A 115,343-nucleotide genomic window follows, 5' to 3' on the forward strand; every position below is an offset into this window, starting at 1 on the left:
ATATTAATAATAAGTATGGTTGGGTCTGCAATAGTTGAGCGAAGAATAGATCAGAAAAAGTCCTGATAGTGGTTGTCTTATTTTTTTATACCAGGTAGATGTGTTTATTGCAGCCAGCAAGAGTAGAGGCAACAGCAATAAAATTGAAGGCTCCCTTGCACTTACTCGAACTCTTGCTGATAATTTTGCAATTGTTTTTCCTTTTAGATAAATTGAGGTTTATATAAATGGATTAATAAATTGAAGACCAGCCTGGAACATCTTCCGGAACTTAAAAAGGAGGAATTAAAAGATATAAGCAATCTTATCATTGAAAAGATGATTCCTGATTTTGTTATTCTGTTTGGCTCTTATTAAAAAATGGAAATTAGTTACAATGGTTATACTATTAAAATAGTTGATGACTCTTCTTATACATTGAAGTCTGTCGACAATAAAAGCTCGTATGATTTTGAATATTTTGAGGGAATGGCTATTAAGGACAGAGTCCATCCAAGTTCAAAGCATGGAGTAAGAGTATATAAGGATGGAAAAGAATTAACCAGCGCAATTATAAGTGAAATAGGAGGAGCTACGACAATTCATCATAATTCTGCTGTAGTAAAGGGTAATTCATTAGTAATCTGTTGTTCTGATATGATTTACTCTCTTTCAATTCCAGAGCTTAGAATAAATTGGAGAAAGAGACTAGATCTTTCGACATGTTTTGGTGTATATCATTTTATGGATGACCTTGTTGTCCACGGTGAGCTTCAAATAACAAGGATAGACAAAGAAGGAAATGAGAAGTGGAGTTTTGGAGCACGCGACATTTTTGTCACGCAAGATGGCAGAGTATCAATTGAATTACGAGGAGATAAAATAAAACTGATAGATTGGAATGGAGACATGTATGTACTCAATGAGTATGGGCAGGAGATTTGATAAGATAGAACTTTGAGTTATGTCCAAAAGCCTATCCCATGACTGATAGAATATCAATTTATAACTTTTTTCATTATGAATATCAGAATCAAAACACACTTAACAATTGTAGTCCTACTTATTATAATTTTTGCAACTTCCTGTACAAATAAGACACCACATGGCTGGGAGAAAATTGAGAGAAAAGATTTTGTGTTGTACTGTCCCAAAGATTGGGTAGACTCGACAACTAAGACAATTGATCTGAATAGCACAAGAGTTGAAGTGCAAAAATCCTTTACTTTAGAGAAAGTATTAGAAAGAGTACCAGATGTTAGCAAGGATGGGGTTGAATTACCTTTGAAAAAGAAAACGTCTGATGGCATCACAATGATTGTATATGAACAACCTCGATATAATATGGCTGATTGTAAAAGGCGTTATGATTCATGTTACGTAGACAAGACTTTTCGTGATTATAAAGATGTAAAGTTCAAAGATCTGGATGCAAAAGTGTTCAATGCCCAAAAAGCTTATGAAGTACATATACGTCCGCTTATGCATATGTATCATGATGTATATGATGTCTTTCTATTAGGTAAGACAAAGGATGTCTGGGTAACAGTCTATTGCTTGTCAGAAAAGAATATCAGCACAGCGGATTCTATCATTCAAACAATTCGGATTAAGGAATAAGTGAAATGGTCCAGATGGTGACTATACATATGTTGAATCTGCTGTCTTTATTCTGAAGCGCTCGATAAAATAAAAAGTATCGTCTGAAATTATTATTTATATTTTTATCTCAATTAATCTAATGTCTCAAGAAATAAACAACTTTATACAAATCCCAATCTCTGATCTTGACTATAGAAAACCCAATCAGGAGGAAATAGCAACTTTAGATTTTGAATACCAGGCTGGAATGGAATTGATGTTTTGGTTATCAAAATCGGAAGAAGATACATTGACAAAAGATATTACCTTAAGTAATTTGAAAGATGCTATCGATGCTTTAAATAGAACTACAGAATTTCCTATCGCAGATTACAACAGTGTCTGGCATGCTACCTTCGGACTTGCAATTGTTTTCGCTGAACAGCTCAGACAAGATTTTGGATGGGAATGGGTATATATAGAAAATAGTTCATTAAAGGATGTGGGTTGGAGTCTGATTTCCTCAGATAAAAAGTATGGAATAAATGTTGAACAGATTTTTTATGGTAGGATAATGAATAATAAACCAATTGATATAGTTGAGTTTTATGGTAAGATCGAACAAGCTGTAGCTGAAAGTAAAGTGCCAGATGGAAGTATATTATTCTTTAAATTGTCATAGCATGAAACGGAGCTAAAATAAGTAAAGTGTATGTGCTAAAAAAAATTGAGAGTGTCCATTTATCTTTTTCCTTTGAAAGGTAGTAGTTTATCCTTCTTTAAAGTTTTTGTTTGATCAAAAAGGAATAGTGATGAGCCTTTAATGACGAATGTTCGTTAAAGAACTTAATATCTTATAAGTGGAATGAGAGGTTACAAATTTATAATTATTTACTTTCTTACTTTTGTCTTCACGCAATTAATTCTCTGGATTATTAATTGGCCAGGGAAGGTGGCTATTGCTATTTTTATTCCATTTGTCTTTTCTGTATATCAATTTGTTCAGTTTGTTATCTGTGTTTTCCGAAGGAGGTATTTTCTAGGAATGATTAATCTTTTAATTTTTATGTTAATGTTTATATGGTGCACAAAAATTCATTTCATCTTCTATAACATTGGTATAAACTTTTTCTTGATAGGCTTGTCTGCTATGATTTTGCTGCTGAACAGAAATATTCCTGATTCTGAATTAAAAGACCAGATTTATAAAACACTTTTACCAGTAGCTGCATTAAGTTTAGTAATTCTTTGTGTAAGCGATACGTATCTGTTTAAACTGTTTGTTGGAAAGACCAGCAAGCCATACACTGATATGTCTGAAATAGGCTGGAATGATTTTCAAGGCAGTCCGATCAAGGAAGAATTGAATCTGGATGGACATATTGCTTATGCAGATGCCCAGATAAATAGCACATTCCGTTTTAAAGTGAATGAAGTATATAATTATCCGAGGGTTATAAGTATTCCTGTGATAGATACTAAGAAGTCCTGGACAAGCAAATACTCAGAAAGTTTATTAAAACATGAGCGGGTTCACTCCGGTATTTCTTTATATTTTTCTCATAGGGTTAATGAGTTAAATAAATATTGGACGTGGCAGACAGAATCACTTATAGAAAAAGCGGATCAGCTCCATGATAGCCTTATTGTGACTCAGAAACGATTTGATCGTGAAACACTTCACGGGACAATTAAAAGCAAGGAATACGAATGGGAAGAACGAATTACAAAGCTATTGGATTAATTTTTTGTAATACCGGATACTCTAATACTATTTATGGAAATAAAAATATAAGTAATTGTATTGTACTGATGCAGCTGCGATTGTATCAATGGATCAGAGTGTTCAAAAGTAACAATAAATTTAATCTCTGATGGGAGTTTAATTCTTGAAAAGGAATATTGTCAAAGCTACGATCCTTATGATGACAACAAATTAATTAAAGATTCAATCAATCAACTTGTTAAGGCATATCCATCAACTGAGTATAGGATTGTTTCAAAGGATACCTCTTACATCTTTGATAAAAAAGAAACCATACAATGCACCGGTATCCAGCAGATTATTTTTGTGAATGTTCTAAATAAAAGTTAATCAAATTATAGCTAATGAGTCGGCAAGTGTTAGGTAATAGGCTTAATCAGCAGATGTTCTGGTAGAGAATTCCAAAACAATCTGTATGAATAAAGTTGATCAATAATTTATATCTTTGGTGTATTAGTTTTCTGTGAAAATTTAGTTCACATGATTATTCAGAGAAGGATTGATAAGAAAAGTATAAACTCTCTACAATTAAATTAAAAGTAGTACAGCAGATCAACTTATAAGGACTTTTATTTTCGTCTTTTAATGCAATGTATGAAGCGTTTGAGCTGAAATCAAAAATAGGATTACTGGTTTTTGGAGGTAGAGTCTTGTCCCACAGCTCCAGACCCTTTTCCTTGTCCTGTGTTATTATTTTGTTCTACCGAATCTCCTTCCTTAATTTCTCTCTCTCGAGTTACTTCAACGGCTGTAGAATCGTCCTTAACACTTCTATGAGAACTCTTTTCATCTCCGTTACAACTGATCATTGTAATTCCAAGTCCGATCATGAGTGCTGATAGTAATCTGTTTTTCATGTTTGTATTTAATTTAAGAGATATGACCTCTATGTTTTGGGTATAATGATTTATTACATGTAATTCTTTTTATTCAAAAATGTTTAATTAAACTAAAAGGAATGAAAATATTTTTTCTGAGATAACTCAATTGAGATTACAATATTCCAGCTCTCTATGATATCTTCAAATTAAGAATAAAACTTCACAAGGGTATCCAGGTTATTATTATACTCGTCGCAAATGTTTTTATTGGCAAATTGTTTTACTAAATGGTATTAACACCCAGTTTAAGTTTATTCAGGATATTAAGATACACCTGGAAGGTAGATCTTTTGATCATTGCAACCTGCTTTGCTACTTACTATGTGCATGAACATGTAATAGCTAAAGCTATACAATTTCCTCCTATGCTACCTACCTTGCTTGGTACAGCACTTGCCTTCTTCGTTGGTTTTAACAACAACCAAGCTTATGACAGGTGGTGGGAAGCCCGCATTATCTGGGGAGCTTTGGTAAACGATTCCAGAAGTTGGGCACGTAATATATTGCAGTATGCTATCCCAGGAAATCTGAAAGCGGAAGAACTGGAGCTTATCAAGAGAAAAATGATACTTCGTCAAATTGGCTTTGTATATGCGCTTAAAGAATCATTAAGGAAAAAGGCAGATGGCTACTATAAACAGTTCTTTACTCATCAGGAACTTGAACTGATAAGCAAAGAAAGTAATATACCTAATGCGATCCTTTCTCTTAATGCGATGGATGTGGAGTACCTGACAAAGCATAATTGCATAAGCGAGTTTCGATTTATTCAGTTCAATGGATTTATTACATTGTTTACTGATCATATGGGAAAATCAGAGCGTATTAATAATACGGTGTTTCCTACCTCTTATAGATATTTTACAAAACTTTTCATTTGGGTATTGGTGATTTTTATAACCTTCATTCTTGCAGATTCCATGGGCATCTGGTCAGTATTGCTTGGATGGATTATGGGATTTGTATTTCATGTATCACATCAAAACGGAATGGCGCTTATGGAGCCTTTCGAGGAGGTTTCTTCCGGCATGCCATTAAATCAGATATCAAGAGTAATTGAAATAAATCTTCTTGAGATGATGGGTGAAAAAAAAATACCTGAGCCTGTAGCTGCTGTTAATGGAGAATACATTCTATGAGAATTTATTATGGAAAAATTAGCTGACTTAGTTTAATTGTCACTCCCGAACTATACATAAAATATTACCTTTTAAGAGAAAGGTAATTAGCTTATTAATTATTAATCATTGTTATTTCACTACTAGCTTCCTCACTTGCTTCTGATCTCCAATCCTGGCACCTAAAACATACACATCTGGTGTTGATTCGCTTGCATCCTATAAAAATTCAAGGGACTGTCCACTTTCAGCATTACCTTCGTAAATTTTTTCCTGAAGTATTCCTGTCATATCGTATATCTCAAACAAGGCTTCACCTCCTTGAACAGCATTCATTTTGATGTTAACAAAATCTGAAGTCGGATTCGGATAACAGTCGGCTATGACAGGTTGCTCAAAACTATCAGCCATTCTAGCTGCACTGTTTATTACTGTCAGTTGTAAGGTTTTTGGCAGCCCCGCAGTACCTGTAGCATTGATTCCAGAATATGGAATAGCATTAATGGTGTATGTTCCAGGTGGGAAGGTTTCTGTATTCAGCTGGCCATTGTGACAGTAGTTCCGTTTATTTGCTAAAAAAAATAAAGATTCAAAAATGCTCATTCTGGTTGAGCTGAAAAAGTCCTGAAATTATCTGACTAATACTTGTTAATATAATTCAGATTTTTAATTTGTTGTCAATATAATAAATGAATTTTTAAATTGATTGTTGATCTAAAAAATAAATGTCTTTGGTTCTTAATTTCCAGAGATTACCTATAATTACAGAGTCACAAAATCTTTGGAATTAGCCATGCGTTTTTAGAAGTTCAATAGAATATTTAATTTTGAGGTAATCGATTTGATAATTAACCTCAGGGTGATTTATTTTCACAATTTCAAGAATATTGATGATTACAATAATGATCAAATTCTGAAAGCATGAAAACGAACAGAAATCGAGTTTGAAAAAAGAAGTAAAGTAAATTTAAAATTCTGACTGATGAAAAATACTAGAATATTTAAAATGTCTTTTGCTAGTGTTTATCCCCATTACATAACCAAGGCGGAGAAAAAGGGACGTACAAAAGCAGAGGTAGATGAAATTATTTTTTGGCTTACAGGTTATGATCAGCAAGCATTGCAAGGAATAATCGATAATAAAATTGATTTTGAAACCTTCTTCAGCCAGGCTCCACAAATGAATCCTAATGTTTCAAAAATTACTGGTGTAATTTGTGGCTATCGCGTGGAAGAGATCGAAGACGAATTGATGCAGAAGATTCGTTATTTAGATAAGCTGATTGATGAGTTGGCAAAGGGAAAGGCCATGGAAAAGATTTTGAGGAAGTAGTAAGAATGAGATTTTATAAAATATGAAATTTGTTGTTTTATCCGATTCTCATGGTCAACATAGAAAACTGGAACTCCCAAAAGGAAATGTGATCATACATGCTGGTGATATAAGCAGGCGTGGAGAGGAGGATGAAATCATAGATTTTATGGGCTGGTTCAGTAAGCTCGATTTTAAGCATAAAATATTTATTGCAGGAAATCATGATTTTTTCTTTGAAAGAAATCCTGATAAGCATATTTTAAGTATAGTTCCTCCTGATGTGACATACTTGTGCGATAGTGGAATAACAATCAATAATATAAAAATTTGGGGTTCTCCTGTGACGCCTTGGTTTTATAACTGGGCTTTTAATCGCCATCGTGGAAATCCTATTATCAAGCACTGGGAATTGATCCCATCTGACACAGATATATTAATTACTCATGGGCCAGCATTTGGTATACTCGATCAAACTACCAGAGGTCTAAATGTAGGTTGTGAGGACCTGCTAAACAAAGTATACGAGGTGAATCCGAAAGTACATATATGCGGACATATTCATGAAGCATACGGAGAAGTTGTTTCATCAGGGATAAAGTTCATCAATGCAGCTGTGATTGATGAAAACTATAATTTGAAAAATGAAGTGATTACCTTTGAGTTATAGTAAGTATAAAATATAGTATAGTTTGTTCTAGCTGTCTAGATCACTTTCATAAATTTTTCTATTGTATTCAACGTTATCCCTCCATAGCTCAGGATCGTGTGTTAAAATGTATTTCAAGCCGAGCTCCCGTCTTTCTGCTAATAGTTCTTTCCTTGCTTTTCCAATAGACTTTTTCAATTGAGCTAAAGTTAAATCAGTACAATAGGCAGGACTTCCTGGCTGTTGTCTCCATGAATCCTGAAGAGTTCCGCAATCCAATGAATCAAATCCGCTGTCATTAACAAGAGTAGATACCAATGTTTTTAATTGTTTAACATCACCGGAAATTGGCAGTGCGATACGTGACTCCGTACCTTTGGGAAGACCGGAATTTACAAGAGAACCATATAAAATACTATTGTAAACTTTTATAACCGGTTGTTGAATGTGGTTCGATACCCAAATACTTTCAGGCATACCATCTTCGATAACTTGAATCTTACCATCTCTGATAGGATAATAGTTACAGGTGTCAATAATGACGGTATTGGCAGAAACGTTTTTAAAAATACTTTTTGGTAATTCGGGTACGCCAATTAAAGGAATACTTATTACGATTACATCAACATCATTTACGACTTCCGTCAATGGAACAGCAGTAGCTCCTGTTTCCAAAGCTAAACTTTTAAGCTTTTCTACTCCACTGGAATTGGTCATTTTAACTTTATGACCCGCTTTTGAATATTGCCGAATCAACGTGCCTCCAATTTGTCCTGCTCCGATTATTCCTATTTTCATATTGTTCTATTGATTAAAAATTAACTCCTTTACTAAAGAGGTTTTATTTATCAGATGTTTATGATATAGTTCAAAAATATACCTTATAATTGTTTCTGGAAAGGGGGAGATTAGACTTTGTAACGGGGTATTCGGACAATCGAATTTTGACTCTAAAATAAAGGATTTTATTACCTCTGAAAATGCCTCTTGTAAATACCCAGTCGACGTTCGTCAATTCGTGACCTACAATTATTAAATACCTTGAGTGTGAAAGATTTATTTTTCTATATATGTAGAAAAATATAACGACACATGGTAAAAGTTTTCAAAAAAGGATTAGCGGCAGTATTAATGGTTTCCGCTTCCATCATGGCTCATGGCCAGGCTACAAGACTTCTGTTTCCAAATCCTGTTGGAATAAAAGAATGGGGATTTTCTGCTACAGAGTACAATGGTTATTCTCTTATCGGATCTGAATTCTGGAGTGGATTGAATGTATTTAAAAACAATCAACTGTTGTTTCAGACTCAAGGTCCGGGATCTGGTTTATTCGGATATTCACATGGTATGAACAGTTCGTGGATTGCCGCAGGTGCCCCTCAGACTGGTAATGTCAATCAAGGTGCAGTCTATCTTTCAAAACATTTAAACGGAAACCCTCAGAATAATTTTAATACAGTCATTACTGCATTGAATCCCGGAGACCATGACCAGTTTGGCCGTGCCTTGGATATCCACGATAACTGGATGGTAATCGGCGCTCCTAACGTAAGTAATTCTCAGCATGGAGGATATATAGAAATTTGGAATCTTGTTAACAATAACTGGGTTAGAAAGACGGTAATTGCCAATGGTTCTGGTAATGTTCATGCAGACTTTGGTATCTCTGTAGCAATCAGAGGCAACAAAATTGTTGTAGGTGCTCCTGGTGATCATTCAATATACATTTATAAGTATCAGAATAATGCCTGGACTCTTGAACAAGGATATGCTCCAAATCCTGCAGCATGGGGAATTCCCATTTATGATCAGTTTACCGGCTTGCCTGTTTATCAGACCAGATTTGGTTATGATGTGGACATCACAGATAATCATGTGATTGCTGGTGACCCATCTGCCAGAAAATCAGCAGTACTTGTTTTTCAGAATAATTTGTGGAGTTTAAAAAGTACCTTGGTTCCTCCGGCAACATCAGGAACAGGAGCAGGTGATCAATTCGGACATTCAGTAGCTATTCAGTACAACAGAGCGGTAGTAGGTGCACCAAGAGGAGCTAGCGCTGGCACTAATCCTGAGCAAGGTAAAGTATATCTTTATAATGATGAGGGAGGTTATAAATACAAAGGAATTTTGAATGTTGGTACTCCTGCAAATCTCACTGTTAGGGCTTTAGGTTATGCTGTTGCTATTGATGGTGACAATGTTCTTGCGGGTGCTTCAAATTCAGACAACCAATTGACTATTGGCAATGAAGGTGCTGCTTTCAGAATGCCATTTTATCAATATACACCATACAGATCTGCTCATGATTTTGATCTGGATGAAGAATCAGCAGGCAAAGCTATAATTTACCCTAACCCATCATCAGGTAATGAGGTTAAATTGAATAACAACCTATCAGTGGTTTCTGCAGAAGTGGTATCACTTATAGGAGAAATCATTCCACTTACTGTTAGCGAAGGAACAATAAATGTGAGTACTCTGAAAAAAGGCATCTACAATATTAAAATCAAAACGGATACTGAAGTTTTTACAGAGAAGCTTGTTGTTGAATAATTACATTTACTTCTTAAAGAATTAAACTCCTTCTTCTTCAGAATATGTTATTTTTTATAGTTTAAAATGATTTGATAGCCCCGATTTTTGGGGCTATTTTTTTGTGAAAATAAATTGTCCGTTAAGTTATCTGATTCTTAGTCGGCCAAATTTTACTATAATGCATTCATTAATTTAGTAAGTAATTCATCTCCACATATATCTTTTTTTTTGAAGAGTCCTTATCTTATTTCTCAAAATGAAAATTTTTTAAAGCTACTGACATAATGCTGTCACATGCCCTCCTTTTCTTTGTATCATCATTTAAAATATTAATAACTAAACCTTTGAAATACATGGAAAATGCAGTAGTTAAAAATCAGGAAGTTGTAATCAGTGCAAACCAGCTTTTAGATCAGTGGCAAGGCCATCGAAGATTAACCCGTCGTGTAATTGATGCCTTTCCTGAAGACAAATTGTTTAACTATTCAATTGGAGGAATGCGCTCATTTTCTGTTCTTGCAATGGAAATGATTGAAATGGGCTATCCGGGAGTACAAGGGTTGATTGATGGGAATTGGAAAGACGAAGTGAAGGAAAAGCCTAAATCTAAAGCTGAGCTCCTTAATCTTTGGGATAAATTGACAGAAAGAATTGACAGGCTATGGCCTCTGATTCCCATTGAAAGATTTCAGACTGTGGAGGCCGCATTTGGGCTATATGAAGATGCTTTGTATTCTACTGTTTTGTATTTTATTGACAACGAGATTCATCACAGAGGACAAGGGTATGTTTATCTCAGATCATTGGGAATTGCGCCACCAGCATTTTATGAAAGATAATTTGTAAGAAAATATTGAAGATATCCTAAGATTTATTTCTTTAGGATATCTTTGTTTAACAGATTTGAAAAACTGAACTTAATCTCTTATGGCAAAAACTAAAATCATTGGAGAGACCAAAGACGCAGGGTTCCAGTTTGGTCTTAGGAAAACATTTAATATACCCTATGAGGAAGTATGGGATTTTATGTTTTCTGCTAATGGCCTTAAACTTTGGCTTGGCTTACTTGCGAATGAGTTAGCAGAGAAGGAATATTATAAAACCAAAGAAGGTACAGAAGGGGAGATCAGACTTATAAAGGAACATTCTCATATAAGACTTACGTGGAAGAAAAAAGGATGGGATAATGTTTCCCAACTTCAAGTCAGGATTATAAGCAATAATGGTAAAACAGTAATAAGTTTTCATCATGATCACTTGCTGGATGGCGACCAGCGAAGTGAAATGGATGTTCATTGGAACAGGGTGATGGAAAAGATCTCAAAGGAATTAGAAAATAAATCTTAGTTTATGATTGTTGTTAAAGTTACTTACGCTGTAAAACCAGAATTTGCAGACAAGAATAGAGAAAATATTGCTTTGTTTCTTGAGGATTTCAGTCAGTTAAATGGTGAAGACTTTCGTTATAATGTATATGAAAGCGAGGATAGAAAGACATTTATGCATTTATCCCACTATAGAAATGAAGCGATCCAGAAAGAATTGTTGAATGTTCCATCATTCAAATCTTTTCAGAAGCAAAGAGACGAAAGCGGATTAGAAATGGAGCCGAAGATAGAAGTAATGAATTTGGTTGGTGCAGCTCATCTCCTTTTCAATTAAACTTTAATTAATATTAACCTATTATTTATGTTAGAATGATTCATTGAATGGAACTATATACTGAAGAAATAAAGCTGGGAGAATTTTCAAACATAAGTTTTTATACCGCATTGGAGGCCTATTACAACATGGGTTTTGTAATAGTACACGTAAAGAACATAGAAAATATTGATATACATGATGATAATATTTTCCTGGGTAGTATACAATTTATACATAAAGCTCTGCAAAAATTAAATAAATCAATTCCGGAACTACTTGATTATCCAAAGAGTTTGTCAAAATATTTGGGCAGAAGCATCTGGGAATCAACAATGGATGAAATTGCTAATGATCCGGCTAAGTGGAATGTATTTGTGAAACCTAAAGGGTATGCGAAAAAATTTACCGGCAGACTGGTTAAGTCAACTAGAGATTTAGTAGGCTGTGGCGATATAAGTATGAACACTCCTGTATGGGTTTCTGAACCTGTAAGTTTTATTACTGAATGGAGAGTTTTTGTGAGGTATGGCAAAGTTTTAGGAGTAAAGATGTATAAAGGAAATTGGAAGAATCATTTTAATTCTGAAATTATAGAAGCCGCAATTTCTGATTTTGATGATGCTCCAGCTGGCTATGCTTTGGACTTTGGATTAACCAGTGACAATAAGTTTTTATTGATAGAGGCAAACGATGGATTTTCTTTAGGAAACTATGGTTTATTCTATGTAGATTATGCAAAACTATTATCTGCTAGATGGGCTCAATTAACAGACAGGAATGACCTTTGTGATTTTTAAAGTATAAAGATTTTAACAGGCTATTTTTTATAATCTTTTCAGATTGATCAACAAAAAGAACCATTTTCTTTATTAAAGAATGTTTCTTTTTTATTTATATAAGGTCATCTTTTTATAAGAGGTTTAATTCCATCCACCTCCCAAAGCCTGATAAATATTAACTTTGGCGTTCATCTGAGATTTTTTGGTTTCTATAAGTTCAAATTTTGAATCCAGTGCATCACGTTGTGTCATCAGTACTTCCATATAATCAGCCCGTGCAGAATTGAAGAGCGTTGTAGAGATGTCAATTGAGCGGGTAAGTGCCTCCACCTGTTGTGTTTTGAGATTAAAGCTTTGTTGCATGTTGCTGATATTGGCAAGCTGATTTGCAACTTCTACATAGGCTTTCAGTAGCGTGCGTTCATAATTATACACTGCCCGGATCTGTCTCGCGCTGGCTGAATAGTAGTATGCTTTGATTGCATTCCTGTTGATCAATGGAGTCACAAGGTCTCCAGCAAGATAGTATAGTATAGATTCAGGAGTACTGAAGAAATATTGTGCATTATATGCATTGTAACCTATACCACCTGTAATTTTTAATGAAGGATAAAAATTTGCTTTGGCAGCCTTAATATCAAGTTTTGCAGCTTGTAGATCCTGTTCAGCTTGTTTTATGTCAGGTCGGTTATCTAAAAGCTGAGAGGGGATACCAGCATAAATTGTATCAAGCTCTAGATCTATAAAGGTTTCGGAATGCCTTAATACTGGCTGTGGGAACCGTCCAATAAGAAAATTAATTCTGTTTTCAGTCTCCGTTATTTTTTGCATGATGTCAAACTGACGACTTTGGTTTTTGAGTACTTCAGCTTCAAACTTACGTACCGCAAGCTCAGTAACCTTGGCAGCTTCTTTTTCCAGTTTTACTATTCTCAATGCATTCTGTTGGATTTCAATATTCTTTTTAAGCGTCTCCAATTGATTATCCAGTGCCATCAATTCATAGTAAGCGTTTGCTATTTCCGCAATGATTTGAGTAACCATAAAATTTCGTCCTTCCATAGAAGATAGGTACCTATGCATAGCTGCTTTTCTTGCATTGCGAAGTTTTTTCCAGATGTCAATTTCCCATGAAGCTCTTGCAGCGATTAGCAGATCAGAGAAAGGCTGCGGAAACCTTTTTCCTGGAACGATATCTAAATTTTCATCTACACTTCCTAACCGGGTGTATCTCCCCATCTTGTCAAGGCCAGCACTGGCTTTAATATCTATGGAAGGTAGATAGTCACCTTTCCTTGACCTTATTTCATTTTGTGAAATGTTAATCTCCTGAATTACTATATTAAGGTCCTGGTTATTTTTTAACGCAGTATCAATTAGGAGATTTAAATAAGGATCATTGAAATACTCCTTCCATTTTACTTTAGCAATATTAGTTGTGTCCTGAGAGTCTTTATACGCTGAAGGTACGGTTCTGTTTTCAGACTTGTGGACCAATGATGGTATACAGCCTGTGAAAAAAAGAGTATGGAAAAAAGCGAGTGTATATTTATTAAATTTCATTATGCTCATCTGATTACTTTCTCAGGGTTCAATTTCTTCTGTTAAAGGATTGTCATATTCATCCTGGATGAGTTTCCTGCCTGCAGCCAGGTTGCCAAATATGTAATATAGTCCGGGTACAATAATTACCCCGAATACTGTTCCAAAAAGCATACCCCCCAGGGCTGAAGATCCTATAGTTCGATTGCCAATGGCTCCCGGACCATGGGCTAATATAAGAGGTATCAAACCAGCAATAAAAGCAAATGAAGTCATTAATATTGGACGAAAACGTACTCTTGCACCTTCTATAGCTGCGCTGTATACAGATGCTCCTTCACGTTGCTTCTGCACTGCAAATTCTACTATTAGCACAGCATTTTTTCCTAACAAGCCAACCAGCATAATCAATCCAACTTGCGCGTAAATATCATTGGCTAACCCCATGAATTTAAGCAGGAGAAATGAACCAAATATTCCGACAGGTAAGGACAACAAAACAGCAAGAGGTAAAATAAAGCTTTCATATTGAGCAGCAAGGACCAGGTAAACAAAGGCAAGCACAATTAAAAAAATGTATATAGCTTCATTTCCACGTTCAACTTCATCTTTCTGAAGTCCGGCCCAATCTATATCATAACCATTGGGCAATGTTCTTACCGCTACTTCCTGTATGGCTTTGATTGCTTCACCACTGCTGTATCCGGTGGCAGGAGCACATCTGATAGATGCAGTGGTGTACATATTGTACCTGTTGATTTCATATATCCCTTGTGTTTTTTTTATCTTCATGAAGGATGAATATGGCACCATTTCATCACGATCATTTTTAACATACAATTTCATAAGGTCTGATGGCAACCTTCTGAATTCAGGGGAAGCCTGAACAAACACTTTGAAAAATCGGCCAAACTTTATAAAACCAATGTCATATGAACTACCAATTAGAATAGAAAGGTTGTCCATTGCTTTGCCAATTGAAACACCTTTCTGCATGGCCTGCTGATTGTCAATCTCTATTTCATATTGAGGATAATCTGTTCTGTAAAAAGTAAATAATGAGGTAAGTTCTTTTCTTTTTTCCAAAGCAGCCATGAATTTTTCAGTCACCTCTCCAAGTTTGTTGTAATCGACATCATTGTTTTTATCCAGAAGTTGTACAGCGAGACCACCAGCCGCGCCATAACCTGGTACTGCTGGCGGATCAAAGAATTCTATTTGCGCTCCGGGAATAGTTTTTGCTTTTTCTTCCAACTCTCCGATGATTTCCTTTACGGTCAGATCCCGTTTATTCCATGGCTTGAGATTAATAAGACAGGTACCGGAATTAGAGCCCCGTCCCTGAGTAAGGATTTCAAAACCTGCCAGTGATGAGACAGATTCGATGCCCTCAATCTTTTTAGCAATATCCTGAAGCTGCCTGCTTACATCATAAGTTCTTTCTAAAGTCGAACCAGGTGGAGTCTGGATGACGGCATAGATCATTCCCTGATCCTCTGAGGGTACAAAGCCTGATGGAATGTTTCTTGTGATCCCTAAAATACCTATGCTGAAGACCAGAAGTATTCCAAAGGTAATAAGCCTTCGGTTTACAATAAGTTTTAACAAGCCTGAATACTTTCCTGTAAGTCTGTCAAATCCTTTATTAAAACCATTAAAGAATTTATCAATCAAAGATTGTTTCTTATCCTTTCCATGCGGATGTTTAAGAATCATGGCGCAAAGGACAGGCGTAAGGGTTAAAGCAACTATGCCGGAAAGAACAATGGATGCAGCCATTGTGATGGAAAACTGTCTGTAAAAGATTCCTACAGGACCAGTCATAAATGCCACCGGAACAAATACAGCAGTCATCAAAAGTGTGATGGCTATTACGGCACCACTGATTTCTCCAAGAACTTTTTTTACCGCTTTATAAGGAGGGAGATGTTCCTTCTCCATCTTTTCATGCACAGCTTCTACCACAACGATGGCATCATCCACGACTATGCCTATTGCAAGTACAAGGGCAAACAAAGTGATAAGATTAATGGTAAGGCCGAAAGCCTGTATTACAAAAAAAGCTCCTATCAAAGATACTGGTACAGCCAGTGTTGGGATCAGCGTGGAGCGCCAATCACCAAGGAATAAAAATACAACCAGTGCAACAAGAATAAATGCATCTCTTAATGTATGAATAACTTCTTCAATAGAAGCATTCAGAAAGCTTGAAACATCATAACTGATTTCATATTCCATTCCCGGAGGGAATGTCTTTTTGAGTTGCTCCAGTTTAGCTTTTACTTTATCAATAACTGCGGTAGCATTGCTTCCATAACTCTGGTTGAGCAATATAGCGGCGGATGGGTATTGATCTTTGTTGGAATAGATATCATAATATTCGCTTCCTAATTCTACTGTTGCAATATCTTTTAGGCGCAGTACTTCTCCATCTGGATTTGCTCTTATGATTACATCCTGATATTGTTCAGGATCGCTATATCTTCCTGTATAGGTCAATACATATTCAATAGATTCAGAACGCTTGCTGTCAGCTCTTCCCAGCCTTCCTGGAGAACCTATAATGCTTTGTTCATCCAGCGCTTTCATCACTTCATCTGTCCCAATAGTATAAGCTCTCATTCGATCCGGATTGAGCCAGATACGCATGGCATATTGCCTGCTTCCAAGAATCCTTGCTTGTCCTACACCTTTTATCCGTTGAAGTTCAGATAATATATTTATGTAGGCAAAGTTGAAAATGAATTTCATGTCAGCATCAGCACTCTTGCTATACAGATTTATATACATAAGCATGCTGGGCATCATTCTCTGTACTACAATGCCTTCGAGCTGAACCAATTGTGGCAGCCTCATCTTCATTTGCTCAATTCTGTTCTGGATATTTACAAGAGCTTGATTGGGATCTTCACCTAACTCAAATACTATCTGGATATTAGCTTCTCCTGAGCTTGCGGCAGTAGAAAACATGTACTTCATCCCTGGGACTCCGTTAATAGCTTGCTCCACAGGAATGAGTACAGAACTGACCAATACAGTTGAGCTTGCGCCGGGATAAGAGGCATTAATCATAATCATCGGAGGTGCTATTTCCGGGAATTGTGATTTGGGCAATGAATACATGGAGAGCAAGCCCACAAATACAATGACCAGGGATATGACAATTGCGAATACAGGTCTGTGAATAAATATATTAAACATCTTATCCTCCTACACTTTATTTATTACTCAGAATGTAAATTCAGATTGGGTATTACCTTCTCAGGTGCAAGGTATTTGTAGTTTATTTTATCTCCTTCTTTCACAATGCGCAATCCTTCAAGCAGAATCTTATCTTTTTCCGTAATGCCATCTACAACATACAAATCAGGCATTTCATTTAGTATGTTGATTTTTCTTGATTTCAGAATGTTGTTTTGATCTACTACAAAGACATATTTCTTGTCTAGTACTTCATAGGTTGCTTTTTGCGGAATGATCAAAGCATTTTTGATCGGGACAGTCATGAGTATATTACCTGTCTCACCATGCCTGAGTAATCCATTAGGGTTAGGGAAGGCTGCCCTGAAAGCGATATTTCCTGTTTCATTGTTAAAGTCTGCTTCTATTGTTTCAATTTTCCCTGGGTAATCGAAAATTTTATGATTAGCCATTTCCAGATTTACTTTTATGGAAGTGTCCTTCGAGATAGGTTTATAATCAAGATATTCCGCTTCAGGGACATTAAAGTAAACCCACATTGTACTATTGTCAGAGAGGATTGTAAGTAGATCTCCTTCTTCTATAAGGCTTCCTTTTCTGACATGGAAGCGGTCCATGATTCCGCTGAAAGGAGCTTTGATCTCAGTAAAATTTAAATGGGTTCTGGCTAGGTCTGCTTGCGCTTTGGCTTTGTCCAGTTTGGCTTTGGCCATAGATAGTTCATTCTTTGATACGATATTGCTATCCGCCAGAAGCTTGGTGTTTTTGTATTCAATTTCTGCAAAGTTGACTTCGGCCTGAGCCTTCTGGTATTCGGCTTTATAAGATACCGGCATAATTTGAAACATAGGTTGTCCTTCCTTTACTTTTTGCCCTTCATCAACATATATTTTCTGGAGATAGCCACTTTCCAGTGCCTTTATTTCTATGTGTTGAATTGAATGGATCTGACAGACGTATTGCCTTGTAATGGTTGTGTCTTTTTTCAAGGGACTGGTCACCAAAAATTTCGTGGTACTTTCCTTTTCTTCCTTTTTAGACTCACATCCTAAAAATATCATAGCGCACAGAAAAACTATGAGATATAGCTTCATCATACCGATTACATTAAAATATTATAGTTTACCCTCTAGAAGGAGAAATTTTAACTCAATGAGGCAGCTTAAGTTTTGAATTATTTAAAAAGAACATGGTGTTATTCTTTTTTCCCTAAGAAAATAAAAAGTTAAGGAAGCTGTTGTCAATTAAAGAGACTAAATTTTTGAATTTAGGGTGGAAAAGTAAGGTGGATATTTTTAACAAAAACGAGGGAAAAGGGGAAGTCTAATCTTTCTTGAATTTCAAATGTGGTCAATCTTCAATCCGAAGGCCAGAGGAATATAAAAGAAGCCCGAGGATATAATCTTCAGGCTTTTTTCACTTAAGACTTAAAACTTATAACTTATAACTTAAAACTTAAAACTTATAACTATTTGGGAAGGTGTATAAAGCCATACTTCCACAATATAAAGAATAGGATGCCTATCAGGATGGATAGCAATAGTACTATTGATAAGAAGGGACGTTTCTTTTTAGTAAATGGGTCATTTAAGTTAACCTTAGCTCCTTTAGGTAAATGTGCAAGATTGGTAAGGGTGTTTCCAAAAGGAATATTAACATTTGCTCTAGCATTTATAGCCCAACCATTAGCATCTAAAAGAGGTGCAAGGTTACGCTTTCTCAGTTTAAGAAATGCCATCACCATAGGAGGGCCGGAAATAATTAAAACAAGCCCTATGAATGCCAATGGCATTTTCCACCATACTAATCCCATAAATCCTGCAACAATAGAAACTGCTGCCGATCCTATTGCTCCAAGAGCTAAACCAATTGCAGCAAAAATTCCTACAAACTTTCCAACATCGAAAGGTTGTGCCGGAGATTTAGGTGCTGTTGAAGTTGTTATTTCTGTTGAAGCTTCTTCAAGACCTTTAGTAGATTTTGTTTCTACGTTCGCCTCTTGCTCGGCTGCAATTTTGTTGATCTGTGTTTCTATAAATTTATAAACCTTCTTATACGGTGACCAGAAGGCCTGGGCAATACTGATAGGATTGTCAACGATTTTAATGATGGTTGCATCCCAGTCTTTTCCATCTCTGTCATAGAATAAGGCATTTCTTCCAACTACTAAGTTATCGATATCTCCATTCGTCAATGCAGCAGCTATCGTCATTTTTTCACTTGTTGTTTTGGATACGCATTCACAGTAAATTAAAAACATACCGCTGTACGTGCTCATTGTATAGTGTTTAGGAAGATCGATTACTTTTATACACAGGTCACAGCTACGTTGGTCCACATATAATGTGCCTGCCTGAAAAATTGCTTTCGCATCTGGAGAATAAAAATCATAGAACGTGACAAAATTCTTTAATAAGGTATATAGATCACGGTAGTAGCGAACAAGTTGGTCAACTAAGATAATATTATTGGCTTCATGCTCCAGTGCTATATCTTCAGATATCAGAGATTTTAATTCTTCCGGATGATTACTGTTCAGTATTTCTCGCACCCGGCTAATGCCCAGGCTGGAAACTGATGTTCCTAATGCTTCTGCCTTCCATTGAACAAATGCTGTGAATATATCCGTTATGATTTTCCAATCGGCTTCGCTCAGTGTTTTCTGGTTAGGGAATAATTTATTTGCAATGAACTTGTTGAAGGAGTTCATAGTATCTTCCCATGCTGGATTAATACCTGCATATAGCGGCAAATCTTTTTTAGCTTCAATTTTCGCTAAAGGATAACTTGCAATTTCCTCTATGCAGGTTGAAAGATCTTTGGGACTGATTGCTTCTACTCGGGCAACAAGTAAATTTAAAACATCAGTAGAGCGAGGGTCAAATGCTGCCAGTTTGCAACGCAGGAAATAATCTTCAATTTTTGATTTAATCGCTGAATAATATTGATATGCTTCTTCTGTCTGTTCACCGAAAGGAAAAATAGAGGCTGTATAAGCATCAGCTTTCTGATGCCAGTTTGCATATAAGTTACATTGTTCCAGAAACTTTGTTAAGTGTTCAAGAGAAATACCTTGTTTTCCGCCTCTGTCTGTTGATGAGCCAATACAGGATATCACTTCGTTGAGAAGCTGAACAAGCTTTGGATCCTTTGTTGTATCTTCAGTAATAATGCCGTCTCCATTGAACTTTGATAAAGCAAATATTTTGGCAATGTCAGATGTCTCTTCAACGGTAAGGATTTCAGAATCTTCTTTATTGATATTCTTTAGAATGACTTTAGCAGAAGATAAAAGCTTGCGTCCTGCCTCGGTTTGATCATTAATGGCAGATATGGGAAAGTTTGCTTCTTGCTTTAATAAATCATCCGGGTTTTTGATGATAGATGTAACCCAATCCACTGCTGCTACGATTTCGGGCACGCGAATTTTTCCATCCTTGTCTTTATCAATAAGTTCTAATGTTTTTGGATCAATTTCAAGATCATTAACAGGGCAGCTCAATGCTGTCCATAACTTTTGATCAAGCGAACCTAGATGTATCAGATCCTGGCCGGATTCGATATTTACCCTCTTTATGCCTCCAACTGTGGAGAAATTCCAGATATGATTATTAGTGTTATTCACTACGAATGAACTTTAGAGAAATAGTATATTCAATTTAATGGAAGTCAAATTAGCAAATTCTTTAGACTGTTAAAAATGACGTTGTTTTTACACTACTTCTCAATAGGGCACAAAATAGTATAAATGATCATAAAACTTTAACTAGGTAGAGTTAATGTTTGCTGTTTGGTAAGGAAGATTAAATTTATTTCTGGTATATACGTCCAGTTTTCATAATTAAAGATCTGATAGACAAAAAAGAAAAAGCCATTTTACTATATAGTAAAATGGATTTTTCTTCATTTTGATGAAATTAATCTTAAACTACCATCCACCTCCTAAAGCCTGATAGAGATTGACCATTGCATTCATCTGGGCTTTTTTGGTTTCAATCAAATCAAACCTGGAGTCTAGTGCATCACGTTGAGTCATCAATACTTCCATGTAATCTGCACGGGCAGAGTTAAATAGACCTGTTGATATATCTATGGATCTGGTAAGCGCTTCAACTTCTTTTACTTTCAGATTGTAGCTATTTTTCATATTGCTGATATTGGCTACCTGATTAGAAACTTCCATGTAAGCTCTTAAGACAGTACGTTCATAATCGTAGACAGACTGAATTTGCTTTGCATTAGCAGAACTATAATAAGCCTTGATTCCGTTTCTGTTAACAAGTGGCTGAACCAGTTCTCCTGCCAGAGTATATAAAATAGACTCCGGAGATTTTATTAAGAAATTCGGGTTATAAGCATTGTAACCAACGCTTCCTGTAATTCTAAAGGAAGGATAGAAATTAGCTTTTGCCACTTTTACATCCAGTTTTGCTGCTTCCAGGTTGTGTTCAGCCTGCTTTATGTCAGGCCTGTTCTGTAACAACTGAGATGGAATACCAGCATGTATTGAATCAGGAATTAATTCTGTGAAATTCTGAGCATTTCTTGCTATAGGTTGAGGGAATCTACCCACAAGAAAATTAATATAGTTCTCAGTTTCAGTGATTCTTTGAAGAATAGCGTATTGACGGCTTTGGTTTTTTAGAACTTCTGCTTCAAACTTCCTTACAGGTAACTCGGTAACTTTAGCAGCCTCTTTCTCCATTCTTACGATGTGCAATGCGTTCTGCTGGATCTCAATGTTCTTCTTAAGAATTTCCAGCTGATTGTCTAATGCCAGCAACTCATAATAAGAATTGGCTATTTCTGCTATCAATTTAGTTACCATGAAATTTCTTCCTTCAGAAGATGCAAGATATCTGAGCATTGCCGATTTTTTTGCATTACGCAACCTTTTCCAGATATCCACTTCCCATGAGGCTCTTGCAGCTACTATAAGGTCAGTAAAAGGATCGGGAAAAGGTTTTCCAGGGGCGATTTCCAAGTTTTCATCAACCGCTCCAAGTCTTGTATATCTTCCCATTTTGTCTAGTCCTGCACCAACACCGATACCAACGTTAGGTAAGTAGTCACCTTTTCTGGCTCTTATTTCATTTCTGGCAATGTTGATCTCCTGTGCGATTATATTCAGCTCCTGGTTATTTTTAAGAGCAGTATCTATAAGAACATTCAGATAAGGGTCATGAAAGAAATTCTTCCAGTTTACCTTTGCCGTATTGGTTGAATCTTCCGGACTATTATACTTTGCAGGTACAGTCTTATTTTCTGTTTTATGTGTAATGGATGGTATACATGCAGTACACAAGAGAATAATACCGACTGTCCTGAAGTGCTTAAAAATTTTGTATTTACGCATTGTGTTCGATTTCAACGTGTTCTATTTCTTCAGTTAAAGGGGTTTCATGTTCATCTTTGATAAGCTTACGACCACCAGCAATTGTGCCGAATATGTAATACAAACCAGGGACGATAATTACGCCGAAAATTGTTCCGAAAAGCATACCACCTAGTGCGGATGAACCGATAGTTTGGTTACCAATAGCTCCAGCACCGTGGGCAATCACTAATGGAATCAATCCCGCGATAAAGGCAAACGATGTCATTAGAATCGGTCTGAAACGAACTTTAGCACCTTCTATGGCCGCATCAAGGACTGTTGCCCCCTGTTGTTGTTTTTGAACGGCAAACTCAACAATCAATACGGCATTTTTTCCGAGAAGACCGACAAGCATTACCAGTCCTACTTGTGCATAAATATCATTTGCAAGCCCCATTCCTTTAATCATCAGGAATGATCCGAAAACTCCGGCCGGCAGAGAGAAAATAACTGCCAAGGGTATGATAAAGCTTTCGTACTGCCCAACAAGAACGAAGTAAACAAAGACTAATACAATAAGGAAGATATATACAGCTTCATTTCCACGTCTTGTTTCATCATATGAAAGTGCTGCCCAGTCTATATCAAAGCCGTGAGGTAAAGTTTTGGCAGCTACTTCTTTTACTGCTTCGATAGCTTCACCACTACTATATCCTCTTGCGGCACCACCTCTGATACCTGCAGTGTTGTACATATTGTATCTATTGATTTCATTGGCTCCCTGCTTCTTTGTAATTTTCATGAAAGCCGAGAAAGGAACCATTTCACCTTGGTCATTTTTTACGTACAGATTCATAATATCAGAAGGGAGCTTCCTATATTCAGGAGCTGCTTGCACGAATACCTTGAAAAAGCGTTGGTATTTAATAAAACCTAGTTCATATGTACTTCCTACAAAGGTCGATAGCGTATTCATCGCGTTTCCGATAGAAACTCCTTTTTGCATCGCCAATTGATTATCGAAATCAATCTCATATTGTGGATAGTTTGCGCTAAAGAAGGTAAATAAACCTGTTAACTCTTTGCGTTTTTTCAGTTCACCGATGAATTCATTTGTTACCGATTCAAGCTGCTTGTAATCTCCACTGTTAGTTTTATCCAATAATTGTAAAGCAAAACCACCTGCAGCTCCGAATCCAGGTACAGCCGGAGGATCGAAAAACTCAATTGTTGCCCCAGGGATCTCCTTGGCTTTTTCTTCCAATTCCTCAATAATTTCAGTTACAGAATGGTGTCGTTCTGACCAAGGTTTAAGGTTAATCAAACAGGTTCCGGCATTAGATCCTCGACCTTCAGTAAGTACCTCATAACCTGCTATGGAGGAGACTGATTTTACACCTTCCACTGTATTAATAACTTCCACAAGTTTGTTAGATAAGTCATTAGTTCTTTCCAGTGTTGAGCCAGGAGGTGTTTGGATAATAGCATATAGCATTCCTTGATCTTCACTTGGTATAAAACCTGAAGGTAAGTTGTTGGCTATAAAATATATGCCAATGGTAAATACTGCGAGTAATATTCCAGTGACTAATCTTCTGTGTGCAATTAATTTTAACAGTCCAACGTATTTGTCCGTAACCTTATCAAATCCTCTATTAAAGCTGTCGAGGAATCTGTTCATTAATGTCCTCTTTCTCGGCTTTCCGTGCTCATTTTTCAATATCATTGCACAAAGAACCGGGGTAACTGTAAGTGCCACAATACCTGAAAGAACTATAGAAGATGCCATGGTAATGGAAAACTGTCTATAGAAGGTACCTACTGGACCAGTCATAAAGGACACAGGAACAAACACAGATACCATTAAAAGGGTAATGGCTATAACGGCACCGCTAATCTCACCAATAACCTTTTTTACTGCGAGATAAGGAGACAGATGTTCTTCGTGCATCTTGGCGTGCACGGCTTCCACCACCACAATGGCATCATCGACCACAATACCAATAGCCAATACGAGGGCAAACAATGTAACCATGTTGATTGTGAGCCCGAAAAGCTGCATGCAGAAAAAGGCTCCAATCAATGATACTGGAACGGCCAATGTAGGGATAAGAGTAGATCGCCAGTCACCAAGGAATATAAACACAACCAGAGCAACTAGGATGAACGCGTCCCTTAATGTATGTATAACGTTTTCTATGGAAGCGTCAAGGAAATTGGAAACGTCATAACTGATTTCATATTCCATTCCCGGAGGAAATGATTTTTTCAATTCTTCCAGTTTGCCCTTCACCTCATCAATTACCTGGCTTGCATTGCTACCATAAGTTTGCTTAAGTACTAATGCTGCTGAAGGATAACCATTCAGATTAGAATAGATATCATAATATTCACTTCCCAATGTAACAGTTGCTATATCTTTCAATCTAAGAAGCTCACCATTAGGATTGGCCTTAATAATAACGTTTTCATATTGTTTCGGGTCATTGAATCTGTCTGAGTATGCCAAAACATATTCAAGTGCTTCCGCACGCTTGGCATCTCCTCTACCAATTCTACCCGCCTTACCTATAACACTCTGGTCATTCAGAGCTTCCATTACTTCGTCCGGAGAAATTTTATAGGCACGCATTCTGTCTGGATTTAACCAGACACGCATAGCATATTGCCTGCTACCAAGTATTCTAACTTGTCCAATACCCTTTATACGTTGAATTTCCGGTACCATGTTAACCCCTGCATAGTTGAACAGGAATTTCATGTTGGCATTCTTATCTTTACTGTAAAGGTTGACATACATTAGCATACTGGGAATTACAGGAGTAATTACAACCCCTTCCCGTTGCACCAGTATAGGCAATCTGTTAGTTACCTGTTGAACACGATTCGATACCTGCACCAGAGCCTGATTGATATCAGTTCCAGGTTCAAATACAACCTGGATATTTGCTTCTCCCGCACTGGTAGCATCAGAAGTCATGTACCTCATTCCCCAGGCACCATTAATGGACTGCTCTAATGGGATAATAACCGACTCAGCAAGCGATTTGGCGCTTGCGCCAGGATAAGACGCACTAACCATCACCACCGGAGGTGCAACCTCTGGGAATTGTGATGTAGGCAAGGTTTTGATAGACAGTATGCCCAGGAATATAATCACAAGTGATATTACAATTGCGAGAGCAGGTCTATGAATAAATTTACTGAACATCTTCTTCCTATTAAATATTTAACTTATTCTCCATATATGTTTTTCAATATTTAAATCTATTCAACATATACTTTTAATTTTGGTAATACTGATTTTGGATCCTCGTATTTGTAGTGAATCTTGTCATTATCTTTCACCTTTCTTATCCCTTCAAGAAGTATTCTTTCATTTTCATTTAAGCCTTCTTTAATGACATATATATCCGGCATTTCTGCTGCTATTTCAATTTCTCTTGATTTTACTATATTATCCTTTCCGACAACGTATACATATTTTTTTTCCAAGACTTCAAATGTTGCTTTTTGAGGGATCAAAATCGCGTCTTTCATTGGAATAGTCATTTGAATATTACCTGTTTCACCGTGTCTTAGCAATGCTTTTGGGTTAGGAAATGTAGCTCTGAAAGGAATAGTACCTGTTTCATTGTTAAAATCAGCCTCAATCGTTTTAACTGTTCCAGGATATTCGAACAGCTTGTTGTTGGCCATTAATAAGTTTACTTTCAGTAAGTTTTCTGTTGTCGTATTGGATTTATAATCCAGATACTCCGCTTCAGGAACATTAAAATAAATCCACATTTGAGTGTTATCAGAAATTGTAGTAAGCATATCTCCCTCGTCAAGGAGACTACCTTGTCTTACATAAAAGTGGTCCATTATGCCATCAAAAGGAGCCCTGATATCTGTAAATCCCAGATGAACGTTTGCTAATGATAATTCAGCTTTTGCCTTTGCTAATTTTGCCTTTGCTAAAGCAAGTTCATTTGGAGATACAATATTGCTGTCTGCAAGTCTTTTGGTATTTTGGTATTCGATTTCTGCAAATTCAACCTCAGCTTGTGCTTTTTGCTGTTCGGCCTGGTATTGGGTAGGCATGATCTGAAACATCCGTTGACCTTTTTTAACAAATTGGCCTTCATCAACTAAAATATTCTGGAGATAACCTTTCTCCAGAGCTCTTAATTCAATATGTTGAATAGACCGGATCTGGCATACATAATCTCGTGTGATCAAGGTGTCCTTTTTCAATGGACTGGTAACCAAAAACTTGGTTTCTTCTTCCTTTTCTTTTTTGTGTGATTCGCAGCTTGCAAAGAACAAGGCACTTATACTAATAAGTATGAGCAATCTCTTCATTGTTAATTTATCTTTATTTTCTTTTTGAAAAATTAGGATAACATCCTGAAGGAAATTTGAAGACAGTAAAAACCATTAAGAAAATTTCCTTAGAAGAAAGGGAGATTTACCCCTAAAATGATGCGGTAAATAGGGGGAATATTCTGATTTTTTTAAAGAAAAAAATCAATTGGCAGATGTGAAAAATAGTATTATAGATGTAAAGTTTTAATAAAGAGGGTATTAATAATGGCCCTTTATTTCGCAGTGAAAGTAGGGCAACATCCTGAAGGAAATTTGAAGACAGTAAAAACCATTAAATAAAAAATCAGAAAATTTCCTTAGATGAAATAAAAGTTTACACTTAAGATGACTGAAAAGATTGGGAACGCCGTTTTGATTTTTTTTTGAAAATAAATTGTTGACGAAAAATGAGAATTGCATGATCTAAAAAAGGAGATTAAGTATCTGTTCTATTCTAAATATTGCATAATTCAAATGATTTTTTGATTTAAGTGAAAGAAATATTGTTAAGATGTTGATTAGGAATTAAAAATCATAGAAGTAAAAAATCAAATCATATAAAAAATTGGCAAGAGCAAGAAAGGATCTAGTAGAACTTTCTTGCTCTTGCCTTAAATATTAGTTTAGAGAGTATCTTAATGTAACTCCGTAAGTTCTAGGGTCTCCAAGAACACCTGCATATTGACCGGCATTACCAGCAGCTGGTAAAAGTTGTTCAAAGTAGTCTTTATCCAGTATGTTACGTCCCCATACAAAGAACGTTAATCCGCTGGTTGCTTTGAATCCAAGTCTTGCATTTAGTAAAGAGTAACCATCTATATTCAAATAAGCTGAAGGAGAAGCGCTTGATGAATACTCAGAACGGAAGTAACCATCAACACCAAGGAAGAATTTACCGTTTGAACCTAAGAATTTCCCTTCGTTAGTATTTAATTCACCTCCAACAGAACCTGCCCATTTAGAGATCCCTGGAAGTCTTCCACCAGAAACATCTTTGAATGCATTTGTAGAACCTGTTTCTTCAAGAGGTACTGGAGCATTTTTGAATGATACATATTTACCATCAGTATAAGCTACAGCAGCATTGAAAGCAAGGTTTTGAGAAACTCTTATGCTACCATCCAACTCAATACCCTGAACTCTTACTTTTTCAGCATTTGCAAGGTATCCACGGTTTACACCAACTTCTGCAGTTTGTACCTGAGTCTGGTAATCTTTGATAGAAGTATTGAAAGCAATTAAATTAAGAGTTGTATTAGAAGTAGGATTGGTTTTAATACCAAACTCAACGTGCGTTACATATTCAGGTTTTACTTTAGCAAGGTCTGTTAAAACATCACCATTAGCTGTAGGTAATCCTCCAAGATTTACACCCACTGGCTTATAGCTATTAGAGTACGTTGCGAAAGTATTGATCTGTTTTATTGGTTTATAAGCAAGAGTTACCTGACCTGAAAAGTTAGTGTTCTCAGCTTTTGCATGATAATACTGATCAGTATAAACTACACGTTTAAGAGCAATTAAAGCAGGATCAGTTGTCTGCAATCCACCATATGTCTGACGGTTAAAGTCAACTTCTTTAAAGTCATAGTTATAACGCAGACCAGGTAGTAAGTGTAAGTTTTTAGTTATAGCCCAGTCAAGCTGACCGAATACTGCACCACTGAAAGTATTTAACCATGATTTGGTTTTAATTCCATAACCGTCTAAAAGGCCAGGAGTCTTCCATAAATCACTTGTTGAATTTTGAGAGAATCTCCACTGAGCTGATCCTGATTCTTCAATATGGTATGGATCTGTTTTTAAATTTTGTCCAAGAGCAAACACTCCGATTACACCGCTCAAGCGAGAAGAGAAGTTACCTGCATAACGAATCTCCTGTGACCATTGCTGGTGCTTCGATGTAGCCTGAGATAATCTTAATACCGGAAGACCTGTAAAATCTCTGTCATTAGACGGATCCCAGTTCCAATATCTCCATGCTGTCGTTGAAGTTAAAGTACCATTTCCAAGTTTAATATCCGCATTAAGAGATACACCTCCCAGTTCATTGCCAGAACGCCATGGAGTATCCTGATCTACTTTTCTGTCAAATGGATTTTGACTTGGAAGGGTATAATTTAAATCAGCTATAATTTGATTGAACTGACGATATGCTGCACGTTTGGTTGGAGCGACACCTGCTATAACCTGAGCATAACCTTCAGGGTTTTGTTTAGAAGCATCTCCAGCAAGTGTTAATCTGATATTATCTGTTAGGTTATAAAGTAATTGTACTCTACCTCCTAAGTTATTTAAATCATTGATATACTTCTGACTTTTAACATTGTATATTAATCCGTCACGCTGTGTACCAGAAAAAGAAGCTCTTGCAGCAAGTTTTTTAGTAATTGGACCTGTAACAGATGCTTTTGCCTGAATATAACCATAGTTACCGTAGCTCACTTCGAAGTTAGCACCTGGCTGGAATCTTGGAGCGCGTGTAGTAATGTTAAATGCACCGGCAGTTGTATTTTTCCCGAATAGTGTTCCCTGGGGGCCACGTGAAACTTCAATTTGCTCAATGTCTATAAAATCAAGTGTGGTGGCAGCCGGACGAGCATAGTATACACCGTCTACATAAAATCCAACACCCGGATCAATACCGTCATTTGTAAGACCGAATGTAGAACCAAGGCCTCGGATATTCAGAGTGGTATTTCTAGGGTTAGAAGAATATAATTGTACAGTTGGCACAAGTTCCTTTACACGGTTAACATTAAAAGAGCCAGAATTTTCAACCTGAGATCCACCTACTACAGAGATTGGAATTGGTATTTCCTGAGCAACCTCTTTTCTTCTCCTTGATGTCACAACAACTTCATCCAGGAGCTCATCTATAGCAAGTGATAGATTCAGCGGAGTAGGGGTTTCCGCTGTAATTTGAAGTTCCTGAGTTTTAAAGCCAGTCGCAGAAATTTGCAGGAAGTAAGGTAGCGTTTTAGGAGCTTCTATTGAAAAATTTCCATCTGCATCAGAGGCTGCAGTTGCATTCGTACCTTTTATAAGGATTATAGCACCAGGTAAAGGTAAGCCCTGATTATCTTTTACAGTTCCTTTAAGGTCGTTTTGCGCAAGTGCAAAACTTCCAATAAAGAGGAAGGCAAAAAAGAGTTGTAGTGTTTTAGTCATTGTAAGTTCAAGTTTAAATGTGAAAGTTTCGAAGGTCTTGAAGTTTAGTTTTTTATAAGTCTTTTGATTTAATATTTTAAATATATTATATATACTATATAGAACTAGTAGACAAATGTAGTTCTTTTTTTCATTTCGATAAGTTTATTTGGACAAATATTTTAGGGAAAATTAAAAAAAAATAATTTGTTGAATTTTATATGTCTGAATTATAGCTACTTGAAGATTTGATTTTTTTTTCATCGATGAACTATTTCAGTATGGATTAAAATCTGCCTTAGTTAATAATCCACAAATTTCGCTGCTTATTTGTAAAGATTCTAAATAATGTCTAATCTTACACCTTTATTTGAATTTAGTCTAAATAGATAGTTTATGAGTTTATTGTTTAAAACGGTGCAAAAAAGAGTTATTTTTAGTATTGTAATTATTGTTTTAGGGGTATTATTTTCAATTTCTAGTCGAGGGCAGGTTACTTTCGGAAGTATTTCTGGTATTGTTCAGGATTCTTCGGGAAAGAAGCTTGAGCATGCTGCAGTCACAGTAAAAGGAAGTAACCTTTCTGCCATCACCGATTCAAAAGGATCTTTTACTTTAAATAGTATACCTTCCGGGAATGCTGTGCTAGCGATCCTTAAGGTCGGTTTCAGACCACTTGAAAAATCAATTGAAATAGTTGGAGGTGAAACAAACGTCATTACTAATCTGGTACTTTCAGAAGATATACATGAACTGGATGAAGTAGAAATCATCATTGGAAGGCAGAAATTTGCAAAAGCAGAAAGCGATCAGGTAGCAAGAATGCCACTAAAGAACATGGAAAATCCGCAGGTATATAACGTTGTGGGAAAAGAACTGATGAAGGAACAGGTGGTAATGGAAAGATCTGATATGTATAGAAATATTCCTGGAGCTGTTCCAAACTTTTCAGCAGGTGGATCTCAGGGATTAAACATCAGAGGTTTTTCTAATACCAATGGATTGAGAAACGGCATGGTTACAAGTGCAATCTTTCTTTTGAATCCGATAATTCTGGAGCGCTTAGAGGTTTTAAGAGGGCCTTCGGGAACGCTATTCGGTAGTAACAGAAATACTTCTTTCGGAGGTGTATATAATTACGTAACGAAGAAGCCTTATGAAACACAAGGTGGAGAGTTAACTATGACAGTAGGAAGTTATAATCTTTCAAGAGTTACAGCTGATATAAATACACCTCTTAATGAGAAAAAGAATGTATTGTTCAGATTAAATACTGCGTGGCAATCAGAAGGATCTTTTCAAGATCAGGGGTTTGCAAAGATTTATACCATTGCACCAAGCTTTACTTATAAAGTAAATGATAAACTTGAGTTTATAGTTGACGCTGATTTTACAAGAGGAAATTATACCAACCTTAGCACAGCCATTGGGAATATGACGAATGTAAAGGTAAGAAACTTCAAAGATTTTAAACTACCATATAACCGTTCATTGATAAATAACAGTGCTGATATCGAGAATGGTGTTAATAACGTGCAGGGAAGAATGGAATATAAGTTCTCTGATAAATGGAAATCTCAGACTAACTTCTTATATTCTGAAGGGTATTACAAAGATTTTATCTGGACTACCTTGTCTTATATAACAGATTCAACTGTCATCAGACAGTTTAGAAATCAGACTCCGGAGACTTTCGGTAATATTCAGGCTCAGCAAAATTTTGTAGGTGATTTTAAAATTGGTCCTTTCAGAAATAGAGTAGTAATTGGATTTGATTATAATAAGAACTACAACTCGCTTAACAGGACAGCAATGACTAATTATGATACAATAAATATCAATAAGCCTGTTAAAGATTATAGCGCAGATAAGATCAACGAAATTTCTTCCAAACGTGGGTTCAGCGCTACTACTTTCAAGTCTGAAAGCTTTGGTGCATACATTTCAGATGCTCTGAACTTTACACCTAACTTAATGGTAATGTTAAGTCTGCGTATAGATAAATATTCAACAAAAGGAAACTATGATCTGGCTACAGGCAAATATTCGGGGACTTACGAGCAGGTTTCTTTGTCTCCGAAATTAGGTCTGGTATATCAGCTCGTACAGGACAAAGTTACTTTATTCACAAATTACATGAATGGTTTCGTAAACCTTGGTCCAGTTACTCAGCCAGATAATACAGTATTGGTTCTTAATCCTCAATACGCTAATCAGTTGGAGGCAGGTGTGAAATTTGATGCTATAAAAAATAAATTGGCAGGTAGCATTAGTTTATATGATATATCTGTTAAAAACTCAACTCGTATTGATGTTATCAATGGCAAGAATTTTACGGTGCAGGATGGAACTCAAAGAAGTAAAGGTTACGAACTTGAATTGATAGCTAATCCGGTTAAAGGCTTAAACATTATAGCAGGATATGCCAATAACGAAAACAAATATACCAAAGCTTCTGTTGCAATAGAAAACAAGTATGTAACAGCTAGTCCTAAGCATGTAGGTAATCTTTGGGTAAGCTATACTATTTTTAATGGTGTTCTTGAAGGAGTGGGTTTGGGTCTTGGGGGTAACTATGTTGGTGAATCATGGTTCGAAAGCTCTAACTCTTTTGTACTTCCATCTTATACGCTTTTGAATGCATCAGTATTTTATGAGCGTCCGAAATACAGAATTACTCTTAAAGGGAATAACCTGTTAAACGAACACTATTGGAATCCAACCGGAACTCCTCAGAAACCAATTAACTTCCTGGCAAGTGTCGCATATAAATTCTAAGATCAGTATAAAAAAAATCATTGGTCAAATACATCTCTGGCTCGGATTATTGTCCGGGCTAGTGGTGTTTATACTGGGAATTACTGGCAGTATTTATGCATTTCAGTCAGAATTAAAGGAACTGTTTTATGCTGACAGATATTTTGTAAAAAGTAAAGGCATTAAGCCATTGCCGATAAGTGTTCTTAAAGAAAGTGCACAAAAGGCAATTGGTAACGAATATCCAATTACCTTTCTTCACTACATTCCGGAAACCTCTTATGCATATCGTTTCAGAGCTTCAAAGACAGATGCAGAAGCTTTGACTTACAAAAGTAAAGTACTCTATAATAAAATGGCATTTGTAGATCCATATACTGCAGAAGTTTTGTTTGTGGAAGATACAAAGTGGGAGTTTTTTAATGTTGTAATACAAATTCATTACGACCTCCTTTTGAATAAAGTAGGTCATCAGATTGTTGGATGGAGTACAGTAATTTTTGTTGTGATGTTGATCTCAGGTTTAGTACTTTGGTGGCCCAAGAACAAAGCAGCTTTAAAGCAACGTCTTTATTTCAGATGGAAGAATACTACCAAATGGAAACAGAAGAATTATGACCTGCATAATATCCCTGGATTTTATTCATTGACGCTTGCCTTAATAATATCTCTGACAGGCCTCTGGTTTGCTTTTGAATGGTTCAGGCCACCTGTTAAATTGATTGCTAATGGAGGAAAGCCTTTGATTGAAGAGAAGAAAGTTTTTTCAGACACCACTAAGGCAACTTCGCCAGACATTGTAGATAGTATAGAAAAGAATATCAGAGAAAGGAATATAAAAGGAGAATTTTTTTATATGACTTTTCCGGAAGCCAGAAAAGCTCCGATTGTAATTACGGCTATGCACAACAAAGATAATTTTGTTAAAAGAAGTCAGTATTTTTTTGATAAGAATACGGGGGAAGAATTAAAAAGCAGTCCTTACGAAACTAGGAGCAATGCTGATAAATTTGGATTTATGATATATGACATCCATGTAGGGAAAATAATAGGCCTACCTGGTCAGATACTAGCATTCCTCACAGCCTTGATTGCGGCATCTCTGCCTCTTACCGGAGTAATAATATGGATCGGGAAAAAAGGTAAGAAGGCAGATTCTAAGCAAGAAAAAAAATCAAAAAGAACTGCAGTTTCTGTGTAGACCCAAACTAATTTGAGGAGTAGAGTCTGGGTCTGCTCACAATGACCTTAGTTGTTTTTGTAAGAAAAGCTTCAATAGCATTGTCCCACGAGTCAACCTTTGTCGTTACCAATTCAGGATTTAGTTTTTTTTCTGTTATTAATTTTAAAACCTTTTCAGCATCGGGTCTGGCATTTGCAAGACCAGTTCTGAATGTAACACCTTTACTATACATTTCTATCAAAGGCATTTTCATTTTCTTTAAATATATGCCAGAACTGGATATTAATCCATTTGGCCTGACATACTTTATCGCTTTAAACAATCCCTGTTTATCAGAATTTGCTTCTACTACTATTTCATATTGTTCAGGGATGTTGGAAGAGAATTCATAAATATTGTCAGCTCCGCATCGTTTAGCGAGCTCTAATCGTTCATTACTATAGTCCATATAATCAATTCTTGATGCCCCCATGGCCTTAGCAATCAATACTGTATACAGGCCAATGCTTTTTACTTTTCCTCCGATGACAAGAATACTTTTATCTGGATTTTTTTCAAGCTCAGGTCCTGCATTTCTATATGCATCGGGAATATTGTCACTAAGACTGGCCAGATGAATAGGATCAATATGGTCAGGTATTTTTAAAAGCATTGCGTCTGCATAAGGCACTTTTATCAGATCAGAAATAGCTCCACCAAATTGGAGATGGGTACCAAAGCCATATGTGGATACAGATGGAGTGTTATTGCATGATCCTGTAACTCCATTGTTGCAGTTGATGCAGCTGCCACAAGAAATTTGAAACGGAACAGAGACTACATCTCCCGGCTTGATTGTTGTCACGTGGTCTCCAGTTTCTATTACTTCTGCAATGCACTCATGCCCGAATGGGAACGGGCCTTTGAAAAAATTTTGTCCAAACAACTTGTGAAAATCCTTATCTACTATTCCCAATACTGAGCCGATATTAAGTTTCGTACTCATATTGTTAAAAAGGTAGACATCATCCAGATCACATTTAGCCGCTGCAAAGGGCCTTACAATAGCTTGTAAGCTGGCGTTAATAACAGGAGCTTTTGTTTCCCTCCATTCAAGCTTTTCTTTTTTTATATAGTATAGTTGATTCATATGATGTTCGGAATAAAAGTTTGTAAGTATATATAAATACTCTGATTAATAATAGATTTCTGTAAACATACTGCATAAAAAATGTCAGCGCAGTTTTTCTGCGTAATTCATAATTATAATTATTTAATATTTTTTTCAAAAAAAATATTTGTACGCAAAATGACTGCGTAGTTTAATGTCAATTTTGAATTGTCAATCGGGGATAACAAGAAATACCGATAGAATAATTAAAACGATAAGACGATGCGATTCAATTTTTTAAAAGGAAAAAATGTAGTGGCAAACTACGAAGGAGCTAAAGCATATGAATTAACTCCAGAGATGGAGCTTTATTCAGCAGTTGTAACTGCAGGACTTAGCGATTCATTTTATGAAAGCGGACATGAACGTTTGAAAAGAGTTCAAAATCTCATGCGAAGCAATGATGCAGAGTTTGTCGCTAAGCTAGCTGTTTATGCACGAGCTTCTATGCATATGAGAAGTGTTCCATTGGTACTTGCGGTTGAACTTGCCAAGTATTGCTCAGGTACGGACCTTGTAAGTAAGACTGTAAAAGGAGTAGTACAACGTGCGGATGAGATAACGGAACTTTTAGCTTATTACCAATTGTCAAATGGGAGAACTGGAACTAAAAAGCTGAATAAGCTATCAAAACAATTGCAGAAGGGCTTGTCTGGAGCATTTAACAGTTTTGATGAGTATCAGTTTGCCAAGTATGATCGAGATGGAGAAGTAAAGCTTCGAGATGCTTTGTTTCTGGTGCATCCAAAAGCTAAAGATGATGAGCAACAGAATATTTTCAATAAGATAGCTTCCAAGTCGCTTCAAGTACCATATACATGGGAAACAGAACTATCTGCTTTGGGACAAACAAAGTTTTCTGACGAAAAGGAAAAAGCTTCAGCCTTCAAAGCTAAGTGGGAAGAACTGATTGATAGTGACAAGCTAGGATATATGGCATTGCTTCGAAACCTTCGTAACATCATTCAAGCGGATGTGGACTATGTATATATGCAAAAGGTATGTTCTAAGCTGAGTAATACCCATGCTATTGCAAAATCCAAACAATTTCCGTTCCGATTTCTTGCGGCTTACAGAGAAGTAAAAGAATTGAAGTCTGATTTTGTTGCTATGGTCCTCAGTGCCCTTGAAGATGCTGTTGTGGCTAGCGCTCAGAGTATAAAAGGTTTTGATGAATTGACAAAGGTAGTAGTAGCCTGTGATGTTTCCGGCTCAATGCAAAAGCCTGTTTCTGCCAAAAGCAAAGTATTACTTTATGATATAGGTTTGATGTTAGCAATGTTAATGCAGTTAAAATCCAAAAGAGTAATTTCCGGAATGTTTGGGGATAAATGGAAGATAATCAACATGCCAAACAAAGGAGTGCTTGCCAATGTAGGAGAATTCTACCGAAGAGAAGGAGAAGTTGGATATTCAACCAATGGACACCTTGTTATTGATGATTTGTATCTGAGAAAAATCGTGATGGATAAAATAATGATTTTCACAGACTGTCAACTTTGGAATAGCTCTGGTGGAAGTGGATCTATAGCACGCTCCTGGAAAGACTATAAGAAAATAGCTCCTCAGGCGAAGCTTTATCTCTTTGATTTGGCTGGATATGGAAATGCTCCATTACGTATTGAAGATAATGACGTCTTCCTGATTGCAGGTTGGTCAGACAAAGTGTTTGATGTACTCGAAGCGATAGAGAATGGGGTGTCTGCTATCAGCAAAATCAAAGAGGTGGAGTTATAGATTTTTAGCTTAAAGCTAAAAGTTATAAGTGGCTGGCTATTAATTCTATTTATTGTATTTGAAAATGCTTTTGAATTAAGCATAAATATTATAGTCAAGAAAATCCTTCTCCTGGTGGGGAAGGATTTGTTAAAAGAATTAAAATATTTATATATATTATGATCTTGTAGCTTAAAAGGAAAAGCTGCGGAAAAATCACTAACCGCGGAGTGTAGGGATAGATCTGGTTGCGACTATGCGTTGCAATGAGTAGAGTTTACAGTGCACCGAAATATTTTAAATGAAATATCTTAGGGAAGCGTATTTACAGCCTTACTGCTCGGAAACGAGAATGTGAGTTCGAATCTCACCAGGATTACTTTATGTTGTAAGTAATAAGTATTGATTTGTAAGAAGATTTTTATGCAAGCTTCTCTTTCATGAGAATGCTTTAAGATTGGAAGATAAAAATTGAAATGCCGTAGAATCGGGATACTTCGCTCACTTTGGGGTAGGGTTCTGGCAGCAATGTCAGGAAGAGGTGCAAATCCTCAATAGCGACCCCCACCCTGATTCGTTCTTGCTTTCGGTTTTTAATTAAAGAATTAAGATGTCGTAAATGGGAGATACTTCGTGGTTGACTTTATGGTTTAGCAGGTTCGAACCCTGCATCAGCAGCAATGCTGAATTTGACTCCCATTGAATATTGCTCTTAATAATGAACAGTGCCGTAAGACAGAGATACTTCGAACGATCAATGAAAAATCTCTCTGCCTGAATTATCGCCTGTCTATTTTAAATGAATGAATTCAAAATAATTTAAGCTTTGTACCATTTGCTTTAAGCGTATAAGAATGGTGTCGTAGAGAAGAGTTACTTCGGCTTTTAACCGGTAGGACGTGGGTTCGAATCCCACCAGAGTGACAAAGAATTTAACTCACTCTGTAGCTCAGTGGTAGAGCAACTTTGTACTCTTTTCGAATTATAACCCATTCTTTATTCTTAATTGAAGAGAAACTAAAGGTAAAGTGAATTATTCAATAGTTGAATTATGCAAGAGATAAGATACTTTGAGCTTTGTACTTTCTGCTTTAAGCTTAAAAAAATGGTGCCGTAGAAAAGAGTTACTTCGGCTTTTCACCCGGTAGGACGTGGGTTCGATTCCCATCAAAGAGAATAATAATATTAATCTCTCTGTAGCTCAGTGGTAGAGCAACTTGTACTCTTTTCGAATTGTTGCTCATTTCTTTAATTTAGTAGTAACCTAATAAATGTTCAAATTTAAAAAACTTTAAACTTATTACTTAAAACTTATCACTTTTTAACAGGTGCCGTAGAAAAGAGTTACTTCACTGTAAATGAATTAAAATACTTTTTTCGACTTTAGTCCTGTTGTTTTATATTGGATTTGAAAACAAGAATTTGCCATGCTGGAAGTAATTAAGAAGGAAATTTTAGAAATAGAAAAGAGAGAAAACATCAAGATACTTTATGCTTGCGAATCTGGCAGCAGGGCGTGGGGATTTCCTTCCAGAAATAGTGACTATGATGTGAGATTCATTTATATAAGGTCGAAGGAATGGTATTTGAGTATAGATGATCACAAGGATACATTGGAGTTTCCTATTAATGATCTTTTAGATATAAGTGGTTGGGATATTCGAAAAGCATTAAAGCTTTTTAGATCTTCTAATGCTGTCATCTTTGAATGGCTACAGTCACCAGTTGTTTATAAGGAAGTATCGAACTTTAAAGAGAAGCTGTTCAAACTTTCTGAGGATTATTTTTCTCTTAGAACTGGTATGCATCACTATTTGGGGATGACAATAAATCCCTTTAAAAATGAATTGCAGGGTGATACTGTAAAGATTAAAAAATGCTTATATGCATTGAGGTCATCACTGGCTTGCAGATGGATTAGGGATAAGCAAACAGTTCCTCCGATGGAGTTTGGTGTTTTAAGGGCTTTAATTAAAGATGAGGGGAATATCAATGGCTTAATAGATCAATTGTTGAATCTCAAGAAAGATAGTTATGAAGGTGATACAATTCCTTCCTCTCGTTTGTTGAATCATTTTATTCAGAATGAGATTAGGGAGAGTGAATTATATTCAATGACTCTTGAAAAATCAACAGGATCTACAGAAGTACTGGATGCGATTTTCAGAGAATTGTTAATTGAAAATTTTAAGTAGGAGGTCTGATGAATATTGAATGTGTAAGAAGCAAAAGCAGGATATTGTTAGAATGCATCAGTGGTAGTAAGGCTTATGGTTTGGACCTTCCAACTTCCGATACTGATATTAAAGGTGTTTTTGCTCTTTCGAAAAAAGATTTTTACGGGTTAACTTATACAGATCAGGTAAATAATGAAACCAATGATATTGTCTTCTATGAGTTAAAAAGATTTATTGAATTGCTGGTTAAAAACAATCCTAATCTACTGGACCTTCTTTCATCTCCGGAAGATTGTATCTTATTTAAAGATCCTGTTATGAATCTTATTAAGCCAGAAATGTTTTTATCCAGATTATGCAAGACCACATTTGCAGAGTATGCAATGACTCAGATAAAAAAAGCAAAGGGATTGAACAAAAAGATCAGTAATCCGATGGAGAAAGAACGAAAGTCTGTTCTTGATTTTTGTTATGTAGTAAAAGAACAGGGAGCAATTTCACTGAATGATTGGCTTATAGAGAAAGGATATGATCAGAGTAAATGCGGCCTTGTTAAGATTGCACATATGAATGACATATATGGACTTTATTATGATTTTGACAATACTTTAAAATTGAAAGGTGTTATTCATAAGGAGTTTGCTAATGAAGTTGCATTAAGTTCGGTTCCAAAAGGAATTGAACCAGCAGGGATTTTATCTTTCAATAGAAATGGCTATTCTGTTTATTGCAGACAGTATAAAGAATATTGGGAATGGGTTGGAAAAAGAAACAATGAGCGTTTTGAAAACACTGTTTCTCATGGAAAGAACTATGATGCTAAAAATATGATGCATGTATTCAGATTGCTTGATATGGCTGAAGAAATAGCATTGTATAAAAAAATAATAGTAAGAAGACCAAATAGAGATCATTTATTAAGTATACGCAAGGGTGATTTTATGTATGAAGATCTTGTAAAACAGGCTGAAGAAAAGATTGAATACATTTATTCTGTTTATGAAAAAAGTGATCTTCCTGATGCTCCTGATAAATATAGAGCAGAGAATCTTTTGATTGCTATGCGTGAGAGTTTATATTCCTCATAAAAAGGAATTTTGAAAATTGAAGATCTATTTATTATCTTTGTATCCGAATTTTTAAAACAATGAAACAGCAATCAATCTTTAATATTTTCAAAAGTCTGAAAAGGTCAGGGAACCCTCTGTGCTTTTTCCGGGATTGTTGTTATTGAAAGAAGTAATATTCTTTAATATTATACAAAGCCCGGACATTAAATCCGGGCTTTATTATTTTATACCAACTTTAAACTTTAAGCTTTCAACTTTAAGCTTTAACTTACAAATGTTATTAACTATTACTACAGCATATAAACCTGCGACAGATCTGGGATATATAATGCATAAGCACCCAGATAAATTACAAAGCTTTGATACTTCTTTCGGTAAGATGCATGTCTTTTATCCTGAATCTTCAGAGGAAAGATCAACCATAGCTTTGCTCCTTGATGTTGATCCTATAGCTCTTGTGCGTAATCATAAAGGACCTTCCGGTGAAGGTTTTGCTTTGGAACATTATGTAAATGACAGACCATACGTGGCTTCTTCTTTTATGTCTGTTGCGATAAGCAAGGCTTTCAGATCTGCTATGAGTGGGACATGTAAAGACAAACCTTATCTGGTTGATAGGGTACTTCCATTAGAAGTGACTATACATGTATTGCCATCACGAGGTGGAGAAGCTTTCTTAAGAAGTCTATTTGAACCGTTGGGATATCAGGTAGAGCTGAAGAGGTATGAATTGGATTCCAGTTTTCCTCAATGGGGCATGAGCAGATATTTTTCTGTAACTCTAAGAAATGACTTAAGAATGAAAGATCTGTTAGCTCATCTTTATGTTTTGATTCCGGTGTTGGATAATGATAAACATTATTGGATTAGCGAGCACGAGGTTCAGAAGCTTGAAGAAAAAGGCAGTGGCTGGTTGGAACAACATCCCGAAAAAGAACAGATCATAAAAAAATATCTGAAAAATCTTGGAGCATATACTAAGTTAGCTATGTCCAGGCTTTCTGAAGAAGAGGCCATGGAAGATACTGAAGATGATTTATCCGTTGATGATAAGCTTAAAAAAGAGAAGAGTATTTCTCTCCATCAACAGAGACTCAACAAAGCATTGGATGAACTTAAACTTTCCGGAGCTCAGAGTGTACTCGATCTAGGCTGCGGAGAAGGAAAACTTCTAAAGCTACTTTTGAAGGAGAAGCAGTTTGACAGAATTCTTGGAATGGATGTTTCTTATCGTTCTCTTGAAATTGCAAAGGACAGATTGAATTATGAAAGGCTGCCACAAAAGCAAAGGGAAAAGCTAAGATTAATTCATGGTTCTCTTACTTATAGAGATAAGCGATTGAAGGGATTCGATGCCGCTGCGGTTATTGAAGTGATAGAACACCTTGATCTGGCAAGACTGACTTCCTTTGAAAGAGTATTGTTTGAATCAGCAAGACCACTGACTGTAGTTATCACTACACCTAATGCTGAATACAATGTAAAATACGAATCATTAAGCGCGGGAGCATTCAGGCATAGTGACCACCGTTTCGAATGGACAAGAGCCGAATTTGAAAAGTGGGCTTCAGGAATAGCAGCAAAATATAGTTATGAAGTGAGGTTTGAGCCAATAGGTGATTGGGACGACGAGGTCGGAGCTTCAAGTCAGATGGGTGTATTTAAAATTAAGAATTAGAATTGTATGGAATTAAAAATACCGGAATTAGCATTGGTAATGCTTATAGGTGCATCCGGATCAGGTAAATCTACTTTTGCAAAGAAGCACTTTAAGAATACAGAAATCTTAACTTCTGATTTCTGTAGGGCCATGGTATCCGATGATGAAAATGATCAGACATCTACAGAGGATGCTTTTAATGTGTTGAAATATATAGCTGGTATCAGGTTGAAGAGAGGCTTGTTAACAGTTATAGATGCCACAAACGTTCAGCCGGAAGCAAGAAGAGATTTTATAAGTCTCGCCAAAGAATACCATTGTCTTCCCGTGGCAATCGTTCTGGATCTTCCTGAAAGGGTTTTGCAGGATAGAAATAAAAATAGGACAGATAGGAATTTTGGTCCTCATGTTATACCTATGCAAAGGTCTCAATTAAGGAGATCTTTGAAATACCTGGGACGGGAGGGATTCAGGCATATTCATATTCTTAGCTCTGAAGAGAAGGTTGCTTCCGTGCAAGGTATACAGAGGGATCCTTTATATAATGATCTGAAGCATTTGTCTGGTCCTTTTGATATCATTGGCGATGTCCATGGCTGCTATGAAGAACTTGTAAAATTATTGCAAAAGCTGAATTATTCTTTCGAAAATAGAGATTATGATCTGGATAATTTTGGAGTAAAGGTCTGGCACCCAGAAGGAAGAATAGCACTATTTCTGGGAGACCTTGTTGACAGAGGTCCGAAGACGCCACAAGTATTAAAGCTTGTGATGAGCATGGTTAAGGATGGATCTGCATTGTGTGTGCCAGGAAACCATGATGCCAAACTTATGAAAAAGCTGAAAGGATCTAATGCTCAGTTAAAACACGGTCTTGCAGAGTCTATGGAGCAATTGTCTTTAGAGGCTCCTGAATTTATAAAAAAGGTAATAGACTTTCTTGATGGACTGGTCAGCCACTATGTGCTGGATGGAGGTAATTTGGTTGTAGCCCATGCAGGTCTGAAAGAGGAAATGCATGGAAGAGGTTCCGGTGCTGTACGCACATTTTGCATGTATGGAGAAACAACTGGTGAGACTGATGAATTCGGACTACCAGTCAGGTATAACTGGGCATCTGATTATAAAGGAAAGGCAACGGTAGTTTATGGTCATACACCGGTTCCAAACCCTCAGTGGTTGAATAAAACGATTTGTATAGATACCGGTTGTGTATTCGGTGGAAAGCTTACTGCAATGCGTTATCCAGAGAAAGAAGTTATTTCTGTAAATGCAGAGTCTACATATTTTGAGCCATCAAGGCCACTTGATTACAATCCTTTAACGGGTCTTTCATTTCAGCAAGAGTATGATGATCTATTAGACATCGATGATGTGCGTGGTAAACATATTGTAGAAACTCGTTTGTTAGGTAATATAACTATAAGAGAAGATAATAGCATAGCAGCCCTGGAAGTAATGAGCAGGTTCGCTATTAACCCTAAGTGGTTAATCTATTTACCCCCGACTATGTCTCCATCTGAAGCAAGTCCAAGGGCAGGGTATCTGGAACATCCTGCAGAGGCATTAAAGTATTATGCTTCTCAAGGGGTTGAGACTGTGGTCTGTGAAGAAAAGCATATGGGATCAAGAGCCATTGTCATTGTCTGTAAAAATGAAAATGCAGTACTAAAAACATTTGGAGTAGAAAATGAAGGTATTGGAGTTTGCTATACCAGGATGGGGAGAGCATTCTTTAATGATGAACAACTGGAAAAAGAGTTTCTATATAGGATCAATAAAGCATTGGATGCATCTGAATTCTGGGATAAGTTCAATACGGAGTGGGTTTGTCTTGATTGTGAGTTAATGCCATGGTCAGTCAAGGCGCAGGCATTGCTTAAAGATCAATATGCTTCAGTAGGAGCTGCTTCTTCTGCCGCATTGCCATTTGTTACAGATGCGCTTCAAATGGCTAAGACCAGAGGTATTGCAACAGATAGTTTATTGTCAGAATTTGTTTCTAAGAATGAAATGTCTGGTCAGTTTGTAGATTCATACAGAAGGTATTGCTGGCCTGTAAATTCACTGGATGATTATAAGCTTGCACCATTCCATATACTTGCAACTGAAGGTGCTGAGCACATGGACAAAGACCATATCTGGCACATGGAAAACATTAAATCCATTTGTGAGACTGATGCGAGATTTTTTACCGTTACGCCTTATAAAGTAGTTGATTTAAAGAATGAGGAAGAGGTAAATGAAGTCACAAATTGGTGGAACGACCTGACAGAATCTGGAGGAGAAGGTATGGTAGTAAAACCATTGAACTTTATCAGCACTGGCCAGAAAGGCTTAATACAGCCAGCCATCAAATGCAGAGGAAAGGAATATTTAAGGATTATATATGGGCCTACTTATTCTGCTCCTGAAAATATAAGGAGGCTGAAAGAGCGCAGTGTGGGAGGAAAACGTGCACTCGCATTGCGTGAATTTGCTCTGGGAGCAGAGGCTTTAGAAAGGTTTGTGAGAAAAGAACCTTTAAGGAAAGTACATGAATGTGTATTCGGAATATTGGCACTTGAAAGCGAAGCCATAGATCCGAGATTGTAAATGTATAGGAAAATTAATTATGGGTTTGATAATAGTAGATGTAGAGGCTGACGGCCCAATTCCCGGAAAATACAGTATGGTATGTTTCGGGGCGATTGTTGTAGAACCGTCATTGTCAAAGACATTTTATGGCAAGGTGAAACCTGTTTCTGGAGAATGGATACCTGAAGCACTTGCTGTAAGCGGATTTTCAAGGGAGGAACATTCCTTATTTGATGAGCCACATGTTGTGATGTCGAGTTTTGAATTATGGCTGAAAGAAAATGTAAAAGGTAAACCTGTGTTTCTTTCAGATAACCTTGCATTTGACTGGCAATGGATTAATTATTATTTTCATTATTATCTTGGCAGAAATCCTTTTGGATTCAGCGGAAGACGTATTGGAGATCTTTATTCAGGGATGATTGGTGATATTATGAAAGGATCAGAGTGGAAGAAATTCCGAATGACAAGGCATACGCATAACCCTGTAGATGATGCAAGAGGCAATGCAGAAGCTATGTTAAAATTAAGAGAGATGGGATTGAAGTTCCCATTTAAATAACTTAGACTAATATTTTATTTTTATGAAATTAAAGAAATTGTTTAGACCCGTAGGAGTGAAGGAGCTGGAACTTATAAAAAAATCCGGAATGAAAGCTTATCCCCCTCGTTTTTCATGGCAACCAATTTTTTATCCTGTCCTCAACTTTGAATATGCAGCGCAAATAGCAAAGGAGTGGAACACTGAAGATGAAGGCTCCGGGTTCGCAGGCTTTGTTACGGAGTTTGAAATTCCTGAGGCGTATTTTCTTAACTTCAAAGTTCAAAATGTGGGAGGGAAGATTTATGAAGAATTATGGGTGCCTTCTGAACGTCTTACAGAGTTCAATAATAATATATTCAATGATATTCTTGTGGCGGCTGGGTTTTACGGAGATAGGTACATCGGTGAAAGAATTTATTAAAATTGGATTTAAGAGGATTGTTATTTAGCAATCCTCTATTCTATTTTTGTTTAAAATGGCATAGATCATACCGTCAAGTGTTTTCGAATTTTTATCATAATCAGTATAATCTAAAGTTACATCTGATGTATTTGGTTGTCTTAGCAAGTTCAATTGCCTGAGATTATGAGTAATTGGAGTATTGATCTCCGAAGCCCAATGGATTATATCTACACAGTTAACATCAATTGCACCTTGGACATAATTTATTTGTGATAGAGGAACCCATGTATAAAGTAATTTTTCATTACTAACATATTCAAGCCAGAGCCAGGTATCCCAAGGCGGTATATCGTAAATATCAATGAAGCAATTGGATTCTGCTTCTGAAGCTCCGTCTGTTACTGTATTGTTAAATTCTGTGATTAAAAGATGGCCTTTGGAAACTACATCTTCAAGCTTCATTAAAGGAATATTTTTTTCTTTAAGAATATTTCTTCTTGTTTCAAGAACTTTAATTATAATATTTCCCTGTTCTTCTTGAGTTGCTTCAACGAGAATGTTATCTGGCTCGAGTTCTCGGCTTCTTAATAATTTACTTCCATTCTGAGGAATAACAAATTCAAGCCATGTAGCAGTTTCAATCCATCTTTGCAGAAAGTCATCTGCATATATCGGTATTGTTTCATTTTTTGATTCTCTTTTAAAAAGATTTTTCAAATAGGTTATCATATGCATTTAGAAATTATGTAAGAGCAGGTAGCCGGAATCGAACCGGCGTATTCGGTTTTGCAGACCGACACCTTACCACTTGGTTATACCTGCTTGTGTACGAACCTCCGGTTATGCTCCGGTTTCTCTGGTTTTTCAAGCCGCTTCTACTAAGTTAGCTTGACTCCCAGTATAAAATAAAAATCCCTTAGAGGATGTCTAAGGGATTCTTACAAAAGAATATAGTAAATCTATCCTCAGACACTAGAGTGAATGATAAAGCAACAGAATGTATGTGAATATGTAAATGTCATTTTTATCAAAGCTTATTAAATAAAAAACCCGGACTAAGTAGCCCGGGTTTTTGTAGTGAATTGTATTTTTGCATCAATACAAATCTTCCTCAGGCCTGATGAAATCAGGGGAACAACAGAAGAAGAATATGTTTTGAATAAGTATCATATCAGCGATTATTAATACAAAGGTAAAACTAATTTTTTATATCATCCAAGTTCGTATAAGAAAATTAATTTTTAAGTACTGTTATGCAATTAGGATATATTAAACCTTTCGTAATAAATTCAGCCTCTAAGTTTCGGAACCTTATCAGACTTTTTTATTTATATAATTCCTTCTAATATAAGCTTAATTGCCACAAACCAAATTCATTTTGTCAAAGGTTAGCTTTCAGGCTCAACGTCATTGGTTCTTATTGGATTTATAATACTTGAATCATTTTATTATTCTTTAGGGAATTATCATAGCATTGGTGAGTTTTGTATAGTTTATATGACAGTGAACATTATCCAAGCACATATTTATTGAAAATATTGAATTTAATAAAACTGGTTGTCTCGTTTGAAAACCAATTGATTAAATAGTCCTCTAAGCTGCTTCTTAAATTTTAACAAATTAAAAATTCTGGCTTTTTAATTCGGTCAATTTATATTTGCGGTATATCTTAAAAAAATCATTCAATGCTTACCCATCACGTTTTATTCTGGCTGAAAGCCGATACTACCGAAGATCAAAAGAAGGCATTTAGAGCCGGACTTGATTCACTTATAAATGTAGAAACCATTAAGTCTATGTATGTAGGAACTCCAGCTCCTATAAGCAGACCTGTTGTTGATACAACTTATACCTTTTCATTGGTAATTGTATTTGAAGACCTTGCGGGGCATGATGTTTATCAGGTACATCCGGTGCATAAGGCATTTCTTGAAGAGTTCAGACAGTATTTTGAGAAAGTAGTTATATATGATGCTCAGTAATTTTCAAATTTTCTGATAATACCAAAAGCTCTTAGTTTTCCCAGACGAAGAGCTTTTTTGATTAATAAAGTATTCTCCCTAATCTTTCTTTGAAAAAGAAGAATTTAACTCACCTTGAAATCGCTCATTAGCGCCGAATAATTTAAGGGAATGTAAGGGAGTAAATTTAACCTTTTGTGATGCCACATGTTGAATTTAAAATGGGTGTAGGTATGAAAAGGATATTCGCTTATTGGGTAGTTATTCAAGTGGCTTTTTCCTGGGGGTGCAATAGTAATAGCTCAGGAAATGATACGGAAGATCGTGTTAAAAGCGAGCAGAAGGCTTTGAAGAAAAGATCCAAGTCAGAGAAGAATCTTGATAAGCAACACGCTAAAGAGAACGTGAAATTTGAAAAAAAGAGAATGAAAGCTGATGAAAAATCAGGCAGCGTTATTGAAATTCCCAAAAGTGAGCGTGGGGTGGAAGAAGCGAGAAAGGATAAAAAGAGAATGGATAAGGATATGCTCTTTTGATTTTTGGTATTATTTTGTTATTTAATTATATTTTTTTACCTTAAGAGAGTAAACAAAAACTACTCTTATGAAAAATTTTTTTTATTATGCAATTCCATTAATGGTATTTTTCAGTGCTTGTCAAAAAGAGAAAAAGGATTTTATTGGTCCTGAATATAAAGTGGCAGGAGCCAATTTCGATCTTGTTTCAAATTTTTCACCTAAACTGAGCAGCGTAAATTTTGAAACAGGTGATCAGCAATCTTTCAATGCTCAGTTTAGCGAACGCGTAACATGGACAATCACCTTGAAAGGGCAGACTTCTCAAGCTGTAAAGACTATTACAGGCTTAAGCGATAGAGTTGATGAAAGTAATTCACTGTGGTTAGGTACACATGATGATCTAATGTTCTTTCTCTCTGGAGAGGAAGTTGAAGCAACCCTTTCTATTCTGGGGGTTAAAGATCCTCAAAAGCTGAATTTTAAAATCGCTAGTGCCAGAGTTTATCCAGGCGCAAAAGAGATGGGAAGTGGTTTTGAAGGATTTCAATATAATCATCTTGATTGGTATTACAGTCCTTATCCTAAAACTACTGGGGAAAAAGTTTCTACTCCGGTAATTGAGGGAAATTATGCCTTTAAATTGTCGGGAGTAGATGATAATAATGATTATTTTATTGGTTCAGTAAGGAGAAATTTACCGAGGAATTTTCTTACTTCAGCAACTAAAGATTTTTATGTAAATGTATTTGTTTACGGAATTGGAAGCAATACATCCACTCTGAAGATATCGTTGAAGCATGACTCTGATTCAAGACTCCCGTATGGGTTACCTCAAGGGTATGCTGATACTCAGGATGATGCTTATGAATATTCTATACCTTTAAATTTTAAGGGGTGGCAACCATTTAGCATTAAGTATAGCTCTTTTACCAGAACACCAGATAGAGAGTTTGGAGGAAGTGGTCCGAATACTAAAGACCCAAGCAAACTTGTATTTGTAGATTTTACATTGCTTACAAAAACAGTAGGAGAGAAGGCTGAAGTTGTTTTAGATTATCCAACTATTACTTTTGAAAGGCCATTTATGCCTTAAATAAGTTGCTAAAATTACCAGTTTTTATAAGGAGCTGACTATTAATAGTCAGCTCCTTATGTTTATGCCAAAATCTAATGTATAAATAGTATTAATCCGGATAAAAATACTGTAACCTTTCAGCATTATTCTTTTAAATCTTTGAATGTGTGAATAAAATCTTTGAATAGTCTTTTAATGAACAGTTTTTTTTTCCCATTTTTAAAGGTTTAAAGTAAAAAAAACGTATACTATTTTATAATTATTAAAATTTATTTTGTTTTATGGGGTTAGGATTTTCGATTAAAGGGAAGGTAGGTGGAACAACTGATTCAGAATCAATTCTTCAAATAATTGCAGATTACACTGAGGCTGAAAGTAAAGGAATTTTTGCTACTTTTCTCGAAATTGATCTGGAAGAGGATACACTTTATCTAAGCTTTCATCCTTGTGAAGAGCCGGTTAGCTTATTTGTTGAAGACGGAACACTCTTCTGCTCTGCAAAAACCAATAGTGTCGGACCTGGTTATCATGCTTATCTCATTGACTTTTTTGAAAAGGCTGGTAAAGACTTGTCAATAGACTGGGTCTGGAATGAAACAACTGATGATGAAAGCTATGGCGATGAGACAGGGTATCAGGAACATAAAGATTTTAATGATTTGCAGGAGTGTATGGCTGAATGGCTGCAAATGCTCTCTACAATATTCCTGAAAGATGATCAGAAAGGATATCTGGTTTCACTTCCTGCTAATACTCCAAGAGTTGCACATAAAGATTTCTTTGTAGCTTCTTCTCTTGGTTTCTGGTCCAGAAACTGGTTTGAAGAACTACAGCATAAAGACCTTACTGAACTGGAAAAGTATGGAAAACAATTTTTTATCTGGTGGGATAGAGAACCAGATGCACGTTTTCTTGTCAGAACAGGTGTAGCTCTTCTAAATGCTGATTGCGGCTGGCATGCCCCTCTTGATGATGATGAAATAATGCTTTATGAGATCATTGATAAATGTTTCGAAGAGGCAAAGAAACTGAACCCGGATGTGATTGTGCCTGAAAAAGACTGGGAATATATTAAAGCATATCTTGAAGGTGAGGAAGATGTTGAAATTCCAGAAAGCCCTCTTGGATTCAGAAAGAATGCGGTAACCTATGATATTGCAGGAGAATGGAAAATAACTGTACCAGGTTTTTTCTATTCAGGTCTTGATGAAGAAACAGAAGTATTCTGGTTTGGTGATAAAACTGTGCGAAATACTGTTTATTCATTCGACTCTGAAACTACTCCTGATGAGATGCTGGCTTCACTGCTCAGTGAGGAAGATTATCCAAGTGCTGAAAAGATATTTTTTAGTGATGAGAAAATAAAAGGCCATGGATATGTTTACTACTATATGAATGCAGAGGAAGAAGCTGAATATTGGTTGTTGCAGGCCGTGAAGGTGGAAGAAGGTTCATTCATATTTACAACAATCTGCTTTGCAAGTATGGATGAAAAAGATTGGGCTATAGAAGTCTGGAATTCTATTACACATTAATATTACACCTGCTTGCATGAAAAAAAAAATATTGATAATTACAGTCTTGCAATATCTCACTGCAATTGAGTTCTTGCAACCCATATTAGAGGAGGCCAAATACTTTAATTCAACTATATATTGAGTGCCCGTTCCGCTTGGGGTAAATTCTAAAAGTAAAAAGGTAATTTAAAGTTAAGTTTATATCATGTACCGGTAACAGTTGGTCTCACAATAAAGAAGGAAAGCAGCGTCTCAGGAACTCTTATTATTTATGACATAGAAGGCAAGGATGTGAAGAGAATTAATCTTAGCAATGGAGCTGGAGATACACAATTAAATATTGAATTAAAAAGCGGTACTTATATGTATAATTTAATTCAGACAATGGTGAAGAATTTTCCACTGGTAAATTTTCTAGTCAATTAAATAATGAATAGAAAAGCTTATTATAAAGAACACCCGAACCTTCAACAAGCTCGGGTGTTTTTTTATGTCTTAAAATTTACAACTTAATAGGCATCATCCAAAGCATGTCACCTAGTGCTGGATTGGCAATTGATAACTTTCAGCTTTCTACTTTAAGCTTTCCGCTTTTTCTTAAAACTTAAAACTTAATCCTTACAACTCCACTAGTATTCCCATAGGTGATGTTCGTATTCCATGAGTTCATCGGCAGCCCACTGAGATGCCATAATTCCTTTTGTCTGGTCAGAGTATAAGTCAGCAAGATAATAATCCTTAGCATTGGAAACCTTTACTATATATGAGCTGAAAAGCCTGAGTTCAAAGGCATCTGAGAGGTTTTTATGATGTGCTTCGTTTTGTGTGTTGTATAAGATGGCTTTTGGATTATTTTTAAATAAGTTATTTTTTAATTCATCAAAGCTAAAGGAAGCAACTATAGATTGAAGTCCTTTGATATTCGCAGGATGATCAGCAGGAATGAATAAGCTTATGGATAATATATTGTATACAAGTTTCGATTTTTCCTTATCAAATATTACCTCTTCTTTAATTTCAAGTTGATACAAGTCCTTTGCAAGATATTCTTCTTCTGCCGGAAGTTGCTGCCTCCAGTCAGGGCCATACGCTATAAAGGCATCAACGGTATCAGCAGGATTATTGGCATTTATAGAAGGACCTGCAGAAGGGATTTTTAGCCTTTCCAGTAATTGGGCTGTCTTTAATTTTAAAGCTAAAGAATCATTATCATAGGCAGTTATTTTATTCTTTTTTGCTGCATCAATCAATAGTCCCGGCAATTCATAATTTTTAGAATATAATCCTTCATTTTGTTTTTCTCTTAAATCCAGAGCCCTTGTTATGGTCTTTTTATACATGACGTCATTGTACAATTGTTGAGGGTTTTGCCCATAGGAAAAATAAGACAAAATGATAAAACATGTTGATAATAAGTAGCTTTTGTCGTTTAAGTAATTTGATTTACAGGTTTTCATAAGCACATTTCGTTTGTTTGAATCCTGTAATGAATAAGAAATAAAAAAGATACATCGTTAAACCGGAATTAATCGTTAAAAAAAAATATCATTGTTAATTAATTTATTAGAGTTTATAATAAAGTGATTGATTATAAGGATTAACTGAGATTTGCAATGACTTATGATTATTTTGAGTTAGTGAAAAAAATATTAAATTAATATTCATTAGAAACTCCTTTTAGATTTAAAGATAGCTGTTTGGAAAATTTTAAAGATATAGATCAGGAAGAGGAAAAAGAAACTATAGAGAAGGCCAAAAGGGATCCTGAAAAGTTTGGCGTTCTTTACAAACGTTATTATAAACCTGTTTATATATTTATTCATAAGAGAACAAATGATAAGGAATGTTCTGCTGATATTGCTTCGCATGTTTTTTTTAAAGCACTTACAAACCTTAAGAACTATGTTCATCAAGGATTTCCTTTTTCATCCTGGTTATTCAAAATTGCTCTGAATGAAGTAAATGAATACTATAGAAAAAAGAATAAAAGAAGAGTTGTTAGTATTGAAGCGAATGGTCTGGAGAGATTGACTGATGCCTTAATAGAAGGAGAATCAGATTTTGAATTAAATGAAAAGAGATTACATCTTTCAGAAGCTTTAAAACAACTTGATGCTTTGGAAATACAACTAATAGAGCTTAGATTTTTTGAGGAAAAATCATTTAAAGAAGTCGGATATATACTCAACATTACAGAGAACAATGCAAAGGTTAAAACATATCGATTACTTGATAAGATAAAAGCAACAGTGCTTTTAAAATATAGATAAATGAAAGACTTTGATATTATAGATGATTATAAACAACCTTCTGACGAGGAGATAGAGAAGAGTCAAAACTTCTCTGAACTCATGGCCAGATACAATGCTTCGCATAATAAGAATAGTAATTCTAATAACAGGATCAAGTTTTTTGGAGGGGCAATTATCTTGGTTTCAATTGTATCAATACTATCTTATTATATTTTGAATAAATATGATAATCATAGAAACGAAGATTCAGAAGTTAAGCCAAAGGCCTTAATACCGGTGGTACGTGAGGATTCCCTTGTCGAACAAAAGATATTAATACAAGAAAAAGATACTCTTTTAAAATCCATTCAAGATCAAACTATTCCTATAGGTGAAAAATCATCGAAGGTGAAACGTTCTTCTATTGATACTACAACACAACTAGGCCTGAAGGATTCGGCGCATAAGGCACCTATAGAGATATCACAAGATAAGCCTATAAAGGCCGATTCTGTTATAGACCCATCAAAGAATAAAGTAAAGGTGAAAAATGGAAATCAGACTATATATGAGCAGGATCAGCAGGAGTTGGAAAAGAAATTATTAGAAAGATATTATCACAAGAAAAAATAAATAAAAAGTCCCCCGATAAAATCGAGGGACTTTTTTGTCAAGCTTTAATAGCGGATGATCGCATATAAACGGCCATTGTCATAGTAATATTTCCAATGATCTGTTTTACGATTGTGGTTAAAATTGCCTTCAGATTCCATTATTCCATTAGGGTAATAAAACTTCCAGTATCCTGATTGAAAGCCATTGTTAAAGTTACCTTCAGCTCTAAGTCTGCCGTTTGGATGATAGAACTTCCAGTATCCTGAAAACTGGTTGTTATTAATATTACCTTCTTTTTTCATTACGCCTGTATCGTAATAAAATTTCCAATATCCAGAAGGCTGACCATTGTTGTAGTTTCCTTCACTTTTTATTGTTGTACCATCAGGATAGTAGTTAACCTCGCTGCCTCCAACGTCCCCAGGAGCATAATCGAAAACATATATACTGGTGTCATTCAGGAAATAGTTGGACTCACTCTGAACCACAGGTGAAGGATCATATCTTCGTCCTCTTCTGCTCGTTGTCCACTCGCATGAACTCAAAGTAACAAGACAGAAAAGGATAATAGTAATGTGTTTTACTTTCATGTATTTTCTTGTTAAAGTATAATTTGTATCCAAATTTAATAAAATCTTTAATCACTTAAATAAGATTTTAAGGATATCAAACCTGATCGAAAGCAGAAACATAAAAAAGTCCCTTATCCATTGTCTGCCATTGTGAATGACTGTTATGAGAAGATACCATTATCATCGGTAGGATTTGGGATTCTATTTTACTTAGAAAACCTCTGTCGCTTGATTTAAAGGACTTAGTCAGAGGTGCTTCAGGATCCCCGTAATACATGCCGGAGTGGCAGTTGAATGCAGCGAGTACGGACTCAAAAAGAGTAGGAATAAGATTTTCATAGCCTTGCTTTACATACACTGAATCAAATGCAATGAAATGATAATTTTTGGCATTAAAGATCTTTGATAATTTTGGAATGAGAGGTAGTATGTTTTGTGCAACAAATCCGGACAAACCAGGCAAAGTCTTAAACTGCCAATGAGCGGGAACAGCTTGTACGCCGGCGATTATTTCACCTTTATTTCTGATTACAAAATAGTTATTATCCTGGCCTATATAGTCTAGTACTACCAATTGGTATGCGCTGTAATATTCTTTGAATATTTTTTTTATTTCATAAATTCTCTCTTTTTCAAGTCTTGAAAATCCTGAAAAGAATTTAGGATTAAACCTGCTAAAGCTTAGAACCTCATAGGATCCGGCTGGTTTGTTTCCTTGTTTCCTGGAGAGATTAAGAGAATATTTGTTTGCTTCTTCAATATATGAATATACAATAAAGGATCTGGGTTCTGATTTTCGAATATATTCGTAAGCTCTATCTTTTAATAAGGTCCCCATTCCTTTTCCCCCATATTCGGGCAATATGGAAAGATATCTTCCGTAAAATCCTTTCTCCGGATAGCCTTTATTGATTAAGATCCTTTCTGATAAGCAGAAGGTGCCGATAGGGTTATCACCTTTGTAAAGTGTAAAGAAGTGTGGATTAATTGTTTTTCCTGCACGTTCTCTTACATTCTTGTGGCGGTAGCTAAGCCCGTGAGTTCCATAGAATGTACTTTCCAGAATATTCAAAACATCTTCAGTTGCAAAGGAAGAGTATAGGATTTTAAAATCCAGCTCATGGAAGATTTCTTCCTGAAGTTTTTCAATTGAAGTGATCATGAAGAGGAAATAACGAAGAGGTAATTTATTCGATTTTTCCTTCAAACTCAATTTCTGTGAAAATGTTTTTTGCTCTTCACAGATCAGAAAAAAATTCTCAGTCCTGCATGAACCATCAGCAGATTGCCATTTACCTTTTTCCTGTCAAATAAAAGATCATTGGAGGCATTAACTCTTGCGGATCCTTGATTGATGAAATCAATGGATGTACCCGATAGAAAAGTACCTTTTAAATTAAAAAATATATTGTCGTTCATTTTTAATTCAATACCGCCTGCTGCACCCAAATCAAATGCCCATGAGCTGTTAAAGGATGAATTTGTATTAAGAGAATCTGAACTCTGACCATCACTGACACTGGCAAATGTAAGAAAGGTTTTAGCTCCTGTAACAATATCTGCAAATGGAATTACCCTGCTTGCCCATTGTGGCTTAAATCTTATCATTCCATGAAAGTATGCGATATTATGATTGATGGTAAGATTCGCATTGACAGCGTTACCAAAAACTGTTTCAATGTTCGCATTTGACTGTTGTCTCCCGAATGTTAAATAAGCAACCTGTACACCCAGACTAATAGGCCTTTCTCGAAGTTCTCTCAAAAGACTTACATCCAGTCCTACACCGATATTATTATTGTTTCGGCTAAATTCTCCTACCGGAAAACCAACTGTTAGCGTAGGAGCCAAGCTCCATTGAGCCATGACAGAAATTGGCAGAATGGAAAAAATAAAGATGATAAGCCTTAAAGTCATTTTAAAGGATAGAATAGCTTTTTAATAAATGAATTAGAAGGGGAATTGTTTAGGGGATTCATGGAAATTTGAGTGGAAAGCTTAAAGCACAAAGGTAAAGTGGAAAGATAATAATCTGTGGCTTGCCTGTCTTTTAGTAAAAAAAATAATCCATTGATTATTAGTTGGATATTGATGGTGTAATTTGAGTTAGCTTTTAACTTTGTGCTTAAAGCTTTCAGCTGTATGGTTGATTAACAGAGATTTCATGAGTTGTATGTATACCGAGAAGTGTAGTATATTTGTATGAAATTTTTTTAAATAGAGATTAACATAAAAATGGGTAATTCATCATCCAACGTTGCAATTCTGGGAGCATTGGCTTCCAATCTGGCAGTTGCTGCCACCAAATTTATAGCAGCATATTTTACAAGAAGTTCGGCTATGGTTTCCGAAGGTATTCACTCACTCGTAGATGCTGCAAATACATTGCTTATCCTTATAGGAAGCAAGCGAAGTACCAAGCAACCAACAGCCAAACATCCTTTTGGGTATGGCAAGGAAATATATTTCTGGACCCTGGTAGTATCTATCTCTCTGTTTGCAATAGGTGGTGGTATGGCGATCTATGAAGGAATAGAACATATGCTGCATCCGGAACCACTTCAGGACGCTTTCTGGAACTATATAGTTCTTGGTTTCTCCCTAGTATTTACCGGCATTTCCTGGGTACTTGCCTTTAAGGAGTTTTCTAAAACAAAAGGTGATAAAAGTTTGCTCAAAGCCATAACAGATAGTAAAGATCCGGGAGTATTTGCAATCTTATTTGAAGATACAGCAGATCTTCTTGGTCTTGTGATTGCTTTTATCGGTGTATACCTTGGACATAAACTTAATAATCCCTACATAGACGGAGCTTCATCTGTACTGATCGGTCTTATACTTGCTTTCACCTCTTTCATGCTAGCCTATGAAAGCAAAGGACTTTTGATAGGTGAAAGTGCTGATCCGTTAATGATTGAAAATATTAGACAAATTGCTTTGCAGGAACCATCGGTAGAAATGGTTAAAACCCCTGTTACCATGCACATGGGACCTCAAGATATCATTCTTGCTTTAGGAGTAAGTTTTAAGAAAGAACTCAATGCTGAAACTGTTGCTGAAGCAATTGACAGAATAGAAGTATCCATCAGGTCCAGCTATCCTGAAGTTAAGAAAATATATATTGAAGCAAAATCATTGACTTATTTTATGTCGGGTAATGAAAGTCTTAAGTTGTAAGAAAAGAAGCTTAAAGGTGAAGGCATAAAGCTTAAAGTTAAAAGTCCAGAGTAAAAGGGTACATTAACTTTCAGCTTTGTGCTTTCCGCTTTTAGCTTAAATCAGCATTCTTTTATAACCTTACAAGGTACACCTCCTGCAAATACATTAGCCGGGATACTTTTCGTTACCACACTACCTGCACCGATAGTTGTATTATCACCTATTGTCACGCCCTGACAGATAATAGCTCCGCCCCCAATCCATACATTGTTACCAATAGTTATAGGCGCAGCAAGCTCTGGTCCCTTTATGCGTTCTGAAGCCAATAGAGGATGATAGGCAGCATAGATTTGTACATTGGGGCCCATCATAACATTATCGCCAATGGTTATTTTGGCACAATCCAGAATAATACAGTTGAAATTCATGTAAAGATTTTCACCTACATAAATGTTACTTCCATAATCACAATAGAAAGGCATTTGAACATCAAGCTGCTTTCCTGTGCCTCCAAAAAGCTCTTTTATTGCCGTTGTTCTTTCTTCTATGTTTTCCCATGGAATAGTATTGTATCTTGTTAGTATTCTACGGGCTCTGTATCTCATCTCTGTTAGTTCCTGATCAGCTGCATTATAGAGCTCGCCATCAAGCATTTTCTTTAGTTCTGATTTTGCCATTATTGGATGGAAATATTTTAATTATATAAAACTGTATTTGGGAGATATAGTTATTATTCCCTTGTGAAGATTTATAGATCCTTATTATCGAGAGTTTTATCTGTTGCTGAAGGCTTGGATGCTCCTGTAATCTGAGAACTATAAATTCCGAAATGTCCTGAAAACAAATAAGAGGTAACACAGGCGATAGCAGCAAATACACCTATTTCAGCTCCGAACAGTTCTATGGCCATGAATGTGGTAGCAAGGGGTGTGTTAGCTGCTCCTGCAAATACAGCTGCAAATCCCATACCTGCAAGTAAGGGCATGGGAAGTGGAATTAACAGAGCAAGTGCATTACCAAGGGTTGCTCCTATAAAAAATAATGGAGTTACTTCGCCTCCTTTAAATGCAGCTCCTAAGGTAAGTGATGTAAATAAAATTTTCAATGCAAAAGCATATACGGGAAGTTGTTCTTTGAATGAAGCTTCAAGTACAGGAATACCAAGCCCAATATAATCTGTTGTGCCCAGGATCCATACTCCCAATGCAACAATGCATCCTCCAATAGCAGGTCTCAATGGAGGGTATTTAATTTTACCTTTGTAAAAGTTGCTTATGAAATGCATGAAATGAGCAAAGAATTTACCGGTAAGTCCAAATGCTATACCAGCTAATATGCAATATAAAATTACAAAACCGTCAATTTGCGGAAATGAGATGATTGCATAATGCGTATGTTGAATATTCCATAAATCGCACACATAATCTCCTGCCACGGCAGCCATAAAAGAAGGAAAAATAGCTTTATAACTAAGCTTGCCGATAAAATATACTTCAAGACCAAAGACTGCTCCTGCCAGAGGAGTTCCGAACACAGAAGCGAAGCCCGCACTTATACCACAGATTAGAATCAGGATTCTGTCTTCCTTATTAAACCTAAAAATATGATTAAGCTGATCCCCAATAGAGGCCCCCATTTGAACAGCTGTACCTTCTCGACCCGCAGATCCGCCAAAAAGATGCGTCGCTACTGTTCCTATTAATATGAGCGGAGCCATTTTAAAATGAATGACTTTGGAAGGATTATGAATTTCATCGATAAGAAGATTACTTCCTTTTTCTACCTCTTTCCCAATGTAATGGTACATAAGGCCAATCAATAAGCCACCTATTGGAAGCAAAGCAATGATCCATAAGTGATCTTCTCTCCAGTTTGTTGCTGCGTCAAGACTTACTAAGAAAAGAGCAGATGCACTCCCGGAAAATATTCCAATAGTTGAAGCTATCAGAATCCATTTCAGAGTATAATTGATTACAGTAAATAATTCTTTGGTACTAAAATTCATTTAAACGCTTTTCTATAGTTTGAATAAAGTCATTTTTTCAGATTGTAAAAAGGAAAATGCTTAAATAAACCATAAATTCGAAGCCATTCTTTCCTTCAAAGTTTTTGTAATACGGTATTTGTCTGATATATAAAAACTTCATTGATAGTTTATTTATGTGTCTTATGACGAATTTCTTTTAAATGCTTGGGTAGGTGTTTTTACTTAGAAGTTAAATTGCTTATTTTGAAAGAAATTACGATACATGGATTATAACTGGCAGCCGTTACTGCTCTCTTTAAAGTTATCTCTCATTACAACACTGCTATTATTTGTGATAGGTGTTCCTCTTGCTTATTGGCTTTCCAAAAGCAAGAGCAGTCTCAAGCCTCTTTGGGAAAGTCTGATTAGTCTACCTCTTGTCTTGCCACCATCCGTATTGGGTTTCTATCTGTTGCTTGCCTTTAGTCCTAATTCTATTTTAGGAAAATTCCTGAAAAATTATTTTGATCTCAACCTCATATTTTCATTTGAAGGACTAGTAATTGCATCAGTAATTTATAGTCTGCCTTTTATGGTTCATCCTGTCCAGTCAGGGTTTCAGAGCCTTCCAGCTTCTTTGCAAGAAGCAGCTTATACGTTGGGGATTTCACCATTAAACACGTTTATAAGAGTACTGCTACCAAACATAAGGCCCTCTTTGCTTTCAGGTATAGTATTGAGCTTTGCTCATACAGTTGGTGAATTTGGAGTCGTACTGATGATTGGCGGAAGCATTCCCGGAGTTACCAGGGTTGCATCCATTGCTATATATGAAGAAGTAGACAGCATGCACTATGATGTTGCTGATTTCTATGCTAAGGTATTAATCCTGGCATCTTTTATTATTCTCTTTTTATTATTTCTGGTTAATAAGAAATACAAAGGAAAAATCATTTGATGTATAAGTTACAAGTTGTTAAAGAGCTACATTCTTCTGAAGGCAAGATGATTCTTGATGTTGATATTTCAGTGCAGCAGGGATCTTTTACTTCCATTGTTGGTAAATCGGGCGCCGGCAAAACTACAATTTTAAGAATGCTTGCCGGGCTTGTAAAGCCTGATAAAGGAAGTATTCATTCAGGTGAAGATATTTGGTTTGATAGCAATACTCGTAAAAACAAGGTACCACAAGAGAGGTCTATTGGCTTTGTCTTTCAGGATTTTGCACTATTCCCCAATATGTCTGTTCTCGAAAATCTTAAATGTGTCCAAAGTGAAAAAGATGAAGAACAGATCAAAGAATTACTTTCATTAACTGGTTTGACAGCTCTTTCGGGCTTCAGGCCAGATGCGCTTTCAGGGGGGCAGAAACAACGGCTGGCACTTGCAAGAGCTCTGGTAAGAAAGCCCAAACTATTAATTCTTGATGAACCATTTTCCGCTATTGATCAGGAGACAAGAATAAGACTGCAGCAGGAAATTCTTAAAATTCATAAAGCGTATAACCTCACTACTATTCTGGTCAGCCATGATCTCACAGAAGTCCTTCGATTAAGTGATTATGTGATTGAGATAGGAAATGGTAAGATTGTGAGACAGGGAAATACTGATTTGTTTTTTTCAAATGAAGGAAAAACAGATCAGTTTAGAATGACTGGGCAGGTTGTAGATCTGATTTGCGAAAATGAAAAATGTTTTGCCTATGTGGTAGTAGGCACTATGTTGATTAAAGCAAGAGTGGAAGATTCAATGAATACAGCGTTAGGTATTGGAGATTTAGTTGTATTATCATTGAACGACTTTAATCCGATCATAAAAAAGATAAAGCCTTAATCTTTCATTAATCCAAACAATTTCTTTTGAATTCAATTCATATTATACAGATTTATGTAAAGCTGTATGCTTAAAGAATTCAAAGAGTTTATTCTTAGAGGAAATGTGATCGATCTTGCTGTCGGAGTGATCATCGGGGTTGCATTTGGGGATGTGGTCAAATCTTTGGTAGATGATATTATAATGCCTCCAATAGGATTATTGATTAATGGGGTAAATTTTAAAGATCTTAAAGTGGTTATAGGTGGAGGTACCAAAAATCCAGTAACTTTTAACTATGGAAATTTTCTTCAGAATGTATTAACGTTTCTGATCATTGCTATCGCTGTATTTTTTATGGTGAAATTAGTTAATATGTTATACAAGAAGAAGGAAGAAAAAGCAGCCGCTGGGCCATCCAATGAAGAGGTGCTGTTAACACAAATAAGAGATTTACTCAAGGACAAAAAATAGTATATTAGTTATGAACAATAGAGAGCGTTCACCTTTATTTTATTTCTTTGCGAGGATCATTGCATTTCTAGTTACTCTTGTCCTTCTGTATTTAATTTTTGAAGTTTTAATCAAAAAATAATCCTATATGGCTTATGGAACTTTTCCTGTAGTTAATGAGATCAATGCAACATTAGTACCTTCATAAATTACTTCTACTCAATAAATTTATAATTCTTTTTTAAACATTTTTTAAGCTAAAGGATTATCTGTCACTGAATTTGTAATCGAAAAGACATGAATTTTAATGAATTTGGAGTTTGCTTAAAACTCCTGCATTGCATATTCTTTTGAATGAACAATAATTATAACCCAATTAACATACTTAAAAGAAAAACACTTTATGACAAGAGTTGCAATCAACGGATTAGGCCGTATCGGAAGAGCCACTTTTAAAATCCTTATGGAGGATAAGGAAATGGAATTGGTAGCTGTTAATGATATCATTCCTCCTTCTCAATTGGCTTACCTTCTGAATTTTGACACTGTTTATGGTAAGATGCCATCTAAAGTCAATTATGATGATCACAATCTTTATGTGAACGGTAAAACCATTCGTGTTACTAATATCAGAGAGCCACAATATCTTCCATGGAGAGACATGGGAGTCGATGTAGTATTTGAATGCAGTGGAATCTTCAGAAAACGTGAAGAACTTCAATTGCATTTAAATGCCGGTGCCAAACAAGTAATCCTTTCTGCTCCTGCTAAAACAGATGATGTGCAAACTATTGTTCATGGGGTAAATCAGCCTGAGGAAAATGACAATATTATATCCACTGCAAGTTGCACAACGAACTGTATTACTCCGGTAATAGAAATTCTGAGTAGAAGAATAGGAGTTAAAAAAGCAGTATTGAATACCATACATGCTTATACTTCATCACAGTCTTTAGTTGACGGACCATCAAAAGACCAAAGAAGAGGCAGATCAGCTGCTAATAATCTAATACCAACCACAACTGGAGCTGCAAGAGTGGCAGGGAAAGTGCTTCCTGAATTTTCAGGAAAATTTGATGGACTAGCAATCAGAGGTCCTATTCCTGCAGGATCTATTGCCGACATTACTTTGATCATGAATAGAAATACTTCTATAGAAGAAGTAAATAAAATATTCGGAGATGAAGCAGGTACTGACAGATATATGGGAGTTGTCGGCGTAAATATCGAGCCAATCGTGTCTTCAGATATTATCATGGACCCAAGAGCAGCTGTAATTGATCTTTCCTTGACGCAGGTTATTGATGGTGATCTGGTGAAGGTTATGGCATGGTATGACAATGAATGGGGCTATGCTAATCAAATGGTAAAAGAAGCTAAAAGGGTTTCAAAACTTCAAATGGAATCAGTCATTATTTGAGTATGTAGTTTATAGGTTTAAAGGTCGAGGGATGGCAGCAATGTTATCCCTCGTTTTTTTAAGGCATACAAAAGGGAACAAATTATATTTTTTCCTATGTTTTTAAATAAAGGAGGAGGGAAGATTATGGTAGTTACAACTGTGCCTAGGACAAAAGCAAAAAAGACAGAAGAACCTAAATTGGTTAGATGTCCTATTTGCCGAGAGTTTATGGATATGAACAATTGGGGAAGTGTGTTAACTCACGAACATCGAGGTATGACACACCATATGTGGAAAAAAACAAAAGCATGTAGTACCAGAAAATAGAATAAGTCCAGTCGGACTTATTTTTGTTTATTGTTATTCTGTAAATAAGTGTCTTATGAAAAGCAAAATACTTAATGAGAATGCCGAAAGACGGTATTTACTCATTTTTGAAGATGGAGAAGAGTTTATGTCAGCTTTAGAAAAATTTGCAGAAGATAATAAGATCACTGCAGGATATTTTGAAGGCATAGGAGCATTCTCATCTGTTATTGTTTCTTATTTCGACTGGGACAGAAAGGAATACCTTAAAAATCCGTTCAATGAACAAGTTGAGATTTTATCATTAAATGGCGATATAGCTTGTTCAGGAGACAAGCCAAAAGTCCATGCTCATGCAGTTTGTGGAAGGAGAGATGGTTCCGCGGTGGGAGGACATCTTTTTAAAGGATATATCCGGCCTACTTTGGAACTTGTTTTATCTGAATCAGATAGAGTTTTAAAAAGGATACAGGACCCGCAAACAGGAGTTTACCTTATCAAATTGTAACAGCAAAGATTTAGAGAATTTTTACTTCAATCTAAAAAGGTTTATTCCAGAAAGATTTTTTTGGCTTGTTTGTTGTTTATACTTATCCAGTATAAAAGCAAATGTGATAGATTCCGGAACTTCTGTATGCTTCTGTTTATCAATAGCTCAGAAGCAAGGCTTCAAGTCGATGAAAACAAACCATTTTATTTCGATTGTTCAAATTACTTTTTTATTATATTCCAGTTTATAAAATTGATTTACCATTAAAACTAATATAACACACAATGAAAATCGTTTATCTTTTTATCCTGACTTTAGCTATGTCATTACAGACTTCATTTGGGCAAGAGGCCAAAACACGAACATTAACAGCAGTAGGGAGGGGTGAGATCAAATCTGCTCCGGATCTGGTTGTTTTGAATCTTGATATTTCTGCAAAAAATATGGATTTCAACAAAGCTATAGAAGAGCTGAATAAAAAAGCTGCAGCCCTTGAAAAACAAATAATTGCTGCTGGTTTTAAAAAAGAAGATTTAAAAACAACTTCATATACAGTCAATAAAAATTATGAATACCAAAATGGCAGATCTATAGATAGTGGTTTTATTGCAAATCATTCATACACTTTAGAATTTCCGAATGATCAATCTAAAATTGTGACGGTTGTAAAATCCATTTCAAAAGGAATTGATGTCACTTACAATTTTGGCTTTACGCTTTCGGATGCAAAAAATAAAGAACTGAAAGCAGAGTTGTTAAAGAGAGCGGTAAAAGATGCAACTGATGAAGCAACGGTGCTTGCCGCTGCCGGTGGAGTAAAGCTTAAGCAAATTAATGAGATTAATTATGGATTGTCGGAAATAGTTCCATTCGCTATGGCAAATGCCCGTATGGCTAAAATGTCTGCAGAAGGTGATTTCGGCGGATTTGAAGCAAAAGATATTTCTTTATCTGAGAAAGTAACTATTACCTGGGAGATTGCGCAGTAAGTTAAAGCGCAATCTCATACAAAAGGAACCCTTGCTTGTAACCCGACTTTTCAAGCAGGGGTTTTGAAACATTAAATACTTTTACACCTTTTGAAGTTTCTCCCTGAAGGCTCCCTATATGAGCATGTCCGTGAAATGCAACTTCCACTGACCTTCTGTTTATAGTATCTGCAAGTCTGGAAGATCCAAGGAAAGGGAAAATCTGTTCCGCTTCTCCGATTACAGTAGCTTTAATTGGTGAATAATGAAGGATAACAACCTTCTTGATATCATCATCCAGACGGGCCAGTGCTTTATCTAGCTTAAGTGATTCATCTACTGATTCCTGCACATACTTTTTATTCATTTTTTCTCCCCACATAGGCAGCATATGTTTATCAAAACCTCCTCCAAAACCTTTTACTCCTGCAAATCCAACACCCTTTATGATTACCGATTCTCCGTCAAGAATTTGGACATTGTGTTTTATAAGTTCATGTCTTATCTCTTCCTGATGGTCAAGTTCATAGTCATGATTACCTAGCACTCCAACTATCGGGATATGGATACCCTTCAGTTCTTCACCAAGCAAAACAGCCTCCTGTACATGACCAGTATCTGTAAGATCTCCACAAAGTACTAATATATCAGCATTCTCAGCTATATCTTTAAAGAAGTGATTCCATTTGCCTTTGTCAGATTCCTTCACATGAATATCTCCTAAAGCCGCTATTCTGATAATCTTACCTGCTTCCATTTTTAAATACTTTTAACAGTAATGATTTTATAATGCCAATCTATAATATCTATGGAATATTGAGTATGATCTACAAGAGGTCCTCTACATACTTTTTCCACCGGAGCTGGAAGCTCATACTGCCCCTTAGCTCTTTCCAGCAGCATCTCAAACAACCACCTCGGAATTTTGTCCCGTTCAGAAGGGTATATAAACTGGAAATTCAGAAATTGACCCAAAAGCAAATGCCAATGCTGATCAAGCCTTTGTAAAACTCTTTTCCAGTCAATGTCATCGCTCTTTTTCAAAATTAGGTGGTTAACATCAGAACCATCATAGTGCGCTCTGTCCTGAATATAAATTTTACTCCAGATAAGTTCTTCAGGTGCAACATATTTAACCTTTACACCATAAAGTTCTCCAGGCACTGCATGCTCAAACCAACTATCATCTACAGGACAAAGATTGTTTGTAGTGTTAAAAATAAAATCTACAAAATAATTGTCTTTTAAAGCTTTGGCTATCCATCTGGCATCGGTGACTTCAATCGTCCAACCATGGGCAGCAAGCAATTTTAGAATTTTTATATAATCGCCCGCTTTGCAAAACAAATCCAGATCTTTTTCCCTGACAATTCCTGTATAGTTTCTAAGAGCGACAGCTCCTCCAACAAGTATAGGCAGATTTTTTTCCGTTACAAATTCCAGCACAGACCGGAAAAACTCATGCGCCTCTTTTTTTAAAATCATATCTTGAATTCCCTCCTTCCTCAGATAATTTCATAATTCTGTTTCTTGGATATAAAATAATTTTCTTTGGAAAAGATTGTTGTTGAATTATAATTTTATGTCCAGTCTTTTGACCTTGATGTTTTAAGGTTGGAAAGAGGTCAGATCTTTTCCAAAAGTTTTGGTACAGTTTTCTTTTTCCCCATAAATATTGTGAATAGCAATGCCACTGAACTAAATAGAACAGAACCCCACAGGACCGATCCGGGAATTTTTCGGGATGGACTATCAAGTTCCCAGCCACCACTTATCGTAGCACATTTTTCATTAGATTCATAAAGGTTTCCCTTTGTATCTTTTGTATCTTCCAGGCTAAAATGTCCTGTTAACACAGCTTCTCTGTAATCTTTGTTGAAGCGCTTTCTGCCAAGAAATTTAAATAGTTTAGAGAATTTTCTTTTTCTTTCAATAAAGGTTTCAGCCTTTGGTTTTGAAATGAGTTTAGCAATTTGTTCTGCAACAATATGCGGACTGAGAGGATTTCCAGGGGCAACTATTCTTTTACCCATATAGTTGGCAGCCTGGTTATAAATGGGGGTGTCTGTCGTATCAGGTATGATGGAGCAAATGTGTATGCCTTCTATATCAGAAAGTTCTTCTGCAAGGCTAAGACTTAAACCTCTGATTCCGAACTGGGTCATGCTATATGGTATCGCAAAAGGTTCTCCTGCTATGCTGGCAACAGAGCCAACATTAATCAGTATGCCTTGCCTGTTATGTTTGAAATGAGGCACAATATGTTTGGCGCCATAAGCGTACCCTAAAAGATTAGTGTCCAATACTTTCTTAAGGTCTTCAGAAGGAATGTCTTCCAGTCTTCCTAATACAGTAACTGCAGCATTGTTAATCCAGACATCTATTTTTCCATATTCGGTTACAGCTTTGTCTATTAATATTTTTATTTCGGCTTCTTCAGAAACATCTGTAGAAACAGCAATCGCTTTACCACCGAGTTTTACGCACTCGTAAGCCAGATCCTCCAGTGCCTTTTTTCTTCGTGCTGCCAGTACAAGGTAAGATCCTTTTTTGGCTAGTTTTAATGCGGTAGCTCTTCCTATTCCACTTGATGCTCCGGTGATGACGACTACCAGGTTCTTTAATTTCATATATAAGTCTCTGTATGCTTTAATCATAACCTTTAAAGTTTTATTATTGTTGAAATAGTAGAGTATGGAACAAGTAGCCGTAGTAACAGGAGCCAATAGAGGCATAGGATTAGAAATTTCAGCAAGACTGGCTGACCTTGGATTTACAGTCGTCTTTACTTCAAGGGATGAAGCAAAAGGATTACAAGCAATGAACGGTCTTATTAAATCAGGAAGGAAGTTTGTTTTCTTTAAACTTGATGTTACTAGTAAAACTGATGGAAGAAAGTTATCTGAATTTCTGGAAAAGGAATATGGAAAAGTAGATGTGTTATTTAATAATGCTGCTATTCTTCCTGATGAAAATGAATCAGCAGTTACAGTAGATCTCTCTATGGTAAGTAAAACATTTGAAACAAATACTGTCGGAGCATTTATGGTTGCTCAGTCTGTAATTCCTTTGATGAAGAAAAATAATTACGGAAGGATCATAAATATCTCCAGTGGGCTGGGAGCACTGAATACTATGGGAGGTGGGTATCCTGCATATAGAATATCAAAGGCTTCCTTAAATGCTATTACCAGAATGCTTGCAGATGAACTTTCACCTTTCAATATAATAGTCAATAGTGTAGATCCCGGTTGGGTAAAGACGGATATGGGTGGTCCGAATGCCAGCAAAACCACAGCTCAGGCTGTAGACAGCATTTTATGGCTTGCTCAGTTGCCTGATAATGGTCCATCAGGAAAATTCTTCAGAAATAAGCAGGAAGCTCCATGGTGAAAAGTTATTTTTGTGGAATAGTCTTACACATATGGAAGGTACGCTGCACCAGAATAAAACTTTTGAGAAAATAATTTTCACCGAAAAAGAATTAAGAAACAGAGAATTTGAAGGATGCACTTTTACGGGATGTGACTTTTTGAATAGTAATCTTTCAGGGAACACATTTACTGATTGTATATTTATAAGTACTAATTTCACAATGGTAAAGCTCCAGGGAACCAGTCTTAAAAATGTCCATTTCAAGGAGTGTAAAGTAATGGGTGTTGATTTTAGTAAATGCAAAGATTTTCTATTCTCGGTCAGCTTTGATAACTGTATGGCTGATTATACATCATTTGCAGCTAAAAAGATGGCTAAAACAAAATTTATAAACTGCTCAATGAAAAGCGCTCAATTGGCCGGGGCGGATCTCACTTCTGCACGATTCGATAATTGCAATCTGGACAACGCTGTCTTTAACAAAACAATCCTCAATGGTGCAGATTTTACTACTGCCTATAATTTTACTATAGACCCTGAAACGAATAGCCTTAAAAAAGCAAAATTTTCCACGAATGGGCTTTCTGGTTTATTGACAAAATATGACCTGTTGATAGAATAAGACGAATTTTTCTTAACATTTAGATTAAAAAGATCTTAAGTATCTGTCGAAAGTTTTAAAGAGAACATAGAATAAACAAGTTGATTATCTGAAACTTTTGGGAATCTTTACGAAAAAAACTAGATTTAACTTTTCAAAAATATGAAATCTATCATCCAGGGTTCTCTGTTGCTTGCATGTATGGCTTGTTCCAAGCCTCAAAAGAAAGAACTTTCCTTAACAGACTTTGAAACGAAAATCAAATCAGATATGGATTATTACTCAATGGTGGAGGCCTTTGGAAAGCCCGCGAAGGATATAGGAAGGGGTATTCATATTTATGTTTATGACCTTAAAGATTCCACGAAGATGCTGGTGGGCTTTACTGATAAAGTTTTGTACGCAAAGCAGGTTAATCATAAGGAAGAGATCGTGAAAGACGTGCTGGTCGGTAACTAATCCTGGATGTTAAGCCCAGACCTTCGTTCCCTCTGTGCAGTTTTTACACATTTCTATCTGACTTCTGCTCTGGAATAATTGTTGTCTGAAGTTATTATAACTTGTTCCAAACCACACTTCCCTAAAAGTATTTAGTTCTAATGTTCCTAACTGATGCTGTGCGTCCTTATCGAAACAACAGGGGACTACTTTCCCATCCCATGTAATCACGCAGGAATGCCACATTTTCCAGCAGCCATCATCCAGACTGTTTTTGATTTTATATTTTCCTGAAGAGTCTTTATAATATCTGGAGTATTTTGAATCCTCCGGTATCAGGGAAGATCCCCCTTCATAGTCATAAATCTGAGCAGTCTTTAATCGCACCTCATCAACGCCTATTTCCTTTGCAAGGGCATAAACCTCATCGATCTGATGTTCATTGGGCTTAACAACCAGAAATTGAAAAATTACATGAGGAGTCTGAGATTTTAGCTCTTTCTTCCATTTTATAATGTTTTTGGTCCCTTCAATTACTTTATTCAGATTTCCTCCTACACGATAAGACTGGTAAGTCTCCTGTGTGGTGCCATCTATAGAAATAATCAATCTGGACAAGCCCGATTCTACAGTTTTTTTTGCGTTTTCCTCATTCAGGTAATGAGCATTGGTGGAGGTCGCTGTATATATCCTATGAGACTTGGCAAATTTTACCATTGATAAGAAATCAGGATGCAGGTAAGGCTCGCCCTGGAAATAGAAAGTGAGGTATGTCAGATGGTCCTTCATTTGACTTATTACATTTTCAAAAAGTTTAGCTTCCAGCATCCCTGTAGGTCGGGTAAATGAACGTAAGCCGCTGGGGCATTCTGGACATCTTAAATTGCAACTGGTAGTAGGTTCAAAAGAAATACTGACAGGTAAGCCAAGCGCATGAGGTTTTTTTAAAAGTCGGGAATAATAAAAGCTAAAAAGGACCAAAAATGCATTTTTGATCCTTTTTAGCTTGAATGAGGAAAGCAGATTCAGTGAATCATGAAATTTTCCCATTGTTATTTTTTTGAAAGATATGATATTATTCCTGCATGAGGATCATCTTTTACAGAAGGCCAGGTGGTTGCAGAATTCTTTAAATAATCTTTTACCTTTTTCTGAGCTGAACGGTCATTGATTTTAAAATCAAAATAACCGGATTGCCAAATAAAATCTTCATAAACGTTTTTGCGCAATTCAATTAATGATGCAGCTTTAAACCATGAAATCAGATGATATACAGAACCTTTTAGCATGAATGGATTTTTTCTTCCAACCATCAGACCAAAAGAGATTTCAAATCTGGAAATATCGTGTACTATAAAATTTCTTTTTCTGGTGTTGGAGTCAATCTCCACAACAGCATGAAGACAATTAGGCATTATTACAAAGTCTTTTATTGTAATATTGGAAAAGTGATCTTCTGCCTGGTTCAGATAGTCCTCAACTATTTTACCCGCTTCAGTCAGAATGATTTTTTTACCATCGACTTTGCTAAGGGTAAAGTTATCGTTATTCGTTACGATGGTAAGGCAAAATTCGCCCTCCAAGCCGTAATTCTCGTCTTTAAGCAGTTCTTCCAATTTCAGATTTCCGTATTCGTCTGCCATAAAGGTAGAAACTAAAAGGTTTTTGTAAAAGAAAAATTTAAACCGAGTCCGGAAGATTTAGAAGGCATTGCCACATATTCTATAAATAATCCATTTAAAGAAATAAAATATTTGTCTTTAAAAGATTTGGCTAAACCCAACTCTACATCTCCTTTTCCGTACCCACCATAGCCAAACGCAGGTATTACAATGAGAGTTTCAGTTATGTAATAAATTCCTTTTAAATACACCCTCGGAAGATTGCTGGCATTCCACATATATTTTAATCCTCCTGACATACTGATTTTTGAATTAAAATGCTGGACAAATTGAATGTGAAAAGTTGCAGGGATGAGGTATGAAATATTCTTTTTTGTGTTTTGAATTTTTAAATCCTTTGCAAGAGAGTCCGAATTGTAGCGATCAAGAAATCCGTTGTTCAAGGTAAATATATCCTCTACGAAAAAACCATCATATCTATAGGTGGAATCGCCACGGTAGTTATTTAAATTTTTCCATCTGATAAAACCTATGTCTCTGGCTTCTAATAAAAGTGTAGATTTTTCGCTTACATGGTATCTGCCATAGAGATTTAACGAAGCTCCTAAACCATCAGAACTGAAATTACCTTTGCTTCTATCGGAATAAGAGATATTTGGATCAGCATTGATATCGATATATGCTCCGGATGGCTCTGTATATAAATCTCCACGGTTCAATATAGCCTGATTAAATCTTCCACCTCTGATAAATGACAAACCACCACCTACTCTTAATTTTTCATTCAGATCTTTCTCAAGTCCGACATAAAGGCTTTGTGAATCAAAATATCTGTATTTAAGTGGGGCAATGTTGATGGTTTGCCCTGCAAATTGGCTGTTACCTCTGAAAACGAGCTCAAATAGGTCTTTCGAAAACTTCGTGTCCAGGTGTTCTTTATAATAAAGCCCCGCTACAAAACTTACTGAACCAAGACTGGCTCTGCCACTAATCCCGGCGGAAAAATCAAATCCGAATCGGTTGACATCCTTCAATCTTTTACTTACCTGGTCTTTTAAACCATTGTCGATAAAACCTCCAAATACCAGTTTTTTAACAAAGGAACTGGTAACGGCATTGCTGTTATAACCAGAACCTGCTGTGATGTCCAGGTAATCAGAATCTCCGGCTTCATTGACATAAGCAGGATTTCTCAGATCATACAAAAATCTGAAATTTCGGTCTGTTTCGAGCTGACCAAAAGAAGTAGAAGTGATCAATAAAAAGGCAAAAAGGTAAACGTATTTCATCACAGATTCAATCATTCAATAGTTACATTAACATTTCCGGAAACAGTGACATCCAGTTCGTAATCACTGTAAATTTTATAATAATCTCCTGCTGGCTGTGTGTCAAATACGGCTTTGAAAACCATGAATTTGGAGTGCAGTATGTTTTGTATGGAATTTTCATCGCTAAGATTATACCTGATGATACTTTGAGATTTGCCAACTGCTTTTCCTGCATTTACAGGAGCAGGTTTGATAAATTCAGGAGAAATAAGTGAGTCAATTAAGCTTTTATTGGCATCCAGAAAATAGAGTTTTAAGTTAGCTGAGATCGGAAAACCATTGTTGGCAATAAGATTCAGATAGCCGCTTTTAACAGATGTTTCGATTTCCTTTGTAAGAAATTCAATAGTGTCAGAAAGCTGTAGCTTATTAGCCAGCAGGTTCAGCGGCACCTCCATATCCAGAAAAACATTTAAAGGAGAGCCATAGTATGCAAACTGAGCGGTATCAAAGTCGACATCTTTGTTTGCAAATGCCTGTACCTGATAATCTATAGAGTAAGGCATCATGTTCAGCAATTCTCTACCTTGAGCGCCTAGTGAAAGAGTGGAAGTATCCGAACGTAATGGATTTTCTTTGGCGGCCTTAATGACAGTAGAAATATTCTTGATTTCAATAGGAGGGACACCGGGTCTATTTCCCTTAATGCTACTGACGTCAACAAAGCCGCTTACACCAATCCCGTTTTCTACCTTGATTCCGATATTTGTGATTTCCTTAAAATTCAAATTTCCACCAGTGACTTTCTTAAAAAGGTCAATAGCCGCAGTGCCGGTTTGGGAAACACTTTCTTTTCCCAAATAGCCCCTTACATATTCCGGGACCATATTTTCCATACTGATCTTTACAGCCATATAATCGTCCAGGGAAAGGTAAATGAGTTTACCAGTATATTCAATTCTTCCTGTAATCTTGTTGAAGAATGCATTGAAAGTTGTATCTGATCTTATTTCACCTTTGGAATTGACACCTCTTAGATCCAGAACGTATCCTGCAAGGTCGTATTCTTTGACGAAAGGTGTGCCGGACTGGTTTGGAGGCACGACATCCTCAATTCTGAATCTAGTGCCGGTTCTGTCTGTGGCCCCGGGAATGTCATAGGTGAAGTAAATATTATCCTGCGCAGAACTGCTAACTTCCACACGCACTTTACCTGAGCGCAATTTTGCTTTGGTCAGCTTTGCATCTCCCATGTTTACGAGGTATACATAGTTAGAATCATCGATTACATTTTGAGCGGGAAAAATAGCATTTGCTGAATTTACTTTTACATCGGAGATTTTAATAGTAACTGTGATAACGGAACCAGGATCCATATAAGGAACATTGCCAGCCGCGACTGTCACCATATTGAGCACATAGGCATTCATAATATCACCTTCTACTTTTTTTCCGGCAAGGTCTGTGGAGCGATTGCCATTGCCGCCGGAGGGTAGGTTTTTATATATCTCATTATAATAAATATTATTACCAGAAGCATTTGTCAGTCTGAAATTGACAGAATCAATAGTAAATGGAAAACCATTATTTACAGTAACTTCCATTTTACCTTCCTTTATGTCGGCTTCTTTGAAGAAAAGTCCGGTAGGAAGCCCTATTGGAGGCAAATTGATACCTGAGATTGCAGGAACAGGTCCGTTTTGTTGTCCTAAATATTTTTTTAAATCCTCGTTACCAGGCTGGTCAGCAAGTTGTTGCAATGTAATTTTTTGTGAAAAAGTTTTAGAATCCAGCTTAAGTTCACTCAGTTTTTTCGAGGTATTGTATTCGGGGAAATTCTTTTTGCCAAGATTGAGCAGGCTATCCAGAGTCATAGAATACAGCAGTTCTCTGTTGACTATTTTCAGGCTGTTGTCCGGATTTTTCTGAATGATACTGTCTTTGATAATATCATCAATTCCAAGATTGGTTTTAATAAGTGGCGCAAGAATTCCGGCATCCCAGCGCGGTTTTTCAAACTCCTTTCTGCAGGATACAAACAATACCAATAGGAAAATGATAATTATATTGAAGGTCTTCATAATCTGTTAAGTGCTTTAGCTATAGGGTATTTGTCGAAGCAAATGAGCCATTTACCATAAAGGTGAGTAGCATTTATTCGGGATGAAACCAAAAGGTAATCATTGAATCGTACAAATTTGCTAAAATTTCAAATACAATTCGCTTACAATTTAGGGCTTAGAATGTATAAAACATTAAATTTCTGTCAAGATTACTTACATGCCCCATTTTGTGCGATTCATATTGTGTTTGTCTCTGATTTACAGTTTTCCTGCTTTCTCCCAGATTGCAGGAGTAATAAATACATATGCCAAAGTTACTGTAATAGACCAAACTTGCAATTCTGTGTCAATAGCACCGGCTACAGGGTTTTCAGTAGGAGACAAAGTGCTGATTATTCAGATGAAAGGGGCCCAGATTGATCAGAACAATTCTACTGCTTATGGTAATCTTACAGGCACGGGCCTTGGGAGTGCAGGCAATTATGAAATCAATGAAGTAGCAGCAATCAGCGGCGCGATTTTATATTTGAAATATGAATTGATCAGAATCTATGATCCTGCCCAAAAAGTTCAGATAGTTAATATTCCGGTTTATTCAGATGTAACAATTAGCGGCGTGTTGACTAGCGCTCCTTGGAATGGCGAGACAGGCGGAATTCTGATTTTTGAATCTACAGGAGATGTGACGATGAATGCGAATATTGATGTATCAGGGATGGGATTCCGCGGGGGAGCTTGCAGTCTTAGCGGGGGAGATTGCGTATTATTTCAGAGTGGTCCATTTTATATTGCAGGTCCATCTGTCAAATCAGGTTTGAAAGGAGAGGGGGTAGCTGAATTTACTGCGGGAATGGAAGCTGGAAGAGGAAAACAACTGAATGGAGGAGGTGGAGGGAATGAGTTAAACTCCGGAGGAGCAGGTGGTGCAAATTATGGTAATGGAGGGAATGGGGGAAATATTTCTTCAGGGTGTGGCTCCTTTGCATCAAATAATCCAGGTATAGGGGGATTGGGATTTGGAGCAGCTATTGAAACTCAGAATAAAATATTCCTCGGCGGCGGAGGAGGAGGAGGACATCAGGACAATGGTCTTTGCAATGCTGGGGGTAATGGTGGTGGAATAATTATAATTAAGGCAGTAAGAATTGAAGGAAACGGTTTTTCAGTATTAGCCAACGGAAATCCAGTTGTTGAAAATTTACCTGATCATGGGGATGGAAATGGGGGTGGTGGAGCAGGCGGAACCATTCTTCTGGATGCATCTGTGTCTTCAAGTTTTATTTCAATACCCCCTAATATTTATGTCTCAGGTGGGAAGGGAGGAAATACAAATAATCAGAATAGTCCAACCAGAAATTTTGGTCCGGGAGGAGGTGGAGGAGGTGGAGTTGTATGGCTAAAAGGATCTGCAATTCCTGTTTTGCCAATTACAGTTACAGGCGGTTTACCTGGAAATTCCAGGTTATGCGCTTGCCCACATGGAGCAGTTCAGGGAGCTAATGGAAGTACCTTACTGAATCTGACCATTCCAATCAGCAATCCCGAAGGAGATGGAGTATGTTACAAGACAACTCCTGTTCAATTACTACACTACACAGCTACTTGCAAAGACGGCTTTGCTTGGTTATCCTGGAGTACAATTTCAGAGATAAATAACAAGCTTTTTACCATAGAAAAATCTGAAGATGGCATTCATTTTTTTGAAATTGGTAGAGTTACAGCTACTAAATCTTCTATGACTTCCAGGTATGTTTTTAATGACAATTTAAAAGGGAGAGAGGGTATGTATTATTATAAACTGAGCCAGACAGATGAAGATGGAACAGTAAATTTTCTTGGTATCCGCGCTGTAGCTATAGATGGAGGAATAAAACTTGTTCAGAGCGTTTTCCCAAATCCATTTACCAAGTCTGTGACCATTCAGTTAAACAAAGATGAGGAAGAAATTTATGTAACGATTGTGGATATGACTGGCCGGGTGGTGCTTCAAAGTATAGAAAATCAAGTAGAAAGCAGAAAGGTAGTGCTCTGTAATGAGCATCTACCCTCTGGTGCATATATTATGGTTGTCAGAAGCAGTGAAGTTGAAGAAAAGATCCTTTTGATAAAAGAATAAATATTACAGAGTTAATAGCCCACTGTAAATCGGGTTTTTCTGAAATTTGGGTTTTCAACTTCATTTAAAATGGCTACTGCAAAATCTTCCATCGAAATTCTGCTGGTACCGTTTTTGTCGATTAGAAGTTTGTTGGTACTAATTCTAAATATGCCGGTTCTGTTTCCCGGCTCAATCATGGCAGAAGGACTTATATTGGTCCAGTCCAGGCCAATTTCCTTTTCATACAATGCTAATGCTTCTTTATGAGCTTCAGCTATAGCTTTCCATTCCGAAGGAAATTCAGGCGTTTCAACGAGAAGCATGCCATCTCCCACTTCAAGAGAGCCAGCGCCACCTACTGCAATTAATCTTAATTTACCTGATGCTTTAATGGCATTAATAAGAGCTTTTGTAGCCTTTACCAATTTATCTGTGTCAGACATGCCTGGTCCGAAAGCACTAATCACAACGTCTGAATTTTTAACTACCCCAGAAATCTGATCTGAATCAAAAATGTCGCCTTGGACAATTTTCAATTTCGGACTATTATAAGCCAACTTTGAGGGATTTCTGACAATTGCAGTAACTTCATGTCCTCTGTTTAAAGCTTCTTTTAGTATTCTACTGCCAATATTGCCAGTAGCCCCTATTAATGCTATTTTCATGTATGTCTAAAATCTTGAAAAACAGCCGGAAGATTATTGGGATTGTAATCTTATAGTCCCGCCCTTTTCATAGATTAAGCTGATTTATGAAAAAGTGTTGTATAATTTTTTCATGAAGCCTTAGGGATTGAAGATTCATTCAGCACTTCCAGGTATGTAATCAAGATAGGATCTTGCTCATTTTTCCTTATATACTCCTTTACTTTTCTAAGAAAATCCCACAAAGGTTCATAGTATTTATGATTGGTATTTACCTGAAGTTCATCCACAGTAAGAGTGTTACCTTTTTTTAATAATAAGTGAAGTGTAATAAAGAAATATGAAATCGGAAGTTTGCTGCCTTCAAGAACAGTACCGCTTCTGATGGTTGTTCTGAATTTGCAATCCTTGCATTGGAACTGTTGTTTTGATTTAAGCCAATAATGATGAGTAGAACCACATTTTTTGCAAACTACTCCTTTTTTCAGACGGAATTTTTTGAAAGCTTCAATTGCAAAGCCTTCATCTTTATATACGTTTAAATATTCTACTGTTGCCTGCATAGTTTTTAATGGTTTAATATCACATTACAAAAGTAGTAATTCTATATTAAATCTATAGAGTAATAGTAGATTATTTTCGCCAATTTGGTGGTATGATTCTCAGAATGATGTTTTTTGTGAGTTAATGTATTGGTTGTTAGTATTTTATGTTTAGGCTGATGAGATGGATGTTGGGTTATGAATTAATAATTAAATGCCATTAAACACGGGATGGCTTAGATGAGTTAAAATCTAATGGCACATTCAAACGAGCGAGGATTCACGGACAATGCATATTTCAGATTCTCAATTTTAGTTATTACAACCTATTTTTTCTTTTCAGGACTTTATTATATCCAGGGCATAATTTCTCCAATACTATTTGCCGGTATTCTTGCAATGCTGGTTTTGCCTGTTTGTAATAAACTAGAAGAGAAAAAATTGAGCAGGGGAATTTCTATACTAATATGTCTCTTGCTTATAATATTGGTAGTAAGTAGCATTATATATCTATTTACATCCCAACTGATTGAACTCAGTGATGATTTTCCTTATATCAAAAAGAGAGCGTTGGAGAAATATTCTGAGGTCAATAAATTTATTGAACAGGAAACCAGGATATCTGTGAGTAAGCAGAATTCCATGTTGAAAGAAGGGTTTCAGAAGTTTCTTTCCGGAGCAGGGGATACTTTTAAAGAATTATTAATGAATCTAAGCACTGGTTTTGGTAATTTCCTTCTTGTCCTGATCTACATATTTTTCTTTTTACTGCTCAGAGATAGAATAAAAAACTTTATCCTGATGCTGTTTAATCCTGAAATGCATGCACAGGTAAATCTGATCATTGATAAAATCAAGAAGCTATCAATCCATTACTTATCAGGATTGCTGGTAGAAATGATTATATATGGTGTGATTTCTTCAGCAGGTTTTCTTCTTTTGGGAGTGAAACAGGCTATATTTTTCGGATTCCTTGGAGGTGTTCTAAATCTGATTCCATATCTGGGTGCACTTATTGGTGCCATTTTACCTTTTATAGTTGCCTTAATTTATGAGGATTCATTTATGTATCCTCTGGGTGTTATCGGTGTAGTGCTGGTAGTGCAGTTTATTGATAATAATTTTGTAACACCAAAAATAGTTGCGGGCTATATTAGAATAAATGCTCTGGCCTCCATCATAGTTATTTTTATTGGAGGGGCAATATGGGGAGTTGACGGTATGGTGCTGTTTCTCCCATTGCTGGGTATAATGAAAATTATATGTGACAATGTACCTGCGCTCAAGCCTTATGGATATCTGGTTGGTGAAGATGATGAAGAAGCAAGTGGTGGATTTGGAATAAAATTAAAGGACTGGATTCAAAGGAAGCTAAAGAAAAATAAATAAGATAAAGAAGCTTTTCCGGAAGCTTCTTTATCTTACCAATTTAGTTAACGAAACTTTGGACACATTACCTTTCCGGTTCTTTTTATTATAACCACCTTGTCTCTCGGAAATTTTACAGAATAGCCTAGTTTAATTTTAGAAGTCATAGACGCTGGAATATCAAGCTTCCAGGTAAGTTTACCGTTTTCTTGCATATAAGAAGCTCCATCGCTTTCTTCCAATGAAATCTGTATTTCTTCTTGTTGGGCAATTGGAATCTGATCAAAGATTTCAATCTGAACAGGTTTAGAATTAAGATTTCTGACGTCTATCTCATAGCTGAAGTTTTCCACTAATTGTAGTCCTATTAGTTTTCGGGTACTGAAATCTTTTTTCTTTACTCTGGATATCTGTATGGCAGGATCCGGACCCAGTGATAGTTCCAGGGAATCACCAGCAGCTAAAGGATCTAGATAAGTTTTACCTGCATAGGTACCACTCTGGTAAACGTTTACCTCACCTTCTATAAGCTTTAACCCTTCCCAGTCCTTAATGCGGGCTATAAGATAAGCTTTAGCATCCATTTTTGGTACAGATTGATATAGATAAGAAGCCTCCAATACTGTTTGTTTTATATCTGCAAGATATTCTCTCGTTGAAGAAGGTATGGTGTGTTCTCCTTCAATGTTAAAAATCATTTCACCTTCTTCCAGCTCTATTTCCTGCTCTTCAGTAGCTCCTTTTTTGATTTGCTTTTTAGATAGAGAGCCTTCATTTCCGGATTCATTATAACCATAGTTTTTACCATTCCTTTTTTTCTGATGATAAGACAATACCCATGTTTCTAAAGCCGGTGCCGTAAGGGACCTGGAAGGATTACCTGCATGAAGGGAAATTTTACTACTGTTCCAGTTTTCTCCTGAATTATTAAGGATATTTGCTTTGTATTCAAGTTTTAAAGGCTCCTGTATATTTTTATAGAATAAAGAATAAATGGGTGACCATCCGCAGGATTTTACATAATAGTTGAGTTTAAAGGTGACCTTCTGCTGAATAGAACTTTCAACCAACAAATATATATGAGCCGAAGTTGCAGAGTCTGCTCTCAGTACCTGCTTCTGACGGCTTATAAGTTTTTGAAGTTTTTTATTTAATTGCTGTTTCTCACCTTCTCTTTGCAATAAAAGATTATTGATCTCGTCCAGCTTTTTTCTTGTATAGTTGAGAGCATTGTCCAGTTCAGTTACAGAAAGACCCTGGGCGTTTCCCACGCGTTTTGAGTTAGCAAGAAGAGACTTCTTTTCTTCTTCCAAAGCATCGTATTGAAAGTCTTTATATTCAATTTTTGTATTAACCTTTTCAATACTATCATTTAATTCATTAAGCTCTTCAGTTTTACTCCATTCGTTTGTGAAATCTATTCTGCTTGAAACGGAAATGATTTTTACCAAAGGTGTTGATGAAATATTTAGGCTTCCCGGATCAATATTAGAAGAAAGACCGGTTATGATCATTTCTGTTTTTCCCTGATTTAGCTGAATACTAAAGGTTCTGCTGATTTCAGCACCCTGGGAAAACACACTCACTTCTTTGATTGCAGGGTTGTCTATAATTTTTTGTCCCTGAATTTTAATAGAAAAAAATAAAAGGAAAAGCAGGAAAAATGATCTCATATTTGAATAGTTTTTAATTAATTATTTTTAATTGAAAAAGGTAAGTCTATTAAATTTCATATATCTGATTTTTCAGCCCATTTTATATCTCCAGGTAATTCTGATGAATTAAATTCAAGATGAAGCACTCGTCTGTGTTTTTGATTTGTCCCTTTTGAAGAAGCATGTAACAACAGCGGTTTCATAAAATGTATCCCACCAGCTTTAACATTGCAGGGGAGTGGCAAACTGTTTTGAGTGATGGTTGCAATCTGATCATCATTAAGCTTCTTCTGATGAGATCCAGGTATTATTTTTAAGCCACCATTTCTTTCATCAGTGTCATCCAGATGGATTCTTATAGTCAGAGTGTTTTTAAGTATTTCTTCAGGCGGACAAACGCTGATTACATTGCCTTTCTGGGTCCATCCCGAATAACCTTCTGTTTCTGTTTTTTTATCGACATTGATGGTGATATCCTGATGCCATGTCACATACCAGTTGGATTCAGGAGGTTTATCAAAATAAATGGCTTTGGATAAAAACAGATTGTCTTCTTTGCTGGCAAGTATTTTCTTTAAGTTTTTATTAAACAGAAAAGGTTTAAGCTCAGGGAGCTCAATCAGAACCTGCCTTATAGCATATACTTGTTTATTCTCTTTTGGAAGTGTTCTGTTAAAATACTCCTGAATAATTGCCTTGATCTTGTTTACTTCTTTTTTAGTATACACGTTTTGAAGAATAGATGAGCCTCTACCTTCTGCTATTTGCAAAGCCAATTTTATGCCTGAAGAAGTGAGGTCAGCATCATACAGGTCGACTGCATGGGCAAGTCTTTCTCTGATTCGTCTTTTCAGGTTCTCAGGTTTTATTACTCTAACAGCATCTCCAAATCCAAGGATTTCTTTTTCCAATTCGAAATTTAGTTGAACTTTTAACGAGATTACAATGCCGTTTTCAGTGGTTTCTATTAATTGTTGTGAATGATGAAGTGGTTTGGTAATCACATAGGGAGCATTTGTCTGATCAACAAAAAGCATTACATTTTCGGGCTCACCGTTAGGGTTGACTGAAACTCCGATTACGTCCTTGAAATAGTCTTTGATATCATCCTGCTTGTATCTTATATAATTAATATTGGAATGAGACAATCCCTCAATACGATCCAGTGCCAGATTTAACATCGGTTGTCCCCTTTTGGTGATGCCAAGAACAAACCATCTGTTGCGATATTCTTTTAACAGGTATGGATGAAAAGATAAAGTGTTTGCTGTTCTTGATTTGAAAGATTTATATACAATATTCAAAGGTGTTTCATTAATAATCGCCTGGTACAAAGTATCCAGGTACTGAAGGCCTTTGAGGTTTTCATTTTTTTCAAAATCAATAACAGAACTTTTATTGGTTTTGGAAGAATGTATCTTATCTTCCAGACGTTGCACCATGCCGCTCAATTCCTGAAAATGACTAAAGCCGCTGAATTGCTTTAATAGTTCAACAACCTCAGTTAGCTTATTCAGATCATGTCCGGTTAAAGGTATATTGGTGATAGAATAATCAGGATCCTCATAAGTATAATATTTTTTCTCCAAAACGATTATAGGAGCATTATAGCCTAGTTTATCACTTCTCATCATCTGGATATCCATTTGAATGGACCTTTTACTTATCCCTTTGTCTATTCCTTCATATTCGTAAAGTGCTTCAGAACAAGCCTCGATTAAGTCTTCCAGTGTCCATTTTCTATATCTATTTTGCAGACAGTTGTCGATGGTTTTATATCTAATTAATGCGTTTCTGTTTACAGGCATTTTTTTAAGTTGGATTAACCTCACCCTAAATCCCTCTCCTGAAGGAAAGGGACTTTGGTGAGCATGTTAATATTTGGTTTTGTAGGAAAATTTTTATTTAAATTAATACATCTTTTTATTGTCATAGACTGTTCCCTTCTCCTTCAGGAGAAGGGTTAGGGATGAGGTCTTTTGCTTTCACTCTTAAATTTAAAAAAAATATTTTACACTGCGCAAAAATAATGCGTAGTGCCTTTTCAATTTTGAGTCATTCATTTAAATAAACAGATATTTAAATGTGAAACCCTCTCCGCAAAATGCCGGAGGGGCTTTCGTAAGAGAAAATTCAATAGAAGAAATTTCTTTTTTAAAGTATTGGTTATTAAATAGAATGAACCGGATTTTTTAATAATAAAGAGATAAGAAAATAAATCATGGAGAATAAAGTGAAAATAAATGGAAATCAGTTAATTGAACTAGGATTTCCGGTTGGTAGAGTAATCGGTATAGCTCTGGAGGTTATTCAAAAAGAGTATTCCCTGGTCGAACCGGAAGAAGTTCTTGATATAATGAAGAATGTATTGTCTTCTCCATCTGATTTTCTTAATGATTTAAAAACTTCTGCAATAGCTGATGAATTAATGAAACCTGTTATAAAGGATGAAATAATAGATCTATTTCCTTCTCCTCAGCCTTATAAAATCTATGGTAAAGAAGGGATAGAAGGGGGAGCTATCAAGCAGATGGATACTGCTATGAGACTTCCGGTTTCTGTTTCAGGAGCGTTAATGCCTGATGCACATCAGGGATATGGTTTGCCTATCGGAGGAGTGCTAGCTACCAGGAATGCACTAATACCTTATGGCGTAGGTGTAGATATCGGTTGTCGTATGTGTATGTCTATTTTTGATATTCCTGCAGGTTATGTAGAGACAGGAAAAAAAGACCTGACAAAGATGCTTGTTAATAATACTATGTTTGGAAGGGCTACATTTAAGAAGCCCAAAGATCATGAAATTATTTCAAGTCCTTTGTTTTCTGAAATTGAAATTTTGAGAGGTCTTAAAGACAGGGCTTATGCGCAGCTTGGATCTTCCGGAGGTGGAAACCACTTTGTCGAATTCGGTATAGTGGAAGTGGTAGATCCAAATAATGAATGGAACATCACTCCTGGAAAATATCTATCGCTCTTGTCGCACTCAGGTTCAAGAGGAATGGGGGCAACGATTGCAAATTACTATACCAAACTGGCAATGGAAACATGCAAGTTGCCTCAGGAAGCCAAGCATCTTGCATGGCTTGATCTTGATACTGAGGCGGGGCAAGAATACTGGCTGGCGATGAATCTTGCCGGTGACTATGCATCTGCATGTCATCACCAGATCCATGAAAGGATGGCTATAGGCCTTAGAACCAATCCTATCACTATGATTGAGAATCACCATAATTTCGCATGGAAAGAAAAAGATGTGAAAGGTAATGATGTAATCGTTCATAGAAAGGGAGTTACTCCAGCAGGTAAAGGTGTGTTGGGGATTATTCCGGGTTCTATGACTGCACCTGGGTATGTGATAAGAGGTAAAGGTGCTGATGCATCAGTAAATTCTGCTTCACACGGCGCAGGTCGAGCAATGTCAAGAACCCAGGCTAAGAATACTCTTAAACCGGAAGCTGTAAAGGAACAATTGCAAAAGGCAGGCGTTGAATTAATTGGTTCCGGGTTGGATGAGGCGCCAATGGCGTATAAAGATATCAGGGCGGTTATGGAAGCTCAGAAAGATCTTGTTGAAGTTGTTGGAGTGTTCTTACCGAAAATTGTCAGAATGTGCGGAGATGAGAAATTTCAGGAGGTTGATTAAGATCAGGCTAAATGCAATACATAAAAAAAGGATCATAATGAAGTTATGATCCTTTTTCTTATTATGTCTATTAGCTTCTAGATTACCAGAATTTCCACCAAGGCTTTTTGTTTTCTGCTTCAGGTTGATTTGCAGGCTTTGAGTCAACAACGTTGGTGGTCGCACTTTGCTTTTTAGGTTTATGCTTGATTACATGTTTGAAGCGGTGTGCTTCAAGAATTTTTTTAACTCTCTCTTCAAGTGGTTTTCCTTTTTCAGGGTTTACCATCTTTACAAAGTTTGCATACCCTTTTATTGAAGCAAGTAAATTGTTGCTATTGTTCCAGTGTTTTCCTTTTATTGTTCCCTCTTTTTCTATTTGATGCAACAGGGCTCTGAATTTATCCAACTCCTTCCTGCATACGCTCGGCTTGTCATTAACAACAATTCCTGTTACTTCTTTTCTTGCGCCCTTCCTTTGTACACGAAGTTTATCAGGATTAATATAAAGCTTTTCGTCTTTTATTATTTTCTTAACAAAACCTAGAAGAGTAGAAGTATTAGAAGTTGCTACTCCTGATGCAGAGAAGGTGAGATCGTCTGCATACCTTGTATAGTTGAAATTTAGTTTGCTTGCAATTCCTTTTAATCTCAGATCAAGTTTACGGCAAATAAGATTAGTGATTGCCGGGCTGGTCGGTGCTCCCTGTGGAAGAAATCTGTCGCTACCTGCAGCATAGTATGTTTCTCCGTCCAGTTCCACCTGATCACAGTCCGGTTCAGTACAGATCAAAGCGAATATGGTAGAAATCTGTTCAGAATACCCCAATGCAATAAACAATCCTTTAACTCTTCGATAATTGATGGAAGGGAAGAAATCCTTAAGATCTATATTTACAACAACATCAGCTTTCACGTGTGGCAATGCATTACTGACAATGGATTTCTTCTTGACAAAGCCATGTGCCGATTCTGTTGGATCAATTTTATTAAGAATGTTTTCAAGTATCCAATGCTGAGCCTTTTTAAGCCTGGGCATAGGAGTAGAGATAAGTCGTTTACCTCCTGTTTTTTTGGGAATATAAAACCTTTTGTAATGATTGATTTTACTGATAGTTCTATTGTAGGAAAGAAATCTTAGTTCACCTATAGTGATCTTCATTGCTGCAGATAATTCTTCTGCAGTTTGGAGTACAGGCAATTGGTATTTTAAAAGCTTGCTGTTCTCGCTTATCTGGTTATTTAAACCTTTAGAAACTTTTTCCCCGAGATAAATAATGTTTTTATCTCTGAGTTCTTTCCATCTTGCAGCTTTGGCTTCTCTCTTTTGTTTTCTGAGAATTTTGTTTTCTTCTCTCTTTTTTCTGGATTGTTCAAGTCTTGCTTGCCTTACCTTTTTCAGCGCTTCTTCTCTGTTTTGATAAATCCGCTGCTGCTGAAGTAGCTTATTCAGTTCTTTGATAAGGTCAGCCTCTTTGTGGATCAGCATCTCCGGAATTACGGAAGCTCCTTCATCACTTTTCCAGAAGCCTAGTCGCTGCATTTCTTCAAGTATTACAGCATTTCTGCCGCTTGATTTAATGCGCTCATACAACTGTTGTCTGGTCGGCTGAGAGTTTTCTGTGTTGGCCATAGGAGTATAAAAAATGGTAGTGTACAGGATATTCTTCGTCATTCTGAGGACCGGATTGGTCAACTCCAGCGAGACGTCACTATATGCTTATTTCAATTCCTGGAATTCTCACCGGAAATGAGCATATAGTGGCAGGATCGCACAGTTAAGAACGAGCCGGTGGCGCGTTAGTAAGCTGTGTACAAGGACTGTGATACACAGCCCGGGTTGCAAGATTTTAATACCCTGCCACTACCATTACAAAGCTAATTTTTATATTTATCTGTTACAAACTTTAATACAAATTTTGTTTTTTTCTGAAAGCAATTCTCAAAGCAAGCATATGCTCGCATGGTCCCTGCATCAGTTTATTCTGCTGAAAGAAATTACAACTACACTTTCCACTTACTATTCTTTCATCACTGTCTATCACAAGTTCTGGTTTATAAGTATGGTTATCTTCTTTAACGCTTCCTGTTAACTTTTGCTTTCCTCCGGATACTTCTGCATTGAATTGAATGCTTCTGTTATTGAAGAATCTATTGGCTTTTTCTTCTCTTGCATTGGAAAATCTAAGTGATTCAAGTGGTAAGCTTTCTCTTGAAAGCTCTCGTATTCTATAACAATTATTGTTTATATCATAAATTGCCTTTCCTTGCTGGGTAAAGGCTGACAAAGCTCCAAGGACGAGGGATTTATCCAATTGAAGTCTGGAGGCCAATACTTCTGGCTTTTCCACCCATTTTTCTTTTAATCCTATAAAAACCTTTTGCATGGTCATAGGATCTGCTTCGGCTCTTGGAGCAAGAAGGTCAAAGTTGCCCAGGCGAGACCAGTCATTAGCTGTCCAACCAGACAAGCCAAGTGTAAAATTCATGTCTCCTAAATCTGCTACATAAAAGGTGGGAAGGCCAGAACCCAAAAGAACAACTTTAAAAGATTTTGCTACTGGTATTAATCTTTCTAACAACAGTAATCTTCTTCTTCCCCATACTCTGATTTCTTTAGCTTCATTTCCCGTATAAATAGATCTAAGACATTTGATTTCATAATTCCAGGGTTCAAAGATCAATCTTATGGGTTCTCCGGGTTTCAGGATATACCGGATGGATCTTGGTCCTTCTTTTTCTTTATGTCTTTTGAGTACAAAACAGATGTTGTATACATCCATAGGATGTAATTCGAAAGATGTAGCAGGAATTGACATCGCTGAACTAACCTGCAGGAATCCTCTTACCCAGCTTGCAGGTACATCTATTTTAACTTCTTTATAGCTTTCTTCTGCAGTTGTCTGAACCTCAAATCCGGAAGGGTCTATATTGAAATGCGTATCCTTATATTCTCGTATCTTCTGAAATTCATTATACAAGCTTGAGGAATAATCGATATTCGTCGTGCCGCATTTAAATTCGCTCAGGTTTTTAAATACATTATAGTTACACCCGAGTTTGCCATAAGAAGATTCGTCCTGACTGAAGCACTCAAAAAATAATTCGTCCGGATGAATGGTTATAACAGGGTCATATACCCTCATTAGCTCCGGGCTGGTTCGGTATAGGTACTGAAAATATTTGTTTTGAGCTTTGTAAAAGGGTTCCATTACATTATATTTCTCCCTTCTTACTTTTTCAAGCTCTAACCTTATGCCTTTAAGTTTTTGTTCCACATCTTCTGCGCCTCCCAGATATTGAGCAAGCCAGATATCTTCTTGTTCTTTTGCCCATGTTTTGTAATCCGTTTTGTCTTTTGGCTTAAAACGAAAATCAGAAACTACTATGTCATGAAGGGCAGAGATGGCTTCTCTGAACGGAATATGTTTGTTAAGATATCCTGAGAAGTAGGTTGGTTCACGAAATATATCAGGCGCAAAATTCATGCTTGTAGAACCTGAAGTATTTTTAACCGTAGTATCTCCTTTAAATTTATAATTGAATTCCATCGGTTATTTCTTTACATATTCAGAATAGTCAACTACTTTAACTAGGTTGGGTAATGAAGGATATTTTTTTCGGATATCTCTGAGAGCGGCAATACATCCGGCCTTTTCCGATATTGCCATTGAACCAGATACTCTGTTAAGAATTTCCGATGCAATCTGTGCAATGGATTCATCTTTCAAAGCTTCTTTTCTCAGAAATTCCATTGCTCGAACCTTTGCTGCTTTACCTTTATTTACCTGAGAGAGTAAGGTGGTAAAATATGGCTTCAGTTTTTCAATAATGTCCGGTTTTCCTCCTGCATATGTTTCAATGTATGAAGAAGTAAATAACTGCAATCTTGTGTCCGGGTGCTGACTTAATTTTAATAAATATTCTTCTCCGTCTTCGCTCTTAAAGGATTTCATAATCATTTCCTTTCCAAAGTTCTGAACTGTTTCCCTTGTGCTGTCACAAAGAGCAATAAGATTTTCTGCAGACCAGTCTTCCTGTTTGAATTTATTTCTGAAATAATCAAAAGCAAAGTTTCTTGTGTCTTCCCAGTCTGAATCTACAATTTTCAATGCTTCTTCCTTATTTTCCTTTACCTTGGAAAGATTGTTATTGTAGTAGTCCCATGCATATTTTCTTACTTCTTCATTAGGGTTACCAGATATTTTTACCAATTCTTCTATTGACAAATCTTCTTCTCTAATGGTCATTTTCAGCAATGCAGTTCCCAGTTGTTGTGCAGATCTGAATTTTGAATTAAGAAGACCAAGGCTCTGATTTTTATTGATGACTGAAAGACTGCTACTTAGTTCTGTTGTGAGAAGACTTAGTAAATCCTGATGCAGGCCTTCATAAGTTTCCTTCATCAGAAATGCAGGAACAAACAAATTAATAAGCTCATTGCCGAATACTGGGTACGCTTTGTTAAGCTTTGCTATAATTGGTCTCACAGCATTGCGGACGTCCGGAAGGGGAGATAAACAAAAGCTGATGAGAAGCTCTTTTTTCTCTAATAATGATGTTTCAGAAAATCTTCCTAACAGCTCAATACCCGCAGATCTTGCTTTTCCATTTTCTGATTTTAAAAGAGCTTGAAGAAGGTCTCCTGGAATCAGTTCAGGATTTAATTTTTTATAAACTAGTATCGATCCGGCAATTGCATGAACTTCTGGAGATTTATGTTGAAGCAAATCTTTGATGATGTCTGTCCCAATGAAATCCAGTTGGCTTTTAAAGATATGAAGCAATGCCTGGCCTGCATGTGAAATAAATTGTTGATCATCTTCTGATTTAACTTCAGTTTTGATGATGGTAGCAAGAATTTTTCCAATGATTATTTGAGCTTGTTCATCAGGAATGTTTGCTGAAACCAGAAGAGATCTTACTTTGGTTTGAATTGAAGGATTCCTCAGGAAAATCAATTCTGTAATGAATTCTGAATTACTTATGAAAACTTGTTTCTGTTCTTCAATCCATTGCAGAGCCTGTTCGTTGGCTTCATGTAAAGGACTTTGAAGCATTCCAAGTAACAATTGCGTGTCAGGATTAGCTTTATTATAAACTTTCAGAGCTTCTTCCAGACCAACCTTTCTTGTTATTTCGAAAGCGGTATTCAGAAAGTTTACAATATTCCCAGTAGTGAGCTGATTAGCGAATTCAGGATTTGATCTAAAAATCTTTAAGGCGAACTCATGCACCTGTAACGCTCTGGAAAATGATAAGAGCCTGATGATCTCTAGTGTTGCATTGTTCCAAAGTTCAGGAAATGCTTCTTCTCTCTGAGATGGCGCTTCATTGCCTGGGATATAAGGTGCTATACATTGCCATCCGTTTAGTCCCAAGGTGTATCTCGGACTGTTCTGGAACAGAATAAAGTTGAATGCCCTATATACTGCATTCGTTTCGAAGTATGTCTTGGTCTCAATTACATCGTGCCTCTTTGTTTGCTTGTTATATACATATGTATATGTGGAACGATGAAAGGAGGGCTTGCCGTCTTTGCTATCGTCAAAAGCTAATAATACTCCGCAAGCCATTTCTTTGTATGATGAAGAGCTCGCTTCGCCAAGCTTTCTAAGTGACCTGAGAATTCTTGCCGAAAGGTACCTTTTGGTTTTACTGCTAAAAGCCCCTTTATCACTATATGGTCCCGGGGAATGTTTATCTATATTTTTTGCAACAATCCCAAAGGTTTCATAATCCTCCCACATTTCAGCCATTTTAAATATATGTCTGATATGTTTGAAATAATTAAAGGTGAGAGGAACATCATTAATTATCCTTGATAATATTCTCTTTAATTCGATATTATTATGAGATAACCGATAAAGTGCAGACAGGTATTCATTGGATGTTGATTGAGTTTTAAAGAGTAATTCTTTAAGTTGAATCTCAAGCCCTGAATAATCTGACGACTGAAGCAATTTATTTATATGCTCTGGAAGCATTGCAAGAAGAGACTCTCCGACTGTTTTTCTTTCCGCAGGATCAGAAATTTTGAATAATGCCTCTGATACAATTTCTTTTAAATACTGAGGATAGTCCTGGTTTTTTTGTAATGATTTGAGGAAAGAGATGGAGTTGGTATTCCCGCATTTCCCGATAGTCCAAACTGCAGAATAAACGGAAACATTGTCGGACTGGTGAGCCAGTTTTTGAATGAAAGGAATTGCCTCAGAAATATTAAGTTCTCCTGCTCTCCAGAATACTCTGGACAATGGCCAGTTTTCGGGTTCATCACCATCAACAGCGTTTTTCAGAATTTTCAGAATAGCTTTCTTTCTCCGGTCATTGTCTTTGGAACTTTGAGCAGGTTTGTTAACAACGCCCATCGGTTCACCCTCTGTAGAATATCCTTTACTTCTTTTTTCCTTTTCAAGAGCATCAAAAACTTTATTCGCTTCCTGCAGGTCTACAGGAAATATAGTTTTGGTGCCTTCTTTCAGGGTAGCGCCTCTTCTTCCATAACGGAAATTCACCAGAAATCCATCTCCGGATTCGCAAAGGTCAATTTCATAAACTTTGTCAGAGGTTCCTTCCTGAAAGTATAATTTTATTTGCTTTATCAGTTTCAAAACAATTAGAGTTAAAAGTTTTCTGATTAAAAATGAATATCATTCAAAATATGAAGTGACAAAATAGTTAATATCGATAGTAATTTCCAATAAATGATTCATTTTTCGATTGGAAGTCCAGTAGAAAAATTAGGATCTGGGCTATTAAGAATTTTGGTGTAAGGGAAAAAAATGACCGAATATTTTTTTCTTGAAAAAATTTAACTTTTAAAGTTCTTTTTATATATATTTGATTATCATTTTTAGTTAAGGTAAAAATAGCTTTTAACCATTTATTTACTAACCTTTTTATTGTATAACCGTAATCGAATTACAATTCTGAATCAATGAATGAATTATTAACGGAATCTTTTAAAAATTCAAATTTACCAGTTACCATTTTACTTCTTCTGGTGTTGTTTTATTGGGTTATAAACCTGGTCGGTTTGTTTGATCTGGACATGCTTCATGGCGATGTTGAACTGGATAAGGGACACATCGAAGTTGAAACGGATTCTGACTCAATTTTAGGAAAGACTTTTGATTTCGGAGATCTTCCAATAGCCATCGTAATCAGTTTCTTCGTCCTTTTTTTCTGGATGATCACAATATTGACGAATTACTATCTTGGGAATTCTTCCTTATTTTTTGCTTTAATAATATATATTCCCGCAATCATAGGGTCTTTTATTGTAACACGTCTCATTACAATTCCACTGGCCAAAATATATAGTTTGCTTAAATTAAATACGGAAGAGGCTGATACAATTAGCGACTATACCGGTTCTGTCTGTACAGTTTTTGTGGAAACTACTTCAGAAAGAAATGGTCAGGGAGAAATCAACAGGAATGGCGACCCGATCAGAATTAATATTAGGACATATCCCGGTAAGTTGCTTTCAAAAGGAAGTTCAGCTCTTTTAATCGAATATGTCAAAGGTGGCGAGTACTATATCGCTGAACCATATGATTCCGAAAAATAAACTAATTATAAACACATATTAACAACTCTTATAAATCTTAAATCCAATGTTAGAGAATGTATTAATGACGACAATTCTGATAGGAATTTTTTTCGTCGTGATGATCCTTGTTCTGTTAGTAAAATGGTATAAAAAAGTACCACAAGGAAAAGCTATCGTAAGAACAGGTGCAGGAGGAACGAAGGTTACATTTACTGCTATGTTTGTGATTCCGGTTCTTCATAAAATGGAGATCATGGATATCTCTCTGAAAACACTACACATAAAAAGAATTGGAAAAGATGGGCTTATTTGTCAGGATAACATACGTGCAGATATAGAAGTGGCTTTTTTTGTAAGAGTGAATAAAGGAGGAGAAGATGTTATAAAAGTAGCTCAGACAATTGGTTGTGAGCGTGCTTCGCACAAAGAAACACTTGTTTCTATTTTTGATTCGAAGTTTTCGGAGGCCCTGAAAACGGTAGGTAGAAGATTTGATTTTGTATCTCTCTATTCAGACAGAGATAAATTTAAAAAAGAAATCCTTGATATCATCGGTACTGACCTAAACGGATATCATCTTGATGATTGTGCTATAGATTATCTTGAGCAGACTTCACTGGAGTTTATGAAAACTGATAATATCCTTGATTCACAAGGTATCAAGAAGATCACTGAAATTACAGCTCAACAAAAGATTCTTGCAAATGAAATCAAAAGAAATGAAGAAAAGGTACTTCGTAAGCAGGATGTAGAAGCAAAAGAGGCTATTCTGGAGTTGAACCGTCAGCTTGCTGAAAGTGAAGAGAAACAGCAGAGAGAGATTGCCATTATTCGTGCAAGAGAAAAAGCCGAAGCCGATAAGGTAATGGCAGAAGAAAAGCTGAAATCAGAACTTGCCAGAATAAAATCAGAAGAAGGCATTCAGGTTGCCGAGGAAAATAAACAAAGACAAATTATTGTGGCTTCTAAAAGCAAAGAAAGAACGGATGCTGTTGAAACGCAACGTGTGGAGAAAGATAAGTTACTTGAAGCAAATGAGAAAGAAAGAGTTGTTGCTCTGGCGATAATTGAAAAAGATAAAGCTCTTGAAGAAGAAAAGAAAAATATTCAGGATGTGATCAGAGAGCGTGTAATGGTTGAAAAAACAGTCGTTACAGAAGAAGAAAAGATAAAAGATGCGAAAGCATTTGCTGAAGCAAACAGAAATAAAGAAGTAGCAATTACCAATGCAACGACTCAGGCCGAAGAGCTGAAAGTGAAAGAGATCAAAATGGCAGAAGCAATGAAAGCAGCTGCAGAGATCAAAGCGTTGCAGTTGATGTTAGAAGCTGAAGCTGCTCAAAAGGCATCTGCAAGCCAGGCTGACGCAAGAAGAACAATTGCGGAAGTAACTGTTCTTGAAGAATCTACCAAAGGTATGGCTGAAGCTCAGGTAATTGAGGCTAAAGCAAAAGCTTTGGAAAAACAAGGAACTACAGAGGCATTGGTTTTAGAGAAAAAATCTGTTGCAGAGGCGAAAGGTATAGAAGCTAAAGCAACTGCAGAGGCAAAAGGTATAGAAGCCAAAGCTGCTGCTGATGAGAAAAAAGGTACAATGGAAGCTACTGTTTTACATAAGAAAATGGAAGCAGAAGCTCAGGGTATCACTCAGAAAGCAGATGCTATGAAGAAACTGGATGGAGTTGGTAAGGATCACGAAGAGTTTAAACTTAGATTGGATAAAGAGAAGTCTATCGAGCTTGCTGAGATCACTATTCAGAAAGATATCGCCGAAGCTCAGGCTAAAGTTATCTCTGAGGCATTGAAGGCTTCTAAGATCGAAATTGTGGGCGGTGAAACAATGTTCTTTGATAAAATTATTGGTTCAATCACAAAAGGAAAGTCGCTTGATAAAATGGTAGATAACAGTAAATTGCTTACTGATATCAAAGGCTCATTCTTAGGTGATGGAAATGAGAATTTACTGGAAAGAATACAGGACCTATTAGGCAAGCACAAGCTGTCTACTGAGGATATTAAGAACCTTTCTATTTCTGCTCTGATATTAAAGTTAAGCTCAGGAACTGTTGACAATGCTCTTAAAAACACTCTAGCTTCTGTATTGAATGAAGCAAGAGATTTGGGTATTGCAAACCAGACGCTTGAAAATCTTGGAATAAAGATTAAAACAAAAGAATAAAAAGTCAAGATTTAAGTAATCATGGCAGAAGTAAAACCTGAAAATACTTCAGATTCTAAAGTAGTACAACTTGATTCCGGTACTTATGAAGTGTTGCGAAGCAGACTCGATAGGTCAGGCAAGGACCTGCGGAATAGGTTGGGTAAACTTAACGAAGACAGAAAGAATGTTTTCGGTGCTATAGAGCAGAAGCTTGTAGCAACGGCGAGGATTACCACAGAAAATAATTGTGTGCCCAGAGATATGGTTTCTCTGGGTACTTATCTTTTATTCGGTTACAACGTTCACATTGGCTTAAGGTCGGAAACCGTTCTCACGGACGTATTCAGCATCTATCAGTATAAAGACCATTCCTTTGTTCATGTTGGACTTAATAAAATCCAGACTGAACTCTTTGAATCGGATTTTAAAGAACTTTATAAGTATTACAAAAACACTTTCTTCGAAAAGTTTGCAGTCATTGGTCCTTATTTGTATATGGTCTTCCGTATCGGGAAAGGCGCCAAAGATATTAAGACATTCAAATGGCTTATTAGTGGTGAGGAATTAAAATACGAGGGAAATAGAAGCGAACACGAATATAAATTTCCTCCTCAATATGGATTTGAATGGGAGCGTACCTCCAGAGATTATCACAGGAAAGGTAAACACCCTCATGTCTCTGTTCGGGACAAGGTCTTCATAGAAACAATAGGTGGTGATTTAACAATTAAGATTGAAGACAATACTGAAAACGGAGAAGGTATCTACTCCGAACCTGTTGAGGATAAGGATCAGAGACTGGATGATGCAGAGATGTATTATGCAGATCTTGGCAATATCATCCTGCTGAAGATAAAACCTTTTAAAGAAGATAAATTCCGGTATATAGTCTATAATGATAAAATCAAAAAGGCGCAAAGGATTGATGCAATAAAGGATTCCTGTGTTTTACTTCCTGAGAGTCATGGTGTCATTTTTTCTAAAGGTTATTACCTGCAAACTGGAGAATTTAAACTTTTTGATAACGATCTTCAGGGGCTCAGATTTGAAAAAAGAATTCAGTCTCCGAATGGAGAAGACTATCTTTATGTGTTTTATAATGATGAGCATGGCGCATACATTTTGCTTCCATATAATCTGATAGAACAAAAAGTTGATAACCTTATTCTTTGTCATGGTTATTCCATTTTTGACAATGGAGAGCTGATCTATTTTAATGATCAGAATGAACCTGCAAAACATCATACCATACAAATATGGAGTTCTGCATATTGCAGCAGCACTTATGTACCTCCTGTAGTTCCTGATTCTTATTTGTATAAAATCGGAAACAAGGACATTGTGCGTTGTATGGCAGAATGTTCGGAAGTACTTGGTCTTCTTTCCAAGAACGACGAAGCCTATTCAAATCTATACCTTGATATTGTTAAGATAAGTACTGACCTGCTTGATTCTTATTATTGGATCAGGGATGAAGCTACATTCAATCTGGGGTTGCCTGTTGCAGAGATTAAAACAACTGCTTCAGCTACCATCGAAGAATTTGAAAAGGTAGTCAGGATAAAAAAGAATACTTTAGATCAGGTCAAAAAGCAAACAGACCGCGCAAAAGCAATTCTTGAGCAGATAAAGCGTGACAGGTTTGAAGATATAAATACTTTTGTCAATATTCTTTCGGAGTTAAGATCCCTTAGAGGTGATATTATTTCTTTGAAAGAACTTAGATACGTTGATCTTCAGTCTGTCAGCGATCTTGAAAAGAATATCTCTGATGAATCTGAAAAGCTTTCTGTAAGATGTGTTGAATTCCTTTTGCAGGAAAAAGCTTTGCTCCCTTACCACGAAAGAGTAAATGCTCTAAAGCTTTCTGCAGAGAAGGTTATCAAAGTTACCGAGGCAAATAAGACAGAAGAAGAGATTGTTCAGGTGAGCAATGAGCTTGAAATGCTGATTCAGATAGTCAGTAACCTGAAGATCGAAGATGCTACTCAGACTACCAAAATCATTGATACGATTTCTCTCATTTTCTCCGAGATCAATAAATTAAAGGCTTCTCTCAAAAACAGAAAGCTGGATTTGAGAAAATCAGAGAGCGAAGCCGAATTTAATTCACAGATTAAACTACTGGACCAGTCCATTGTAAACTATCTGGATATAAGTTCAACTCCTGAGAAATGTGAGGAATTTCTTTCCAAGTTAATGATACAGCTGGAAGAGCTTGAAGCAAAATTCCCAGACTTTGATGGCTTTATTAGAATTGTTTCTGAAAAGAGGGAAGAACTTTACGGGGCTTTTGAAAACCGCAAGTTATCTTTAATTGAGGCTCGTAATAATAGAGCTAATGCATTGATGAGTGCTGCGGAACGTATCTTGTCAGGAGCAAAGAACAGAGTGGCAACCTTTGAAACTGTTGCTGAGATCAATGGCTATTTCGCCTCTGATCTGATGATGGATAAACTCAGAGATATTGTAAAACAATTAAATGATCTGAGCGATACCATAAAAGCCGACGACATTCAGGGCAGAATGAAAAATCTCCGTGAAACAACACTTAGACAATTGAAGGATAAGAAGGAGTTGTTTGTCGGAGGCGCCAATGTAGTGAAGTTCGGAAACTATAATTTTTCAGTTAACACGCAAGCGCTGGAGCTTACCATGGTGAGCAGGCAGGAAGAGATGTACTTCCACATTACTGGAACGAGTTTCTTTGAAAAAGTAACAGACCCTGAATTTCTTAATACAAAACCTTTCTGGAGTCAACACCTGATATCTGAAAACGAACATGTTTACAGAGGAGAATACCTTGCCTGGCTTATTTTTAACGAGGGACAAGTAAATTCCAAATATGACAAAAATCATTTGGTGAAACTTGATGAATCTTCTCTTACTGCAGTTGTTCAGGAATTCATGTCAAACAGGTATTCCGAAGGTTATGTCAAAGGAGTGAATGACAGGGATGCTGCTATGATACTTAAAGCTCTTTTAAATATTGAAGGAGGTCTTGATCTTCTTAGATACTCTTCTGAAGCCAGGGCATGTGCAAGGTTTTACTGGCTACACATTCTTGATGAAAAATCAAGGCGAAGTTTCGATTTAAGATTAAAAGGAATTGGAAGCATCCTTAAAATTTTTCCTGGGAAAAATACTCATCAGGAGATTATAAATCTTCTTAAAACTGGTATACAGACCTTCATAGAACAAACTCATTTTTTTGAATCGGAGATTGCCTCTGAAGCTGCGGATTATCTGTTTGATGAAATGGTGAGAGGAAATGTATTTGTGATCAGTCATGAAGCTCTTGAGCTTACCAAGGCATTTAATGCATTTCTGAAGAAGAAGAAATATGAAGAAGAATGTATTGCTTCAGTACAAAATCTTGAAGGTAGTCCTGTCAATCAGTTTGATCTGACAAGGAACTGGTTAAAAGCGTTTATTGATAGTGAAAAATCTTCCAGTCATGAATTTGTGGATGAAGCAGCTGTGATATTATTGTCCGGAGTTGATAATTGTAAGGAAGTAGTTGCCAAATCAGAAGTTACGCTAGAAGGATTATCCGGAAGTCACAACCTGATTCAAAATGGTAACTACCAGTTGCATTTTAATAAATTCGCTAAGAAGTTATCTCGCTACCAAAGAGAGGTTGTTGCTGGTTATTCAGCTTTTGTGAAGAAGAAAAGTGCTTTGACAGAAGGTTTCAGAGCTGACTTAAGACTTGAAGAATATAAAACAAATGTGCTAAGTTCTTTTGTTCGTAATAAGCTGATAGATGATGTGTATCTTCCTTTAATAGGGGCAAATCTTGCAAAGCAGATAGGGGTGGTAGGAGAGAACAAACGTACAGATCAGATGGGTATGTTGCTTTTGATTTCTCCTCCAGGATATGGTAAAACTACCCTGATGGAATACGTCGCTAATAGACTGGGCTTGATCTTTATGAAGATCAATGGTCCCGCTATAGGACATAAGATCACTTCTGTTGATCCTTCTGAAGCTCAGAACGGAGCTGCAAGAGAGGAGCTGGAAAAGCTGAACCTTGCATTTGAAATGGGCGACAATGTTATGATTTATATTGATGATATTCAGCATTGCAATCCTGAGTTCCTTCAAAAGTTTATTTCACTTTGCGATGCCCAGCGGAAGATAGAAGGTATTTATAAAGGGAAGTCCAAGACTTACGATTTTCGTGGAAAGAAAGTCTGCATAGTAATGGCTGGAAACCCTTATACTGAAAGCGGAGAGAAATTCAGAATTCCAGATATGCTTGCCAACAGGGCAGATACATATAATCTTGGTGATATTATCGGTGACAAAGCGGATGTGTTTAAGTTAAGCTACATAGAAAACTGTCTGACCTCAAACACAATTACTGCAAAGGTTGCCAATAAAAGCCTTAAGGATATTTACTCTTTTGTTAAAATTGCTGAAACAGGAGATAATACAGGTCTTGATTTTGAAGTAGCTTATGCTGCTGAAGAAACAAATGAGATCGTATCTATCCTTCAGAAGCTTGTGGCAATAAGAGATACTGTTCTCAGAGTTAATCAGGAATACATCCATTCTGCCTCACAAGCCGAGGAGTTCAGAAATGAACCTGTATTTAAACTACAGGGTTCATACCGGAATATGAATAAGATGGCAGAGAAAGTAGTCCCTGTAATGAATGAGGCGGAATTGAGAATGCTTATTAATACGCATTATCAAAACGAAGCACAGACTTTGACTACCGGTACGGAGGCGAATATGCTGAAGTTTAAAGATATTACAGGAAAAATCACTCCTGAGGAAAAGGCCAGATGGGAAGATATTAAAACTACCTTTAAGAAAAACCAACGCTTTAAAGGCATTGGTGATTCAGGTCAGATAACTCAGCTGCTTACACAACTTGCAATGCTGGGAGATGGTGTTGAAGGTATAAAACAAGCAATAGAAAAAAAGTCTTCCGAATAAGGAAGACTTTTTTATTTTTTTTAATAATCATCTAACTGCTCCCAGAGCTTATCAAATTCACCTTTAAAGCCTTTTACTATTTCCTTATCTGAAGTAAATATGACGTTTTCGTGGTTGTATAAAGCAGCACTTCTGGTCCAGTTGTAACTTCCGGTAAGCGCTATCCTGTTATCAATAATTGCAAACTTGTGATGCATGTGATAAGGAGACTTGTCCACCTTTATCTCAATTCCACATCTATGTAGCTTTTCAATATCCGATCCTTCGTCATAACATTTGTCATTATCAGTGATGATTCGGACATTTATACCGAACTTATGTCTGGCGATGATAATGTCGGTTATCAGATCGTCGCTGATGGTAAAGACACAGATTTTGAGTGAAGAAATAGATTGATTGAGTTGTTCAATGATGGCATGACGACAATCTTCGCCTGGACTGAAAAATACTTTATTCATAAGGAAACAGCCTGAAAAGCTGAAAGAAAGAAGGCCACCTGTAGTGGCCTTTATGTAATTTGATTAATTTTCTAATTTTTTTGTAGAATCAAGTGCAATTTTTGCCTTCAGATGTGCTAGTGAATCGGCAATTAATGGATGTGTCAGACTGCCTTCCAATGCCTTGTTGATTTGATCATCCACTGATTTATTATTGTCGGCTATTGCTCCGTATGATTGTGCCAGCGCCTCTTCCTGATTAATCTTGTCCTTCATTTTCTCCAACATTCTTAATGTATTATTGGCATCAAGTCCTGCAAGTTTCTGATTAAAATCTTTAGTGCTCTTAGCTACTTTTACACGGGCTTTTAGAGTATCTAGTTCACCTTCCCATCCGTCTATTTTACTTTTAAGCAATTTATTGTTGCTCTCAATTTTTGAAGCCATATCATTGTATTGCTTCACTGTACTGCTTAATGTCTCAATCTGAGAAATTGCGGAATGTCTTTTCATCAAAGCTTCGCTTGCAAGTCTGTCTCCTTCTGAAGGATCAAGTCCTCCGGTCTGAGCCTTCTGCAATAGTAATACAGCTTTATGTTCGTATTCCAGTGCAATTTTATTTTTTTCCTTTTGATCGTTTTCAGCCTTTATAGCAAGAGCTTTAACCTCAGCAAGACTTTTCAGTCCTTTGTTCAAATCTTCACGAAGATCCCGCAATCCCTGCTCAATCATATTTATTGGATTTTCAAGTTTATCTAGAGCAGCGTGAGCTTCAGCTTCACCAATTTTAAAAAGTCTTTTGAACCAGTTTAACATATTACAAATTTTAAGATATCAGATTTAATTCTATTGGTTAGCGGTTAATATTTTCCGTTAAATTTCTTTTCAAAATAATTATACGCCTCATTCAATTTCCTGGTTATTTCCTCAGCTATTTTGCGTTTCTCTTCAGAATGAACGTGTTTATCAGGGTGATATTTCCTGATCAGTTCTTTATAAGATACTTTAATTTCATTGAAGCCAGCACCATATTTCACTTCTAGATTGGCGTAATATTCTGCTTCTTTCTTTAATCCTGGTTCCATTGGCTTTATTGGAGGATGATCAGTCTCTTCAAACGTATCTTTTCCATTTTCTAAATCCTCTTTCAAAAATTTTGTTTTCGGAAGATTTGATTTTAGACTATTGAGAAATCTTTTTATCAACATAAAAAACTGTATTCCAATTTATAAAAAAATATTTACAACGAAAAATCTTAGTTGAATTATACCATTCCCGGACCGTTGTGGTTTGTATAATCTTCATAAGAAGAAAAACAAATGCGAAAAATTCATAAATTGTTTGTTATTTAATCGGGATGAATGCTTAAAAAAAATGTTTTTCAACGGCTAAGTTTATTTGAATTTAATAAAAATGAAAATCAAGCAGGAGATCTATATCACAGTTGATGCTGTTTTATTTGGCTATTCGAGAGAGTCAGGCATTTCAGTACTTCTGATAAAAAGGAAGATAGAGCCTTTTATTCACAAATGGGCGCTTCCGGGAGGTTTTGTGCAGGATAATGAATCTCTTGAGGATGCAGTAATGAGGGAATTGAATGAAGAGGCTGGTGTTAAGATCAATTATCTGGAACAGCTGTATACTTTTGGCAAGCCTGATAGAGATCCCAGAGCACGTGTGGTTTCTGTGGTTTATTTTGGTCTGGTAAAACCTGATTCGTATAAACCCTTAGCAAGTACAGATGCTGAAGATGCTGCTTGGTTCAGCATGGATCATTTACCTAAACTAGCTTTTGATCATAAATCCATCATCCTGACTGCCTTGGAAAGACTGCGAGGTAAAATAACCTATGAACCTATAGGTTTTGATCTGCTGCCTGCAAAGTTTCCTTTTTCTGATCTTGAAAAATTGTACATAACAGTCCTGGGAAGAGAACTGGATCGCAGGAATTTTAAAAAGAAAGTAATGAACCTAGGAATAGTGGAGGAGCTTGACGAAAAAGCACCAGTAAACTCTGCCGGCCGTCCTGGAAACCTCTATAAATTTAATCGTGATAAATATCAAAAGTTGAAGAGAGATGGCTTTTCATTTGAAATGAATGCATAAGCTTTACTTTTTAAAAATAATTTTTTTGACTCTAAATTTATTGTAAATCAGTAAATTGCTTTGAAATTCAATAATTAATGTAAAAAATACGCAAAATGTTTTGTGAATGTAAAACTTAACTTTTTAATTTGCGTTATAATTACACAAATATATACTTTAAATATCATTTTTTATGAAAACAACAGGGGTAATAATAGCAAGATTTCAGACTCCGGTACTGCACGAAGGGCACTTCAATCTTATCAACTATGTTCGGGAGAGACATAACAAGGTTGTGATCGTCCTTGGAGTTAGTTCTGTAAAAGGGAGTACAAAAAATCCTCTGGATTTTTATACAAGGGAACGTATGGTAAAGAAGGAGTTTCCTGAAATAGTAGTGCTACCACTGGCTGATTGCAGGGATGATGCTACATGGTCAACCAACCTGGATGGGATGTTATCAATCACTTTTAACAATGAAAAGTGCATTCTTTACGGAAGCAGAGATAGTTTTATTCCTTACTATTCTGGTAAAAATGAAGTGAAGGAAATTCCGCAGACGAGTGATTTCAGCGGTACTAGCCTTAGAGACCAGATATGCGACAAGGTAATGGACTCTGAGGATTTCCGATGTGGGGTTATTTATGCTTATTACAACAGATATCCTTCTGTATATGCTACTCTTGATATAGCTCTTTTTAAAGATGATAATAGCAAGATATTATTGGGAAGAAGAAATTCAGAAGGCAAATGGCGTTTGCCTGGTGGATTCTCTGATCCGACTGATAACGATTATGAGTCTGCTGCATTAAGAGAATTGCATGAAGAGTGCGGTCCTGTTGAGGTGGATGCAATGCAGTATGAAAAGTCTTTTAAAGTTAATGACTGGAGATATAAGCAAGAGACTGATAAAATCATTACCCTTATGTTCAGCTGTAACTATATGTATGGCGAAATAGAGGGAGCAGACGATTTAGATGAAGTTCAATGGATACAATTAAACAAGATCACTGCTATGATAGAAAATAATGAAATTGTTGATGAGCATTTTCCTCAATTACAATTCCTTGTCAATAAATACTGTAAAGTTTTAAGCAGTAAATAAGCTTAAAGCGGAAAGCTAAAAGCTTAAAGTTTAAACTGAAAAGGATAAACTTTCCTTGGTCATCCTGAGCCCTGCGAAGGATTTGAGGCACAAATAAATTCAGGTCCCTCATTCTTCGGGATGACAAAGCAAGGGTTCTGAATAATTTAACTTATGCAAGAGTCCATCTTATTTTCGGAGAAGGATTTGGTCTTAAGTATAAGCGATAAGTTTTTAAGAAATTTTATAAACCCCCAAATAGCTATGATACCTTCAATATTAAAAAGAAAAGAAAATCTGATATTGTTAGCAGATGCTTATAAATATTCTCATCATAAACTTTACTATCCTGGAACGACTAAAATTTATTCATACCTCGAAAGCAGGGGTGGAAAATTTGAAGAGACTGTCTTTTTTGGTCTGCAATATTTTATTAAAGAATACCTTGAAGGGCAAGTCATTACCAAGGAAGGTATCGATGAAGCAGAAGCATTGATGCATCAGGTATTCGGAAGAAATGATGTTTTTGATAGAAGCATATTTGATTATATTCTTAACGTACATGGTGGTAAACTTCCTGTCAGAATAAAGGCCGTTCCAGAGGGAACCGCTGTACCGGTGCACAATCTTTTGATGACTATAGAAAACACCGATCCCAAATGTTTCTGGCTTTCTAATTTTCTTGAAAGCCTGTTAATGCAGGTTTGGTATCCATTGACAGTAGCAACTTTGTCAAGAGAAATTAAGAAAATCATAACTAAATATTATAATGCAACAGCTAGCGCTGGTGCCGAAGCGGGGATAGATTTTGTCCTGAATGATTTTGGATTCAGAGGTGTCAGTTCCGTTGAAAGTGGCGGCATAGGCGGGCTTGCCCACCTGGTTAATTTTAATGGTAGTGATACCATTCAGGCTTCTGTTTTTGCAAAAAGATATTATGGCGCTGATAAGGTCTACGGCTTGTCTGTACCTGCAACGGAACACTCAGTATGCACACTGCTTGGAGAAGAAGGAGAATTAAATGTATTACGTCATGTTCTAGATACTTTTCCATCCGGAATAGTGGCCTGTGTTTCTGACTCATTTAACATATTTCGTGCGTGTGAAGAATACTGGGGAGATCAGCTGAAACATAAAGTGCTTGAAAGAGATGGGGTACTTGTAATACGTCCGGATTCAGGAGATCCAGTCATGACTTTATTAAAAGTTTTTGAAGTCCTATTTAAACAGTTTGGTTATATAACCAATGAAAAAGGTTTTAAAGTTTTGCCTCCACAAGTAAGGATTATTCAGGGTGATGGTATCAATTATGAATCCATTATCGATATCTATGAAGCTTTAAGACAAAATGAAATTTCAGCAGAAAACCTTGTATTGGGTATGGGCGGTGCCTTACTTCAAAAGGTTGACAGAGATACACAGAAGTTTGCATTGAAATGTGCTTACGCTGAAATTGATGGTCAAGGCAGAAATGTCAAGAAGTCTCCTATTGAAATGGATAGAAACGGTAAGCTTGCTCCTTCTTTTAAAAAGTCAAAGTCCGGAGTTTTAAAACTTATTAAAGATGGATCTGGGTATCAGACTGTCAACGATGATCAATACCCTGAATTTAGGGATATTTTAGAAACAGTTTTTGAAAATGGAAAAATTGTAAAGGAATACACTTTTGAAGAGGTAAGGCAAAATGCAGATATTTATTCCAAATCAAAAGTTAATATCTAAAGGATGGAAAGAATATCTTAGATCATTTTAATTTCTAAAGGTTAGTTTCTAATCTTATTTTAATGCATTGAAAAAGAGACTCTTTTCAATGCATTTTTTTTTGAAATAATATTTAAACTATCCTATTTATTATCAGTTAAATACATCGGCGAGTTGAAAAAGCTCAAGTTTTTCTAGTAAAAATTATACTTTAATGGTTACATTTGGCTTTTGAAAAAGTATAAATCTTTCATTCTTTCTACTGCAATTAAAAAAATCGAAAATGAGATATCCCAAAATCGAAAAAATCTTTTCTGTTTTTGCTGTTATCATCTTGACTTTTAACTTGAGTCAAGCACAGATAAACACACCATCAGGTGCAACAAAACCATTCGGATCCAATTCCTCCTATGAATATGGTTTATTGCCAGCGAACCTTCCCTCCACCGGAAGTTATGGCAAAGCATCTGAAATAGCTTCAATATATAATCAATGGAAGACGGATTATGTAGAAAATTGTGGTAACGATAAAGCAAGAGTGAAATGGGATGATCAATCAAAAACTGTTTCTGAAGGAATAGGATATGGTATGCTCCTGGCAGCTTATGCAGCAGACCAAGATCTTTTTAACAGGCTATGGGCTTATTATAAACAGTTTAGAAATTCACATGGTGTTATGCACTGGAGAATCAATGGTTGTAATAGCGTATCTGACCAGAATGGGGCAACAGATGCCGAGTTAGATGCTGCCATGGCATTGATAGTAGCGAATTATCAGTGGCCTAATTCAACCTCTCCTCACAATTATAAAACTGATGCAGTAGCTTTGATAAAAGCAATAAAGGATTGGGAAATCAATAAGTCAGATGGAACTTTTGAGAATGGTGATATGTGGAAGCCGGCTTGCCGCAATCCTTCTTACCAGGCTCCTGGTTATGCCAGGATATTTAAAGTTTTTATGGCTGAAAATGGAAATGCTGATAATTCATTTTGGGACAATGTAGTAGCCAAAACAGAGGGCCTGCTCATAAATAATGCACATTCTTCTTCCGGTTTGGCAACGAATTGGTGCACTCCTGCTGGTCCTCCAAGTGGTTCATGCAGTGGTTCTGGAACAGCACCTGATAAGTTTGGCTTTGATGCTTGCAGAGCTCCATGGAGGCAGGCAACTAATTATATATGGTTTGGATCTTCAGGAATGCAAACGATCATTAATAGACAGGCTGATTTATGGATAGGAAAAGGTGGTGCAGGCACTGTACAGGGGGGGGATAATATGAATCATGACGGCAGTGGGTCAGGATATCATAATTCAGCATTTGTAGGTATGGTTGGAGCTATGTCATTAGGAGCTTCGAATACAACCAACCATCAGAATTTCTGTAATGCCATGTATTCTGAAAATAAAAATAACAGCCTGGCGCCAAATTACTTTTCAAAAATTCTTCAGATGATTGGTCTTTTTGTTCAGACTGGTAATTTCTGGAATCCATACCAGGCTGGAGGAACAACTAACAATTCGCCTTCGGTATCTTTAACTTCTCCTTCGGGAGATATTTCAGCTTGTCAGGGCACAAGTGTTTCTTTGGTTGCAAATGCAACAGACTCGGATGGCACGATCAGCAAAGTTGAATTTTATAATGGAACTACCTTAATCGCTACAGTCACTTCTTCGCCTTATTCATACAGTTGGACAAATGCGCCGGTTGGTTCATTGACGGTCACAGCAAAAGCTTATGATGATGATAATGCAGTCACTACTTCTGCATCAAGAACCATCACGGTAACTGCCTTACCTGCAGCGCCGGGAGTGACTGCAAGTTTAAGTTATTGTCTTGGAGGAACTGCATCTGCTTTATCTGCAACAGGAACATCTTTAAAATGGTATACCGAAGCGACCGGTGGTACAGCAAGTACGACGGCTCCTACACCTTCTACAAGTACAGCAGGTTCTAAAATGTATTATGTGTCCCAAACTACCAGTGGATGTGAAAGTTCAAGAGCGACCATAACAGTAAATGTTTCTCAACCAGCTGCACCAACTGTCACCTCTCCGGTAAATTATTGTCAGGGAGCGACAGCTTCAGCTTTAACGGCGACAGGAACATCATTAAAATGGTATACAGATGCAACTGGAGGTAATGCCGCCACAACGGCTCCTACACCTTCTACAAGCACAACAGGCTCTAAAATATATTATGTTTCACAGACTACCAGTGGATGTGAAAGCTCAAGAGCAAGTATAACAGTAACAGTATCTCAAGCACCATTAGCACCAGCAGTAACTTCTTCTGTTAGCTATTGCCAGGGAGCTTCTGCATCTGCATTAACTGCAACAGGTACTTCATTAAAATGGTATACAGAATCAACAGGTGGTACTTCAAGCACGACTGCGCCGGTTCCTTCAACAACGACGGCAGGAACTCAGAATTATTATGTCTCTCAGGCATCCGGTGGATGTGAAAGTCCAAGATCAACAATCACTGTAACTGTTATTCAAAGTTCTGCTCCGGTTGTAACTTCCTCTGTAAGCTATTGCCTGGGTGCTACGGCCTCTGCCTTAACCGCAACAGGTACTTCATTGAGATGGTATACTTTGCCAACAGGTGGAACTTCTTCCACAACGGCTCCAACACCATCAACATCGACGGCAGGTACACAATCCTATTATGTATCTCAGACTTCTGGGAATTGTGAAAGTCCAAGAGCTTTAATAACTGTTACAGTAAATCAAACAGCAGTTCCTGCAGTAACTTCTCAGGTAAATTATTGTCAGGGCGCATCTGCTGCACAATTGACTGCAACAGGAACCTCTTTAAAATGGTATTTAGCTGCAACAAACGGAACCTCTTCCACAACAGCGCCAACACCTACAACAACAAGTACCGGAACTCAGAATTATTGGGTTACCCAAACTTTAAACTCTTGTGAAAGTTCTCGTGCTCAGATAACAGTCTCGGTAGGTGCGGCAACAACTGCTCCGACTGTGACATCTCCAGTCTCTTATTGCCAGGGCGCTGCTTCAACAGCTTTAAGTGCTTCAGGTACCAATCTTAAATGGTATACCTCTTCAGCAGGAGGGACAGCAACTACTGTTGCGCCAGTTCCTTCTACTCAGGTTTCTGGTAACACATCTTATTTTGTTTCTCAGACCGGAAATGGTTGTGAAAGTGCCAGGACAGAAATTAAAGTTACTATAAAGGCAGCTCCTGCTGCGCCATCAGTTCAGTCTCCTGTTATTTATGGATTATCAGAGGTAGCTACACCGTTATCTGCTTCAGGAACTAGCCTAAAATGGTATACTACTCAGACTGCAGGAACGAGTTCGTCTGTTGCTCCGACTCCTTCTACCTCAGTCGAGGGAACAATTACTTATTATGTAAGTCAGACAAATGCAGAAGGTTGTGAAAGTCCAAGATCTGCCATCGTGGTGAATGTGTTAGATCTTCTTCCTGTTTACAGGACGGCTACAGCTCCAGTCATTGACGGGGAGGAAGATAATATATGGAGTAATATCGGAGAAAAGAATATTTCCAAGGTAATACTGCCTACAGTATCAAGTCCTGCTGATTTGTCCGGAACTTTCAAAGTTCTATGGAATGATCAATATTTTTACCTTTTAGCAGATATCACAGATGATGTAAAAACCAGTGACAGCGACCCTGTCTATGAAGATGATGGTATTGAGTTATTTTTTGACATAGGAAATAACAAACCTTCAACTTATGGAAACAATGATGTGCAGTATACATTCAAATGGAATGGTACCACTGTCTCTTCTAATCCGGAAGGAAGATCTGTTACCGGAATAAATTATTCCATGAAAGCTACCACGAATGGATATGTTTTTGAGGTAAGAATTCCTTGGTCAACACTTCAAGCTTCACCACTTGTAGGTCAATTACATGGAATTGATATTCATGTAAACGATGATGACAATGGTGGAGCGCGAGATGGTAAAATCTCCTGGGCAGCTATTAGTGATGATGCGTGGCAAAACCCTTCACTCTTAGGAACTATGATTCTTAAAGAGATGCCGGTCATAGCTGGCATTTCAAACGGAAGTATATCGGGCTTAAAGTATTATCCTAATCCTTTCAATAACTTTGTAGAAATTGAGGGACTAAGCGAAGAAGTAAGCTATTCTTTGATAAATGTAAATGGCCAGACAGTGCAGTCTGGAAAAACAACCGGAAAAATTAATACAGATTGTATCCCTGGAGTTTATAGTTTGATTCTAAATTTAGAATCAGGAAATCAATGTATTAAACTTGTTAAAATAGATTAATTTGTAAAGATCAATTATAAATAACATTGGCAAAGGTGCATTGCAATTCAATGCACCTTTTTTATTTTATATTATTACTCTCATTTTACCCGCTTTGCTATAGAATTAGTACATTGCATCAGTTTCAAAGGATTAATTAAAAGATATTTAATTGATTTTTAACGCTGTTTTTCTATAATATTTTACTTACTATGTATATTCTCTTTCCAGGTCGTCACCAACTTCTCACAGACTTTCAGTTTAAATATTTATATAGAATCATTCAGGCTGGGCTGGAAAAAGAGGCTGACGTATATGGCAATCCACTTAATATTTCTGCAAAGGTAAGCGCAATTGTTTTTGCAGTGACTTCTGCTAATCATTCCAATACAAGACGAAATCCATTGCCTTTCTATCTAAGGGCCATAGCTTTGGAAAGTTTTTCTGATAACCTTAATATTCCATCATACATCTATGGTATAGAAGACGTAGGCAACAGAGAAGATTTTGCTACCTATACAATCAAGAGGATTAAACATGAAAGCGATGGACATATAGATATGAAGCATGAGAATACGGTGGTTGTATGCTCTACGCCAGTGATGGAAATGTATCAGAAGCTGGGATATAAAATTCTACCGGCAGAACTGGAAGACATTAATACCTGGAAAATGATTACCGATCAACCCTGGGATCTGGTAGAGCATGTAGCCAAGGGAGCGGAGGACTGGCGGAGGGACAAGTATCTCCTTAGCAAAATACATCCGGCATCTTATAATGTATGGCTGCGCTATAATGTTGGTGATAAGGTAAGGACATTATTCAGTGATAAGATTGTCGGTGAAGACGGAGACATCACAGCAACAAGAGATTATAATTCTTATGTGAGGCAAATGGATGAAATAGCAGAGATGAAGTACAATGATACCGCCATTCATGTAAAGCCAGGAAGAATAGGCGATATAGGCTGCGCAGTGGGCTCATGGATCAAGTTAGCTTGTCAGGATGCACGCTTGAGAGAATCAGATTTTTATGGAATTGAAGTTTCACGCCATTTATTTGAAATTTGTCAGCAAAGAAAAAATAATGGAGAGTTTCAGAATCCTTTCGTATTTTTTGCACAGAAGAATGCGGTGACCGGATTGGTGTTTGATCAGAGATCAATGAACACAATCTTTACTTCTTCACTTACTCATGAGATTGAATCTTATGGCTCCAGAGAAGACTTGATTAAGTTTATTAAAAATCGTTATGATGAATTGGTAATCGGAGGGGTATGGATCAACAGAGATGTTGTAGGGCCTGAGAATAAAGAGCAGATCGTTTATATGAATCTGAATGTGAATGATGGAAGGAATGATGATTTTGAATTGGAGTTTGCAGAAAGAACAGAATTGTCAAAGTATCTCACCGGGCTTTCTACTTATGGAAGGTTTAAAAGATTTGCGAGAGATTTTAGAAAGAAGGAGGGATATAAGCTAGAGTTCAAGGAAAAAAATGTCAATGGTAAATCTTTAGTCGAGCTTACGTTAAGAGATGCTACGGAGTTTATAACCAAAAAGGATTACACAGACAACTGGATGAGTGAAATGCACGAAACATTTGCCTTTTGGTCTTTCAATGAGTGGAAGGTTGAAATGGAAAAAACAGGATTTGAAATAAGTACACAATCTATTGCCTTCTCAAATCCATGGATTGTTGAGAATAGATTTAAGGGAAAAATTGAATTGTATAAAATTGAAGATGGAAATCTATCTTTAATGGATTATCCCGTTACTAATATGTTTATGATAGCTGAAAGAAAGATATAAAGCTCCTATAAATACAGTAACTCGTAGCCTTCTCCTAATTCCTTCTTCAATAAATTCTTAACCATCTAATCTGGTCCATAACAATGGTTCTTTATAAAAGAAACTGTTGTAAATTAAGAATTGTTGATGCCCCCTAAAGTTGTAGGGATTGAAAACATTAGTGAAGTTAAAATAATATCAAAGGAGGGAATTAAGAAAAAAAATCCTGTTTGTTCAACAGGATTTTTACTAACTAAGCATAGGTAAGAGCTTCTGCTCCTATCTGTTTAAGAAATCCAGGCATTCCCCCATTGGTAAGTCTTTCAACAGTGACCATTATGATTTTGTCATTTTTAAAAGTTACTGCAAAATTTTCTTTTGGATTCATGGCCTTTTTGTTAGTAGGCTGAATGGCAGGTTTACCCGCATATAGACTTGGCATTTCATGTGTAAATGTACCACTGGCTTGTAATACACCATTTACAATATTTCCTCTTTCGGATAAATCTCTGATGTTAAATTTAAAATCAGGACAACCCATGTGCATCTTTTTCTGAAAGTCCATCCATTCTTCTTTTCCCATTGGCTGAGGAGGAGCACCTAATAATTGGAAACCTGGTAATAAATAACTTTTGGCTTCATCAAAATTCCCCTGTTCCATTAAGCTATAAAATTTTTTTACAATCTCAATCTTTTCCATAAGAACTCTTTATTAGAAGAACAGTAATGAATTACGATTTGTTGAACTTCTGGCCTGTTCTAAGGATAGGAGTACCTAGGCAGAACAGAAATATATCTATAACGTTATCGCAATAGTTTTTCTGGTTTGAAAGCATTGAACAATATATCTGTTAACTTCTTTATGCTTTCCGAGGAGTTATCTTCAACGTTGTCCAGATACGTAATCTTTCCATGGTTTTTATCATAGATTTCTTTTTCTAGATAAGTACGTTTCGCTTCATAATTATATTGACTATTTAAGCGACCATCGATTTGTGCTTGTGTATACCTTCTCTCTTTTAACCTCTTTAACTGATCGTCCTTGTTTGTTTTTATTAAGATTACATTATTGTTACACAAATAAGACATCCCGCTTTCTGTAATCAGTGCACTATCCAGAAGTATTATTCCCTTTTTACCATATATCGCTTTTCTCAATCTCAAAAGCAATGGTTTATATAAAAGTTTATTGAGATGGTTTAATTTAGTGATATCTGAGAATACGATTTTTCCTAATGCTTTGGTATCGATAAAGCCCTCATCAGTTAATAACGTCTCTCCAAACTCTTTGGCAATAGCCTCTCTCAGTGTTTTGAATAGTGGCTCTTGCAGTTTTTCAAGTATCTCATGTCCCAAGTGATCAATATCAACAATATGTACTTCAATTCCTGCAACCTGACCAAGTTCTTGGATTGTCTTGCAAACAAAAGATTTGCCTGAGCCAATCTCTCCAGTCACACCAATGATATATTGTCCTGAAAGACGTTCCTCTAGCTTTTGCTTTACAATTAAAGGAACATATTCATGGATCATTCCTTGTTCTAGTTGAATAGCCTTCACTGCTCCGGAGCTGATGTGTGTTAAGTCTTGCTTTGAAGGTATGAAGAAAGTGTCAATGTACATCTTCTGACTCTCTCCTATCTGATGCAACATAAGCTCAAAAGAAAAGTCTTCGTTGTTTCTCAAACCTCTAATAATGGTTGGAATATTATTCTCATAAGCATAGTCAACCAAAAGACCTCTAAAATATATTACTTCCACATTTGGAATATGAGCAGTAGCTGTTTTAGCAAGTTCAGCTCTCTCTTCCAAAGACATCAAGTATTTTTTTACTGGATTTACACCTATTCCAACAATGAGCTTATCAAAGACACGAGCAGCTCTTTCAATAATATCCAGGTGTCCAAATGTTATAGGATCTCCGGAGAAAGCGTATATGGCCTTTTTCATGATTATAGATTATTTAGTTCAAAATATAAATTCTTTCTAGCCAGGACTTCAAATTGATTCCTCATTTCCTCTGTTTTGTATATGTATTCTGACTGAAGAAATTTCTGGAGAACCTTCTTTCTTCCTGGATTATATAAAAGACTTGGATATTGGGCATATTCTTTTCTGACAGCTTTTGCATAAGATTTATAAGTTTCTTCGCTTGATCCAAGTATAGCAAGGTCTGCATCTAACAAAAGGTTGGTGTCAAAGTCTCCTGACTCCGAATTCATATGTGCTTTCGTAGCTATAATCATACTCTTAACTTTAATAATCAGCTCAACAGCAGCATTCAACTGTGTCAAGATTTCAGATGATCTTTGTGCGCTTTGTTCTTCATTGTCTTTTTTAGATGAGTTATAAACCATATCATGGAACCATATAGAGAAATAAACAGCGTCAGGATCGTGTAATAAGTATTTAAAGGGTGCTATTGCTTCAAACATATAGTCTAAATGAAACAGATTGTGATAATGTCTTTTGGGTGCACAATAAGCTTTGATAAGTTCATCCCAGAAAAATTCGACAACCTCAGTTTCAGGGTTATATTTCGAGGCTAACTCATACCACTGAGATTTAAGTTTGTTGAATTTTTCTGATTCTGATAATTGGTTGTTTTTCAGTGTTTTTTGTTTCGGGTTCATATTAGTCGTGCCTTAATATGAAACAAAGGTACAGTAGGAAAAATCGCCTGGCATTGATGTATGGTAAGATTTTTCGTAGAGACGCCATGCCTGGCGTCTCTCTATCCACGAGGGAAGGTTTTTAATATATCAGAAGAACAATGAACTAGTGCTACATTCTATTCTCGTTCATTAGCATAATTTTTGAGACGCCAGTCATGACGTCTCTACTTATTAGACAGGAGTGAATTTAGTTTCCATCTAATGCTGGTTCAAGCGTCAGCTTGGACCCAAAATACCTCAAGCATCCGCTTGAAAAGAACACATTTTATAAATCACTAGGTTGATAGTTATTTCCTTCTATAGAAAGGTTTAGGGTGGGCTTTTATATCGTATTCTTTCTTATTCTACTTAGCGATTCTGGAGTAATCCCAAGATAAGATGCTATATAATGATGGGGGACATGATTCACCAGTTGTGGATATATCTTTAGAAGGATATTATATCTTTCAGTCGCAGACTGATGTTGCAGAGAGTAGATGCGCTCCATTGCCAATATATAATTATATTCTGCCATGAGTCTCCCTAGTTTTTGCAGGTCAAAACTTTTATCGTATAAATGCTGAAGTTTATCATAATGTATCAGACCTATTTCAGAATCTTTCAGAGCATGAATACTTTCAAGTGAAGGTTGTCTGGTGAAGAAGCTGGTAAAAGCTGATACTAAAGGGTTACGATTGCCAAAATTGAAAAAGGAGGTAAATTCCTTATCACCTTCAACATAAAATACTCTTAATATTCCTGTGTTAAGAAAACCTATATGATTGCAAATCTGACCTTCGTGAATAAAGTATTCTCCCTTCTTTAAATATTTGATTTCAAATGATTCCAGAAATTCATCCCAGTCTTTATCCTTGAGGGTTGAAAATTTATTAATTGTAGCTTTAAGGTTAACTTCGAACATTATAAATCAGATATTTAAAGTATTAGATAATAGTGACTAAAATATTTAAATTTCCTTAAAGTTTATCAATGGTTGTCAAAGGAAATTTTATCAGGAATTTAAATAAGAGCATTTATTTTTTTAATTTATGCCTTGATTATTATGAAGGCAACTTATCCCATTTTAATTCTCATTCTCCTACTTCTCTTCTCGGGTAATGCTGTCTTTTCCCAGCAGTATAACTTTCAAAATTTTTCTGTTGAAGATGGGCTGGCGCAATCTCAGGTTTATTCAATTTGTGAAGATAACAATGGCAATATCTGGTTTGGCACAAGAGGTGGTGGATTAAGCCGTTTCGATGGTATTAACTTTAGCAATATTACTGTCCAGGATGGATTGTCCAACAATTATGTGAGAACAATCTTAAAAGATAATTTAGGCAATCTGTGGATTGGCACTGATAATGGATTGTCAAAATATGATGGCTTTAAATTTATTAATTACACTGAAAAACAAGGCTTGTACAATACCACTGTCAATGCACTGATTAAGGATCGTAAAGGGACCGTTTGGATTGGTACTGCTGATGGTTTGTTTCATTTTGAAAAAGATACTATTGTACGGTTTGGAAGAAAACTGAATGCTCCCAGATCTAAAATCAATTGCCTGTTTGAAGATAAAAGTGGCACAATCTGGGCCGGAACTGATTTTGGAATCTTTAAATTTTTAGAAAATCATGGTAAATATGAGATGCAACAGATCTCAATATTGGATGGGCTTGCAGGAAACCAGATAACAAGTATAAAACAAGATTCTCTTAGCAGGATATGGGTATGTACTTATAGCGGGGGAGTATCAGTTATTTCTAATGGAAACATAAAGAACTTTTCAAAAGCTCAGGGATTGCCAGGAAATACAATATATGATTGTCTGGCAGCAGACAGTAATACGGTTTGGCTTTGTACATCCAATGGGATTGCAAGGCTAGCGGAAGAATCAGGGCAAATATCTGCTAAGAATATTACAGAGGCAGAAGGCCTTGCCAATAATGTTGTCATGTCAATGTATAAAGATTCTTTTGGAAATATATGGTTTGGAACATCAGGCGGAGGAATAAGCAAGCTGGGCTCAGAGCGATTTATCCATTATAAAGCAATTAAAGGAATTTTTGGAAACTGGGTATACAGCATTTATGAAGACCGGCAAGGGTGTATGTGGTTCGGAACTTCTGAAGGGGGAGTTACTAAGTATGATGGAAGAATTTTTAAGAGATTTTCGGAGCGAAATGACTTTACAGCATCAAAAGTTAAATATATATGTGAAGATAATAAGGGAAACCTGTGGATGGGCACAATAGCAGATGGTGTATATCTTTTTAATGGAAAATCATTCAGAGGCTTTAATAGGAAAAGTGGACTTGGTAGTAACTTTATTAACTATATTCTTTGCGATACAAGTGGTTTGATCTGGCTGGCCACTGCAGGCGGAGGTATTGATTGTTTGATTCCATATAGAAATACATTTAAGGTAAAACATATAACTAAGAAAGATGGATTATCAGGAGACAGGTATAATACACTTATAAAAGACAACTCAGGAACCATATGGGCTGGGAGTACTGATAACGGTCTCTCAAAGATAGAATTGAACGGAAACCTTGAGTTTGAAATTACAAACTATGAAGTTACAGATGGGATAAGAAGTAACTCTATTCGATGTTCCGCAAGAGATTCAACTGGTAACCTTTATTTTGGAACTGCAGATGCAGGGATTGTTAAATATCAAAAAGGGAAGTTCTCATTTATAAATATTTCACATGGATTAACATCCAACAATATTTATTCTTTGATTTTTGATAATGAAGGAAGTCTGTGGGCTGGCAGCGAGAAAGGAATAGACAGGATTGTTCTTGATGAGCATTCAGCAGTTAAAGGTGTAAGGCATTTTGGCAAAGCGGAAGGGTTTGTTGGAATAGAAACCATTCAGAATGCGGTTTGCAAGGATCATGAAGGTAATATATGGTTTGGCAGTATAAAGTCTGCAACAGTATTTAATAATTCAAAAGAGCTTCCTGTAAAGCGGCCGTTAGTGCATATAACAGGAATGAATTTATTTTATAATGAGATAGAGAATACGCCTTTTGTAAAGAAACTTTTAAAATGGTATCCTGTTCCTGAAGATCTTGTCCTGCCTTATGACCAGAACCATCTCACTTTTGAGTTTATCGGAATTGAACAGGTAAATCCTGAAGCTGTTCAGTATAAATGGAAACTAAGCGGCTTTGATCATGATTGGTCTCCTGCTTCACAGAAGAGAGAAGCTGTTTATTCTAATTTGCCTGCAGGAGATTATATATTTGAAGTAGTTG

General features: G+C 36.4%; 90 protein-coding genes, 1 tRNA gene and 1 pseudogene (2 of these 92 cut by a window edge). 51 read left to right on the forward strand and 41 right to left on the reverse strand.

Annotated elements, in window-relative coordinates; all coding sequences use genetic code 11:
• The 5 genes from K350_RS0121500 to K350_RS0121530 form a co-directional block, all read left to right on the forward strand.
• Positions 1–66, forward strand: partial view of a TerC family protein gene (locus tag K350_RS0121500; protein ID WP_028981662.1) — the 3' portion only. 861 nt of this gene lie to the left of the window's left edge; only the last 66 of its 927 coding nucleotides appear in the window; the start codon falls outside the window, past its left edge; its stop codon occupies positions 64–66.
• A gap of 294 nt (positions 67–360) precedes the next feature.
• Positions 361–924, forward strand: a complete 564-nt coding sequence (locus K350_RS29870; RefSeq protein ID WP_051313469.1) for a hypothetical protein — start codon at positions 361–363, stop codon at positions 922–924.
• 75 nt (positions 925–999) lie between these two features.
• Positions 1,000–1,599, forward strand: coding sequence for a hypothetical protein (locus tag K350_RS0121520; RefSeq protein ID WP_028981663.1), 600 nt, complete (start codon positions 1,000–1,002; stop codon positions 1,597–1,599).
• 121 nt (positions 1,600–1,720) lie between these two features.
• Entirely contained in the window at positions 1,721–2,242 is a 522-nt protein-coding gene (locus K350_RS0121525) for a hypothetical protein (protein WP_028981664.1), read from the forward strand.
• A 468-nt stretch (positions 2,243–2,710) separates the two neighbouring features.
• Positions 2,711–3,304: a hypothetical protein gene (locus K350_RS0121530; protein WP_156027134.1), complete on the forward strand. Its 594-nt coding sequence runs from the start codon at positions 2,711–2,713 to the stop codon at positions 3,302–3,304.
• Between the two features lie 647 nt (positions 3,305–3,951).
• Here the strand turns inward: K350_RS0121530 and K350_RS0121535 are convergent.
• Entirely contained in the window at positions 3,952–4,182 is a 231-nt protein-coding gene (locus K350_RS0121535; protein WP_037576567.1) for a hypothetical protein, read from the reverse strand.
• Between the two features lie 251 nt (positions 4,183–4,433).
• Between K350_RS0121535 and K350_RS0121540 the strand changes: the two genes are divergently transcribed.
• Entirely contained in the window at positions 4,434–5,345 is a 912-nt protein-coding gene (locus K350_RS0121540; RefSeq protein ID WP_028981667.1) for a bestrophin family protein, read from the forward strand.
• Between the two features lie 198 nt (positions 5,346–5,543).
• Here K350_RS0121540 and K350_RS0121545 read toward each other — a convergent pair whose 3' ends face one another.
• The gene (locus tag K350_RS0121545) at positions 5,544–5,927 is read right to left on the reverse strand and encodes a T9SS type A sorting domain-containing protein (protein ID WP_028981668.1); all 384 of its coding nucleotides are present in this window, start codon (positions 5,925–5,927) and stop codon (positions 5,544–5,546) included.
• Positions 5,928–6,306: 379 nt separating this feature from the next.
• On the opposite strand from K350_RS0121545, the gene K350_RS0121550 reads away from it, so the two are divergent.
• Both K350_RS0121550 and K350_RS0121555 read left to right on the forward strand, forming a co-directional pair.
• The gene (locus tag K350_RS0121550; RefSeq protein ID WP_028981669.1) at positions 6,307–6,657 is read left to right on the forward strand and encodes a DUF2200 domain-containing protein; all 351 of its coding nucleotides are present in this window, start codon (positions 6,307–6,309) and stop codon (positions 6,655–6,657) included.
• 22 nt (positions 6,658–6,679) lie between these two features.
• Positions 6,680–7,306, forward strand: coding sequence for a metallophosphatase domain-containing protein (locus K350_RS0121555; RefSeq protein ID WP_028981670.1), 627 nt, complete (start codon positions 6,680–6,682; stop codon positions 7,304–7,306).
• Positions 7,307–7,333: 27 nt separating this feature from the next.
• Here K350_RS0121555 and K350_RS0121560 read toward each other — a convergent pair whose 3' ends face one another.
• Positions 7,334–8,083, reverse strand: coding sequence for an NADPH-dependent F420 reductase (locus tag K350_RS0121560; protein WP_028981671.1), 750 nt, complete (start codon positions 8,081–8,083; stop codon positions 7,334–7,336).
• Positions 8,084–8,377: 294 nt separating this feature from the next.
• On the opposite strand from K350_RS0121560, the gene K350_RS0121565 reads away from it, so the two are divergent.
• From K350_RS0121565 to K350_RS0121590, 5 genes are all read left to right on the forward strand, one after another.
• Entirely contained in the window at positions 8,378–9,841 is a 1,464-nt protein-coding gene (locus tag K350_RS0121565) for a T9SS type A sorting domain-containing protein (RefSeq protein WP_028981672.1), read from the forward strand.
• Between the two features lie 335 nt (positions 9,842–10,176).
• Positions 10,177–10,662, forward strand: coding sequence for a DinB family protein (locus tag K350_RS0121575; protein WP_028981673.1), 486 nt, complete (start codon positions 10,177–10,179; stop codon positions 10,660–10,662).
• A gap of 88 nt (positions 10,663–10,750) precedes the next feature.
• Entirely contained in the window at positions 10,751–11,170 is a 420-nt protein-coding gene (locus K350_RS0121580) for an SRPBCC domain-containing protein (protein WP_028981674.1), read from the forward strand.
• Between the two features lie 3 nt (positions 11,171–11,173).
• A complete protein-coding gene (locus tag K350_RS0121585) occupies positions 11,174–11,485 on the forward strand; it encodes a hypothetical protein (protein WP_028981675.1) in 312 nt (103 codons plus the stop codon).
• A gap of 47 nt (positions 11,486–11,532) precedes the next feature.
• On the forward strand, positions 11,533–12,264 hold the full coding sequence (locus K350_RS0121590) for an ATP-grasp domain-containing protein (RefSeq protein ID WP_028981676.1): 732 nt from the start codon (positions 11,533–11,535) through the stop codon (positions 12,262–12,264).
• Positions 12,265–12,387: 123 nt separating this feature from the next.
• On the opposite strand, the gene K350_RS0121595 is transcribed toward K350_RS0121590, so the two are convergent.
• From K350_RS0121595 to K350_RS0121630, 8 genes are all read right to left on the reverse strand, one after another.
• The gene (locus tag K350_RS0121595; RefSeq protein WP_245598687.1) at positions 12,388–13,809 is read right to left on the reverse strand and encodes a TolC family protein; all 1,422 of its coding nucleotides are present in this window, start codon (positions 13,807–13,809) and stop codon (positions 12,388–12,390) included.
• A 21-nt stretch (positions 13,810–13,830) separates the two neighbouring features.
• A complete protein-coding gene (locus K350_RS0121600; protein WP_028981678.1) occupies positions 13,831–16,989 on the reverse strand; it encodes an efflux RND transporter permease subunit in 3,159 nt (1,052 codons plus the stop codon).
• Positions 16,990–17,012: 23 nt separating this feature from the next.
• Positions 17,013–18,086, reverse strand: coding sequence for an efflux RND transporter periplasmic adaptor subunit (locus tag K350_RS0121605; RefSeq protein ID WP_028981679.1), 1,074 nt, complete (start codon positions 18,084–18,086; stop codon positions 17,013–17,015).
• 371 nt (positions 18,087–18,457) lie between these two features.
• A complete protein-coding gene (locus tag K350_RS29875) occupies positions 18,458–20,614 on the reverse strand; it encodes a hypothetical protein (RefSeq protein ID WP_037576571.1) in 2,157 nt (718 codons plus the stop codon).
• 303 nt (positions 20,615–20,917) lie between these two features.
• A complete protein-coding gene (locus tag K350_RS0121615) occupies positions 20,918–22,345 on the reverse strand; it encodes a TolC family protein (protein WP_028981680.1) in 1,428 nt (475 codons plus the stop codon).
• Positions 22,338–25,517 (reverse strand): efflux RND transporter permease subunit, encoded by a 3,180-nt coding sequence (locus tag K350_RS0121620; protein ID WP_028981681.1) that lies wholly within the window; start codon positions 25,515–25,517, stop codon positions 22,338–22,340. The genes K350_RS0121615 and K350_RS0121620 overlap by 8 nt, the downstream gene beginning before the upstream one ends.
• Positions 25,518–25,573: 56 nt before the next feature.
• The gene (locus K350_RS0121625) at positions 25,574–26,653 is read right to left on the reverse strand and encodes an efflux RND transporter periplasmic adaptor subunit (RefSeq protein ID WP_028981682.1); all 1,080 of its coding nucleotides are present in this window, start codon (positions 26,651–26,653) and stop codon (positions 25,574–25,576) included.
• Between the two features lie 621 nt (positions 26,654–27,274).
• The gene (locus K350_RS0121630; RefSeq protein ID WP_028981683.1) at positions 27,275–29,827 is read right to left on the reverse strand and encodes a TonB-dependent receptor; all 2,553 of its coding nucleotides are present in this window, start codon (positions 29,825–29,827) and stop codon (positions 27,275–27,277) included.
• A 375-nt stretch (positions 29,828–30,202) separates the two neighbouring features.
• Between K350_RS0121630 and K350_RS29880 the strand changes: the two genes are divergently transcribed.
• Together K350_RS29880 and K350_RS29885 are read left to right on the forward strand one after the other, a co-directional pair.
• The gene (locus K350_RS29880; protein WP_051313471.1) at positions 30,203–32,584 is read left to right on the forward strand and encodes a TonB-dependent receptor; all 2,382 of its coding nucleotides are present in this window, start codon (positions 30,203–30,205) and stop codon (positions 32,582–32,584) included.
• On the forward strand, positions 32,565–33,764 hold the full coding sequence (locus K350_RS29885) for a PepSY-associated TM helix domain-containing protein (RefSeq protein ID WP_162144200.1): 1,200 nt from the start codon (positions 32,565–32,567) through the stop codon (positions 33,762–33,764). Before K350_RS29880 ends, K350_RS29885 begins: the two co-directional genes overlap by 20 nt.
• A 7-nt stretch (positions 33,765–33,771) precedes the next feature.
• On the opposite strand, the gene K350_RS29890 is transcribed toward K350_RS29885, so the two are convergent.
• Positions 33,772–34,875 carry a zinc-dependent alcohol dehydrogenase gene (locus K350_RS29890; protein WP_051313474.1) on the reverse strand — a complete coding sequence of 368 codons (1,104 nt, stop codon included), beginning with the start codon at positions 34,873–34,875 and terminating at the stop codon, positions 33,772–33,774.
• 243 nt (positions 34,876–35,118) lie between these two features.
• On the opposite strand from K350_RS29890, the gene K350_RS0121650 reads away from it, so the two are divergent.
• From K350_RS0121650 to K350_RS29895, 7 genes are all read left to right on the forward strand, one after another.
• A complete protein-coding gene (locus K350_RS0121650) occupies positions 35,119–36,633 on the forward strand; it encodes a TROVE domain-containing protein (RefSeq protein WP_028981684.1) in 1,515 nt (504 codons plus the stop codon).
• Positions 36,634–38,039: 1,406 nt separating this feature from the next.
• On the forward strand, positions 38,040–38,807 hold the full coding sequence (locus tag K350_RS0121655; RefSeq protein WP_028981685.1) for a nucleotidyltransferase domain-containing protein: 768 nt from the start codon (positions 38,040–38,042) through the stop codon (positions 38,805–38,807).
• A gap of 8 nt (positions 38,808–38,815) precedes the next feature.
• Positions 38,816–39,877 carry a DNA polymerase beta superfamily protein gene (locus tag K350_RS0121660; protein ID WP_028981686.1) on the forward strand — a complete coding sequence of 354 codons (1,062 nt, stop codon included), beginning with the start codon at positions 38,816–38,818 and terminating at the stop codon, positions 39,875–39,877.
• Between the two features lie 256 nt (positions 39,878–40,133).
• A complete protein-coding gene (locus K350_RS0121665; RefSeq protein ID WP_028981687.1) occupies positions 40,134–41,537 on the forward strand; it encodes a 3' terminal RNA ribose 2'-O-methyltransferase Hen1 in 1,404 nt (467 codons plus the stop codon).
• A gap of 6 nt (positions 41,538–41,543) precedes the next feature.
• The gene (locus K350_RS0121670) at positions 41,544–44,114 is read left to right on the forward strand and encodes a polynucleotide kinase-phosphatase (protein ID WP_028981688.1); all 2,571 of its coding nucleotides are present in this window, start codon (positions 41,544–41,546) and stop codon (positions 44,112–44,114) included.
• 19 nt (positions 44,115–44,133) lie between these two features.
• Positions 44,134–44,658, forward strand: a complete 525-nt coding sequence (locus tag K350_RS0121675; RefSeq protein ID WP_028981689.1) for a 3'-5' exonuclease family protein — start codon at positions 44,134–44,136, stop codon at positions 44,656–44,658.
• A gap of 22 nt (positions 44,659–44,680) precedes the next feature.
• Positions 44,681–45,061, forward strand: a complete 381-nt coding sequence (locus K350_RS29895; RefSeq protein ID WP_037576575.1) for a hypothetical protein — start codon at positions 44,681–44,683, stop codon at positions 45,059–45,061.
• Between the two features lie 24 nt (positions 45,062–45,085).
• Here K350_RS29895 and K350_RS0121685 read toward each other — a convergent pair whose 3' ends face one another.
• A complete protein-coding gene (locus tag K350_RS0121685; RefSeq protein WP_156027136.1) occupies positions 45,086–45,760 on the reverse strand; it encodes a hypothetical protein in 675 nt (224 codons plus the stop codon).
• Positions 45,761–45,794: 34 nt separating this feature from the next.
• Positions 45,795–45,865 (reverse strand) — tRNA-Cys (locus K350_RS0121690).
• Positions 45,866–46,728: 863 nt separating this feature from the next.
• On the opposite strand from K350_RS0121690, the gene K350_RS0121695 reads away from it, so the two are divergent.
• The 5 genes and pseudogenes from K350_RS0121695 to K350_RS33130 all read left to right on the forward strand — a co-directional run.
• The gene (locus tag K350_RS0121695; RefSeq protein ID WP_028981691.1) at positions 46,729–47,025 is read left to right on the forward strand and encodes a Dabb family protein; all 297 of its coding nucleotides are present in this window, start codon (positions 46,729–46,731) and stop codon (positions 47,023–47,025) included.
• 212 nt (positions 47,026–47,237) lie between these two features.
• On the forward strand, positions 47,238–47,540 hold the full coding sequence (locus tag K350_RS0121700; RefSeq protein ID WP_156027138.1) for a hypothetical protein: 303 nt from the start codon (positions 47,238–47,240) through the stop codon (positions 47,538–47,540).
• A gap of 67 nt (positions 47,541–47,607) precedes the next feature.
• Positions 47,608–48,615, forward strand: coding sequence for a hypothetical protein (locus K350_RS0121705; protein ID WP_028981693.1), 1,008 nt, complete (start codon positions 47,608–47,610; stop codon positions 48,613–48,615).
• Positions 48,616–48,878: 263 nt separating this feature from the next.
• On the forward strand, positions 48,879–50,132 hold the full coding sequence (locus K350_RS0121710) for a hypothetical protein (RefSeq protein ID WP_028981694.1): 1,254 nt from the start codon (positions 48,879–48,881) through the stop codon (positions 50,130–50,132).
• Positions 50,133–50,327: 195 nt separating this feature from the next.
• Positions 50,328–50,540: pseudogene (locus K350_RS33130) on the forward strand (T9SS type A sorting domain-containing protein); the annotation flags it as partial.
• 203 nt (positions 50,541–50,743) lie between these two features.
• Here the strand turns inward: K350_RS33130 and porN are convergent.
• A complete protein-coding gene (gene porN, locus K350_RS0121715; protein ID WP_028981695.1) occupies positions 50,744–51,571 on the reverse strand; it encodes a type IX secretion system ring subunit PorN/GldN in 828 nt (275 codons plus the stop codon).
• A gap of 240 nt (positions 51,572–51,811) precedes the next feature.
• Here porN and K350_RS0121720 point away from each other — a divergent pair, with 240 nt between their 5' ends.
• Both K350_RS0121720 and K350_RS0121725 read left to right on the forward strand, forming a co-directional pair.
• Positions 51,812–52,384, forward strand: a complete 573-nt coding sequence (locus tag K350_RS0121720; RefSeq protein ID WP_037576580.1) for an RNA polymerase sigma factor — start codon at positions 51,812–51,814, stop codon at positions 52,382–52,384.
• Positions 52,385–52,978 (forward strand): hypothetical protein, encoded by a 594-nt coding sequence (locus K350_RS0121725; protein ID WP_028981697.1) that lies wholly within the window; start codon positions 52,385–52,387, stop codon positions 52,976–52,978.
• A 44-nt stretch (positions 52,979–53,022) separates the two neighbouring features.
• On the opposite strand, the gene K350_RS31575 is transcribed toward K350_RS0121725, so the two are convergent.
• The 3 genes from K350_RS31575 to K350_RS0121740 all read right to left on the reverse strand — a co-directional run bounded on the left by K350_RS31575 (position 53,023) and on the right by K350_RS0121740 (position 55,449).
• On the reverse strand, positions 53,023–53,550 hold the full coding sequence (locus tag K350_RS31575; protein ID WP_051313476.1) for a toxin-antitoxin system YwqK family antitoxin: 528 nt from the start codon (positions 53,548–53,550) through the stop codon (positions 53,023–53,025).
• A 76-nt stretch (positions 53,551–53,626) separates the two neighbouring features.
• A complete protein-coding gene (locus K350_RS0121735; protein ID WP_156027140.1) occupies positions 53,627–54,739 on the reverse strand; it encodes a GNAT family N-acetyltransferase in 1,113 nt (370 codons plus the stop codon).
• A 38-nt stretch (positions 54,740–54,777) separates the two neighbouring features.
• Positions 54,778–55,449 (reverse strand): hypothetical protein, encoded by a 672-nt coding sequence (locus K350_RS0121740; protein ID WP_028981700.1) that lies wholly within the window; start codon positions 55,447–55,449, stop codon positions 54,778–54,780.
• A 318-nt stretch (positions 55,450–55,767) separates the two neighbouring features.
• Between K350_RS0121740 and K350_RS0121745 the strand changes: the two genes are divergently transcribed.
• On the forward strand, positions 55,768–56,709 hold the full coding sequence (locus K350_RS0121745) for a cation diffusion facilitator family transporter (protein ID WP_028981701.1): 942 nt from the start codon (positions 55,768–55,770) through the stop codon (positions 56,707–56,709).
• A 101-nt stretch (positions 56,710–56,810) separates the two neighbouring features.
• Here the strand turns inward: K350_RS0121745 and K350_RS0121750 are convergent, their stop codons facing one another.
• On the reverse strand, positions 56,811–57,368 hold the full coding sequence (locus tag K350_RS0121750; protein ID WP_028981702.1) for a sugar O-acetyltransferase: 558 nt from the start codon (positions 57,366–57,368) through the stop codon (positions 56,811–56,813).
• Positions 57,369–57,439: 71 nt separating this feature from the next.
• On the reverse strand, positions 57,440–58,696 hold the full coding sequence (locus K350_RS0121755; RefSeq protein ID WP_028981703.1) for a voltage-gated chloride channel family protein: 1,257 nt from the start codon (positions 58,694–58,696) through the stop codon (positions 57,440–57,442).
• 244 nt (positions 58,697–58,940) lie between these two features.
• On the opposite strand from K350_RS0121755, the gene modB reads away from it, so the two are divergent.
• The 6 genes from modB (at position 58,941) to K350_RS0121790 (ending at position 64,109) form a co-directional block, all read left to right on the forward strand.
• Positions 58,941–59,615 carry a molybdate ABC transporter permease subunit gene (gene modB / locus K350_RS0121760; RefSeq protein ID WP_028981704.1) on the forward strand — a complete coding sequence of 225 codons (675 nt, stop codon included), beginning with the start codon at positions 58,941–58,943 and terminating at the stop codon, positions 59,613–59,615.
• The gene (locus K350_RS0121765) at positions 59,615–60,490 is read left to right on the forward strand and encodes an ABC transporter ATP-binding protein (RefSeq protein ID WP_028981705.1); all 876 of its coding nucleotides are present in this window, start codon (positions 59,615–59,617) and stop codon (positions 60,488–60,490) included. The genes modB and K350_RS0121765 overlap by 1 nt, the downstream gene beginning before the upstream one ends.
• A 66-nt stretch (positions 60,491–60,556) precedes the next feature.
• The gene (gene mscL, locus K350_RS0121770; protein WP_028981706.1) at positions 60,557–60,943 is read left to right on the forward strand and encodes a large-conductance mechanosensitive channel protein MscL; all 387 of its coding nucleotides are present in this window, start codon (positions 60,557–60,559) and stop codon (positions 60,941–60,943) included.
• Positions 60,944–61,325: 382 nt separating this feature from the next.
• Positions 61,326–62,342 carry a type I glyceraldehyde-3-phosphate dehydrogenase gene (gap, locus tag K350_RS0121775; RefSeq protein ID WP_028981707.1) on the forward strand — a complete coding sequence of 339 codons (1,017 nt, stop codon included), beginning with the start codon at positions 61,326–61,328 and terminating at the stop codon, positions 62,340–62,342.
• Between the two features lie 364 nt (positions 62,343–62,706).
• A complete protein-coding gene (locus K350_RS0121785) occupies positions 62,707–63,138 on the forward strand; it encodes a PPC domain-containing DNA-binding protein (protein ID WP_028981709.1) in 432 nt (143 codons plus the stop codon).
• A gap of 266 nt (positions 63,139–63,404) precedes the next feature.
• Entirely contained in the window at positions 63,405–64,109 is a 705-nt protein-coding gene (locus K350_RS0121790) for an SIMPL domain-containing protein (protein WP_028981710.1), read from the forward strand.
• A gap of 1 nt (position 64,110) precedes the next feature.
• Here the strand turns inward: K350_RS0121790 and K350_RS0121795 are convergent, their stop codons facing one another.
• The 3 genes from K350_RS0121795 to K350_RS29905 form a co-directional block, all read right to left on the reverse strand.
• Entirely contained in the window at positions 64,111–64,845 is a 735-nt protein-coding gene (locus K350_RS0121795) for a metallophosphoesterase family protein (RefSeq protein WP_028981711.1), read from the reverse strand.
• 2 nt (positions 64,846–64,847) lie between these two features.
• Positions 64,848–65,573 (reverse strand): nucleotidyltransferase, encoded by a 726-nt coding sequence (locus tag K350_RS0121800; protein WP_028981712.1) that lies wholly within the window; start codon positions 65,571–65,573, stop codon positions 64,848–64,850.
• Positions 65,574–65,713: 140 nt separating this feature from the next.
• The gene (locus K350_RS29905) at positions 65,714–66,745 is read right to left on the reverse strand and encodes an SDR family NAD(P)-dependent oxidoreductase (protein WP_051313478.1); all 1,032 of its coding nucleotides are present in this window, start codon (positions 66,743–66,745) and stop codon (positions 65,714–65,716) included.
• A gap of 37 nt (positions 66,746–66,782) precedes the next feature.
• Between K350_RS29905 and K350_RS0121810 the strand changes: the two genes are divergently transcribed.
• The 3 genes from K350_RS0121810 to K350_RS0121820 all read left to right on the forward strand — a co-directional run bounded on the left by K350_RS0121810 (position 66,783) and on the right by K350_RS0121820 (position 68,523).
• Positions 66,783–67,481: an SDR family NAD(P)-dependent oxidoreductase gene (locus K350_RS0121810; RefSeq protein ID WP_028981713.1), complete on the forward strand. Its 699-nt coding sequence runs from the start codon at positions 66,783–66,785 to the stop codon at positions 67,479–67,481.
• A 31-nt stretch (positions 67,482–67,512) separates the two neighbouring features.
• Complete coding sequence (locus K350_RS0121815) at positions 67,513–68,085, forward strand: pentapeptide repeat-containing protein (protein WP_028981714.1); 573 nt, start codon at positions 67,513–67,515, stop codon at positions 68,083–68,085.
• Positions 68,086–68,226: 141 nt separating this feature from the next.
• Positions 68,227–68,523, forward strand: coding sequence for a hypothetical protein (locus K350_RS0121820; protein WP_028981715.1), 297 nt, complete (start codon positions 68,227–68,229; stop codon positions 68,521–68,523).
• A gap of 9 nt (positions 68,524–68,532) precedes the next feature.
• Here K350_RS0121820 and K350_RS0121825 read toward each other — a convergent pair whose 3' ends face one another.
• Genes K350_RS0121825 through K350_RS0121840 form a run of 4 tightly spaced genes read right to left on the reverse strand, consistent with a single transcriptional unit; the run spans position 68,533 to position 73,476 of the window.
• On the reverse strand, positions 68,533–69,552 hold the full coding sequence (locus K350_RS0121825; RefSeq protein ID WP_028981716.1) for an SPASM domain-containing protein: 1,020 nt from the start codon (positions 69,550–69,552) through the stop codon (positions 68,533–68,535).
• Positions 69,553–69,554: 2 nt separating this feature from the next.
• Positions 69,555–70,145 (reverse strand): transposase, encoded by a 591-nt coding sequence (locus K350_RS0121830; protein WP_028981717.1) that lies wholly within the window; start codon positions 70,143–70,145, stop codon positions 69,555–69,557.
• A gap of 11 nt (positions 70,146–70,156) precedes the next feature.
• Positions 70,157–71,413, reverse strand: a complete 1,257-nt coding sequence (locus K350_RS0121835) for a DUF5723 family protein (RefSeq protein WP_156027142.1) — start codon at positions 71,411–71,413, stop codon at positions 70,157–70,159.
• A gap of 11 nt (positions 71,414–71,424) precedes the next feature.
• Positions 71,425–73,476: a hypothetical protein gene (locus K350_RS0121840; protein WP_028981719.1), complete on the reverse strand. Its 2,052-nt coding sequence runs from the start codon at positions 73,474–73,476 to the stop codon at positions 71,425–71,427.
• Between the two features lie 211 nt (positions 73,477–73,687).
• Between K350_RS0121840 and K350_RS0121845 the strand changes: the two genes are divergently transcribed.
• On the forward strand, positions 73,688–75,574 hold the full coding sequence (locus K350_RS0121845) for a T9SS type A sorting domain-containing protein (RefSeq protein ID WP_211236768.1): 1,887 nt from the start codon (positions 73,688–73,690) through the stop codon (positions 75,572–75,574).
• Positions 75,575–75,585: 11 nt separating this feature from the next.
• On the opposite strand, the gene K350_RS0121850 is transcribed toward K350_RS0121845, so the two are convergent.
• A complete protein-coding gene (locus K350_RS0121850; RefSeq protein ID WP_028981721.1) occupies positions 75,586–76,221 on the reverse strand; it encodes an NAD(P)-dependent oxidoreductase in 636 nt (211 codons plus the stop codon).
• A 110-nt stretch (positions 76,222–76,331) separates the two neighbouring features.
• Positions 76,332–76,763, reverse strand: a complete 432-nt coding sequence (locus K350_RS0121855) for a transposase (protein WP_028981722.1) — start codon at positions 76,761–76,763, stop codon at positions 76,332–76,334.
• A gap of 234 nt (positions 76,764–76,997) precedes the next feature.
• Between K350_RS0121855 and K350_RS0121860 the strand changes: the two genes are divergently transcribed.
• Complete coding sequence (locus K350_RS0121860; RefSeq protein ID WP_028981723.1) at positions 76,998–78,131, forward strand: AI-2E family transporter; 1,134 nt, start codon at positions 76,998–77,000, stop codon at positions 78,129–78,131.
• Between the two features lie 44 nt (positions 78,132–78,175).
• Here K350_RS0121860 and K350_RS0121865 read toward each other — a convergent pair whose 3' ends face one another.
• Both K350_RS0121865 and K350_RS0121870 read right to left on the reverse strand, forming a co-directional pair.
• Positions 78,176–79,783: a mucoidy inhibitor MuiA family protein gene (locus K350_RS0121865; RefSeq protein ID WP_028981724.1), complete on the reverse strand. Its 1,608-nt coding sequence runs from the start codon at positions 79,781–79,783 to the stop codon at positions 78,176–78,178.
• A gap of 56 nt (positions 79,784–79,839) precedes the next feature.
• Positions 79,840–81,573 (reverse strand): phytanoyl-CoA dioxygenase family protein, encoded by a 1,734-nt coding sequence (locus tag K350_RS0121870; protein WP_028981725.1) that lies wholly within the window; start codon positions 81,571–81,573, stop codon positions 79,840–79,842.
• A 413-nt stretch (positions 81,574–81,986) separates the two neighbouring features.
• Here K350_RS0121870 and K350_RS0121875 point away from each other — a divergent pair, with 413 nt between their 5' ends.
• Positions 81,987–83,411 carry an RtcB family protein gene (locus K350_RS0121875; protein ID WP_028981726.1) on the forward strand — a complete coding sequence of 475 codons (1,425 nt, stop codon included), beginning with the start codon at positions 81,987–81,989 and terminating at the stop codon, positions 83,409–83,411.
• A gap of 82 nt (positions 83,412–83,493) precedes the next feature.
• Here the strand turns inward: K350_RS0121875 and K350_RS0121880 are convergent, their stop codons facing one another.
• The 3 genes from K350_RS0121880 to K350_RS0121890 form a co-directional block, all read right to left on the reverse strand.
• Positions 83,494–85,065 carry a reverse transcriptase family protein gene (locus K350_RS0121880; RefSeq protein ID WP_211236769.1) on the reverse strand — a complete coding sequence of 524 codons (1,572 nt, stop codon included), beginning with the start codon at positions 85,063–85,065 and terminating at the stop codon, positions 83,494–83,496.
• Positions 85,066–85,297: 232 nt separating this feature from the next.
• Entirely contained in the window at positions 85,298–86,941 is a 1,644-nt protein-coding gene (locus K350_RS0121885) for an SWIM zinc finger family protein (RefSeq protein ID WP_028981728.1), read from the reverse strand.
• Positions 86,942–86,944: 3 nt separating this feature from the next.
• On the reverse strand, positions 86,945–90,004 hold the full coding sequence (locus K350_RS0121890) for a WGR domain-containing protein (RefSeq protein WP_028981729.1): 3,060 nt from the start codon (positions 90,002–90,004) through the stop codon (positions 86,945–86,947).
• 326 nt (positions 90,005–90,330) lie between these two features.
• Between K350_RS0121890 and K350_RS0121895 the strand changes: the two genes are divergently transcribed.
• The 3 genes from K350_RS0121895 to K350_RS0121905 are packed head-to-tail and all read left to right on the forward strand — an operon-like array spanning position 90,331 to position 98,056.
• The gene (locus K350_RS0121895) at positions 90,331–90,966 is read left to right on the forward strand and encodes a hypothetical protein (protein ID WP_028981730.1); all 636 of its coding nucleotides are present in this window, start codon (positions 90,331–90,333) and stop codon (positions 90,964–90,966) included.
• Positions 90,967–91,012: 46 nt separating this feature from the next.
• Positions 91,013–93,127 (forward strand): flotillin family protein, encoded by a 2,115-nt coding sequence (locus K350_RS0121900; RefSeq protein ID WP_028981731.1) that lies wholly within the window; start codon positions 91,013–91,015, stop codon positions 93,125–93,127.
• A gap of 21 nt (positions 93,128–93,148) precedes the next feature.
• Positions 93,149–98,056 (forward strand): DNA repair ATPase, encoded by a 4,908-nt coding sequence (locus tag K350_RS0121905; protein WP_028981732.1) that lies wholly within the window; start codon positions 93,149–93,151, stop codon positions 98,054–98,056.
• A 20-nt stretch (positions 98,057–98,076) separates the two neighbouring features.
• On the opposite strand, the gene K350_RS29910 is transcribed toward K350_RS0121905, so the two are convergent.
• The 3 genes from K350_RS29910 to K350_RS0121920 all read right to left on the reverse strand — a co-directional run bounded on the left by K350_RS29910 (position 98,077) and on the right by K350_RS0121920 (position 99,644).
• Positions 98,077–98,514 carry a phospholipase D-like domain-containing protein gene (locus tag K350_RS29910; protein ID WP_051313480.1) on the reverse strand — a complete coding sequence of 146 codons (438 nt, stop codon included), beginning with the start codon at positions 98,512–98,514 and terminating at the stop codon, positions 98,077–98,079.
• 63 nt (positions 98,515–98,577) lie between these two features.
• The gene (locus tag K350_RS0121915) at positions 98,578–99,309 is read right to left on the reverse strand and encodes a PspA/IM30 family protein (RefSeq protein ID WP_028981733.1); all 732 of its coding nucleotides are present in this window, start codon (positions 99,307–99,309) and stop codon (positions 98,578–98,580) included.
• 44 nt (positions 99,310–99,353) lie between these two features.
• Positions 99,354–99,644 carry a J domain-containing protein gene (locus tag K350_RS0121920; protein ID WP_162144201.1) on the reverse strand — a complete coding sequence of 97 codons (291 nt, stop codon included), beginning with the start codon at positions 99,642–99,644 and terminating at the stop codon, positions 99,354–99,356.
• 262 nt (positions 99,645–99,906) lie between these two features.
• On the opposite strand from K350_RS0121920, the gene K350_RS0121925 reads away from it, so the two are divergent.
• The 5 genes from K350_RS0121925 (at position 99,907) to K350_RS0121945 (ending at position 109,441) form a co-directional block, all read left to right on the forward strand.
• Positions 99,907–100,599, forward strand: coding sequence for an NUDIX hydrolase (locus K350_RS0121925; RefSeq protein ID WP_028981735.1), 693 nt, complete (start codon positions 99,907–99,909; stop codon positions 100,597–100,599).
• A 172-nt stretch (positions 100,600–100,771) separates the two neighbouring features.
• On the forward strand, positions 100,772–101,683 hold the full coding sequence (locus K350_RS0121930) for an NUDIX domain-containing protein (RefSeq protein ID WP_028981736.1): 912 nt from the start codon (positions 100,772–100,774) through the stop codon (positions 101,681–101,683).
• 243 nt (positions 101,684–101,926) lie between these two features.
• The gene (locus K350_RS29915; protein ID WP_037576589.1) at positions 101,927–103,384 is read left to right on the forward strand and encodes a nicotinate phosphoribosyltransferase; all 1,458 of its coding nucleotides are present in this window, start codon (positions 101,927–101,929) and stop codon (positions 103,382–103,384) included.
• Positions 103,385–103,646: 262 nt separating this feature from the next.
• Complete coding sequence (locus K350_RS31580) at positions 103,647–107,651, forward strand: glycosyl hydrolase family 8 (protein ID WP_051313482.1); 4,005 nt, start codon at positions 103,647–103,649, stop codon at positions 107,649–107,651.
• Positions 107,652–107,842: 191 nt separating this feature from the next.
• Positions 107,843–109,441, forward strand: coding sequence for a class I SAM-dependent methyltransferase (locus K350_RS0121945; RefSeq protein WP_028981737.1), 1,599 nt, complete (start codon positions 107,843–107,845; stop codon positions 109,439–109,441).
• A 232-nt stretch (positions 109,442–109,673) separates the two neighbouring features.
• Here K350_RS0121945 and K350_RS0121950 read toward each other — a convergent pair whose 3' ends face one another.
• From K350_RS0121950 to K350_RS0121965, 4 genes are all read right to left on the reverse strand, one after another.
• Positions 109,674–110,120, reverse strand: coding sequence for an ester cyclase (locus tag K350_RS0121950; RefSeq protein WP_028981738.1), 447 nt, complete (start codon positions 110,118–110,120; stop codon positions 109,674–109,676).
• Positions 110,121–110,224: 104 nt separating this feature from the next.
• The gene (gene coaD, locus K350_RS31585) at positions 110,225–111,370 is read right to left on the reverse strand and encodes a pantetheine-phosphate adenylyltransferase (RefSeq protein ID WP_051313484.1); all 1,146 of its coding nucleotides are present in this window, start codon (positions 111,368–111,370) and stop codon (positions 110,225–110,227) included.
• 2 nt (positions 111,371–111,372) lie between these two features.
• Entirely contained in the window at positions 111,373–112,053 is a 681-nt protein-coding gene (locus tag K350_RS29930) for an HD domain-containing protein (RefSeq protein ID WP_037576592.1), read from the reverse strand.
• Between the two features lie 364 nt (positions 112,054–112,417).
• A complete protein-coding gene (locus tag K350_RS0121965; protein WP_037576595.1) occupies positions 112,418–112,996 on the reverse strand; it encodes a Crp/Fnr family transcriptional regulator in 579 nt (192 codons plus the stop codon).
• 141 nt (positions 112,997–113,137) lie between these two features.
• On the opposite strand from K350_RS0121965, the gene K350_RS0121970 reads away from it, so the two are divergent.
• On the forward strand, positions 113,138–115,343 hold the 5' portion of the coding sequence (locus K350_RS0121970; protein WP_028981740.1) for a two-component regulator propeller domain-containing protein. The gene runs 851 nt beyond the window's last position; only the first 2,206 of its 3,057 coding nucleotides appear in the window; its start codon is at positions 113,138–113,140; the stop codon falls past the right edge of the window.

Source organism: Sporocytophaga myxococcoides DSM 11118 (assembly GCF_000426725.1).
Lineage (GTDB): Bacteria > Bacteroidota > Bacteroidia > Cytophagales > Cytophagaceae > Sporocytophaga > Sporocytophaga myxococcoides.

Excerpts from the sequence above, each read along its gene's own strand:
- K350_RS29870 (WP_051313469.1), top strand. The coding sequence starts at position 361 with ATGGAAATTAGTTACAATGGTTATACTATTAAAATAGTTGATGACTCT.
- K350_RS0121520 (WP_028981663.1), top strand. The coding sequence starts at position 1,000 with ATGAATATCAGAATCAAAACACACTTAACAATTGTAGTCCTACTTATT.
- K350_RS0121525 (WP_028981664.1), top strand. The coding sequence starts at position 1,721 with ATGTCTCAAGAAATAAACAACTTTATACAAATCCCAATCTCTGATCTT.
- K350_RS0121530 (WP_156027134.1), top strand. The coding sequence starts at position 2,711 with ATGATTTTGCTGCTGAACAGAAATATTCCTGATTCTGAATTAAAAGAC.
- K350_RS0121535 (WP_037576567.1), bottom strand. The coding sequence starts at position 4,182 with ATGAAAAACAGATTACTATCAGCACTCATGATCGGACTTGGAATTACA.
- K350_RS0121540 (WP_028981667.1), top strand. The coding sequence starts at position 4,434 with ATGGTATTAACACCCAGTTTAAGTTTATTCAGGATATTAAGATACACC.
- K350_RS0121545 (WP_028981668.1), bottom strand. The coding sequence starts at position 5,927 with ATGAGCATTTTTGAATCTTTATTTTTTTTAGCAAATAAACGGAACTAC.
- K350_RS0121550 (WP_028981669.1), top strand. The coding sequence starts at position 6,307 with ATGAAAAATACTAGAATATTTAAAATGTCTTTTGCTAGTGTTTATCCC.
- K350_RS0121555 (WP_028981670.1), top strand. The coding sequence starts at position 6,680 with ATGAAATTTGTTGTTTTATCCGATTCTCATGGTCAACATAGAAAACTG.
- K350_RS0121560 (WP_028981671.1), bottom strand. The coding sequence starts at position 8,083 with ATGAAAATAGGAATAATCGGAGCAGGACAAATTGGAGGCACGTTGATT.
- K350_RS0121565 (WP_028981672.1), top strand. The coding sequence starts at position 8,378 with ATGGTAAAAGTTTTCAAAAAAGGATTAGCGGCAGTATTAATGGTTTCC.
- K350_RS0121575 (WP_028981673.1), top strand. The coding sequence starts at position 10,177 with ATGGAAAATGCAGTAGTTAAAAATCAGGAAGTTGTAATCAGTGCAAAC.
- K350_RS0121580 (WP_028981674.1), top strand. The coding sequence starts at position 10,751 with ATGGCAAAAACTAAAATCATTGGAGAGACCAAAGACGCAGGGTTCCAG.
- K350_RS0121585 (WP_028981675.1), top strand. The coding sequence starts at position 11,174 with ATGATTGTTGTTAAAGTTACTTACGCTGTAAAACCAGAATTTGCAGAC.
- K350_RS0121590 (WP_028981676.1), top strand. The coding sequence starts at position 11,533 with ATGGAACTATATACTGAAGAAATAAAGCTGGGAGAATTTTCAAACATA.
- K350_RS0121595 (WP_245598687.1), bottom strand. The coding sequence starts at position 13,809 with ATGAAATTTAATAAATATACACTCGCTTTTTTCCATACTCTTTTTTTC.
- K350_RS0121600 (WP_028981678.1), bottom strand. The coding sequence starts at position 16,989 with ATGTTTAATATATTTATTCACAGACCTGTATTCGCAATTGTCATATCC.
- K350_RS0121605 (WP_028981679.1), bottom strand. The coding sequence starts at position 18,086 with ATGATGAAGCTATATCTCATAGTTTTTCTGTGCGCTATGATATTTTTA.
- K350_RS0121615 (WP_028981680.1), bottom strand. The coding sequence starts at position 22,345 with ATGCGTAAATACAAAATTTTTAAGCACTTCAGGACAGTCGGTATTATT.
- K350_RS0121620 (WP_028981681.1), bottom strand. The coding sequence starts at position 25,517 with ATGTTCAGTAAATTTATTCATAGACCTGCTCTCGCAATTGTAATATCA.
- K350_RS0121625 (WP_028981682.1), bottom strand. The coding sequence starts at position 26,653 with ATGAAGAGATTGCTCATACTTATTAGTATAAGTGCCTTGTTCTTTGCA.
- K350_RS0121630 (WP_028981683.1), bottom strand. The coding sequence starts at position 29,827 with ATGACTAAAACACTACAACTCTTTTTTGCCTTCCTCTTTATTGGAAGT.
- K350_RS29880 (WP_051313471.1), top strand. The coding sequence starts at position 30,203 with ATGAGTTTATTGTTTAAAACGGTGCAAAAAAGAGTTATTTTTAGTATT.
- K350_RS29890 (WP_051313474.1), bottom strand. The coding sequence starts at position 34,875 with ATGAATCAACTATACTATATAAAAAAAGAAAAGCTTGAATGGAGGGAA.
- K350_RS0121650 (WP_028981684.1), top strand. The coding sequence starts at position 35,119 with ATGCGATTCAATTTTTTAAAAGGAAAAAATGTAGTGGCAAACTACGAA.
- K350_RS0121655 (WP_028981685.1), top strand. The coding sequence starts at position 38,040 with ATGCTGGAAGTAATTAAGAAGGAAATTTTAGAAATAGAAAAGAGAGAA.
- K350_RS0121660 (WP_028981686.1), top strand. The coding sequence starts at position 38,816 with ATGAATATTGAATGTGTAAGAAGCAAAAGCAGGATATTGTTAGAATGC.
- K350_RS0121665 (WP_028981687.1), top strand. The coding sequence starts at position 40,134 with ATGTTATTAACTATTACTACAGCATATAAACCTGCGACAGATCTGGGA.
- K350_RS0121670 (WP_028981688.1), top strand. The coding sequence starts at position 41,544 with ATGGAATTAAAAATACCGGAATTAGCATTGGTAATGCTTATAGGTGCA.
- K350_RS0121675 (WP_028981689.1), top strand. The coding sequence starts at position 44,134 with ATGGGTTTGATAATAGTAGATGTAGAGGCTGACGGCCCAATTCCCGGA.
- K350_RS29895 (WP_037576575.1), top strand. The coding sequence starts at position 44,681 with ATGAAATTAAAGAAATTGTTTAGACCCGTAGGAGTGAAGGAGCTGGAA.
- K350_RS0121695 (WP_028981691.1), top strand. The coding sequence starts at position 46,729 with ATGCTTACCCATCACGTTTTATTCTGGCTGAAAGCCGATACTACCGAA.
- K350_RS0121700 (WP_156027138.1), top strand. The coding sequence starts at position 47,238 with ATGAAAAGGATATTCGCTTATTGGGTAGTTATTCAAGTGGCTTTTTCC.
- K350_RS0121705 (WP_028981693.1), top strand. The coding sequence starts at position 47,608 with ATGAAAAATTTTTTTTATTATGCAATTCCATTAATGGTATTTTTCAGT.
- K350_RS0121710 (WP_028981694.1), top strand. The coding sequence starts at position 48,879 with ATGGGGTTAGGATTTTCGATTAAAGGGAAGGTAGGTGGAACAACTGAT.
- porN (WP_028981695.1), bottom strand. The coding sequence starts at position 51,571 with ATGAAAACCTGTAAATCAAATTACTTAAACGACAAAAGCTACTTATTA.
- K350_RS0121725 (WP_028981697.1), top strand. The coding sequence starts at position 52,385 with ATGAAAGACTTTGATATTATAGATGATTATAAACAACCTTCTGACGAG.
- K350_RS31575 (WP_051313476.1), bottom strand. The coding sequence starts at position 53,550 with ATGAAAGTAAAACACATTACTATTATCCTTTTCTGTCTTGTTACTTTG.
- K350_RS0121740 (WP_028981700.1), bottom strand. The coding sequence starts at position 55,449 with ATGACTTTAAGGCTTATCATCTTTATTTTTTCCATTCTGCCAATTTCT.
- K350_RS0121745 (WP_028981701.1), top strand. The coding sequence starts at position 55,768 with ATGGGTAATTCATCATCCAACGTTGCAATTCTGGGAGCATTGGCTTCC.
- K350_RS0121750 (WP_028981702.1), bottom strand. The coding sequence starts at position 57,368 with ATGGCAAAATCAGAACTAAAGAAAATGCTTGATGGCGAGCTCTATAAT.
- K350_RS0121755 (WP_028981703.1), bottom strand. The coding sequence starts at position 58,696 with ATGAATTTTAGTACCAAAGAATTATTTACTGTAATCAATTATACTCTG.
- modB (WP_028981704.1), top strand. The coding sequence starts at position 58,941 with ATGGATTATAACTGGCAGCCGTTACTGCTCTCTTTAAAGTTATCTCTC.
- K350_RS0121765 (WP_028981705.1), top strand. The coding sequence starts at position 59,615 with ATGTATAAGTTACAAGTTGTTAAAGAGCTACATTCTTCTGAAGGCAAG.
- mscL (WP_028981706.1), top strand. The coding sequence starts at position 60,557 with ATGCTTAAAGAATTCAAAGAGTTTATTCTTAGAGGAAATGTGATCGAT.
- gap (WP_028981707.1), top strand. The coding sequence starts at position 61,326 with ATGACAAGAGTTGCAATCAACGGATTAGGCCGTATCGGAAGAGCCACT.
- K350_RS0121785 (WP_028981709.1), top strand. The coding sequence starts at position 62,707 with ATGAAAAGCAAAATACTTAATGAGAATGCCGAAAGACGGTATTTACTC.
- K350_RS0121790 (WP_028981710.1), top strand. The coding sequence starts at position 63,405 with ATGAAAATCGTTTATCTTTTTATCCTGACTTTAGCTATGTCATTACAG.
- K350_RS0121795 (WP_028981711.1), bottom strand. The coding sequence starts at position 64,845 with ATGGAAGCAGGTAAGATTATCAGAATAGCGGCTTTAGGAGATATTCAT.
- K350_RS0121800 (WP_028981712.1), bottom strand. The coding sequence starts at position 65,573 with ATGATTTTAAAAAAAGAGGCGCATGAGTTTTTCCGGTCTGTGCTGGAA.
- K350_RS29905 (WP_051313478.1), bottom strand. The coding sequence starts at position 66,745 with ATGATTAAAGCATACAGAGACTTATATATGAAATTAAAGAACCTGGTA.
- K350_RS0121810 (WP_028981713.1), top strand. The coding sequence starts at position 66,783 with ATGGAACAAGTAGCCGTAGTAACAGGAGCCAATAGAGGCATAGGATTA.
- K350_RS0121815 (WP_028981714.1), top strand. The coding sequence starts at position 67,513 with ATGGAAGGTACGCTGCACCAGAATAAAACTTTTGAGAAAATAATTTTC.
- K350_RS0121820 (WP_028981715.1), top strand. The coding sequence starts at position 68,227 with ATGAAATCTATCATCCAGGGTTCTCTGTTGCTTGCATGTATGGCTTGT.
- K350_RS0121825 (WP_028981716.1), bottom strand. The coding sequence starts at position 69,552 with ATGGGAAAATTTCATGATTCACTGAATCTGCTTTCCTCATTCAAGCTA.
- K350_RS0121830 (WP_028981717.1), bottom strand. The coding sequence starts at position 70,145 with ATGGCAGACGAATACGGAAATCTGAAATTGGAAGAACTGCTTAAAGAC.
- K350_RS0121835 (WP_156027142.1), bottom strand. The coding sequence starts at position 71,413 with ATGAAATACGTTTACCTTTTTGCCTTTTTATTGATCACTTCTACTTCT.
- K350_RS0121840 (WP_028981719.1), bottom strand. The coding sequence starts at position 73,476 with ATGAAGACCTTCAATATAATTATCATTTTCCTATTGGTATTGTTTGTA.
- K350_RS0121850 (WP_028981721.1), bottom strand. The coding sequence starts at position 76,221 with ATGAAAATAGCATTAATAGGGGCTACTGGCAATATTGGCAGTAGAATA.
- K350_RS0121855 (WP_028981722.1), bottom strand. The coding sequence starts at position 76,763 with ATGCAGGCAACAGTAGAATATTTAAACGTATATAAAGATGAAGGCTTT.
- K350_RS0121860 (WP_028981723.1), top strand. The coding sequence starts at position 76,998 with ATGGCACATTCAAACGAGCGAGGATTCACGGACAATGCATATTTCAGA.
- K350_RS0121865 (WP_028981724.1), bottom strand. The coding sequence starts at position 79,783 with ATGAGATCATTTTTCCTGCTTTTCCTTTTATTTTTTTCTATTAAAATT.
- K350_RS0121870 (WP_028981725.1), bottom strand. The coding sequence starts at position 81,573 with ATGCCTGTAAACAGAAACGCATTAATTAGATATAAAACCATCGACAAC.
- K350_RS0121875 (WP_028981726.1), top strand. The coding sequence starts at position 81,987 with ATGGAGAATAAAGTGAAAATAAATGGAAATCAGTTAATTGAACTAGGA.
- K350_RS0121880 (WP_211236769.1), bottom strand. The coding sequence starts at position 85,065 with ATGACGAAGAATATCCTGTACACTACCATTTTTTATACTCCTATGGCC.
- K350_RS0121885 (WP_028981728.1), bottom strand. The coding sequence starts at position 86,941 with ATGGAATTCAATTATAAATTTAAAGGAGATACTACGGTTAAAAATACT.
- K350_RS0121895 (WP_028981730.1), top strand. The coding sequence starts at position 90,331 with ATGAATGAATTATTAACGGAATCTTTTAAAAATTCAAATTTACCAGTT.
- K350_RS0121900 (WP_028981731.1), top strand. The coding sequence starts at position 91,013 with ATGTTAGAGAATGTATTAATGACGACAATTCTGATAGGAATTTTTTTC.
- K350_RS0121905 (WP_028981732.1), top strand. The coding sequence starts at position 93,149 with ATGGCAGAAGTAAAACCTGAAAATACTTCAGATTCTAAAGTAGTACAA.
- K350_RS29910 (WP_051313480.1), bottom strand. The coding sequence starts at position 98,514 with ATGAATAAAGTATTTTTCAGTCCAGGCGAAGATTGTCGTCATGCCATC.
- K350_RS0121915 (WP_028981733.1), bottom strand. The coding sequence starts at position 99,309 with ATGTTAAACTGGTTCAAAAGACTTTTTAAAATTGGTGAAGCTGAAGCT.
- K350_RS0121925 (WP_028981735.1), top strand. The coding sequence starts at position 99,907 with ATGAAAATCAAGCAGGAGATCTATATCACAGTTGATGCTGTTTTATTT.
- K350_RS0121930 (WP_028981736.1), top strand. The coding sequence starts at position 100,772 with ATGAAAACAACAGGGGTAATAATAGCAAGATTTCAGACTCCGGTACTG.
- K350_RS29915 (WP_037576589.1), top strand. The coding sequence starts at position 101,927 with ATGATACCTTCAATATTAAAAAGAAAAGAAAATCTGATATTGTTAGCA.
- K350_RS31580 (WP_051313482.1), top strand. The coding sequence starts at position 103,647 with ATGAGATATCCCAAAATCGAAAAAATCTTTTCTGTTTTTGCTGTTATC.
- K350_RS0121945 (WP_028981737.1), top strand. The coding sequence starts at position 107,843 with ATGTATATTCTCTTTCCAGGTCGTCACCAACTTCTCACAGACTTTCAG.
- K350_RS0121950 (WP_028981738.1), bottom strand. The coding sequence starts at position 110,120 with ATGGAAAAGATTGAGATTGTAAAAAAATTTTATAGCTTAATGGAACAG.
- coaD (WP_051313484.1), bottom strand. The coding sequence starts at position 111,370 with ATGAAAAAGGCCATATACGCTTTCTCCGGAGATCCTATAACATTTGGA.
- K350_RS29930 (WP_037576592.1), bottom strand. The coding sequence starts at position 112,053 with ATGAACCCGAAACAAAAAACACTGAAAAACAACCAATTATCAGAATCA.
- K350_RS0121965 (WP_037576595.1), bottom strand. The coding sequence starts at position 112,996 with ATGTTCGAAGTTAACCTTAAAGCTACAATTAATAAATTTTCAACCCTC.